The following is a 115,343-nucleotide window of genomic DNA, read 5'->3' on the forward strand; positions in this document are numbered from 1 at the left end:
GGGCGATGTACCGGATCGTGACGCTGGCCGTGCTGCGCCAGGGCATCGATCCCGCTGATACTCAGGCAGTCGGCGAATGCGCCTCAAAGGTGCAGTTGTCGGTGGGATATGACCCGGGTGCCAGCAGCTTTCGACTCGCCGGAGAGGATGTGTCGTCGCAGATCCGCGGTGACGACGTCACCCGCGCGGTGTCGGCGGTGTCGGCGGTGCCCGCTGTGCGTACCCGACTGGTCGATCTGCAGCGCCAGCTGGCGCAAGCACCGGACACCATCGTGGTCGAGGGGCGCGACATCGGCACCGTGGTGTTCCCCGACGCGTCGGTCAAGATCTTCCTGACCGCCTCGGCGGAAACCCGCGCGGAGCGACGCAATGCGCAGAACGTCAAGGCGGGCCTGCCCGACGACTACGAGGCGGTGCTGGCCGATGTGCGCCGCCGCGACCACCTCGATTCCACCCGAACGGTGTCCCCGCTGCGTGCGGCCTCGGATGCGATCATCGTCGACACCAGCGACATGACCGAGGATCAGGTGATCGCGCACCTGCAGGATCTGGTGACTCAGCGAAGCGAGGCCACGCGATGACCGAGGACGGCATCTGGTCTGACGAAAGCGACTGGGAATTAAGCGATTCCGAGCTGGACGAGTTCGCCGAATCGGGACCTGCACCCGTCGTTGCGATCGTCGGGCGACCTAACGTCGGCAAGTCGACGTTGGTCAACCGCATCATCGGGCGACGTGAGGCGGTGGTGCAGGACGTGCCCGGGGTGACTCGGGACCGGGTGTCCTACGACGCGTTGTGGACCGGTCGCCGGTTCGTCGTCCAGGACACCGGGGGATGGGAGCCCGACGCCAAAGGCCTGCAGCAGTTGGTCGCTGAGCAGGCCTCGGTCGCCATGCGCACTGCCGACGCAGTGATCCTCGTCGTCGACGCCACCGTGGGCGCTACCGCCGCGGACGAGGCCGCCGCGCGCATCCTGCAGCGTGCCGGAAAGCCGATTTTCCTGGCCGCCAACAAGGTTGACAGCGACAGAAGCGAATCCGACGCCGCCGCGCTGTGGTCGTTGGGACTCGGCGAGCCCCACGCGATCAGTGCCATGCACGGTCGCGGGGTCGCCGACCTGCTGGACGCGGTGCTGGCGGCGCTGCCCGAGGTGGCCGAGGCGGGGTCGCAGAGCGGCGGACCGCGACGGGTCGCCCTGGTCGGCAAGCCCAACGTCGGCAAGAGCTCGCTGTTGAACAAGCTGGCCGGCGATCAGCGTTCGGTGGTGCACGACGCCGCCGGCACCACCGTCGACCCGGTGGACTCGCTGATCGAGCTGGACGGCAAGGTGTTTCGCTTCGTGGACACGGCCGGGCTGCGGCGCAAGGTCGGGCAGGCCAGCGGCCACGAGTTCTATGCCTCGGTGCGCACCCACGGGGCCATCGATGCCGCCGAGGTGGTGATCGTGCTGATCGACGCCTCCCAGCCGCTGACCGAGCAAGACCTGCGGGTGCTGTCGATGGTGATCGAGGCCGGGCGGGCGCTGGTGCTGGCCTACAACAAATGGGACCTGGTCGACGAGGACCGCCGGGATCTGCTGGACCGGGAGATCGACCGCGAGCTGGTGCAAGTGCGTTGGGCGCAGCGGGTCAACATCTCCGCCAAAACGGGCCGGGCGGTGCAGAAACTGGTGCCGGCGATGGAGAACGCTTTGGCGTCCTGGGACACCAGGATTGCCACCGGTCCGCTGAACAGTTGGATCAAGGAGATCGTCGCGGCCACCCCGCCGCCGGTGCGCGGCGGCAAGCAGCCGCGCATCCTGTTCGCCACTCAGGCCGCCGCTCGACCACCGACGTTCGTGCTGTTCACCTCGGGCTTCCTGGAGGCGGGCTACCGGCGATTCCTGGAGCGGCGGCTGCGTGAGACGTTCGGGTTCGAGGGGAGTCCGATCCGGATCAATGTGCGGGTGCGGGAGAAGCGGGGTGCGCGGCGCCGCTGAAAGCTGGGAAACCGCCGACGTTGGCTCCGCCGCCACCGGATCTGGTTGGGTTCGTTTCGGCGCTCAGCGAGGCCGGTTCGGCCATTGGCGAGCTTGATCGAGCCGGACGTGCGGGTGTTGGTCAACCTGGGCTACGGCAGCCCGCACCAGGGGTGGTCGACCGGACCGCCCAATGTGCCTCCGTTCGGGCGGCTCCCGCCGCTCGCCCCGGGGGAGGTCACCGGCGCGCTGGTGGGCGGTGCGCAGCAGGGCGTTGGCGATTTCGCCCGGGAAGTCCAGGCGGTGGTGTCCAACGCGTCACTGTCGAGCCTGCTGGATTCGCTTCCGCAGCCGTCACTCGGGGTGATCGAGCGCATCCTCGCCTCACCGACCGGCGCCGTCAACACCGTCGCCAGCGCGGTCGCCGGCGGCTATTCGGTCGTGCTGCCCACTGCCGACTTCGCGACGACGGCGCTGCTCTCCCTGCCCGCCTACGATGTCTCGCTGTTCGCCGACGGGTTGGGACAAGCCCTCGCCGGCGACCCGGTTGGGCTGATCAACGCAATCGGCAATCCGATTGCCGCTGATGTCGGCTTGTTCTCGATCGCCGCGGGTTTTGAAACGCTGGTGCTGGTCTCGGCGGCGCAGTCGATCCTCTCAGACCTCAGCAGTTTGTGACCGTCGCAGGGCCTGGCGGTCTCGCGTTGATGCTGCGGTAGGATTTCGACCTGCTGCCGGTTGACGCCGGCAGTGGCGGGCTGTGGCGCAGTTTGGTAGCGCACTTGACTGGGGGTCAAGTGGTCGCAGGTTCAAATCCTGTCAGCCCGACGCAGATCAGAGCATTTTGATCAGCCGGTTCAGTGGCATGCCTCGGTCATGCCCCGACTTTGAGCGTCGGTACGGGCCGTCGCTGGTCCTGACCCGTGTGTTTTTGCGTGGCGGTGGCAACAATCCTGCCGGGGAGCCCCATCTATGCGCAGATCAACGACACCTTTTGAGGCATCGGCGGGGTGACCCGTAGATCCGTGCACTGTTGCCAGCGCACGTCAGGACGGTTTCGGCACCCGTTCCCCAGTTACTCTTGGCGTCTAATACCCCGCAGAACCTCACTCCAACCCTGACACCGGGCAGGGTCAACACGATGACGCCGAAGTGGTGCGCATCAGGCTCGCAGACGTGCTTCGGTGGATACGGTCAACTCCCGCCGAGCGCCCGACGCGCCAGCGCCGCTGCCGCGGGACTCACGATGTCCCCACGCATCCAGGTGACGGGCTGATCGGTCACGTTGATCAGGACATCAAAGACGGGGAGTTGGCGCAGGGCGGCTGCAGAAACAGGCCGACCGTCGGCGTGGCGCCAATCGAGTTCGGTCAGCAACGCCGCCACCTTCTCGAACGGCAATGCGGAGTCGGTCGAAGCCGCCGCAAAGGCCAGCATGAGCAGGGTGGCTTGCGTTTCAAACGTCATGTCGGACTTGGGGATCAGCCGACCGGCCAAATGGTCCCACAGTCTGTCGGGGTCACGCTGGGCCGCTGTCCCAGCCTTGGTCAATAGCAACGTTCCCTTGTGCTTGCGCAACAACCCCAAAGACTGCACGCCCTGGCGGAATCGCAGCAGCGGGTCGCAGTCGATCTCGCGATAGCGTTTGCCGATCCAATCATGCATTGCGGGAACGACTTTGGAGGATTCCCCGACATCAACCGGCTTGAGATACCCAGCGCTCGTCAGCGCAATGCCGCCGTCCTTCGCGCGGTCCAGGAACCAGTTGTACGGCCGCAAATTATCGGGCAAATCAACCGCATCCAGCGACTGCGGGCCGATCAGCGTGAGCGCCGCCACCGTCAGGTCGTCACCGTAAGGGGTGTAGGTGAGCCGGTGAACCAGCTCGACCAGACGCTCATCGATGCCGGCTTCACGCAGCACAAAGTACGCGCTGTCGAAGCCCCCGTTGACCCTTCCCAGATCAAAGAACGCAGGGTCGGCCAGCACCTGGGAAAGGCTGTCGGAGTCGACCAGATGCCCGCAGTCCTCTGGCGGTGCCGCGCGCTCACCGTCTACGACAACCGCTGCGGGACAGCCGGTTTCGGCAGCGCAGACCTCTTCCAGGCGCAGCGTCAGCTCCCAGTTGTCGCCGTAATCGTAGAGGTAGTGCAGGACATCACCGGGCTCGCTGAGGGTTTCGTCGAGCCGAGTGTCGGCGGCGGGCAGACCGTCATCGTCTTCGTCGGGCCACTCCTTGTTGTCCACGTCGTACGGGCACAGGAACAGCTGGCTGTGATGGTCGAAGGCGCCACCGCCGAGTGAGAAGCGGTGCAGGTGCGAGTCGGTCCAGTCGAACGCCACCTGAAGGACTTGGTGCACCAGGTCCAGCGTCAGATTCGAGCGCAGATCTAGGCGCCGCCAGATCGTTGGATCGCTGTCGTCGAGGTGCACCCGGATCCGGTAGACCACGTCATCTCGTCGCCGAGCGCGACGCAGATCAGGGCGTGACGACTGCTGCGGAACCAGGCGAAGGTACGGACGCCCCATGCGACCCACCTTAGTGCCGGTGCCGCGCCGATCAGGACACCCGTTGGGTATGCCGTGATCGGTTGGCCGCGTAGCAGTTTTCCCACATCACGTAGCCGATTACGCAGGCGCCTTTCTTCGGGACACGGGTCAGCACATCGGCCGTCGGGCAAAATTGCTTGGCAAGGTGATCTTCTGGTGCTGCCGCAGGAAAGAAATGATTTCTCTGCTCATGTTTACCGGTGCCAGTTCGGCGCGGATGCTGAACGCGGCAGCGGCGGAACCCGGTTGATGCGAGGTTTGACTGTACGGCCCGGTCAGTGATGCGGCGGCCGCTCGTCCCACAGCCTGCCTTCGTCGGATGCCTCCCGCATCTGCTCCTCATCACTGAACCGCTCGAAGTCCTCCGGCGTGACCCGCGGCCGTGGCCGATTTGGCGCAGAAGGTGGTGGGGTGGAGGATTCGGCAGGCATGAGTTCGATTGTCTCTCGGCGGGTAAGCTCGCTCACCCGGTATCGCCCATAGACCAACTCGAATATCGGCGTGGCCATCAGCGTGGTGATGATCGCCACCAGCACCAACATGGTGAACAGCGTGGGCGTGATAATGCCTGCTTCCAGCCCGATATTGAGCAGGATGAGCTCGATCAGCCCGCGGGCATTCATCAATGAACCCAGCGCGACGGACTCGCGCAACGGCACCTTGTTCAGGCGCGCAGCCAGTGTGCAGGCAATCCCTTTCCCCGCAATGGAGATCACCAGGATTCCCAGGGTCACCGCCCACAGCGTTGGACTGTTGACCAGTCCGATCTGGGTGTTCAGCCCCGAATACACGAAGAACAGAGGCAGCAGGAAGGTGGTTACAAGCGGTTCGAGGCTGGCCGTGAGATGTCGCGCGAAAAATCCGGAGGGCATGGCGACACCAAGAATGAAGGCGCCGAAAATGGCGTAGATCCCAATGGTGTCGGTGAACCACGCACATGCCATCAGAAGAATCAATACCGCGCTGAGCGTGGGCGCGCTGACGGTGTTCTGGCGTTCAGAGATGGTTCCCAGCCTGGACAGCATGCGCCGTCCGACCGTCAGCACCAGCGACGTGTACACAATGCCACCGACTATCGCCACCACAGCCAGCGTGGGATTGCCCCGGTGAATGGCCAGCACCGTCGCCAAGATGCACCAGGACAGCGCATCGTCGGCGGCGCCGCACGCCAGTGCGAGGGTGCCCAACGGGGTGCCGGAAAGTCGTTGTTCGAAGATGATCCGGGCGAGCATGGGAAACGCGGTGGTCGCGATCGACGCGCCGAGAAACATCATCGCCATCACCGGGGTGACGCCTTTTTCGAAGAATGTTCCGCTCGCCAGCAGCGGCCCAGCGACCAGCGCCCCCAGCGCGAGCGGGGTGAGGATGCCGGCCGCGGAGACGGCCGCGGCGGTGCCGGCGCGATGTTTGATCAGGTTGACGTCGAAGTTCAGCCCGATCAGGAACATCTAGAGCACCAGCCCGATCTGCGCCGCCGTGTAGAGCACGACGTTGGCCTGACCCGGAGGAAACAGGTCGTGTTGCACCCCGGGGGCAATGCGTCCCAGCAGTGAGGGGCCGAGCAGCACGCCGGCAAGCATCTCGCCCACGACTTGTGGTTGACCGAGTCGCTGCGCCAGCATTCCGACAATTCGACAGGTCCCCAGAATCACCGCCAGTTCCAGAAAGAAATGTATGGCAGTTGCTGCAGGCACAGGTCACGTCTCCTGGTTCGAAATGCGGGTAGCAACAGTTCGGGACCATGTCCAGCGATCTGTCGGATGCGGCAGCAGAACCCCTGTCGACGACGGCTTGCCTTCACCGGGTGAATGAATGCGGCTTGGTGTAACTTCTTAAATATTAAGTAATTGACTGAACCCGCGTGTGTGAGGGGGCCGTATGGATGTACGAACAGAGCTTTCGCAACTCAGCCCCGAAGCACGAGAAGCTCTGGCCCACCGGATCAGAGCGCGCCTTTCCCATACGGACGCCGCTGCCCCTGACTACGAGGTCGCCGTCATCGGCGGCGGGGTCGCAGCCCTCACTCTGGCACTGGAAATGAAGATCGTCCGCCCACAAACGCGGATCCTCATCATCGAACCGAACCCGCATCCGGTACCGGAGATCACCCACACGGTCGGCGAGTCCACAGTCGAGATCGCCGCCCACTACCTCAGGGACCGGCTGGGCCTGGCCGACCATCTGCGGGATTCCCAGCTCCGCAAGATGGGCTTGCGAATGTTCTTCTCGAACGCGGGGAACACCGACATCGCCCAACGGGTCGAGCTCGGCAGCTCCACCTTCACACCCCAGGTGACCTATCAAATCGACCGCGGCAGGTTGGAGAACGAGCTGAACCGTCGGTGCCTGACCCAAGGCGTCGAAATCGTCTGTGGCCGAGTGCGATCCGTGAATTTCGGCCACGGCACCGGTTCCCACACCGTGACATTTCAGCACGGCGACGCGACCACTGAGACGACGGCTCGCTGGGTGGTCGATGCGTCGGGCCGGAATCGGGCGTTGCCGCGACAACTGGATCTGCGCCGGGCCAACGAACACAACTGCAACGCGGTATGGCTACGCATCGGCATGGAGATCGACATCGGCCAGTGGAGCGACGACCAGAACTGGCACGCCCGCTTGGTCGAGGGCGACCGGGCCTTGTCGACCAATCACTTGATGGGTGAGGGGTATTGGGTCTGGCTCATCCGACTCGCTTCCGGAGCGACCAGCGTGGGCATCGTCGCCGACCCGGTGGCGCACCCGTTCCACACTTTCAACACGCTCGCGAAAGCTCGGGCGTGGCTGAGCGAGCACGAACCGCAATGCGCCGCGGTGCTGGCCGAGCACGAGCACCTGATCAAGGACTTCAGGGTGATGAAGCACTACAGCCACGGCGCGAACAAGATCTTCGACGGACGTGACCGTTGGTGTCTCACCGGCGATTCAGGAGTGTTCCTGGACCCGCTGTATTCGTCGGGACTGGACCTGGTCGCCATCGGCAATGGCCTGATCACCGACATGATCACCCGGGACCTCGACGGCGAAGACGTGGTCGCACGTTCCGGAATCAGCGACTCGCTGTTCCGTTCGCTGACCGACATGTGGCTTGCCGTGTACTGCAACCAGTACCCGCTGATGGGTTCACCCGCTGTGATGTCGGCCAAGGTGATCTGGGACATCGCGTTCTACTGGGGCTTCCTGGGGTTGCTGTACAGCAATGGCCGTTTCGTCAGTGTCGCCGATGATCCCGAAGTCGTACCGCATTTGCAGGGGCTGATCGACCTCAGCAATCGCGTGCAACGGTTCTTCCGGGAGTGGGCAGCAGTGGAACAGTCTTCTCCCGCATCAGGTTTCGTTGACTTATTCGCACCGCTGCAATTCATGGTCACGCTGCACACCGCCATGATGGGCGTTGCCTCTGACTTCCGCGCGCAATTCGACGCCAATGCCCAATTATTGCGCCAGCTGGCGGGCCAGTTGGCCGAGACCGTGATCGCACAACATCGCGACAGGTTTGCCGACGACGATGTCATGCGACAGGTGCAGGCGTGGCAACGGGATTCCTTTCTGCAGGAGCTGCGCGCCATCTACCGCCGTGAGCAACCGGGCAACCCGGTCAGTCAGGACTGGATTCTCGGCACCACACCCGCACTCGAATTCAGTTGACCCAGAACAAACACGAGATCCGGTTGCGCGGTGCCGGTCGGGTATCGCGGCGGCCCGACAGGGGAGAGGTGAACATGTCTGCCGAACACGTCACTCGAAAGCCCTTGGCGATTGTGGGGATCGGGTGTCGTTTCCCGGGCGACGCGCACACACCGGACACTTTCTGGCGGCTGCTGTGCAACGAGACCGACGCCACCCGCACGGTCCCGCAGACCCGGTGGAACGCAGCCAAATACTACGATCCAAACCCGGCGAAAGTCGGCAAGATGGTCACCCGCCGAGGCGGGTTTCTCGATGAGATAGACCAATTCGATCCCCAGTTCTTCGGCATCTCGCCCCGCGAGGCGAACTTGCTCGATCCGCAGCAGCGTCTGCTGCTGCAGACCACCTGGGAAGCGTTGGAGGACGGGGGGATACCCGCGGAGGCGTTGGCCGGCAGCAAGGTCGGTGTCTTCATGGGTGGTTTCACTCTCGACTACCAACTCCTGCAAAACCAGGGTCGTACCAGTCGCTTCCGATTCAAGACCCATTCCGCCACCGGCATGATGATGACGATGCTCGCCAACCGCATCTCCTACGCATTCGACTTCCGTGGCCCGAGCATGACGATCGACACGGCCTGCTCGAGTTCGCTGGTCGCCGTACACCTTGCGGCACAAAGCATCTGGAACGGTGAGTGCGATCTCGCCCTGGCCGGCGGCGTCAACATCATGATCGGGCCCAACACGGCGATCGCGGAATCGAAGAGTGGGTTCCTCAGCCCGGACGGGCGCTGCAAAGCATTCGACCAATCCGCTGACGGCTACGCGCGCGGCGAAGGCGGCGCGGTGGTGGTGCTCAAACTCCTCGAGCACGCTCTGCGCGACAGCGATGACATCTATGCGCAAGTCCTCGGCACCGCCGTGTCGCAGGACGGCCACACCGACGGCATCACCGTACCCAGCGCTGACGCGCAGCAGGCGGCGATCACGACAGCGCTGCAACGAGCCGGCGTCGAGCCCAACGACGTCGGGTACGTGGAGGCGCACGGCACCGGTACTCCGGTCGGCGATCCTGTCGAGGTCCGTGCCCTGGCCAACGCGCTCGCGTCCGACCGGCCCCCCGCAGATCCGCTGCTGATCGGATCGGTGAAGACCAACATCGGACACCTGGAGGCCGGCGCCGGGGCGGCCGGCCTCATCAAGGCCGCGCTGGTGCTCAGACACAGTTACATCCCCGCCAACCTGCATCTGGAAAACCCCAGCAGTCACATACCTTTGGCGGAATTCGGCGTCGAGATACCGCGCACCGGGCGCGCGTTTCCCGTCGGCAAACGGCGGGTGGCCGGCGTCAACTCCTTCGGCTTCGGGGGCAGCAACGCCCACATCGTGCTCGCCGAGCCGCCCGCCCCGGCCGGTATCCAAGGCCCACCTCGGCGGAACCGGCCGGCCATACTGCCGATCTCGGCACGCGCCGAGGAGGCCCTGGCGGCGCAGGCCCACCAGTTGGCGGCGCACCTGAACGCCCACCCGGATACCACCCTGCACGATCTCGGCTACACGTTGAGCCGGCGGCGCTCTCACCTCAACTATCGCCGCACCCTGGTCGCGGGCAGCATCGCCGAAGCGCGGGAACAACTCCAGGCCCTCTCCGACGCTGTCCCCGTCGGCCGCACCCCGATCGCGCCGAAGCTGGCCTACGTCTGCACCGGGATGGGCCCTCAGTGGTGGCGGATGTGCCGCGACCTGCTGGACTCCTATCCGGCCTTCACCGAGAGTTTGTTGCGCACCGATCGCGAACTCGCCCAGCACACCAACTGGTCTCTGCTGGACGAGCTTCGATCCGATGAAGGTCATTCGCGGATGAGCGAAACCGAGGTCGCGCAACCTGCCAACTTCGCCATCCAGGTCGCACTGGCCGAACAACTTCGCGAGTTCGGCGTCACCCCCGACGCGGTGATCGGACACAGCGCCGGGGAAGTCGCCGCCCACTACCTTGCCGGTGTCCTCACCTTCGAGCAGGCGGTCCAGGTGATCTTCCACCGCAGCAGGCTTCAGCAACGCACCAGCGGGCTGGGCCGGATGCTCGCCGTCGGACTCAGTGCCGAGTCGCTCACCCAGACCATCGATATCGCAACATTTGACGAGCGGGTATCCATCGCCGCGATCAACAGCCCGTCCGCGGTCACCGTCGCCGGCGATCGCGACGTGCTGGACGACATCGCCCGCCACTTGGACGAACTCGGGATCTTCAACCGATTGCTCACCGGCAAGGTGCCCTATCACACGCACTACATGGACAGGGTCAAAGACGACCTGTGCACCGCGCTGGACACGTTGTCGCCACAGGCCGCGGCCATCCCGCTGTACTCCACCGTCACCGGGGAACGACTGGACCACTACCCTTCCGGCGCCGGTTACTGGTGGCAGAACACCCGCGCCACCGTCCTTTTCGAACCCGCGCTGCGTCGCATGCTCGAGGACGGCTACACCCACTTCGTCGAACTTGGCCCACATCCCGTCCTCGCGGCATCGATCGCCGAGATCGGCCGAAGCCGGCAGCTCGACGTGAAGGTCCTGGCCAGCCAACGACGCAACGAGGACGACAGCCGTACCCTGTTGAACTGCGTTGGCGCTCTGCATTGTCACGGTCACTCGGTCGCCTGGGACGTGCTCTATCCCCAGACGGGTGCGCGGCTGCTGAAGCTGCCGTCCTACCCGTGGCAGAACAAGCGGTACTGGAACGAAACTCAGGAAGCGGCCGAGGACCTGCACTACCACCCGGTGCACCCGCTGCTGGGGCAACCGGTCAGCGCCGTGCACCCGACCTGGGAGGCCGAGCTGAACACCACCATCGCGCCCTTCCTCGCCGATCATCAGGTGCAGGGAAGTGTCGTGGTGCCCGCGGCGGTATATATCGAGATCGCCCTGGCGGCAGGAAAAGAAGCGTATGGATCGAGCGACTACAGCGTTGTCGACCTCTCGCTGCACCGTGCCCTGATCCTGGACGCAACCTGCGATCCAATCCTGCGGACCACCCTCAACCGGGACACCGGCGCTATCGAGTTCGCCGCGTTCACAGCCACCGCCGGCGGAGAAATGAGCTGGACGATCACCGCGACAGCAGCGCTGAATACGTTGTCGCGCGCCCCTGGCCGCGACGACAACGCCAGCAGCACCGAGCAGGCGACAACGATCGACGGCGACGAGTTCTACACCCGAGCCCGCGCCGCGGGGTTCGACTACGGCGAGGCGTTTCAGACCGTTACCGGCATCACCTCCGGAGACGGGTGGGCCATCGCCCAGATCAGCTTGCCCGCCACGATCATTCAGGACGTGGATGCCTACCGCTTCCACCCGGCACTCATCGACGGCGCCTTCCAGACATTGCTCGGCACACCGCTGTACAGCCAGAACAACGATGGCAGTCCCTACCTGCCGACCCGAATCCGGCGCAGCGCCATCTACGGTCCCCCCGAGAAAGTCATGGCCGTACACGCACGTGTCACCTCGGCAACCACCGACGAGATCGAATGCGACCTCACGATCACCGGCGACGACGGCGAACCCCTGGCCGCGATCCACGGCTTCACCGTGCAATCGCTGAGCGCGTCATCGCGGATGTCGCCCGAACGGGTGGACAAGGGACTCTACGAGATTCAATGGGTCGCGCAGACCGAAACGAGGCCCGCCGCCAACGCGTCGGTGCCCGACAGCTCGTCCTGGCTCGTCTTGCTCGACCTCGACGGCATAGGAACCGCCCTGGTCGAACAACTGCACCGCAGTGGTCAACGGGTCCAGACGGTCATCTACCAGCCCGTCAGCGGACTGACCGAGATCGACGGCGGCTATGCGCTGGACCCGCGGCATCCGGAACAATTTCAGCAACTGCTCGATAGACATCTGGAGAAAGAAGGCAGCCTCGCCGGCGTCATCAACCTGTGGCCGCTGGACATCTGCGCGGACACCGGATCCACCGAAACACATTACCGGATCGGTGTTTTCACGATTCTGCACCTCATCCAGTCCTTCGCCGCACACGACGCCATCCAGCCCCGCCTCTACGTGATCACCGGCAAAGCGCAACCGGCGCCGGACACCGATGCGATCGCCGTCGACCAGGCCGCCATCTGGGGACTCGGACGGGTCGTCGGTCACCAAGAATTGGCCGGCCAGTGGGGAGGACTCATCGACATCGACGATGCCGGTGATCGCGAGCAGACGGCGTTGCGTGTCTGCCAACACATTCTGGCCGACAACCTTGATGACCAGGCCGAGGATCAGATCGTCATCCGCGGAGACGTGACGTATGTGCCGCGGCTGCGCCCGAGCCAGAGCCTGACCGAGCCATTCCCCACCAAACTCACGCCCGACGCGACCTATGTGGTCACCGGTGGGCTCGGAGCTCTCGGGCGCACGGTCGCGAGGTATCTCGCCGAACGCGGAGCCCGTCACATCGTGCTGCTCAGCCGCAGTGAGATCCCGCCGAGAAACCAATGGTCGTCGATACTTCCTGGGCACCGGCATCACGACACCGTCAGCAACCTGGCACAAATCGAGCGCCTCGGTGCCCAGGTGAGCACTGCCCGGGTCGACATCACCGACGCCGATCAGGTGCAATCGTGGCTCAGTGACCACGTCCGGCAAGGCGGCCGGCCGGTGCGTGGAATCGTGCACGCCGCGGGATGTGTCAACGATCAGCTCCTGGTGAACATGACCGAACCGGACTTCACGCGGGTCATGGCTCCGAAGGTCACCGGTACCCGGGTGCTGCACAACGCTTTTCGCGGTCACGACCTGGAGTTCTTCGTCCTGTTCGGGTCCGCCGGCTCGGTTATCGCCGCACCCGGTCAAGGAAACTATGCTGCCGCCAATGCTTTCCTCGACGCATTCGCGCACCTGCGGCAGGCCGAGGGACTGCCCGCTCTCACCATCGGGTGGGGTCCGTGGTCAGTGGGAATGGTCGAAGAGCTGAAGCTGGAAAAGGTCTACGCCCAGCGCGGCATCGAGCTCATCACGCCCGCCGCCGGCGCCCGGATCCTCGATCGGCTCATCACGCAGAGGACCCCCAACGTGGTCGCGATCAGCGCCGACTGGATGCGAGCCCGTCGCGCCGGCTTCGGCGGCCGGCTTCCCGCAATGTTCGCCGATCTGGGAACGACCGAAGCGACGGTCGATCAGGACCCCGACACCACGATGATCGACTCGCTGACCGGCCGCCCCGAAGCCGAGAGACTCGAGGCGGTGGCAGACCACGTTCGGCAGGTGGTGGCCGCCGTCTTCGAAGTCGCGGCTGGCGATATCGGCCCCGACGACATCCTCAACGACATCGGCCTGGACTCGATGATGGCCATGGATTTCCGGGCCCGGATCAGTGCGATGTTCGGTATCGAACTTCCGGTGCTGGAACTGCTCAGAGGTGTCAGCGTCAACTCGCTGGCCGCGCGGATACTGGCCGACCTGCATCTGGACGGCGCCAGCTCGTTGCCGGACACCGAACCGCAACCGGAGCCGCGCGCTGCGGACGACGTGGAGCATCTCCTGGAAAGCCTGTCCGACGCCGACCTGCGGGCATTGCTGGCTGAACTTGAGCAATCACCTGACGGTCCCGAGCCGGGACGTTCGTAGTGGTGAATTCCACTGTGCGTCAATCAGATAAGTCGTCCGCAGTGCAGGTGCGGGGTCTGTCGAAGGCCTATGGAACGTTGCAGGCCGTGCAGGATCTGGACCTCGACGTCGGGTACGGGGAGATCTTTGCGATCCTCGGCCCCAACGGCGCCGGCAAGTCGACGACCATCGAAATACTGGAGGGCCATCGGCGCCGGGACCGCGGATCGGTGCGGGTCCTGGGCGAAGATCCCGACGCCTCAGGCCGGAGCTGGCGCGCCAAGATCGGCATAGTGCTGCAGGAAGCCAGCGACTTCGGGATGCTCAAAGTGTCTGAAACGGTGGACATGTTCGCCAAATGCTATGCGCGGAGCCGGGTTCCCGGCGAGGTCCTCGAGCTCGTCGGACTCGCGTCGGCGTCCCAATCGAAGGTGCGAAATCTGTCCGGGGGACAGCGCCGCCGGCTCGATGTGGCACTCGGGATCGTCGGGATGCCCGAACTCCTTTTCCTGGATGAGCCGACGACCGGGTTCGATCCAGAAGCCAGGAGGCGCTTCTGGGAACTGATCCGGCTGCTGGCGCGCGACGGCACCACCATCCTGCTCACCACCCATTACCTCGACGAAGCCGCCACCCTGGCAGACCGCGTCGCCGTCATCGCCGGCGGCCGGGTGGTCGCAGTCGATTCACCGGCCAAGCTGACCGAACACGTCGATACGGCTGCGACTGTCCAGTGGGTGGAGGGCGGTCAAGTGCATGTGGAGAAGACGGATCACCCCACTGAGTTGATCAGACAGCGGTCGACGGACGGCGCCGAGCTGGCCCAGCTGACCGTCTCCCGGCCCACCCTGGAGGACGCCTACCTGCAATTGATCGGTTCGGGTCGATGAGTGTCGACGACGTCCGGAAAACCTCACCGGTGCCATACCGCGCGACCGGGCACGCCTCGACGCTGCCGTCGCCGCTTCGGATCGGGTTGTCGCGGGCCGTCCCCGAGTTGAAGATGTTTTACCGCCGGCCCGAGCAAGTGGTGTTGACCTTTTCGATGCCGGCAGTGATCTGCATCCTGTTGGGTTCGATCTTCTCGGCGAAACTGCCCAACAGCGATACCAGCACCGGCGCAGTGATCGCGGCGAGCATGCTCGCCTACGGAATCCTGTCGACTTCGTTCATCAATCTCGGCATCAGCATTGCTGCCGACCGCGACACCGGTGCCCTGCGGCGACTTCGCGGCACACCGACGACGGCGGCTTCATACTTCGTCGGCAAGATTCTGCTGGTGACGGTCGCCAGTCTGGCGGAGGCGGTCGTCCTGCTGGCGGTGGGGGTGCTCGGCTTCGGACTTCGGCTCCCGGCAGATGTGTTCGGCTGGTTCACCCTGTCCTGGGTGTTCGTCCTGGGGATCGTAAGTTGTTCCCTGCTCGGCATATTCGTCAGCAACTTCGCCAGCAACGCGGTCTCGGCGGCGGTATTGACCAACGGTCCGGCGGTCGGCCTGCAATTCGTGTCCGGCACCTACGTGCCGCTCATGGCACTGCCGACGTGGATGCTGGCGGTGGGCTCCATCTTCCCGGTCAAGTGGATGGCGCAAGGCTTCCGGTCGGTGTTGCTGCCTGCGGACATGGTGATCTTCGAACCGGCCGGCAACTGGGAGTACTGGCGCATATTTCTGGTGCTTGCGGCGTGGAGCGTCGGAGGGCTGATCGCCTGCCTCGCCGTCTTCCGCTGGTCGGACAAGCACTGACGTTCCCGCGGCAAGGGTGTTGGATCGTGGTGTGGACGCGGAACCTGGCAGGGCACAGACACTTTCAGATCGATTGGCCTCGATGCCGCACTACCATGTCGTCACCTTGTGTGACGAGAGTTGCCTGGATTACAGCGACGGGCTGACCGAGCCCGGTGCACTTGCCTATGCGGCCGACGTGATTTCACCGACCGCTGGTGAGCGTGAGCAGGGGTTGGAAGGCGTGTGGATCGTGGCCGTCGACCCGCAATCATGTCGGCTGGCGCACGGCAACAACGCCGACAAAGAGACCGAGCAAGCGCTGGAATTTCTGATGCGGGTCATCCAAGGTGAGCCCTACTGGTCGGTGTTCGGTTGACGTGAACGCGCAATGGCACGGGCGTGACGGTTCGGTGTTCGTCACCAAGGGCATGTCCGGTGCGGGTATGAATCAACGGTGAGCACCCATCATGTGAATCTGACCCCGCAGGAAAATTCGTTGATCGGCCAGAGTCATCCCGATGCGCTGGCGCGCATGGACGAGAAGTCGCTCAAGGAACTGCAGAGCCGGCTCCGGCAGGCCCGCGAGAAGAATTTCAGTCTGCTACGGCGCCAAGGTGCGGCGCGGGTAGAGGCCGAAGGTGCCCGGGGCGCCGCTCAACCGGCCAACGAGAAACGCGGCGAGAAAGTCGAGATCTTCGACGAGGCACTGGCCCGGGTGACCCGGCGCCTGGAAATGTTCAGCGAGACGGATTAGTTACGGCGAGTTCACTCTTGGGCGATGCCTAGCGCAGATAGATCAAAGCGTTGTTACCGCCCTGCACACTGATCCGGCTTGCGTGCACGTCATCGGGTAAGTCACCCCGGCGACCGGGCTGTACACGTCGAACGGATTCGAGCCGTGCCCGTGGGCGTGGTGCGTCTCGGCGCTGTAATAGCCTGGCTGGAACCGAGTCCGATCCGCGAGGTCGTCTCGACCGCCGACGAAAGGAAGAATTCATGGGCGACGTCGACGCGGCCGCGATTGGCTCCGAACGCCGTGACTGGATCCAAGAACACCTTGCGATGTACCTCGACTCGGGCGGAGCCCGAGGCCACATTTTCGACGTCAGCGCCGTCGGTGGCCGCGAAATCACGACCCACTGCCTGATCAGGTACACCGGCCGCAAGTCCGGCAAGACGTATGTCAAGCCGCTCATCTACGGCAACGTCGCAGGGGAGATCGTGATCGTGGCCTCTAAGGGCGGGGCCGATTCGCACCCCGAGTGGTATCTCAACATCATTGCCAGCGAAACCATCGGGGTGCAGATTGCGACGCAGGCCTTCGAGGCCACGTGGCGCGAACCGGAGGGTGGCGAACGTCACGACGTGTGGGAGTACATGTGCCACCTGTACCCGCCGTACGTCTCCTATCAGCGCTCCACGAGCCGCCACATCCCGCTGCTCATGCTGAAGCTGGGACAGCCGATCGACGTCTTCACGTCGAAAGTCGGTTAACCCTGCGAACCGCCAACAGTTGGTATTAACGCGTGCGGTAACGGGAATGCCGACGACATGACCAAGCGCATCCTGAATGTCGTCAGCAATGTTTCGCACTACGCGGACCCGTCGGAGCCGACCGGCCTTTGGCTCTCGGAGCTCACCCATGCCTATGACATCTTCGACGAAGCCGGGTACGAGCAGACGATCGTCAGTCCCAGCGGCGGTCCGTCGCCGCTGGAGCCGCGCGCGCTCAAATTTCCGTTCTACGACAAGAGCGCCAAGGCGTGGCGGGCCGACGAGTCGAAGATGGCGCTGCTGGAAAGCACTGCCGCACCCAACGAAATCGACTCGGCCGACTATGACGCGATCTACTTCACCGGCGGTCACGCGGTGATGTTCGACTTCCCCGATAGCGAAGGGCTGCAACGCATTACCCGAGAAATCTATGAGCGCGGCGGCATCGTGTCCTCGGTGTGTCACGGCTACTGCGGCCTGCTCAACACCAAGCTGTCCGACGGATCATTGTTGGTTGCCGGCCGCAAACTCACCGGGTTCGCCTGGTTGGAGGAGGTGGTGGCCCGGGTGAACAAGCTGGTGCCCTATAACGCCGAACAGGAGATGAAGCAACGCGGCGCCCGCTACGAGAAGGGTTTGATCCCGTTCACCTCCTACGCCGTAGTGGACGGGCGGCTGGTGACAGGCCAGAACCCGGGATCAGCCAAGGAGACAGCGAAGAAGGTCGTGGCAGCGCTGCAGGGGTGAGCAAGGCCGCTGAGGGCATTCGTTTACGCAAGACCGCTCACGTGTAGCCGAGCCGGAGTTATGTTTGCCTCACGAGCCGTTCCGAGGCAGGCACCATGGCGACAGCAACAGACGAGGCGGTGCGTCTACCGCCGGCTCTGCGCGCGCCGAAACCGGTCCAGGGGCTGGCGTTCCTGTTCGCCCGGCGCAGAATGGTCGCCGCGCTCGGCCGGCGCTACGGAAACGTGTTCACCCTCGACCTGCCCGGCTTTGGTCGCACGGTGGTGGTCGGCGACCCGGATCAGATCAAGGACCTGTTCGGCACCAGCCGGGAGCTGCTGGGCCGCTCCCGGCTGAATCTCGGCAAGGTCTTCGGCCCCGGTTCGATGTTCAACCTGTCGGGCGACGAACACCTGCTGCGGCGCCGGCTGCTCTCCCCGCCCTTTCATTCCGTGCACGTCGCGAAGTACCGGCAGATCGTCACCGAAGAATTGCTGCACGAAGCCGCGACCTGGCCAGACGGGCAAGAATTCGCGGCCTGGCCGGCGATGACGCGCATCGTGCTGCGCGGGTTGCTGCGCGTCGTAGTCGGTGCCGAAGGGGCCGACCTCGACGACCTGGCAGCGTTGATGCCGCCCGCGGTCGCGCTCGGGGCCCGCATCGGGTTGTTGCCGCCGATCCTGCGCAAGGACTTCGGGAGCTGGAGCCCGGGTGCGCGCCTGCTGCGCAGTCGCGGCAAGTTCAACACCGCCATCGACGCGTTGATGGGCCAGGCGCGCACCGATCCACGTCTTGCCGAACGACATGACGTACTGGCGATCCTGCTGCGGGCCCGCTACGACACCGGGGAGCCGATGTCGGATGACCATATCGCCGACGAAGTGCTCAGCGTGCTCACAGCCGGGTATGAGACGACGGCGGCGACGCTGGCCTGGGCGGTGGAACGGTTGCGTCGGCATCCGCAACTCCTCGACCGGCTGACCGCCGAAGTCGATGCCGGCGGATCGGAACTCCTGCAGGCCACGATCTGGGAGGTGCAGCGCGCACGTCCGGTGTCCGACGTAGCCCAGCGACGGACCACAGCACGAATCCGCCTGGGGGAGTGGGTGATTCCGGAGGACACCACGTTGATGATCAATGTCCCGCTGGCCCACGGGTCCCCGGACAGCTTCCCGGACGCGGACTCGTTCAGCCCGGAGCGCTTCCTCTGTGGGCAGCCCAAGCCGGTGGGCTGGATTCCCTATGGTGGCGGATTCCAGCGCTGCATCGGCGCGGCCTACGCGAACATGACGATGGACACCACGCTGCGCACCTTGCTGCGGGAATTCCGGCTGGTTCCCACCGATGCGGACGGGGAGCGGCCGCGCGACCACGGCGTGATCTTCGCGCCGGAACACGGTGCCCGCGCCGTCGTCTACCGGCGAAGGCGGGCAGGTTTCGGCTCGACTCCGTGAGCGGCTCAACGGCAGGGGGAGACGGTGCATTCGCGCCTGCGGGCCGCCTGATCAGCGATACAGTGGCCTACGCAAGCGTAGAGGGGGGCTTTTGCAGGTACTGACCAGCAGAGAGGGTGCGGTTGTCGACGCGATCGCCGAGGCCTTCTTCCCGGCACGCGGACCGATCGGGGTGGGCGGTAGCGCCGCGGGCGTGGTGCCCTATGTCGACACGATGCTGGCCCGGCTCCCGTTCGCCAAGCGCGTCCAACTGCGGGGTCTGCTGGTGGCGTTCGAGGTGGGCACCGCCATCACCAGTCGCGGCGGCCTGTTCTCCGCCGCGCCGCTTGACGAACGCATCGCCCGACTGCAGGCATGGGAGGACGCCGACCGATACGTCCAACGCGCGTTGTTCTCCGCCCTGCGTTGGCTTTTCACGCTCGCTTATCTGGCCGAACCCACAGTGCAGCAACGAATCGGGCTGCCGCACAACGAAATCCAACCGGCCGTCCCGCTGCGACGGCCCGGCAGGGCACCGCGGCTAGCTCGCGGTGCGCGGGTCGTCCGCCTCGAGCGCCGCTTCAACACCGATCAGCTCATCACCGGCATCGAGATCCCGAAGTGGTTCGGCGTACTGGCCGGCGCCCGATTCCGGGTGAGCCTCCGTTATCTGCATCGGATCGCCTGGATCACCGGCTGGAGCGGTGTGGCCACCGCAGTAGGCACGGTGGAACGCCGCCGCTACGACCGGCGGATCGCCTCGACGCCCCTCGACCCGCCACCGATCTTCATCCTCGGGCACTGGCGCAGTGGCACCACCCACCTGCACAACCTGCTGGGCCGCGACCCGGACCACACCTATCCCACCGTCTACCAGGTGGTGTTCCCCACCGCGTTCATCACCACCGGCAGCGTCATCCCGCCGCTGACCGCGCGCCTGCTGCCCGACACCCGCGGCTATGACAACGTCGCCCAGGGCTGGGGTGAGGCGGCCGAGGACGAGATCGCGCTGGCCAAGCTGACCGGCTTGTCGCCGTACCTGGCGTTCATGCTGCCCGACCTGCTGCCCCGCTACGAACGCTACTTCGATTTCCTGCAGGCCCGCGAAGACGAGCGCGACGAGTGGAAGGCGGCGCTACGCTGGTTCGTCAACAAGATCCGGCTGCACTCCGGTGGGCGGCGCCCCGTGATCAAGAGCTGCGCCCACATGGCCCGGGTCCGGATGCTGCTCGATGTGTTCCCGGACGCGAAATTCGTTCATATACACCGCAACCCGTTCACTGTCGCCGCCTCCACGATCCACATGCGCAACCAGACCGACTGGGAGAACTTCCTGCAGGTGCCCGAAGTGGCTTTCGTCAAGAACCTGCCGACGCAGGTGGCGGTCGTCGGGCAGAAGCTCTTCGAGCGCTTCTTCGAGGACCGGGCCCTCATTCCGCCGCAGAACTACATCGAGGTGGCCTATCCAGATTTGTGCGCGCGCCCGCGCGAGGTGCTCGACGGCATCTACCGCCACCTCGAGATCCCGCAGGGTGACCGCTACGACGCCACCATCGGCGGCTACCTGGACGGTCTGCGCGGATACCGGACCAACACGCTGAACATCGACGACGAACTCGCCAACCTGGTGCGCGAGCACTGGAAGTTCGTGTTCGACGAATACGGCTACTCGCTGGACCATCGATCATGACGTTCCACGACTTCGTCGAGGAGCATCTGCACTCCAGCACGCACCTGGCCAAGCGCCACGTGCATCCCAAGCTGCTGTACATGTTCGAACTCGCCGGCATGGACGCGGTGTTCACCCGGGCGCAGGGTGCCTACCTGTGGACCGAGAACGGCACCCGCTACCTGGACCTGCTCAGCGGCGGGGGAGTGCACTTCATCGGACGCAACCATCCCCAGGTCCGTGCGGCACTGCGTGACGTCCTCGACATGGACCTGCCCAACCTGTCGGTCGCCAACGCGTCGGTGCTGGGCGGCCTGCTGGCCGAGCGGCTCATCTCGTTGGCCGGCCCGCAGTTCGCCAAGGTGGTGTTCGCCAACTCCGGGACCGAGGCCACCGAGATCTGCGTGCGCTTCACCCGTCAGGCCACCGGTCGTCGTCGTTATCTGTATCTGGAGGGGGCATTTCACGGCCGCACCTACGCCGCGATCTCGATGTGTGGTTTCGACGAGATGAAGATCACCGCCGATCCGTTGATGCCGACCTGTACTCCGTTGCCGCGCAACGATATTGAGACGCTCCGGCGCGAACTTTCCTACGGCGACGTCGCCGCCTTCGTGGTCGAAGCCGTGCAGGGCATGACCTGCGAAGTCGTCTCGGCCGAGTATCTGCGTGCGGCCCAGCAACTCTGCGCGCAACACGGGACCGCGCTGGTGATGGACGAGGTGCAGACCGGCCTCGGACGATTGGGCAACTGGTTCGGTTGCCACGGTGCCGGCGTCAAACCTGACATGCTCACTGTCAGCAAGGCGCTCTCCGGTGGCCAGGCGCCGGTGAGTGCGGTGCTGCTGACCCAGGACATCTACGACCGCGTCTACGCCGCCTTCAAGTCCGGGCCCATCTATCTGTCGACCTTCGCCGAGAACAACCTCGCCATGGCCGCCGGGCTGGCCACTCTCGATGTGCTCGAAGACCTGGACGCGCCCCGGCGGGCGCGTGCCCTCTCGGAGAAGTTCCGCAGCGGGCTGCAGGAACTGGCCGACCGCTACGACGTGATCGACCGGATCACGGGGCAGGGCCTGATCATCGGCGTGGTGTTCAAGAATTCGGCCCAGCTCGGGCTGCGGGTGCAGCAGACTCTGATGGGAATCGGCGATCCGGGTGCGTTCGCGGCCGCGGTTCACATCGACCTGCACAAGCGCGGAATCCTGGTGCAGATACCGGGATTCAACCTCAACATGATCAAGCTGCTGCCGCCGGTGACTCTGGACGACGCCGACGTGGCCTGGTTCCTGACCGCGTTCGAAGAAGTGCTCGCCGGTTACCGCCGACCCGCATCCGGCCCGGTCGTCGGCATGGTCGGCGGTGTCACCCGCCATGTGCTCAACGAAACCCGGGCCCGCCTCGACGCGCGCCGGACGGCGCTGGATGTGCCAAAACACAACGCGGCCAACCGCATACAGGAACATTCCGACTACCACCGTGCACTGGCCCTGGACTGTGACGTGTGTGTGGTCGGCTCCGGCCCCGCGGGCACCGTGCTCGCGCACCGACTGGCCGGCGAAGGCCTCGATGTCGTCGTCCTGGAGGCCGGCGCGGCCATGCGCCAGCGCGATCGGGGAGCGGAGGCCGGCGAGACGTTCGCCCGCTGGTTCTGGGAAGGTGGCATGCGCACCACGCGGGGCAATGTGGTGATACCCACGTTGCAAGCGCGATGTCTGGGCGGCGGATCGGTGATCAACTCCGGCATCTGTATGCGGGCCCCGGACTTCGTGTTCGAGAAGTGGGCGAGCGAGCACGGCGTCGAAGGGGCTGCACCGGAGCAGATGGCCCGTCATTACGAGGCGGTCGAACGGTTCCTGGGGGTGCGACCGGTCCAGTCGCACGTGCAGGGCCGGCGCAACGACCTGTTCCGCAGCGGGGCAGAAGCGCTGGGCTACCAAGTGGAATCGCTACGGCGAAACGAGCACGACTGCCGTGGCTCCGGTCAGTGCATCACCGGATGCCCTTCGGGGGCAAAGCAATCGATGGATCGTCGCGGGGTGCCGGAGCTGTTGGCCGCCGGCGGCCGCGTCTACACCTCCGTGCACGTCGATTCGCTGTTGCGGCAAGGCAATCGGGTGTACGGATTGACGGGCACGGTGGTCGATCCCAGCTCCGGACGGCGGACCCATCGGGTACGGGTCAAGGCCAAATGCACGGTGCTGGCCGCGGGTGCGTTCGCTTCGCCGCAGATCCTGCAGCGCAGCGGCCACCACGAGGAGGCCGTCGGGCGAAACGTTCGCATGCACCCCGGCATGATTGTGCTGGGCGAGTTCGACGACGAGATCGCGCCGTGGACCGGTGCGACCCAGGGCTACCACGTAACCGGCTTTCTTGAGGAAGGCATCAAACTGGAGTCGATCTGGGCCACCCCGTCAGTACTCGGCATGCTGCACCCGGGAACCGGTGACGAGTACGTACGCTCGCTGGCCGGCTACCGGAACGTGGCGACCTGGACGGTGTGGGTGAGTGGGCAGGACTCGGTCGGACGGGTGCGGGCCCGGCCTGGTGGCATGACCAGCCTGCGCTACGACGTCGGGGCCGCCGACGTGCGTCGCATCCAGGAGGGCGCGGCCCGGCTGGCCGAGATGTTCGCCGCCGCGGGCGCCCGCAGCGTGGTACCGGGAATCCGTGGCTTGGCGCCCCGTTACGATGCGCCCCAGGCGGCACCCGCGATCCGGGCTGCGGCATTGTCTCCCAACGACTTTCGCGTGGTGGCCAACCACGTCTTCGGCACGACGGCGATGGGGGCAGATCCGAGTCGGCACGTGACGGACTCGTGGGGAGCCGTGCACGGCCTCGACGACGTGTACGTGTGCGACACCGGGCTGTTCCCGTCGAGCCCGATGGCCAATCCCATGCTCACCGCGATGGCACTGGCACACCGTCAGGCCGAGACGCTGGCCCATCGGTATCGGCGCTGACTGACGAGCATCCCGATCAGAACTCGGCGCGAGTTGGGCTCGACCACTGTAGGTAGTCCGCTACGCTACCCGGCGCATTGCTGGCGGCTTTAGATCGAAAAGCCAATGGTTACCTTCGCACCCGAGGAATGACATGTCAGGATTCCGGGTCGGCCTCGTCGACGTGCTCGCCTACTCGAGCATCGGCCCGCTGGCCATCACTCGCGCGAACTACCTCACCGCCGTCGCAGCAGGTGTCGATTCGTTCTGGGTGGCTGATCACCTGAACGCTCTGACACCCCGGTCGATCATGACGGCAAAATATCTCGGCTCGACGACCGCGAAGTTGATGCCCCGACCCGACGCCGTCAGCGAGCCCTGGACGGCACTGGGATACCTGGCCGCCAAGAATCGACTCGCACGGCTGCGACTCGGAACCAGCGTCACCGACGCCGGCCGGCGCAACCCTGCGGTGACTGCACAAGCCGCCGCCACGCTGCATCTGCTGACCAAGGGCAGGGCGATCCTGGGCATCGGCACCGGCGAACGCGTAACCAACGAACCCTATGGCGTGGAATGGTCCAAGCCGGTCGGGCGGTTGATCGAGGCCCTTGCCACGATCCGGGCGTTGTGGAACTCCAACGGTGAACTCGTCAGCCGCGATTCGGAATTCTTTCCCCTGCACAACGCGATCTTCGACCTACCGCCCTATCGCGGTAAATGGCCTGAGATCTGGGTGGCGTCCCACGGCCCGCGCATGCTCAAAGCCACCGGTCGCTACGCCGACGCCTGGTTTCCTGCTGCGCTCGTCCATCCCGACGACTATGCCGCTGCCCTCGATGTCGTCCGGGCGGCGGCCTGCGACGCAGGTCGTGACCCGATGTCAATCGTGCCGGCCAGCCTCGTCATGGTGGTGACGGGCCGCAGCCGCGATGAGGTCGACGAAGCGCTCGGCTCCCAGGTCCTCCGCGCCTTTGCCCTCAACATCCCGGCCTCCGAATGGTCCCGGCACGGGTCGCGGCATCCATTCGGAGACGACTTCACCGGCATGCAGGATCTCATTCCGCAGACTCTCGACGAGCAGGCCGTACTGGCAGCGACCAAGAATGTCCCACAGGCACTGCTGACCGGCAGCATTCTCAACGGCACCCCCGATGAGGTGCTCGAACAGGCCGCTGAGCTACGCGACGCTGGACTGCGCTATGCCGTGGTGGTCAACATGAGCGCTGCGCAACCGAGTTTGAAGCGCGGCATGGCCGCCAGCGTCCCCTTCGTGCGGATCCTGCGACAGCTGCGAAAGCTCTAGCGACCGCCCGAACTGCCGTTGCCGGTTCCGCCGGAACGATCGACCTGAGCCGCGAGTAATTTGAGTCGATGTGATCTCCTTTCCCCGTCAGCTACACGTCGGGGCCGGCGCTATCGACGATGTTGCCGACGTGTTGGGCGCTCTCGACCTGCATCGCCCGCTGTTGGTGACCGACTCCTTCCTGACGGGCACCGGGGCCGCGCAACGAGTGCTCGACTCGCTGCGGCGGGCCGGAATGTCGGCCGCGCTCTTCGATCGCACCGTCCCGGATCCCACGACCGCCTCGCTGCAGGATGGTCTTGCCGCGTTGCGTGAACACCATGCCGATTGCGTCATAGGTTTCGGTGGCGGCAGTCCGATGGATTCCGCGAAGGCGCTCGCGGTGCTGGCGTACCAGGACGGTCCGATGCGCAGATTCAAGGCACCGAACAACTACGCGGGACCGGCCCTGCCCGTCATAGCTATTCCGACCACAGCCGGAAGTGGTTCGGAAGCAACGCAATTCACGGTGATCAGTGACAGCGACACGCACGAGAAGATGCTGTGTCCGGGTGTGTCGTTTCTCCCGGTGGCCGCGATCGTCGACTTCGAACTGACGCTGTCGATGCCCCCGCGGCTGACCGCTGACACCGGCATCGATGCGCTCACTCACGCGGTGGAGGCGTACGTCAGCCGCAAGGCCAATCCGATCAGCGATGGCCTGGCCCTGTCCGCGATCCGGCTCATCGCCGGCAACCTCGAGCGGGTCTACCGCGACGGTGCCGATACCCGGGCCCGCGAAGCCATGATGCTTGCGTCCACCCAGGCCGGAATGGCCTTCTCCAACTCCAGCGTCGCGCTGGTGCACGGGATGAGCCGTCCGATCGGCGCGCACTTCCAGGTGGCCCACGGGTTGTCGAATGCGATGCTGTTCCCGGCTGTCACCGAGTTCTCGGTCGGCGGCGCCGAGGCGCGGTACGCCGAGTGCGCGCGGGTCTACGGTGCGGCAGCTGCCGACGCCGGCGACGGGGAAGCGGCCCGGGCCCTGGTCACGGCGCTGGCCGAGTTGTGCGCCGAGCTGGAAGTCCCGACACCACGGTCCTACGGCATCGACCGCGAGGCCTGGATGTCGTTGACGCCATTGATGGTTGACGAAGCCCTGGCCTCGGGTTCACCGGCCAACAACCCGATTGTCCCGACCGCCGAGCAGATCGAGGAAATCTACGCGCGCGTGTACGGCTGATGCGTCAACCGGACGCTGTCGGTCCAGGGGCCGAAGCGGGTGGAAAAGCGGTTTGTTTGCATCACTCACCCTCGTCGTCGGAAGGTTCGGTCAGCTCGGGAGCATTTTCCCGCGTCGCCATCCCGCCCTCACGACCATGATCGGCCGGGCCGGGCGGCTCGTCCCTGGGCGGGTCGTGCCCGCTGTCGTCCGAGTCCCTGCCCATGCCCACTCCTACCTCCGAGCCACCTGTGCCAGCGCTGCCCGATGAGTTTCGCTGTGTTCCCGAGTCCATCTTCGTATGCGCTCATTGATCATCACGCAGAACGTGACCATAGACGGCTCGGTGGAGATGCTGGGGGATTGGTTCGATCCGCAGCTGCTGGACGACGAACTGACCGCCGAGATGCGCCGTCAGGACGAGACCGCCGATGCCCTGTTGCTGGGTCGGCAGACCTTCGAGGACTTCCGCAGCTATTGGCCACACCAGGCCGACGACGCCACCGGCGTGGCCGAGTACATCAACAGCGTCACCAAGTACGTGGTGTCCTCGACGATCACCGAACCGGGCTGGGACAACTCGGTGATTGTGGCTGGCGATCCGGTGCAGGAAGTGCAGACCCTCAAAGCGGCACCCGGCGGCGATATCGTCGCCACCGGCAGCATAACCCTGTGCCACGCGTTGATCGCCGCGGATCTCGTCGACGAGTACCGCATGTTCGTCTACCCGTTCGTGCAGGGCTCCGGACGTCGATTGTTTCCCGACGGCACAACGCTTTCCGGCCTTCGCCCGGCCGCGGCGCCGATGACGTTTCCCAAGGGCGTCACGCTGGTCAGCTGGAAGGCGTGACGCTCAGCGCCACTTGATGCCGCAGCCGATCGAGGGACGCTGGTGGGCCTCGACGGCCCGCCCGGCCAGCACCGCGTCGACCGCAGCGCGCACATCGGCCGCCGTCACCGGCAGCCCGTTCTTCGGCCGGGAGTCGTCGAGCTGACCCCGATAGACCAGGCGGCGCTCACCGTCGAAGACGAAGGTGTCCGGCGTGCACGCGGCCGAGAAGGCGCGGGCAACGTCCTGGGTCTCGTCATAGAGGTACCGAAACGTCCAACCGTGACGGCGGGCCTCCTCGACCATCTGCTCGGGACCATCCTGGGGATAGCTGACGACGTCGTTGCTGGAGATCGCGGCCATCGCGACACCTTGCTCAGCCAGGTCGCGACCCAACTCCGCCAGCCCCGCCGCGACATGCTGCACGTACGGGCAGTGATTGCAGATGAACGTGACGACCAACGCCGGGCCGGTCAAATCGTCCAGACTGACCGTCGCGCCCGTCGCCGGCTCGGGCAGCGAGAAACCAGGGGCGGGAGTGCCGAGGGCAAGCATTGCCGATTCGATGGCCATGACGGCCAGGCTATAGCGAAGACGGTGTTGACTCTGCGCGCAGGGCGTTGTCCACGAGCACTTCTGCGCCCCACGCACAGAGTGAACGGCTCGGGCTATTGGCGCACGATCCGGATGCGGATCGGACCGCGCCACGTTCCGCCGGGATCGAGCACCGCACCGCGCTGGGTGATCTGCACGACGCCCGATTTCGCCAACTCCCGAGCCAGTTCGCGGGCATCGTCCATCAAGTCGCGCCAGTTCTCGCCGCCGACGGCCCGGGCGGCATCGGACGGGCAGATGCTGCTGTCCGGACCGCGCGCCGCCGCCAAGTCGAGGATCGCCGATCTCAGTCGTGGCCCGTCGCTCGTCATCGGCCGATCCGGTCGGCAAGGGCGTCGCCGACCGCCACGGCGCCCATCGCGTTGGGGTGCAGGGGAGCCGCCAGGTGCGTGAGCACGAACCCTTCGAAATACCGATCGTCGGGCGCGGCGCACATGTCGTGGCCGACCGACACCGGCCGCGTGTCGAAGAACTCGATCCCCTTCCTGGTGGCCAACGACTGCTGCTGGTCGTCGATTTCGTCGACTTTGGCCTGAAAATAGTTGGCGTCCGTCGGATTGATCGGCTGCTGGGCAAAGCAACCGCCCGGCCGGATGTAGGTTCCATACCCGACGAGAACGATCCGCGCCCGCGGGGCTCGGGCCCGCACCGCGTCGATCATGGCTTCCCACAACGGAACCTGGCGCCGGATCGCCGCACTGAATCGATCCGACCCGCCGCCGGCCAGGGCGTCGAAACAGGGCGGCTCGGTCAGCGAACTCCGGCGGCACTGCGCTGCGCTGCTCGCCAGGCCGACGTCGTTGCCGCCGATGGTGATGGTAATCAGCTCGGTGTCGCCGGCCACGGCGTCGATCTGCGCCGGTACGGCGCCCCCGCTGGTGTGCTGCGCCCGGACGGTGATGTCGGCGGTGGTGGCCCCGCTGCAGGTGACGTCGGTGAAATGGGTCGCGCCCAGGTGCCGGGCCAACACCGCCGGATAGTTGTTGGTCGATTTGAAGCAGCCGGGCGGACCGGCGGGATCGGGGACCAGCGGCGCCGCGGCCGCCGAGTCGCCGAGCGCGAGGTATTTGACGTTGTTGACCTGCAAGCTCGCGCTGGCCGGCTCAGAGCCGCGGTGCGGCGCCGTCGCACACACCGCCGCCACCGTCAAGGCCAGCACGGCCGCACCGCCACCCGTCCAGCGCTTGTTACCCCTCATCTCCCCAATCAGGGTAGCGAGGCCGGAAAATCGCTGCTGATTACGACTTGCTGTTGCGTTCCACCCACTGGCTGAGCGCATCCTCGAGCGCTGAGGAGGCACTGACGCCGGCGGCCTTCGCGGCCTGTTCGAAGCGCTCGACCAGATCGGTCGGGACCGTGGCGCTCACCTTGGAGCGTTCCGACTTCGGCTTCGCCGGCTGGTCGACCTGTACGTGTTTGGCGGCTGTCGCGTCCATCGTTTCGCGGAGCGCCGGGATTTCGCGCAGCAGGCGGTCGAGGTCATCCCGCTCGATGCGCAGCACTTCGGCGGGGCCGATCGTCGTCACCGTCGCAGAACGCAGCTTTCCCCGGCGCAGCGCAGATTCGCCGATGACCTCGCCCGGACCCACCACGGCGACCCGGTCCTGGCCGACATACACGCCCACCTCGCCGCTGAGCAGGATGAAGCACGCGTCCGACGGGGTCTGCTCCCGGATCAGGGGCCACGGCACGGACTGCGACGTGTGGTGGGCGGTCCCCACCAGGCGCTCCAACTCGTCGTCCGAGAATTTCTCGAACGCGGGGAACTCGCGCAGCCGACGGGCGTCCTGCTTGATCCGACGGGCTTCTTCCTCGTGCTCTTTCGCATCCACCTTCATGGGGGACTCCTGATCCGCGATATGAACCCTGACATCGAGGAGCCTACGTCGAAGATGCCGTGGTTCGGCAGGGGTCAGTGGGCTCAGTCCGGCGGGGTCGGGGTCATCGACCCGATGAAGTAGGTCTCGTGCCCGGTCGGGTACCCGCCGCCGTTGGTGGCGATGTGCACGTGGTCGTAGTGGTTGGCGGTTTCGTTGCCGAGGTCGGCTGTCCAGCTGCCGGTGCGGATGCCCATGTAGATCTTCTGCCGCCAGATCACGTGGTCGATGCCCCACCGCTTGGCGTTGGCCAGCGCCAAGCCGGCGATCTGGTTGCCCAGCGCGATGCCATCGGGACTGCCGTGGTCGGGGATCATCACGTCGATCGCCAGCCCACTGGGATGCCACCGCAGCGCGTCCTGTCGGTACCCGCCGATGGTGGTGATCTCGGGGAACAGCACGCCGATGGCGCGCGCTGCCCAGATGGTCTTGATCTGCAGGCCGCCCTCGGGGGCGACACTGGGCGGCAGTGCGACCTGGAAGTCCTGGGCGACGGCGGGCGCGTTGCCGGCCAGCAGGGCCGCTTCTTCGGCACTGGCGGTCTGTGGCGCACCCTGGGCGGGCGCGGTGGGTTTGCTGGTCGGGGCGGCGGCCGAGGTCTGCTGCGCGTCGGCGCAACACGGCGACTTCGGTGTGGTCTGCTGGGCGTAGATCATGCCGGCGGCGACGATGAGCGAGGCCACAATGGCCAGCCCTCGACCCCAGCCGTTGCCTGACCTGCGCGTCCCCACCCAGTGCACTTTAGTGTCGGATGGGACGCATGGGACAGATCTTGGTGATCTTGTTATGTCCGGCCGGGCAATTTCATCACCAGGCGCACCACCGGCAACAGCGCTTTCTGCCACAGCGGCGACGGCAGCCCGAACGGCGGATCGAGGTTGAACACCCGCGCGGTCGCAACGGTCTGCGATTCGGTGTACTTCAGCAGGCCTTCGGCGGCGTGCCGGCGGCCGACGCCGGATATACCCATCCCGCCCATCGGCGCGCTCAGACTGCCCCACGCGAACGCGTAACCCTCATTGACGTTCACCGTCCCCGAGCGCAACCGGGTGGCGATCTGTTCGCCTTCGGCCGACGACGCGGCCCACACGCTGGCGTTCAGCCCGTACTCGGTGTCGTTGGCTTTCTCCACGGCTTCGTCCACGTCGGCAACCGGATAGATGGAGACCAATGGCCCGAACGTCTCGTTGGCCGCGCACTCCATCTCAGGTGTCACGTCTGTCAGCACGGTGGGCTCGTAGAACAGCGGCCCGATGTCGGGGCGGGCCTTACCGCCCGCAATCACGGTGGCGCCCTTACTCGTCGCGTCCTCGACGTGGTCGGAGACGGTCTTGAGTTGACCCTCGGAGATCAGGCTGCCCATTTCGACGGAGAAGTCGTAGTCGGTGCCCAGCTTCATCTTGCGCACGGCGTCACCGAACTTGCGGGTGAACTCGTCGGCGATGTCCTTCTCGACGTAGATCCGCTCGATGGAGATGCACAGCTGGCCAGCATTGGAGAAACACGCCCGGATAGCGGCCTTGGCGGCCTTGTCCAGGTTGGCGCCGCGGGTCACGATCATCGCGTTCTTGCCACCCAGTTCGGCCGAGAACCCGATCAGGCGACGGCCGGCCTGCTCGGCGAGATGACTGCCCGTCTGCGAGGAGCCGGTGAACATCAGGTAGTCGCAGTTCTCGGTGATCGCGGTGCCCACCACCGAACCCGGGCCGGGCACGATCGCGTACAACGCCCGGGGCAGCCCCGCCTTGTACAGCAACTCGGCGCACGCCAGGGCGCAGTACGGGGTTTGGCTGTCCGGCTTGAGGACCACCGCGTTACCCGCCAGCAACGCCGGCACCGAGTCCGACGCGGTCAGCGTCATCGGGTAGTTCCACGGCGAGATCACCCCGACCACGCCCTTGGGCTGATAGCTGACCGTCGTCTTGCCGATCGCCGGCAGCAGCGGTTGCACCTTCCGCGGCTTGAGCAGGTCCGCGGCGACCCGCACGTAGTAGTTGGCGTTGGCCATCAGGTCGACGATCTCCTCCTGCGCCGCCCACCGCGCCTTGCCCGCCTCAGCCTGCAGCAGGTCCATCAGGAACTCGCGGTTCTCGATCACCAGGTCGCGGTAGCGGCGGATGATCTCGATGCGCTCGTCGACCGGACGTTTCGCCCACTGCGACTGAGCCGCGCGGGCTTGCTCGAACGCCGACTCGACGTCGTCAGCCGTGCCGATCGGGATGGTGGTCAGCGCCTTGCCGGTGAAGACCTCGTCGATCGTCTTGGTCGGACGGTCGTCGACGTCTTTGATTGCGGCGAGCTGACGCAGCCGGTCGAAGACCTCAGCTGATGGTGCAGGCATGGCGTGACCTCTCAGGAACACAGGCAGTTGTCTGTAAACCCTATAGCCGCTTTGCCGACCGTTATGCGTCGCAATCCGCGCATTTGCGGACGTCACAACACAGGCTCAGCGAGCGGACAGCTGCCGCGCGATCTCGCCGTAGCGTTCGAACCGTTCGGTGTCGCTGAGGGCGTTGTACAGCACGATCCGCGTGGCGATGCCGTCGTACTTCGCAACCAGGGCCTCGGCCAACCCGTCCCAGGTCGACTCGGTGGCGAAGACCGCGATGTGTTCGTCGGTGATCTCCGACGCCATCCCCTGGAAGTCACCGGCCTTCTGCCTGGCCCGCAACCGCGCGGTGGTGCCTTCGAATCCGGCCTCGTCCAGGATGAACGCGTAGTTCGGTGTGCTGGCGTAGAAGCTGATGCTGGTGCGGACGAGTTCGCGCTCCCGGCGACGCTCCTCCTCAGTGTCGCCGACGATCGTCATCACCGGGACGATCACCGCCACGTCCGACGAGGAGCGGCCCGCCCGCGCGGCCCCTGCGGCGACGTTCGGCACCAGATGGCGCGCGAGATACCCGGGTTCGCCGAGCGGGTGCACATGAACGCCGTCGGCCACCTCGCCGGCCATCCGCAGCATCCAGGGGTTCACCGCGGCCACATCGACCTTGGGGTCGGGGGCGTCGATAGGACCCGCACTCCACTGCGGGGTGATGAAGTCGAGGTCGTAGAACTCGCCGTGGTAGTCCAGCGTGCCGGTCCGGAACGCGGCGAAACACGCCTGCACCGCTCGCACGTAGTCCCGCAACCGGGGGCCGGGCCGTTCGAACTCGGCGCCGTAGCGGCGGACCACGTGCGTGCGCACCTGGGTGCCCAAACCGAGCCGGAACCTCCCGCCGGTCGCCTCTTGCAGTTCCCACGCCGTCGCCGCAGTGACGAACGGGCTGCGTGGGAAGGCGACTGCGACACCCGTCGACAAGTCCAGGCCGGGGGCGGCCTGGGCCGCGACCGCGGCGTTGAGATAGGCGGTGCGTCCGGTTTCGGTGAACAGCAGCCCGCTGAATCCCGCCGCCGCGGTGCGCCGGGCCACCTCACCGATGTCATTCAGCGGCCGCGGAATCGTCATCGCATCCACCTGCACGGTCGAACCGTACATCGGTCGCCGGACACGCAGGATCGTGCCCGCTCTGCGCGCGTTGAATTGGCCCGTTAAGGTCGAAAAGGTGTGTGGAGCCACCGGAGAGGTGCGACTCGACGGCCGGGTGCCCGATGTAGCCGCGGTTGCGCGAATGGCCGACGTGATGGCACCGCGCGGGCCGGACGGGGCGGGCGTCTGGTCCCAGGGCCGAGTCGCGCTGGGCCATCGTCGCCTCAAGATCATCGACCTGACCGAAGCCGGCGCCCAGCCGATGGTGGACGCCGAGCTGGGCCTGACCATCGCCTGGAACGGCTGCATCTACAACTACAAAGAACTGCGCCACGAGCTCGAGGGCCACGGTTACCGGTTCTTCTCGCACAGCGACACCGAGGTTCTGATCAAGGCCTACCACCGCTGGGGCGACGACTTCGTCACGCACCTGCACGGGATGTTCGCCTTCGCGATCGTCGAACGTGACAGCGGCCGAGTGCTGCTGGGCCGCGACCGGCTCGGCATCAAACCGCTGTACCTGACCGAGGACAGTCACCGCATCCGGTTTGCTTCGGCGCTGCCCGCGCTGCTGGCCGGGGGCGGTGTGGACACCCGCATCGACCAGGTCGCACTGCATCACTACATGACGTTTCACTCGGTGGTGCCCGCGCCGCTCACGATCCTGCGGGGGGTGCGCAAGATCCCGCCGGGTTCGCTGCTGGCGATCGAACCGGACGGCAGGCGCACGGCTACCACCTACTGGACCCCTGACTTCACCCGGCAGGACGAGCACTCTGACTGGTCGGAGACCGACTGGGAGGACGCCGTGCTGTCGGCGCTGCGCACCGCGGTCAAACGACGACTCGTCGCCGACGTCGCGGTCGGCTGCCTGCTCTCCGGCGGGGTCGACTCCAGCCTGATCGTGGGGCTGCTCGCCGAGGCGGGCCAGCATGGGCTCGCGACGTTCTCCATCGGGTTCGAGTCGGTGGGCGGTGTCGAGGGCGACGAGTTCCGGTACTCCGACATCATCGCCGAGCGTTTCGGCACCGATCATCACCAGATCCGCATCGGAACCGACCGGATGCTGCCCGCACTCGACGACGCGATCGGTGCGATGAGCGAACCGATGGTCAGCCACGACTGTGTCGCGTTCTACCTGCTCAGTCAGGAAGTGTCGCGACACGTCAAAGTCGTCCAGTCCGGGCAGGGCGCCGACGAGGTGTTCGCCGGCTATCACTGGTATCCGCCGATGGGTACGCAGTCCGCCGCCAGCCTGGCCGGGTCGGTCGCGGCCTACCGGACCGCCTTCTTCGACCGCGACGTGGCCGGTCTCCAGGCTCTGGTGGCCCCGGATAATGTCGCGGCCGACGATCCCAGCGAACGGTTCGTCACCGAGCATTTCGCGCGCGCCAACGCCGAAACCGGAATCGACCGTGCGCTACGGCTCGACACGACCGTCATGCTGGTCGACGACCCGGTCAAGCGGGTGGACAACATGACGATGGCCTGGGGGTTGGAAGGGCGGGTGCCCTTCCTGGACCACGAACTGGTCGAGCTCGCCGCGACCTGCCCCCCGGAACTCAAGATTGCCCACGAAGGCAAAGGCGTGCTCAAACAAGCCGCCCGCCGGGTGATCCCCGCCGAGGTCATCGACCGACCCAAGGGATATTTCCCGGTGCCCGCCCTGACCCATCTGGAGGGCCCGTACCTGGACATGGTCCGCGACGCGCTTTACGCGCCGGTCGCCAAGGAGCGCGGGTTGTTCCGTTCCGAAGCGGTCGAGGCGCTGCTGGCCGACCCCAACCGCAGGCTCACCCCGCTGCGCGGCAACGAGCTCTGGCAGATCGCCCTGCTGGAGATGTGGCTACAGAAGCACGGTGTGACGGGGACCGCGGCATGACGGTCATCGACCCGTCGGAAAACCACCCCGAGGCGATCACGCTCGCGCTGCACAATGCGTCACCACCCGAGTTCGCCGAAGTGATGGCTCATAATGTGGAGCTCGAATTAGGTTGGGGCCGACTGATTTTCGGTCAGACCTTCAGCGACGCCGACACCCTGGCCGAAACTCTGCGACGGGAAGCGCCCGGCCGGCGCGACATCTGCATCTATGCGCGCGAGTCCCACGTGGTGGTCGCCAAAGCACCGGCCGAACTGTTCATCGACCCCAGCCACACCTACCGCCTGCGTTTTGCGGGACGGGCAGCACCCGAAGAACCACCGACGCCGCCCACCTACGTCACGGTGCGCACCCTGCAGGACGTGGGGGACGCCGACGCGATGAATCGCGTCTACGTGCGGTGCGGAATGGTCTCGGCGCCGGTCGAAACGATCTGGCAGAACCACCTGGAAGTGGAAGCGGTGACCTATCTGCTCGCCGTGCGCAACGAGGACGGTGCCGTGGTAGGCACCGTCACCGGCGTCGACCACGAAGTGCTGTTCGCTGACCCCGAACGCGGATCGAGCCTGTGGTGCCTGGCGGTGGATCCCGCCGCCGGGCTGCCGGGGCTGGGCGGGGCACTCACCCGGGCGCTGGCCGAGCACTTCCGCACCAAGGGTCGCGCCTACATGGATCTGTCTGTCGCACACGACAATTCCGCCGCCACCGCGCTGTACGAGAAACTGGGTTTCCGCCGGGTCCCGGTGCTGGCGATCAAGCGCAAGAACGCGATCAACGAACCGCTGTTCACGCCGCCCCCGGAAACGATCGACGATCTCAATCCGTATGCCCGGATCATCGCCGACGAGGCCATGCGCCGCGGTATCTGGGTCGAGGTGCTCGACGCCGAGACCGGCGAGATCCGGCTCACCCACGGCGGCCGCAGCATCGTCACCAGGGAATCACTGTCCGAATTCACCTCGGCGGTCGCGATGTGCCGGTGCGACGACAAGCGGCTGACCCGCCGCCTGGTGGCCGATGTCGGCATCACGGTGCCACGCGCACGCCTGGCGACCTTCGACGACGCCGACTACGCGTTCCTGACCGAGGTGGGCGAAGTCGTCGTCAAACCCACCCGCGGCGAGCAGGGCAAAGGCATCACCGTCGGCATCACCGCCGAACACGGACCGGGCGAGCTCGCCGCCGCGCTGGCGCGCGCCCGCGAGCAGTGCCCAGAGGTGTTGATCGAGCGGCGGGTGGAGGGCAATGACCTTCGGCTGGTCGTGATCGACGGCCGGGTCGTGGCGGCGGCGCTGCGTATGCCGCCCGAAGTGATCGGCACCGGCGATCACACCATCCGGGACCTGATCGGGGCCGAGAGTCGGCGTCGCTCGGCGTCCACCGGCGGGGAGTCGCGCATCCCGCTCGACGACGTGACCGAGGCCACCGTCGCCGAATACGGCTGGTCGCTCGACGATGTGCTGCCTGAAGGCACCCGACTGCGGGTCCGGCACACGGCGAACCTGCACCAGGGCGGGACGATCCACGATGTGACGGCACAGGTGAACCCGGAATTGTGCCGCGTCGCGATAGCCGCGGCCGAGGCGATCGGCATCCCGGTGACCGGCATCGACCTGCTGGTGCCGGACGTCGCCGGCGAGGACTATTACTTCATCGAGGCCAACGAGCGTCCGGGGCTGGCCAACCACGAACCGCAGCCAACGGCCGCGGCATTCGTCGATTTCCTGTTCCCGGGTCGACCGGGCCAGCCGCCGGCCTGGACTCCGGAGGAATCACCGGCGGTCTCCAACGAGTGAGCCCGGGCGGGTGGCCCCGGCGGTGTTGTCGAGCGGACGTTCGTCGACAGCGGGGGATCAGCCGGCGGCAGGACCGAACTGGAAGCGGCGGCCGGTGACGACCTCCGGGATCACCCGGACATAGTGCGACTTGTCCGATCCCGTCCACGGTAGTACCTGCGCCCGGTCCGCTTCCTCGATCTGTTCGTCGCCGCGCACCGAGCGGGCGACGCCCCGGACGATCACGCTCCAACCCTGTGCGACGTCATGGTCGTCGACCTCGAACACCACCTGATTGTTCATTGCGGTACTGACCAGCTTGGTACCGCCTGCGGTCCGGAACAGAATCGTCTTGCGTTGCACCGCATAGTTCACCGGGAAGATCTCGGCCCGGCCGTCCACGACCGTGACCAGCCGGCCTAATGTCAAGCCCGCCAACAGATCCCAGCATTCTCCTGCCGACAGGATGGTGGCACCGGTGTGTTCGTCCAGACGTGTCATACCGACGAGGTTACTCAGCGTGACCGCATCGGCGCGGGTGCCGAAAGTCCTTTTCTGCCGGGACCTAAGCCGTGTCGGCTAACTGACCGCTGCATCCCTGCCCCGGTGACGTCCGCGCCGTGACCAGAACAGCAGTGTGCCCCCCACGAGAATGGCCACACCCGCGGCCACCGAGGTGACGGGCAGCGCGAAGGCGACGAGCACACAGCCGATCAATCCCGCCACCGGAATGATCCTCGGCGGCCGTCCTTGGTCAGGCCGCAAGGTCATCGCCGACGCGTTGGCTATCGCGTAGTAGACCAGGACGGCGAACGAGGAGAACCCGATAGCACCGCGCAGGTCAGTCGTTGCCGCCAGTGTTGCCGCCACTATTCCCACCGCGACCGCCGCCCGATTGGGGACCCCGAAGCGCGGATGCACCGCCGCCAGTTGTCGTGGCACGTGACTGTCCCGCGCCATCGCCAGCATCGTGCGGGAGACCCCCATCAGCAGCGTCAGCAGGGCACCGAATGCACCTACTACCGCGCCGGTTTCCACGATCGGCGCCAACCCCGGATGACCCGCCGTCTGCACTGCCGCGGTCAACGGTCTCGACGTGGCGGCAAGCCTGTTGGGCCCCAACACCTTCAGTACAGCGACGGCGACCCCGGCATAGACTGCCAGCGCCAGCGCGAGTGCGATCCGGATCGCACGTGGGATGGTGCGCGCCGGGTCGCGCACCTCCTCACCCAGCGTCGCGATGCGTGCGTAGCCGGCGAACGCGAAGAACAGCAGTCCGGCGGACTGCAGGATACTAGTCGGTGAAATGTCTTCTGTTACACGGAAATTGGTGACATCACCGGCCTCGGTGACGGTCGCCGAAACGACTACCACGGTGAGCACCAGCAAGATCGCCACCACGATGCCGCGGGTCAGCCACATGGACTTCTGCACGCCGAGATAGTTGGCCACGGTCGCACCCGTCACCGCCAGAACTGCGACCGCGTGCGCGTGCTCCGGCCACCCATACCAGCCGACGGTGAGAGCCATGGCCGCGCAGGACGCGGTCTTGCCGACCACGAAACCCCATCCCGCCAGGAAGCCCCAGAACTCGCCCAACTGTTCGCGGCCGTAGACATAGGTGCCACCCGAAGCGGGGTGTACCGCTGCCAGCCGCGCCGACGAGGTCGCGTTGCAGTAGGCCACCACCCCGGCAACCGCCAAACCGATCAACAACCCCTTTCCGGCAGCCCGCGCTGCCGGCGCCAGTGCGGCGAAGATCCCGGCCCCGATCATCGAACCGAGACCGATCATCGCTGCGTCGCCGACACCCAGACTCCGGCGTAAAGCGCCGTCGTTGGCCTTCACCGTCGGGTCAGTCCACCGCGGCAAGCAGGTCCTGGAAAGCCTGTTCCATGCATTCGGCGTACCGGGCCGGGTCGGGCAGCGCGTCACGATCGGCGGTGGCGCTGATGGACAGCGTGCCGTCATAGCTAGCCACCACGTGACACAGGTTCAAACCCCCGATCAGTGGGCCCAGGCCTGCGGCGCGCAGCAGCCGGGCACCGTGGAAGAAGATCGGCACGGTGGGTCCCGGCACGTTGGTGACGGTCGTGTTGGCGACGGTCGGACCGGAGAAGGGCAGCACGCTGGCGGCTTTCGCGGTCACTCCGAGCAGTGCTGTCGGCAGGGTCGCCACCAGCTCGAGCACCTGTGTCCGGGTCGACTGCTCGGACTCCGTACGACTCTGCGCGGTAGCCTCGGCGATGCTCGCGAGTCGTTCCAGCGGATCGGCGATGTCGGTCCCGAGTGTCTGCAGCCGGCCGAACAACATGTTTCCGTTGCTGCCGCTGTCAGCCGCGTCGCGCAGCGAGATCGGGCACGCCGCGACCAGCGATGCCTCGGGAAGCTCGCCGTGCCCGTCCAGATACTCCCGCAGCGCACCACCGACGTACGCCAGCGCCACGTCGTTGACCGTGGCACCGGGCACGCGCGCTTTGATCCGCTTGAAATCAGCCAGCTCATGGAACCGCGCCTCGAACACCCGATGCGGCGAAACCGCTTGATTGAAGCGGGTTTTGGGGGGAAACGTCGGCCTGCTGCCATCAGAAACCAGTCCGCCGAACACCTTGCCGGGCAAGCCGATCAGACCCCGCACCAACTTCGGCGCATTCGACACCAACACTCTGCCGGCCCGCGCCGGGTACAACGCCCCGTTGAGCGCGGTGCGCGAGACGAGGTCGGCGGTCGACGGCAGCGACGCCGGCCGCCAGGGGCGTTCCGGGGCCGGGGGACGGGCGGCGTCGGCGGCCAGGTCGTGCAACGCCGCGATCATCTGCACACTGGCCATGCCGTCGACCGCGCAGTGGTGCAATTTCAGCGCCATGGCGAAGGAGCCCTTCGGCACCCCCGGCACGGCGTTGAGTCCTTCGATGACGGTGATCTCCCACGGCGGGCGGCGTAGATCGATCTGCCGGGCGTGCAGTCTGGCCACCTGGATGCAGAGCTGTCGCCAGTCGCCGGGCTGCGGCAGACCGATGTGGCGGACGTGGTATTCCAGGTCGAAGTTCGGGTCGTCGACCCAGTACGGCATGTGCAGGCCGCCCGGGAGTTCGGTCAGCCGACGTCGGAAGACATCGGCCAGATGCAGGCGGGCGTCGAGTTCCTCCAGAATCCCTTTGAAGGTGACTTTGCCGCCGGGGGCCGTAGACGGGTCGTAGATCAGCAGCATCTGAATCTGCAGCGGTGTCGCCGGCCCCTCGGCCCGCAACATCATGTCGTCGCTCCAACTCAACTGCTGCATAGAGATCCCCCTTCAGGGCACAGCGTAGGCCCTGACCCTCGCGACCGCCGCGGTGTGACGTCTCACGTTCGCAATCAACGCTGCCTCAGCGTTGACTCGGGCGTAACAGGATTGCCATCGAAGGTTCCTACGGTGGGTCGGTCTAGCGTCCGTCGAATCCTCGCGGACCCCTTCGTGACAAAGGAACTCCATTGAGCGGAAACGCGGTCCGCCTGCAGGCGATCAACAACGTCGAGGCCTATATCCCTCCGGCGATCAGCTTCGTAGCAGGTGAGGCCCCGGGTGAGATATTCGGCGCCAATGTCTTCACCAAGGCGGAGATGCAGGCGCGACTGCCCAAATCGGTGTACAAGTCCATCGTCGCAACCATCGAGAAGGGTGCCAAGCTCGACCCGGCCGTGGCCGATGCGGTCGCGGTGGCCATGAAGGACTGGGCACTGGAGAAGGGCGCCACCCACTACGCGCACGTGTTCTACCCGATGACCGGGCTGACGGCCGAAAAACACGACAGTTTTCTCGAGCCGATCTCCGATGGGCAGACCCTTGCCGAGTTCGCCGGGAAGACCCTCATCCAGGGCGAACCGGATGCTTCGAGCTTCCCGTCCGGCGGGCTGCGCAGCACCTTCGAGGCCCGCGGCTACACCGGCTGGGACGTCACCAGCCCGGCGTACATCCTGGAGAACCCGAACGGCAATACGCTGTGTATCCCAACGGTTTTCGTATCGATGACGGGGGAGGCGCTGGACTATAAGACGCCACTGCTGCGCAGCCAGCAGGCGATGGGGGTGCACGCCGAGCGCATCCTGGCGTTGTTCGGCCACCAGGGCCACAACAAGGTCGTCTCGTTCTGCGGGCCCGAACAGGAGTATTTCCTGATCGATCGGCACTTCTTCCTGGCCAGGCCGGACCTGATCAACGCCGGCCGTACGGTGTTCGGCGCCAAGCCGCCCAAGGGTCAGGAGTTCGACGACCACTACTTCGGTGCGGTGCCCGAGCGGGTGCTGGGCTTCATGATGGACACCGAGCGGGAGCTGTTCAAACTCGGCATCCCGGCCAAGACCCGGCACAACGAAGTCGCTCCCGGTCAGTTCGAGGTGGCGCCGATGTTCGAGCGGGCCAACATCGCTTCCGACCACCAGCAGCTGCTGATGACGATCTTCAAGACCATCGCCAAGAAGCACGGCATGGAATGTCTGTTCCACGAGAAGCCGTTCGCCGGTGTCAACGGCTCCGGCAAGCACGTCAATTTCTCGGTGGGCAACTCCGAGTTGGGCTCGCTGCTGGTTCCCGGTGACACTCCGCACGAGAACGCGCAGTTCCTGGTGTTCTGTGCCGCGGTGATCCGCGCCGTCCACAAATTCGCCGGACTGCTTCGGGTGTCGGTGGCCTCGGCCACCAACGACCACCGGTTGGGTGCCAACGAGGCGCCGCCGGCGATCATTTCGATCTTCCTCGGTGAGCAGCTCGCCGACGTCTTCGAGCAGATCGCCAAGGGCGCGGCCACCTCGTCGAAAGGCAAGGGCACCATGATCATCGGTGTCGACACGCTGCCCCCGTTGCCGACGGATGCCGGTGACCGCAACCGCACCAGCCCGTTCGCGTTCACCGGCAACCGGTTCGAATTCCGGGCGCCCGGTTCCGGGCAGACCGTCGCGGTGCCCATGATCATCCTCAACACGATTATGGCCGACTCGTTCGACTACCTGGCCACCATCCTGGAAGAGGCTGTCGCCGCCGGGGAGGACTTCGATACGGCAGTGCAGAAGCTGCTCACCGACGTCATCACCGAACACGGTGCGGTGGTGTTCAACGGCGACGGCTACTCGGAGAACTGGCAGATCGAGGCGGCCGAGCGCGGTCTACCCAACCTCAAGACCACGCTGGACGCCATCCCGGAGCTGATCAAGCCGGAAGCGGTGGCGGTCTTCGAGAAGTACGGCGTGTTCACCGAGCGCGAACTGCACAGCCGGTACGAGGTGCGGTTGGAGCAGTACGCGCTGACCATCGGCGTCGAGGCGAAGCTGGCGCTGGAGATGGGCACCACGGTCATCCTGCCGGCCGCGGTGCGCTACCAGACCGAACTCGCGCAGAACGTCGCGACCTTGAAGGCGGCCGGTATGGAGCCCAGTATGGCTGCACTGCAGGATGTTTCGGCTCCAATTGTGGATCTCACCGCGGCGCTGGCGACGCTGAAGTCGGCGCTGTCCGACCACTCGGCCACGTCAGCACTCGACGAGGCCGCGCACGCCCAGAAAGAACTGCTGCCGGCCATGGAGGCGGTGCGGACCGCTGCCGACACCCTGGAAAGCGTTGTGGCCGACGACTTGTGGCCCCTGCCCACCTACCAGGAGATGCTCTACATCCTGTGATGAACGTCGTCGGGTGTGGGGGCCGCCCGCAACCGCGGACCTGGTGATTCGCGTCCCCCACGCCCGGCGACCCGGGCGGGCTCAGTCCGCGCGCGGTTCCCCGTCGCCGAGTTCGGTGGTCCACGTACTCGGCATCATCGGCACGGTCGGGGCATCGCTGAACGGGTCGCCTGCGATGGTGGTCAGCCCGGCAGCGTCGCGAATTCTGGATTTCGTTGCGGTACCGGTGAATCCGAGCGGGCCGGCGCCGCTGGTGGATGCCGGGAACTCGTCGAGCGGGGGTTGGTCCGGTGACCAGTCCGGGGTGTCGTCCAGCGTCAGGTACTCGTCGCGATAACCGCGGTTCTTGACGTCGGCGCGGCGCCGGCGGCGAGCTTTGGCTTGCGCCGCCGCGGCCGCCGATGCGGCACTGGCCGCCGAGATGCCTGACGCCGGTGCCCCGGCGGTGGCCTTGTTGTGCAGGGCGGGGCCCAGCGTGGGGCCAGGCCCGGGGCCACCGACCAGGTAAGCGAAGCTCTGCAAGCCCGCCGCCGGGGGAGCGGGAGCGGTGCTGGCCGCCGGGGTCTGTGCCGGCAGGCTGCTCGGTGCCGGAACCGCACCAGCGGTGGTGACGGTCGGTGCGATGCTGGCGACGGGCAACACGCGTTCTTCGACAGGCACCGCGGGCGCCTCGGCGATCAGGGCGGCGGGGGCCTCGGCGACCACCGCGATCGTGGACAGCGCCAGCGCCAGCGGGATCACCCCGAACGGCGCCGCTGCGGCGGCATACATGGGTGTCCCCAGCACCCCGAAAGTTGCCGCGTAGGCGAAGACGTAGAAGAGCGGTAGCCAGGTGACGGCCGCTTCGGCCGGGTTGGCGGCGAAATCGGTGATCAGCTGTACTACGGTGCCGAACGGGTCGGAGACCAGCCCTTTCAGTGCCCGGTACATGCTGGTGAAGTGCTCTGACCCGGCCAGCAACTCTTCGATGGGGTCGGTGGGGGGCGTGGTCGCCGGTTCGGCGGGTGCCGCTTCGGCGGCGAGGATCTGCGGGGCCTGCTCCGTCGGAGCCACCGCTGTGAGCGCGGATGACGACACCGCCTCGTACACACTCATCGTGGTGGCGGCCTGAATCCACATCCGCACGTAGTCCGCTTCGTTCACCGCGATCGGGATCGTGTTGATGCCGAAGAAGTTCGTCGCGACCAGGACCCCGTGCAGCACATGGTTAGCTGCCAGTTCGGTAAGCGTCGGCATCGCCGCCAGCGCTCCGGAGTAGGCCGCCGCAACCACCTCGTGCTGCGCGGCGGCACCGGCGCTGTTGGCGCTCATCTGGGTCAGCCAGGCCAGATAGGGCACGTGGGCGGCGGCGTACTGCGCGGCGGTCGGACCTGCCCAGGCGCCGCCCTGCACCGCACTCAGCACTGCGGACAATTCTGCGGCCACCCCGGCGTACTCGGCGCTGAGGGAATTCAATGCCGCGGCCGCCGCCAGCAGCGTTGCGGGACCCGGGCCGCTACTCAACAGGGTCGAGTGAACTTCGGGGGGCGCACCCATCCAGGCGATCACCGCGCCCCGCCTCGGAGCGGTTCTGCTACGGAAGTGGCGAAATGGTGCGTCATCGGTACGTATCCAGGAAGCAGCGTCCTGAGCTCCTCAACTTAAGTTTGGCTACCCTTAGCTTATTGCACGTGAGTATTGCATACCCTGCGCACACCGAGGTCAGTTCTGGGCGCGTTCTTATGTTGTCTTCGCCACGTCGGCAACTCGTAAGGCCGCAGCGACGGTCAACTGCGCCCACCGCACGCCGCAACCATTAGCCTTAGCCCTGGCAGACCGCCGTGTAGCCGTATCCGCCAGCGGTAATCGCCGCAGGTGCAAGCGCGCTTCCGGATCGTTGCGCGGGAGTCGGGTGAGGAGTCGGCAATGGACGACGCGACCGAGGGTTCGCGGGAGGGCACCCGGTTCGGGCCGTATCTGTTGCGGCGGTTGGTGGGTCGCGGCGGCATGGGCGATGTCTATGAGGCCGAGGACACCGTCAAGGAACGGATCGTGGCGCTCAAGCTAATGTCCCAGACGCTGTCGAAGGACCCCGTCTTCCGGCAGCGCATGCAGCGCGAGGCGCGCACCGCGGGACGTTTACAGGAACCCCACGTGGTGCCGATTCACGACTACGGCGAGATCGACGGTCAGCTTTACGTCGACATGCGCCTCATCGACGGCGCTGACCTGGCCGCCATCCTCAAGCGGTACGGCCCACTGACGCCGCCGCGCGCGGTCGCCGTGGTGCGCCAGATCGGTTCGGCGCTCGACGCCGCGCACGCGGCAGGGATCACCCACCGCGACGTGAAGCCGGAGAACATTCTCATCAGCGGCGACGATTTCGCGTACCTCGTCGATTTCGGTATCGCCAGTGCGACCACGGACGAGAGGCTGACTCAGCTGGGTAGCACCGTGGGAACCCTCTACTACATGGCCCCGGAGCGGTTCGGCGAGACCGAAGTGACGTACCGCGCCGACATCTACGCGCTGGCCTGTGTACTGCACGAGTGCCTGGTCGGGTCCCCGCCCTACCGGGGTGACCAGCTCAGTGTGATGGGCGCCCACCTCAACCAGCCTGTCCCGCGACCCAGCGTCGCCCGGCCCGGCGTGCCGGCCGGCTTCGACCCGGTGATCGCCCGAGGCATGGCCAAGGACCCGGCAGATCGTTACCCCACCTGCGGCGACTTGTCGGCTGCCGCGTACGCCGCGCTCGCCACCACCGACCAGGACCGGGCGGCCACCATTTTGCAACGCAGTCAGGTGGCCCAGGTGCCGCCCGCGTTCACCGGGCCACCGCACAGCGGCTTCCCGCCCCCGGCGATACCGGCCGGGCATCCGCCGCAAACGATGTGGCCACCACCGCAGGGTTTCGGTTCGCCCCCGGCGCCGAGCGGACGGGTGCCGGGACAGTGGGGCACCCACAGCTGGGGAGGTGCTCCCGCGGGAACCGGCGGCGGACCACCGTGGGGTCCACCACCGGCGCGACCGAAGGGGTTGCTGCGCAAACCCTGGTTGTGGGCGGGGCTTGCCATCGCTGTGATCGTGGCGATCGTGGGTGGCGTGACGATCGGGTTCAGCGGGTCGAAGCGGTCCTTGGCACCGAGCGCCGAACCGCCCACTCCGGCGGTGGATCCGAGCAGTGTTCAGCTCAACGTGCTCAACGACGGCGTGTTCATCGGCAGCTCAACCGCAACCACGACGATCGACATTTTCAATGAACCGATCTGCCCGCCGTGCGGCGCGTTCATCCGGTCCTATGCCGCGGACATCGACAGCGCGGTCGCCGATAAGAAGCTCGCGGTGCGGTACCACCTGCTCAACTTCCTCGACCAGCAGTCGCATACCAAGAACTATTCGACCCGTGCGATCGCAGCCTCGTATTGTGTTGCGGCGCAGAATGATCCGAAGGTTTACACCAACTTCTACACCGCCATCTTCGGCAGTGACTTCCAGCCGCAGGAAGGCGCGTTGTCCGACCGCACCGACATCGAGTTGGCGAATCTGGCGCAAACCGGAGGTGCCAACACGACCACCACCGGTTGCATCCGGTCCCGCTCGAACTTGACGACCGGCCAGACCAAGGCCGACAACGCCGCCACCAGCCTGGCGGGCTTCCATGCCACCGGCACCCCATTCGTGTGGGACGGCAACGGCGGTGTGGACCTGCAGAACCCGAATTGGCTGACGAAGCTGATCGGTTGACCGCCCCGCCGCGGTCGTAGAGTGAAGTCTTGCGCTCGATGCGTCGCCCACCACTGCGAGGACCGATGACTGACCGGATTGAAACCAATCGCACCATCGCGGCTCCGGCGGCGGACATCTTCGCGGTGCTCTGCGACCCGCAGGGACACGTCGCGATCGACTCGTCAGGAATGCTGCAGGACGCCGACGGCGCCCCGGTGCAGGCTGTCGGCGACAGCTTCGTGATCCACATGGACCGCGAGTCGCTGAACGATTTCCCCCAGCTCGGTAAATACGACGTCACAGTCGAGATCACCGAATTCGAACCGGACCGGCTGATCGCCTGGACGGTGCTCGGCCAGATCAAACCGCAGATCGGCCACGTCTACGGTTACCGGCTGGCGCCGGCCGACTCCGGGGGCACCGTGGTCACGTCGTTCTACGACTGGTCCAACATCGGGCAGCAGTGGCGCGAGGCGGGCATCTTCCCGGTCATCTCCGAGGGTGCGCTGCGAGCCACGCTGGGCATTCTGGACCGAACCGTGCGCCGCGGTTACCCGGGCCGTAACTGATCTGCCGCAGTCGATGGCCGGGCCATCACCGAATCGGAGGCTGCCCAATCGGTCGACACCTTCCGGTGTTTGATCAGCCACGTGCCGTCCCGGGGGATCAGGATGTCGCGATAGCGGCCGAAATGGTCGAGACCGATGTGGGTCACCACGGTGAAGTACGACGCGACCTCGGCTCGCTGGGCCGCCAAGTCGATGAACAACACGTTGGTCAGGATGTGCCGGACGACGGGTTTGACGTCGGCGCCGGAGCTGCCGACGCCGCCGGCGACACCGCCGAGAAACGCGCTGATTTCCGCGCGCCCGCACAGCGGTTCCATGCCACGAATCTCGAGCACTCCGTCGGTGCAGAACGTTTGGGCCAGCGCCTCGACCCGTCCGGCGTCACCTGACCAGTTGTAGTTGGCCAGCGTGTCGCGAATCTGTTCGCGCGCAACGAGTTCCCACACTTCCACGGCGCACTCCTCTCAGTCGGCGGGGCTGTTCTCGCGCACGCCGCGGTAGATGCCCCACCGGACGATCCAGGGCATCACGACGTGCTCGACCGCCCAGGCCGGGAAGCGAAAGGCACGGCCGGTGGGGAAGAACACCTCCAGCCCGTCGGGTTGCGGCCCCACCAACGAACCCCACCGCCGGGTGGGCGCCCGGAAGTCACGTAACGGGCGTCCGGCCAACCAGGCGCGAATATTGCGGCTCAGCAATGCATCCCCGCGATTGCGGGCTGAACTGCGCAGCGGATCGGTGGCCGCCACGTCCCCGATCGCGAATACGTCGGCATGCCCGGGGACCTGCAGCTGGGGGGTCACCCGGACGAAGCCGTGCTCGTCGAGCAGTTCGGGCGGCAGCCAGCCGGTATTGGGTCGTGCCCGCCCGATCGCCCAGAGCACGGCCGTGGCGACGGAGGGGGCCTGCCCGGTGCTCCACCGGACCGGCTCATCGGTGATCACCTCCCCGGCGAAGCCGTCGGGAACCACGGCGCGGTGGCCGGGATGCAACCCCACCCCGAGTTCGAACAACCGGGCATGGACGCGTTTCCAGATCCGCGGGTGATACTCGCCCAGCGGGCGGTCGCCGGGAAAGTACAGGTCGACTTTCTTGTCCGGCCAGGTGGTGGCCAGGTTGACGGCACTGCTGACCGCGGCGGCACCGCCGCCGACGACGATCACCGACTCGGCGTCCGCCAGCTGCCGGTGCGCCGCGTCGAGGTGTGCGGCGACCTCGGCAGGTGACTGCAATGTGGGTTGCCGCCAGAATCCGTTGCTGACCCCGGTCGAGATCACCAGTGCGTCGTACTTCTCGGTGACGGTGCTGCCATCCGCGCGCCGGGCGAAAACCGCCCGGGCGTCCAGGTCCACTCCGGTCAGTTCCGCCTGCACCGTCCGCACTCCGTCGAGTCGGCGGAACCGGTCGAACGGAATCCAGTAGTCCCGCGCCCAGTCCCCGGGGCGGGCCAGTCGAACCCCGAGTTCCTGACCGCTGACCAACCCGGGCTTGACCGAGATGCCGACCACATCAGCGTGCGGGGCCAGCCGGATCGCGGTCAACACGCCGACATCGCCCAGCCCCGCGACAACGACACGGTTGCGGCTCACGCCCGGGCTTTCGGAACCGGTCGGGGCACGAACCGCGGCACCCGGTCGATGACGTCCTGATAGTCCGGGCGGCGTTGCAGGCTGCGCTGCTCCATCATCGGGATGCTAGCGCCCAGGAACATGGCCAGGATCGCCATCGCGCCGAGGAACAACCACCACGCGTCCGACGGCGACGCGGCAACCCCGAACAGCGCAAGGGAGAACCAGAAACTGAACTCCCCGAAGTAGTTTGGATGCCTCGACCAGCTCCACAACCCGCGGGTCATCGCCTCGCCGGGACGCCGGTCGCGCACGAAACGATGCAACTGCACGTCGGCGACGAGTTCGAGGGTTACCGCCGACATTCCGACGACGAACGCAAGGACCGTCAGCCACCGGATGCCGGTGCCGGGATGGGTCACGCAGACAAAGACCGGCACGGTGGCCGCGAACACCTGCACGGTCGGGATGAGGTGGATCGCGACCAGGTCCACGACGAACTCCCAACGTCCGGCGCGCTCGCGGAACATCGGGTAGCGCCAGTCCTCGTGGTGCAGCCCGGGGAATCCGTAGACCCAGTTCGCCGTCAACCGCACGCCCCACCAGGTCATGACCACGGCGACCAACCAGCAGCGCAACTGGTCGACGCCGGGACCGGCCTGACTCCACCAGTAGAACGTCAGCAGCGGCGGGATGACGCTCCAGTACGCGTCGTAGAAGCTGGAATTGCCGAAGGCGCGACTGAAGGCGAACACCACCAGGGTGGCCAGCACGTCGGCGACGAAGGTGTCCAGCCAGAGTCGGCCGGTCGTCGGACCCCACGTCAGCCAGGCGGCGGCCGCGGCGATGGCGATCAGGTACGCGACGGCGATCAGCGCCAGTGAGCGCGTCTTGCTCACCGCCGAATCACCGCTGCGGCTGCGCATCTCGGTGGTGCTGATCCGAAGCCATCCGGTCTCCTCGCACACGGGGCCCGGGTGGTCCCGATCGGCAGAACTGTAACACGTTCTAGTGTTGCTGCCGGGGTTCGCTAGGGGACGGGGGACTCGTTCGTCACGGCCTGGTAGCCGCGGGCGCCGGCCCGGTCGACGGCGGCTTTCACCACGCCGAAGATCAGCCCCTGCAGTCCGGCGCCGAGCAGGGCGGCGCGCGTGGAGTTGCTGAGGTCCTTGGGATCCGGCGGTGCCTGGTCGTCGTTGCTGAAGCGCTTCCACACCTGGCTGAAAACAGCGCCGGCGAGAAGCCCTCCCGTCACGCTGGTGACGATCGACAACGGCATGTACAGCGTCTTGGACTTTGCGCTCATGACGATCCTTCGTTCTGGACTGGTAGGGGTCACATACCCCGCGACGACGCCGGTAAATCGGCGGCGCGGGTCGTCACTGCATCGGCACCGGTGCCGGACGGGACTCGGCGATGAACCGCTCGCCGAGGTCGTAGTCGTCGTCGGCGTTGTAGGTCAACACGCCGACCGTGGCACCGCCGGCTTCGTACCAGACGGTGAAACCGTCGGAATGCTCGACGAGGCGGCAGCGTTCGAAGCCGTCACCCCACGCGTGATACTTGACCGTCGCATCGCCGATCGACGTCCAAAAACCGGGCACCGCATCCCATTTCGCATCGCTGCCGGCCGCGGCGGCACCGGCTGCGGCGCCCTGGTCATCCGCGTCCTGCCAGTGTTCGACGGCCAGGTGGCGTTCGGCCAGGGCGTGGCGTGCCAGAGCGACATCGCCGGCGGCGAACACGCCGCGGACCGAGGTGGCCAGGTCGGTGCCGACGACGATGCGGTCGTCGCGCACGTCCAGGCCGGCTACGGCGGCGATACCGCTCTGCGGAGCCACGCCGGTGGCCGCCAAGACCAGATCGCAGTCGATGGTGACGCCGTTGTCCAACCGCACCCCGGTGCGAGTGACTTCTTCGACGCTGACCCCGCCGACGTGCCGGGCACCGGTCTCGGCGACCAGCCCGGCCAGGCGTTCGGCGGCCTCCTTGCCGAGTCGGCGTTCCTGCGGAAGCGGTTCCGGCGCAACAAGAGTGACCGCCACGTTGCGCAGCGCCAGGGAAGCGGCGGCCTCACAGCCGATGAACCCCGACCCGATCACGACGGCGGAGTCGGCGCCTTCCGCGGCGGTGCGCAGCGCAGTTGCGTCGGCCAGTGACCGCAGCGGCAGCGCATACTCGGCGCCGGGAAAGGGCGGGGTCACCGGGGCGGCTCCGCACGCCAGCACCAGCGACTCGAACGGATAGCGCTGCTGACCGACGTGGACGGCCCGCTCGGCGAGGTCGAGGCGGTCGACTCGCGCATCGAGGGTGAGGTCGATCGCCCGGTCACGGAACCACTGCACGGGGTGCAGCACGACGTCATCGGTCTCCCCGCGCAGGTATTCCTTGCTCAACGGCGGACGGAGGTAGGGCACATCGACGTCAGCGCTGAGAATTCGCACGGGTGTGTCGGGACGGTGTTCGCGAAACGACGCTGCCGCCGCGACTCCCGCCGGTCCGCTGCCTACGACGATCAATCCGAGGTCGGTCACCTCGCAGAGATACCCGCACCCGGTGAGCTCAACCGGGGGTGGCGGCAACCGAGAGCCTGGGCGCAGGTCGCGCCTATTCGGGCTGCTGCAACTGCAGCAACACCACCGCTCGGCCTTCGACGGTGATCTTGCCCTTGGGCGGGAGCGCGTCCGGCGACTCCACCCGGCCGGTGTTGACCGCCGTATCGAGCACCGGCAGCCAACTCGGCCCGAAATCGTCCGGGGGAAGGACGAATTCGATCGGCTCGTGGTGTGCGTTGAAGCACAGCACGAAAGAGTCGTCGGTGATTCGCTGGCCGCGCGAGTCGGTGCCCGGAATGCCGAGGCCGTTCAGGTACACCGCCACCGACTTGCCGAATCCGGAGTCCCAGTCCTCGTCGCTCATCTCCGAACCGTCGGGACGGAACCACGAAATGTCAGGTATGCCGGCGGAACCGCGGTGGCGCACCGGGGCGCCGGTGAAGAAACGCCGCCTGCGGAACACCGGGTGCTCGGCCCGCAGGGCGGTCACCATCCCGGTGAACTCGATCAGATCCTGGTCGGCATTGTCCCAGTTGATCCAGGTCAATTCGGAATCCTGGCAGAAGCCGTTGTTGTTCCCATGCTGCGTACGGCCGAGTTCATCACCGTGGCAGATCATCGGCACACCTTGCGACAGAATGGTTGTCGCCAGGAAGTTGCGTTGTTGCCGGGCGCGCAGCGCGTTGATTTCCGGATCCTCGGTGGGTCCCTCGGCGCCGCAGTTCCACGACCGATTGTGCGATTCGCCGTCGTTGTTGTCCTCGCCGTTGGCCTCGTTGTGTTTTTCGTTGTAGGACACCAGGTCTCGCAGGGTGAACCCGTCATGAGCGGTGACGAAGTTGATCGATGCGACCGGGCGGCGCGCGGTGTGCTCATAGAGGTCGGCCGAACCGGTGATCCGGGATGCGAACTCGCTGAGGATGGCGTCCTCGCCGCGCCAGAAGTCGCGAATGGTGTCGCGGTACTTGCCGTTCCATTCGGTCCACTGCGGCGGGAAGTTGCCCACTTGGTAACCCCCCGGACCGACATCCCACGGTTCGGCGATCAGCTTGACCTGGCTGACGATCGGGTCCTGCTGCACCAGTTCGAAGAACGCCGACAGGCGGTCGACGTCGTAGAACTCACGAGCCAGTGTGGACGCCAGATCGAAGCGGAATCCGTCGACATGCATCTCGGTGACCCAGTACCGCAACGAATCCATGATCAGTTGCAGGGTGTGCGGGTGGCCGACGTTCAGGCTGTTGCCGGTGCCGGTGTAGTCCATGTAGTACTGCTTGTCGTCGTCGACCAGACGGTAGTAGGCGGCGTTGTCGATGCCCCGCATGGACAGCGTGGGACCGAGGTGGTTGCCCTCAGCGGTGTGGTTGTAGACGACATCGAGGATCACCTCGATGTTGGCCTCGTGCAACGCGCGGACCATCGCCTTGAACTCCTGAACCTGACCGCCGGGTGTGTTGCTCGCGGTGTATTTGAAGTCGGGGGCGAAGAATCCAATTGTGTTGTAGCCCCAGTAATTCGACAGGCCCTTGTCGATCAGTGTCGAGTCGTTGGCGAAATGGTGCACCGGCATCAGTTCGATGGCGTTGACGCCGAGATTGGTCAGGTGCTCGATGATCGCGGGATGCGCGATCGCCGAATAGGTGCCGCGAATGCGCTCCGGAATGGCGGGGTGCGTCTGCGTCAGGCCTTTGACATGCGCCTCGTAGATGACGGAGTCGGCGTACTCATGGCCGGGCGGACGGTCCACCCCCCAGTCGAAGTACGGGTTGATCACCACCGATTTGGGCATGTTGGCCGCGGAGTCGTCGTCGTTGCGGCTGTCCGGATCACCGAAGTTGTAGCTGAACAGCGACTGGTCCCACTGGAATGAGCCGTCGATGGCCTTCGAATACGGGTCGACCAGCAGCTTGTTCGGGTTGCAGCGCTGGCCGTTGCCCGGATCGTAGGGACCGTGGACCCGGTAGCCGTACCGCTGACCGGGCTGCACGCTGGGTAGAAAGCCGTGCCAGATGAATCCGTCGACTTCGGGGAGCGCGATCCTGGTTTCGGCGCCGTCGTCGTCGAACAGGCAGAGTTCGACCCGCTCGGCTACCTCGCTGAAGACGGCGAAGTTGGTGCCGGACCCGTCGTAGGTGGCACCCAGTGGGTAGGCCTTGCCCGGCCAGACTTCGGGCCGGTCACCGTCGGTTGCCGATCCCTGCGGACTGCCATTACTCACTATCGTGCCTCCTGGGATTGTCGGGGGCCCGATCCGAACCGCGACCTGCGCCTGTTTTCCCCCTGTCGGGGCGGCTTAAGCATGAGATGTCTCTCAGTTCCGCCGGCGGGGCAGCGACGTCGGGGACAGCCGGGTCCTGCGGTCGAACTTGCCTGGGCACAACCGGGTTTCGCGGACCGAACGGTCAACGGCGGGGTTGCGACACGATCACGGACGTATACCTATTGCCTGCTCATTGGTCACAAGGGTCACATCGCTCACTATCGTCACATCATCCCGTGCGGACGTCAATTCAGCGTCCGACCCCTGAAAGGTGTGACATGTCGGCGATTCCTCGCTTTGTCTCGGTATCGCTGGCGGCCACGGCCGCTGTCGGGCTGATCCTGCCGATCAGCCTCGCGCCCGGCCTGGCTCCCACGGCGCACGCGTTGCCGTGCAGCGCACCGGAGGCAAACGTCCCGCCGCCGGCCAACGCGGTGGTGACCAACCCCGGTGGCAAGGTGCTCGGCCCGCTCAACAAGCGACCCCGGGGCGCGAACGACCGTGCGCCGCTGCCCAGGGTGGGACCGCTGCAGCGGACCCAGCAACCGGGGCAGCGATACTCCGCGCCACTCCAGCAGCAGGCGCGGGTGCCGAACGCCGCTCCGGCGCCGCCCGCCCCGGCCCCGCCGGCCGCTGCCCAGCAGCCCCCGGCCGGGGAGATCGCCCCCGAAGCCGCACCGCCGCCGAATCCGGCACCGGCCCCGGAAGCCGCTCCAGCGCCGGGAGCGCCGGATGCGATGGGCGCGCTCGGCGGGTCCAACACCTCGCTCGTCGAGTGGGTGACCGGTCCGGAAGGCCCCAACAAGACTCTCGAGCGCTTCGGCATTTCCGGGACCGACCTCGGAATCCTCTGGGACAACGGCGATCCCGCCAACCATCAGGTGCTGATGGCCTTCGGCGACACCTTCGGCTACTGCGCGGTCAAGGGCGACCAGTGGCGCTACAACGTGCTGTTCCGCAGTAACGACCAGGACCTGTCCCACGGGCTGCATGTGAGCACCGGCGACCCGTCCAATCGGTACGCCGGTTCACCGACCCAGCAGCCCGGCTTCTCCCGACAGGTCATCAACAGCATCAAGTACGCCAAGGAAGAGACCGGCATCATCCCGACCGCCGCCATCTCGGTCGGCAAAACCCAGTACATCAACTTCATGTCCATCAGGGACTGGGGCCGCGACGGGGAGTGGTGGACGAACTATTCCGGCATCGCCATGTCCACCGACAACGGCCAGACCTGGTCGGTGTACCCCGGCACCATCCGGGCCAACGGGCCCGACGCCGCGCGGGTGCCCTACGTGGAGGGCAACGAGAACTTCCAGATGGGGGCGTACGTCAAGGGCGGGGACGGCTATCTGTATTCGTTCGGCACGCCCAACGGGCGCGGCGGCGCGGCGCACCTGTCGCGGGTGCAGCCACGTTTCATCCCCGATCTCACCAAATATGAGTACTGGAACGGTGATTCGAACTCCTGGGTGCCGAACAAGCCGTCGGCGGCCACACCGGTGATCCCAGGGCCGGTGGCCGAAATGTCGGCGCAGTACAACACCTATCTCAAGCAGTACCTGGTGATGTACACCAATGGCGCCAACGACGTGGTGGCGCGGACCGCGCCGACACCGCAGGGCCCCTACAGTCCCGAGCATCTGCTGGTGTCTAGCTTTCAGATGCCCGGTGGGGTCTACGCACCGATGATGCATCCGTGGTCGACCGGCAAGGATGTCTACTTCAACCTCTCGCTGTGGTCGGCATACGACGTGATGCTGATGCACACCACGCTGGGCTGAGCGAGTCAGGGCGCGAGCGGTCGATTCGTCCATTCCCGGCCCGCCCGCCGCGAGGACCGGAACCAGCCGCCGGCCGCGCCGGTGCCGCCGTCGGTGGGGATGGTGTGGCCGGTGACGAACGCCGAGAGGTCTGAGGCCAGGAACAGGATCACCCGCGCCTGATCGTCGGGCACACCCATCCGCCCGACCGGAACCCACTGCGGCCACTGGGTCTGCTCGGCGGGGGACAGCCACTGCGAGTAGGGCACCTGCAGTGACTCGGTGACGTCAGGGCCGATGGCGTTGACCCGGATGCCGTCGCGGCCTACCTGTACCGCCAGACTGCGGGTGAATTGGACGACTGCGGCTTTGAAGGCGGCGTACACCGGATCCTCGGGGTAACCGCGCAGACCCTCGACCGACGATACGTTGACGATCGCGCCGGCCTGCTGGTCGATCATCGCCGGCAGGAACGCGCGGGTGACCAGGAAGACGTGGTGCAGGTTCACCCGGTAGAGCTCGTCCCACAGCTGCGGGTCGGTGCCGGCGAAGCTGCCCGGGTGCCGTACCCAGTGCCCGACATTGTTGACCAGCACATCCAACCGGCCGTAGTGCTCGAGCACGGCTGCCGCCAGCGCGCTGACCTGATCGGCTTCTCGCACGTCGGCCGTCACCGCGTGGGCGCCGATGTCGGCGGCGACCTGCTCACTGCGATCGGGGTCGATGTCAGCGATCACCACCTGCGCGCCGTGGGCGGCGAACAGCCGCGAGGTGGCCGCGCCGATGCCACCGCCGCCGCCGGTGATCAGGGCTACCCGGCCGGCGAGCAACCGGCCGCTCTGCGCTGCCTGATCCATGGGTACATCCTGGGTCACGGCGACTGGGGTGATGCGCGGTGTTGGTCAGTCCTTGCCGCGGGGCGGTGGCTGTACCTCGACGCCGCTCTTCTTGTCTTCGGGTCCGGCGTCGGGGTGCTCGGCGGGTACCCGGTCCCGGAACCGGCCGGCCTCGCTGGCTTGCTGATCCGGGGTGGATCGGTTCTCGCTGCGGTACGGGCCGGGCTTCGGCCGCGGCTTACCGCCGGGCAGAGCCAGCCGAAAGATAGTGCGGTGCACCGTAAACCACTGCTTGGAGAACCGCCCGGTGTTGTAGGGCAGTTCGTAGCGTTCGCAGATGTCCTTGATCTTCGGTGCGATCTCGGAGTACCGGCTGGCCGGCATGTCCGGGTAGAGATGGTGCTCCACCTGGTAGCCGAGGTTGCCGCTGATCACGTGGAACAGCGGGCTGCCGTCAATGTTGGCGGCGCCGACGAGTTGGCGTAGGTACCACTCGCCACGGGTTTCGTCCTCGACTTCTTCTTCGCTGAATGTATAAGTCTGGTCGGGGAAATGCCCGCAGAAGATGATGGCGTGCGCCCAGACATTGCGGATGATATTGGCCAGCGCGTCGGCGGCCAGGGTACGCAGATAGGTGCTCTCTGCACCGGGCAGTACTTTGTCCAGGAATGTCGCCGTGCCGCCCAGGCGGCTGGTGCCGGGGAGCTTGCGCAGGCGGCGGCCGAGGCGGGACTGCGCGGGCTGATCCAGGCGCCCACCGGAGGCGAGTTGCACCAGCGCAAAGGCGCCGGCGCTGATCAAGGGCCAGCCGATGTAGTCCTTGATGACCTGCGAACGCACTTTGACCCCAATGCCTTTGAGGTCTTTACGTACCTCTGACCATGGCTTCTCCCGGGCCCGGATCGCTTCGATGTCCATGTCGTGCACCGCCACGCCCCACTCGAACAACAGCGTGAGCAACAAGTTGTAGAGCGGTTGTCCCAGGAAATAGGGCCGCCATTCCTGGTGGGGATCGATCCGCATGATCTCGTAGCCGAGATCCTTGTCCTTGCCGCGGATGTTGGTGAAGGTGTGGTGAATGTAGTTGTGCGAGTGCTTCCACGATTCCGCGGTGGAGGCGGTGTCCCAGTCCCATTTGGAAGAGTGGATATCGGGGTCGTTCATCCAGTCCCACTGCCCGTGCATGACATTGTGACCGATTTCCATGTTCTCCAGGATCTTGGCCATACCGAGGCAGGCGGTGCCCAGCACCCACGCGGTCCGTGACCGCGAAGCCAACAGCAGCACCCGGCCGACGACGACGATCTGGCGTTGCGCGGTGATGACGGACTTGATGTAGCGGCGATCGCGCTCGCCGAGGTCGGCGAACACCTCGTCGTGAATGGCATCGAGTTCTTTGCCGAGCTTTTCCCGTTCTTGTTCGCTCAGATGGGCGAACGGGCTTTGCGAGCGTTCCATAGTTGAGGTCACTTCGAGTTCCTTTCGATCACAGTTCGAGTTCGACGTCGCCCTCGGCGCTGTTGATGCAGATCCTGACGTCCTGTCCGGTGGGTTCGCTGACCTCGCCGGAGCGCAGATCGCGTAGCTTGCCCGATTTCAGCGTCCCGACGCAGGTGTGGCAGATGCCGATTCGGCACCCGTGGTCGAGTTCCAGTCCGGCGTTCTCCCCGGCTTCCAAAATCGATGTGCCGCCGTCACATTCGACCTTCTTGTCGCTCTTGAGGAAGCAGACCTCGCCGCCCTCGCCGTCACCGGCGTCGCCCCCGATCTTCGGCTGGAACCGTTCGTAGTGGAGGCGATCAGGATCGCCGTTCTCCTCCCAGTGTTCGATGAGCGCGTCGAGCATCTCCTCCGGTCCGGAGCAGAAAGCCTCACGCTCACGCCAGTCGGGAACCTCCTCGTCCAGGTCGCCGGGTTCGAGTCGGCCACGGTCCCCGGTCAGGCGGATGTCCAGGCGCATCTGCTCATGTCGGTCGTCGAGCTCCTCCAGGACCGACAGGAACATCACCTGCTCGCGGGTACGTGCGGAGTGGATGTGCACCACGTCGCCCAGTTGGTCGCGCCGGTCGAGGCTGCGCAGCATGCTCATGATCGGGGTGATGCCGCTGCCGGCGCTGATGAACAGCATCTTCTCGGGCAACGGGTCGGGCAGCGTAAACACACCCTCGATCTCGCTGAGCCGTACCAGTTCGCCGGGTTGAATTTTTTCCACCAGGTAGGGCGACACGACGCCGCTGTCCACTTTCTTCGGGGTGACACTGATCAACCCGTCGGCAGGCTCGGGATCCGAGGTCAGCGAATATGCGCGCCAGTGGTAGACGCCGTCGATCACCAGGCCGAGTCGTACGTACTGCCCGGGCTTGTGACCCGGCCATTCGTAGCCCGGCCGGATCAGGATGCTCGCCGCTTCCGAACCCTGTTTCTCGACCCGCTCGACCTTTCCGCGCAGCTCCTTCGTCGTCCAAAGCGGGTTGATCATCTCGATGTAATCGTCGGGCTGTAGCGGCTTGAACAGATTCCGCACAGCTTTGAGGAACAGACGACGGCCGCGGGGTACTTGAGGCTGAGCTCCACGTTCTGCCATTGGTCCAATAGTACACAGTTGTTCACTGAAAACCAGTAGGCCCTCAAAACTGTTGGGGCACAACATGAATGCATACAAGAACTGGACGCGAAAAATTGCAGGCGTTCACCGACTACCTGCTGGGGCTGAGCAGGATGCGCCTGGCGTCTGCGGCTGCATGACCGCAACCGCCATGCCCCGTCCGCGCGCGGCTCAAACCTCCGGAGTCAAACTTTCTGCACCGATACGCGCCTGATGCGACGACGGGCCGTCGGCCCTGCGCCCCGGTTGGGCGGTCGAATGAACCTCGCCGGCAGCCGCGCCCCACGTCCGTGACGGTCACAATGCCGGGTTTGCCGAGCCCTGGGGCAGGCTACTATGCCGCCATGCCGCTCGACGAAGGCTCGACCTTTGCTGGATACACCATTGTCCGGCAACTCGGGTCCGGCGGTATGGGCGAGGTTTACCTGGCGAAACACCCCCGACTGCCACGCCAGGACGCCCTGAAGGTGGTCAAGGCCGATGTTTCGGCCGACCGGGAATACCGGGAGCGGTTTCACCGGGAGGCTGAAACAGCCGCCGCCCTGTGGCATCCCCACATCGTCGCCGTGCACGACCGCGGCGAAACCGACGGTCAGCTGTGGATCGACATGGACTACGTCGACGGGACCGATGCCGGTGCGCTGCTCGACGAGCGGTATCCGAACGGTATGCCAGGTCCCGAGGTGGTCGAGATCATCACCGCGGTGGCTGAGGCGCTCGATTACGCCCACGAGCACAGGATGATCCACCGCGACGTCAAGCCGGCCAACATGCTCATCGCGCAGCCCGACTCACCGGACCGACGGATATTGCTGGCCGATTTCGGGATCGCCGGACTGGTGGGCGAGTCGACCGGTCTGACTGCGACCAACATGACGGTGGGCACCGTCGCCTACGCGGCGCCGGAACAACTCATGGGCAACGACCTCGACGGCCGGGCCGATCAGTATGCCCTGGCGGCGTCGGCCTATCAGCTGCTCACCGGGACACCGCCGTTTCAGCATTCGAACCCCGCCGTGGTGATCAGCCAGCATCTCACCGCGGCACCTCCGCCGATAGGGGAGCGCCGTCCCTCCCTGGCCGATCTGGATCCGGTCTTCAGCAAGGCGCTGTCCAAGGATCCCAAGGACCGCTACCTACGTTGCATCGATTTCGCACGGGCGCTCGGCCACCATCTCGGTGACACCGGCGACGCCGACGAAACCAACGTGTCGCTGCCCGCAGTGACGGCGCCACCGCGCCGGTCGCTGTTGCGGCCCGCCGTTGTCATCCCGGGGGTGTTGGCGATTCTGTTGGTCATCGCCGTCGTCTTCGCGTTGCAGGAGTTTCTGCGTGCCGACGAAGAAGAGCGGGCGGCGACGGCCGCGCAAACCACGACCACCACCAGTGCCAACGCCGCGCCGGCGCCGTCGGCAGCTGCCCCGCCCGAGTTGCCCTTCGTCGCCATCGGTGCCGAATGCGCCCTGCTCGGCGGCGAGGGTCAGACCACCGCCCGGGTCAAGGCGTATTGCTCCCCGTTGCAGGGCAGCAACAAAGAAACCGGCATCTGGTCGCTGACCGAAGGCCCGGTGGCCAGTCCCACCGCCACCTCTGCGCCGGGACCGGGCGAAACAGCGCTACCCAGTGAGCAGGAGACACCGGTCCAGGTGTGCGTACAGCAGACCGGGCAGACCCGATTGCAATGCCTGGAGGACATTCGCCGCGGCAGCGTCCCACCGCGCCGCTAACCGAATGCGCCTACCGCGGCGGACCACCTGCGCCCCGGATATTCAGCAGGGATAACGGTCGCGGAACGCCCGCGGCGGCGCCCAACTCACGCCGAGTCGGTCGGTAACACATATTTGACGCCTTCCTTCTTTAAATGACCACCGTGCCGATACAGTTGGGTGCGATGACCCAGACAGCTGCCCCACCTGTGCTGACCGTGCGTTATGACGGAGCCGAACGCACCTTCGCCGCAGGCCACGATGTAGTCATTGGGCGTGATCTACGCGCGGACGTCCGCGTGGCGCACCCCCTCATTTCCCGCGTGCACCTGTTGTTGCGCTTTGACCAGGGTCGATGGGTCGCCATCGACAATGGCAGCCTCAACGGGCTGTACGTCAACAACCGCCGCGTGCCGGTGGTCGACGTCCAGGACGGACAGCGCATCAACATCGGCAACCCCGATGGCCCGGCGCTGGAGTTCGAAGTCGGCCGCCGTAGCCAGGGTTCGGTGGGTCGCCCACCCCCGACGACGGCGATGGCGATACCGTCCCGGCCCAGCGGGCCCATCCCCGCGCAGGGCCCGCCACCGTCCGGAGCCAACTGGGGGCAACAACAGGCCCCGTCGACCCAGCGGATTCCGTCTGCGCCGCCGTCGGGACAGCCCCGTTACCCGTCGGGGCCGCAACCGATGCCGCCGCAACAGAGCGGGCCGCAGATCTATCGTCCCGCGGCGGCGCAGCAGCCGCCGCCGGTGATCGGCCGCACGGCCGACGTGGGCGGCCGGACGTCGATGATGAAGATCCTGCGGCCGGGCAAGGCCGGGGGCGACCTGCCGCCGAACGCGATCAAGATCGGTCGCGCCGACGACAACGACATCGTCATTCCCGAGGTGCTGGCATCGCGCCACCACGCGACGCTGATCCCGTCCGCCAATGGCGTTGAGATCCGTGACAACCGCAGTATCAACGGGACATTCGTCAACGGCACCCGGGTCGAATCCGCGATCTTGCGCGACGGCGACGTCGTCACCATCGGAAACATCGACCTCGTCTTCGCCAACGGCGCTCTCTCACGTCGCGAAGAGAGCCTGCTGGAGACCCGTACCGGCGGCCTCGATGTGCGCGGGGTGACGTGGACCATCGAGGGCAACAAGACGCTGCTGGACAATATCTCGCTCACCGCACGGCCGGGAATGCTCACCGCCGTCATCGGACCCTCGGGTGCCGGCAAGTCGACCTTCGCCAAGCTGGTGGCCGGGTATACCCACCCGACCAGCGGCACGGTCGCCTTCGAGGGCCACAACGTGCACTCCGAATACGCCTCGCTGCGCAGCAGGATCGGCATGGTGCCGCAGGACGACGTGGTGCACGGTCAGCTGACCGTACGGCAGGCGCTGATGTATGCCGCCGAGCTGCGGCTGCCGCCGGACACCACCAAAGAGGACCGCGAACAGGTGGTCGCCCGGGTCCTCGAGGAACTCGAGATGACCAAGCACCTCGAGACGCGGGTAGACAAGCTGTCCGGCGGTCAGCGCAAACGCGCCTCGGTGGCGCTGGAACTGCTCACCGGCCCGTCGCTGCTGATCCTCGACGAACCGACCTCGGGCCTGGACCCGGCGCTGGACCGCCAGGTCATGACCATGCTGCGGCAGTTGGCCGACGCCGGGCGTGTGGTGCTGGTCGTCACTCACTCGCTGACCTATCTGGACGTGTGTGACCAGGTGTTGCTGCTGGCGCCGGGCGGCAAGACCGCATTCTGCGGGCCGCCCAGCCAGATCGGTCCGGCCATGGGCACGACGAACTGGGCCGACATCTTCAGCACCGTCGCCGAGGACCCGGACGGCGCCAAGGCCCGGTACCTGGAACGGAACGGCCCGCCGCCCCCGGCGCCACCGGTGGAAAAACCCGCGGAGTTGGGCGAGGCGGCGCATACCAGCCTGCTTCGACAGTTCTCCACGATTGCCCGACGGCAACTGCGGTTGATCATCTCCGACCGCGGCTACTTCATCTTCCTGGCGATACTGCCGTTCATCATGGGTTCGCTGTCCATGTCGGTGCCCGGTGATGTCGGTTTCGGTACACCGAACCCGACCGGCGATGCACCGACCGAGCCGGCCCAGATCCTGGTGCTGCTGAACGTCGGCGCGGTCTTCATGGGCACGGCACTGACCATTCGCGACCTGATCGGTGAGCGGGCGATCTTCCTGCGTGAACAGGCAGTAGGTCTGTCCACCACCGCATATCTGCTGGCCAAGGTGTGCGTCTACACGATATTCGCGCTGGTCCAGTCGGCGATCGTCACGGTGATCGCGCTCATCGGCAAGGGCGGCCCGACCAAGGGCGCTGTCCTGCTGAGTCCGCCGGCTTTCGAACTCTACGTCGACATCGCGGCGACCACCGTCGCGTCGGCGATGCTGGGGTTGGTGTTGTCCTCGCTGGCCAAGACCAGCGAGCAGATCATGCCGCTGCTCGTCGTCGCGGTGATGTCGCAGCTGGTGTTCTCCGGCGGCATGATCCCGGTCACCGGCCGAATCGGGCTCGATCAGATGTCCTGGGTCACCCCGGCCCGGTGGGGTTTCGCGGCTTCGGCGTCAACGGTCAATTTGACAGAACTGTCGCACCTTCCGCAGATCCCCAGGGATTCACACTGGAAGCACACGGTGGGTGCCTGGTCGTTGGATATGGGCATGTTGGTGCTGCTCAGCGTCTTCTACCTCGGCTTCGTGCGCTGGAAGATCCGCCTGAAGAGCGGCTGATCACCCCGCCGTCTGCGCGCGGGTGTCGATGACGCGCTGCGCGATGTCGATGAGCTTGGAATTGCTCTCCTGCGACAACGCGCGCAGCATCTCGAAGGCACGCACGTCGTCGACGTTGTAGCGCTCCATGATGATGCCTTTGGCCTGCCCGATGCGGTCGCGGCTGGATAACGCGGTCTGCATGTTCTCGTCGTGGCGGCCGGCCAGGATCGCCGCGGCAGCGTGCGCCGCCAGCACGGTGCCGACGGTCTCCGCTTCGGCATCCCATACCCCGGGCGCAAACCCGAACAGGTTCAGCGCGCCCGCCGTGCGCTCCGCGGTGTAGAGCTTGAACGAGAGTCCGCTGCGCACGCCGAGTTCCAGCGCGGCCGGCGAGTATTTCGGCCAGCGCTGTTCGGTCTGGAAATCATCGGTCCGCACGATGGTGTCCTGCAGCGCGGCCTGATAGCAGGGGCCTTCTTGGAATCGGTGTTGGAGATCGTCGAGCTTCCCGGGCAGATCGCTGAAATCGCCGAGCGACTCGAACTTGCCGCTGCCATGGACCAGCAGAATTCCGGCGGTATCTGCCCCGGGTATCAACTCGACCGCGGTGGCGGTGACGTTCGCCAGGATCTGCTCGACGGAGCTCGGGGTGGCCAGGGTCCGGGCCAACTCGGCCATCCGCACGGCCAGTTCGTGTTTGTCCAGGATCATGCGGTCATGTCTACCCGGCGGGTGATCGCGCGCTGTCGGCGAGTACCCGACGACTGTCGGAGCGGCGCCTGGTACGGCGCCGCTCCACAGCCCGGACCCGACCCGGTCTTGGAGAGCAGCTACTGCCCCCAGCCGCCGGCGTGGGGTGGTGCCCAGTGGGTCGGCAGGGGCGCCACCGCGTGCGGTTGTTTCGGACGGAAGAACAGGGCGCCCGCGACGGCGCGGTTGCGCAGCGCCGACGCCCGCCAGGTGTTGACCGGATGCGACGCCACCATGTTGGACAGCCAGACGAAGAATCCGGTCTCCGACTCGGCCCGGTCCGCCATCCCGTCGAAGTCAACCCAGCGCAGCAGGTACTTGCCGGCGCTCAACACCCCGATGGCCCGCCGGGCGCCTTCCGGATGGAACGCGTACCCGTAGTTGTCCGCGGTGTACTCCATCGACCGGGACAGCGCCTGGCCCAGGAACGGGATCTTCATGGCCAGCTGGCTCAGCTGCCGCCAGTAGGAGGCGTGTCCGGCCGCGATGTGTCCCACTTCGTGACCGATGACGAAGGCGAGTGCCTCCGGGTCGCGCGCCTGGCCACCGACCTCGAACAGATCGCTGTAGACCACCACGTAACGGCGGAAGCCGTGACCGCTGGCGAAGGCGTTGATCTGGCCGTTGCCCAACACCACGTACGCGTCGGGGATTTCGGTGAGCCCGAACCGCTGCGCGGCCTGCGCCACCAACCAGTAGCCATCCGGAAACTGGGTGGGCGACATCTTGACGCCGTTCGTGCGTTGCCGGCCGTAGTTCAAGCCCCTGGCCAGGAACAGCACCAGTGGTGTGGCCAGCACCGAGAGCCACAGCAGGCTGCCGTGACCGGTCAGTACCACGACGGTGGCGATCAGGTAGAGCACGACGCTGGACAGGATGACCAGGACCAGCAGGCCGATCTCCCACGGGTGGCGGCTGGGCAGTTCCCGATAACCCACTGCACCGGGCGGTGCCCCGTGATGCGATCCGGGCGGATGATGATGTATCGGCGAATCGACGATGGCCATGACGGTCCCTTGGCTCCTGTGTGAAGTCGTTGCTCCGGTTGTGCACGGGCGACCATCAGCCTCCGGGCCCGCCCTTACAGGATTCTCTATAAATCCTTGGAGCGCGCTAAATCCTTGCCATGCGGGCCCCGGACCGTCTGCTCTGCGGCGCCCGTCGTTTCCTATCATTGGCTATGCACGCCGGCGCGCTGACGATCGCGCGATCGCCCGCGTTCACCGCCGAGGAAGTAGCCCGCTACCGCGCCGCGGGCTGGTGGTCGGAATCCACCTTGTCCGACGCGGTGCGGCGCAACGCCGAACGCCGGCCCGGTCGCACGGCCTACTGCGACCAGCGGGACGACCTGGCCACGACCACGCTGACCTGGCCCGAATTTGATGCTGCGGCGACCGCGCTGGCCCGGCAGCTCGCCGAGCACGGTGTGCGGCGCGGTGACCGGATCGGAGTCTGGCACGGCGATTCGGCGGCCCTGCACGTGCTGTTCGTCGGCGTCGAACGATGCGGCGCCGTCGTGGTCGGCATCGGCGCGCGCGCCGGCGCACGAGAAGTCGCCCAGTTGTTGGTGGCCACCGAGCCGAAGTTGGTGATCTGCGATCACCAGCGCGGCGTCGCCGCGGCGGGGGTGGTGGGCGGTAGGACAGTGCTGGTGTTGCGGGACGACCTGCGGTTGGATGATCGCGGCGGCCGGCCCGGCGCGGTGGGCGTCAGATCGCAGCTGGGACCCGACGACGTGTTCCTGATCAACTCCACCTCAGGGACCACCGGTCTGCCGAAGTGCGTGGTTCACACGCAGAACCGTTGGCACTACTTTCACCAGAAGGCCGTCGGCAATGGGCAGCTGACGCCCGAGGACGTGTTCCTTCCGGTGATACCGATGCCTTTCGGGTTCGGCATCTGGACCAGTCACACCACCCCGATCTATCTGGGTGCCATGGCGGTGATTCTGCGGCGGTTCACCACCGCGGCGGTGTGCGAAGCCGTCGCGCGGCACCGGGTCACTGTATTGTGCTGTGTCAGTACGCAATTGACGATGTTGATGGCTGACCCCGACACCCGCGGGTACGACTTGAGTTCGCTGCGGGTGGTGTTCACCGGTGGGGAAGCGCTGCCGTACCGCCCGGCGGCGGAATTCGAAGAACTGACTGGCGCGACAATTCTGCAGTTCTATGGCTCCAACGAAACCGGCGTGCTCAGTGGGACCACGCTGGACGACCCGCCGCGTCAACGGCTCCGCACCGGCGGTCGGATCATCCCGGAGATGTCGGTCCGGCTTTTCGACGGCGACCGCGATGTCACCGAGACCGGGCGCGGTCAGCCGGCCTGCCGCGGTCCGGCGACCAGCCTGGGGTATCTGAGCGGTTTGGCCGGCGGCGCCGACCATGACGCACTGTTCACCCGCGACGGGTGGATGCGGATGGGCGACATCTGCCAGATCGACTCTGACGGATACCTGACCGTCACCGGCCGAACCTCGGACTTCATCCTGCGGGGCGGCAAGAACATCAGCGCCGCCCAAGTCGAGGATGCGGCGATGACGCATCCCGCACTCGCGGTGACCGCTGCCGTCGCGATGCCCGACCCGGTGTTCGGCGAGAAGGTGTGCCTCTACGCCGAACTCGTCGATGAGCGGCGTATCGAGTTGCCCGCACTCGTCGAACATCTGCTGGCACTTGGCGTTTCGAAAGAGCTGCTGCCTGAACGGCTCATCGTGCTCGACGAGCTGCCCCGTTCGTCCGGGGGAAAAGTGGCCAAAGGTCAACTCCGTGAGGATATTCGGCGCAGAATGGAGACAGGCGATGAGTGAACCGCAGGCGCGACAAGGCGGGTTGCAGGTATGGGCGCCGGCGGTGCTGCCCCCGATCGGAGTCGACCTGTCCGATGAACAGGCGCTCGCGGTGGCGTTCCGTCATCTGGCGTCCATCGGGTTCGCCGAGAACATGGCCGGGCACATCACCTGGCAACTCGACGGTCGGACCGACATGTTGGTCAACCCGTGGGGGTTGTGGTGGCAGGAACTCACCGCCTCCGATATCTGTGCGGTGGACTCGGACGCGCGGGTGATCCGGGGCCGGTGGGACGTCACCCCGGCGATCCACATCCACACCGAGCTGCACCGGGTCCGCGACGACGCGCGGGTGGTCATCCACAATCACCCGTACTACGTGTGCGTGCTGGCCGCACTGGGCAGGTTGCCCGAACTCCTGCACCAGACCGGGGCCCTGTTCACCGACGACCTGTGCCTGGTCGAGTCCTACGGCGGGGAAGTGGACAGCCCCACTCGCGCAGCAGATCTCGCGGCACACATCGGTGGCGCCAACCTGACGATTCTGGCGAATCACGGTGTCATCGCCACCGGGCGCACCCTGCCGGAAGCCGTCTATCGGGCGGCATCCATTGAACGGGTGTGCCGACTGGCCTACGACGTGCTGCTGACCGGCCGCGAACCGGCACAGATGCGGTGGTCGGACATGGCCGGCATGCAGGCCTCGCTGATCGAACGTGCCGCCGATGTCTACTGGGCGGGTGCGGCCCGCATGACGATCAAAGCCGACCCCGATGTGCTCAGCTGATTCCGGCTCGCCCCAACCGAGGAGGCCCGCGACGTGAAATCGATTGACGACCTGGCCGGCGACCTGAACTTCACCACCGCCAAGACGGGGGAGGACCGCTCGGTCACATTTCTGCCGGATCCGCCCCGAGCGCGACGGCACTACACCCTGATCTCGGTGGACGATCACATCGTGGAACCGCCGGACACCTTCACCGGTCGGTTGCCGCGCAAGTTCGCCGACCGCGCCCCGAAAGTCGTCGACACCCCGCAGGGCGGACAGACCTGGGTGTATGACGACCAGATACTGCCCAACGTCGGCTTCAACGCGGTGGTGGGGCGGCCGGTATCCGAGTACGGGTTCGAACCGGTCCGGTTCGACGAAATGCGCAGGGGCGCTTGGGATATTCATGCGAGGGTCGCGGACATGGACCTCAACGGCATCTACGCGTCGCTGAACTTTCCGTCGTTCCTGCCGGGGTTCGCCGGGCAGCGGCTGCAACAGGTGACCAAGGATCGCGACCTGGCGTTGGCCGCGGTGCGGGCCTGGAACGACTGGCATCTGGAAGCCTGGGCCGGGCCCTACCCCGACCGGATCATTCCCTGCCAACTGCCCTGGCTGCTGGATCCCGAACTCGGCGCGGCCATGATCCGCGCGAACGCCGAACGGGGTTTCCACGCGGTGACGTTCAGCGAGAACCCTGCGCTGCTCGGGTTGCCGAGCATCCACTCGGGACACTGGGATCCGGTGATGGCGGCCTGCGCCGAGACCGGCACCGTGGTCAACCTGCACATCGGCTCGTCCGGTTCGTCCCCGTCGACCACCGAGGACGCCCCGCCCGATGTGCAGGGTGTGCTGTTCTTCGCCTACGCGATATCCGCTGCGGTGGACTGGCTGTACTCCGGGCTGCCCAGCAGGTTCCCGGAACTCAGGATATGCCTGTCCGAAGGCGGAATCGGCTGGGTGGCCGGGTTATTGGACCGGCTGGACCATATGCTGAGCTACCACGAGATGTACGGCACCTGGCAGGCGTTGAAGGAAAAACTCACTCCCGCAGAGGTTTTCACCCGCAACTTCTGGTTCTGCGCGGTGGAGGACAAGTCCTCGTTCGTCCAGTACAACCGGATCGGCATGGACAACATCATGCTGGAGGCCGACTATCCACACTGCGACTCGACGTGGCCGCACACCCAGCGGACCGTTCACGAAGAGATCGGCGGGCTGCCGCCCGAAGTGATCCGGAAGATCACCTGGCAGAACGCATCCCGGCTCTACCAGCACCCGGTGCCGGCCGAGATACAGCGCAACCCCGACGTATTCTGAGCGGGATCGCCGGGCCCGGGTGGGCGCCGAAGCGTACCGCTGCACGACGACCGGTCCGTGGTGGCTATATCAGTCCGTTCACACCGTCGGCGCCGAACAGGAGTCCGCCGGTGCCCCCGGTCCCGGCCGTGGCGCCCGGGTTGACGCCGAATCCGGCGTTGCCACCGTTTCCGCCGTTGCCGAACAGCTCGGCGTCGCCGCCGTTGCCGCCGTCGCCGGCCACGAAGCCGGTGCCGTCTCCGCCGGCCCCACCGGCTCCGCCCCCGCCGATGAGTGCGGCGTCGCCGCCGGCGCCGCCCTTCCCGCCAGCTGCCGAGCCCGACGACCCGCCTGCGCCGCCGTCGCCACCATCGCCGATCAGTGCTGCGGCGGTACCGCCTGCGCCACCCGCTCCACCGCCGGCGTTGCCGGTCCCGCCGCGTCCGCCCCCGCCACCGCTGCCGACCAGTCCCGCGGCGTTTCCACCGGCACCACCGGCACCCCCGGCAAGTTGCCCGTCGCCGCCGGTCCCACCGCTGCCGCCATCGCCGTAGAGCATGCCGGATCTGCCGCCGTCCGCTCCCGCTCCGCCGTTGCCGGTGGCCGACAGCCCAGCCCCACCGTTTCCGCCGGCGCCGCCACCGCCGATCAGCAGCCCGCCGGCCCCGCCGGTGCCGCCGCTGCCGCCGGTGTTGAGGCTGGCACCGCCGGCTCCGCCGTCCCCTCCGGTGCCGAAGAAGCCGGCCCCACCGACGCCGCCGGTGCCGCCGGTGCCTCCCCGCACGTCACCTTGGCCGCCGTCGCCGCCGTGCCCGCCGGCGCCGAACAGCAGTCCGCCGGCTCCGCCGACGCCACCGGTGCCGCCGGTGCCACCGGTGCCGCCCTGGCCGCCGGAGCCACCGGCCCCGCCGCTGCCGAACAGCGACCCTCCTGCTCCGCCGGCCCCGCCGTTGCCTCCGAGACCGCCGAAGCCGAGACCACCGCTGCCCCCGGCACCGCCATGTCCGAACAGCAGTCCGGCGGCCCCGCCGTTGCCGCCCGCCAGGAGGAACCCGCCGGCGCCGCCCGCCCCGCCGTTGCCGACCAGCAGCCCGCCCCGCCCGCCGTTGCCGCCGATACCGCTGTCGCCGAGACCACCCAGCGTGCCTGCCCCGCCCGCCCCACCGTTGCCGATCAGGCCGGCTGCTCCGCCGTTGCCACCCCGTTGTCCCAGGGCCGACCCCGACCCGCCGGCCCCGCCGTTGCCGTACAACAATCCACCGGCGCCGCCGTCGGCACCCGATCCGGGGGCGGCATTCGCTCCGTTGCCGATCAGCGGGCGTCCCAGCAGGGCCTGGCTCGGCGCGTTGATCAGGTCGAACACACTCTGCAGGGGTGCTGCCGCGGCTGCCTCGGCGCTGGCGTAGGCGGTGCTCGAAGTGGCCAGGGCCCGCACGAACTGGTCGTGATAGCGCCCCAATTGGGTGCTCACCGTCTGATACGTCTGGCCATAGCTGTTGAACAGTGCTGCCACGGCGCCCGAGATCTCGTCGGCGCCGGCCGCGAGCAGCGTCGTCGTAGGTCCCGTCACCGCGTTCCCGGCGGCGCTCAGGTTGGCGCCGACGCCGGCAAGATCTGTTGCGGCATAACCGATTTGCTCGGGTACGGTGGTTAGGAACGACATGGTCTCCTCCTGGCTCGATGCCCAGTTCCGCGTTGGCTAACTGTAGGTGAACTCGACTCGGTCCAGGCGTTTTTCGACCATTCGGGGATCAGGTGACCCACTCGGGCTGCGCGTCGGTCTCGACGGCGGAGAAATCCTTATGTCCCAGGCCGGCGACACAGCCGCCGTCGACCACGAACTCCGAACCCGTGGAGTAGCTGGATTCGTCGCTGGCCAGGTAAACCACCAGGCTGGAGACCTCCTCGGGTTCGGCGGCCCGGCCCAGGGCGGTCTGGAAGATGTCTTCGGGCACCCATTCGGTCATTGGCGTCTTGATCAGGCCGGGGTGGATGGAGTTCACCCGGATTCCACTGGGCCCCAACTCGAGTGCGGCGGATTTGGTCAGGCCCCGAACCGCGAATTTGGTGGCCGTGTAGCCGTGGCAGGCGATGGTGCCGGCCAGGCCCTCGATGGAGGAGATGTTGATGATGGACCCGCGGCCCGCCGCCTTCATCGGTTTGACCACCGCCCGGATGCCCAGGAAGACGCCGGTCAGGTTGATGTCGAGGATGCGCTGCCATTCGGACAGCGCGTAGTCCTCGAAGGTTCCGATGTTGATGATGCCGGCGTTGTTGACCAGGATGTCGAGGCGGCCGAACTCGCCGAGCGCGGTTTCGACGGCAGCGTCCCATTGTTCGGGCTGGGTGACGTCGAGGTGCAGGTAACGGGCGGCGTCGCCGACTTCTGCTGCGACGGCGGCGCCCTCGTCGTCGAGGATGTCGCCGAACACCACTTTGGCTCCTTCGGCGACCAGCGTCCGGACGTGGGCAGCGCCCATGCCGCGGGCGCCACCGCTGATGAGGGCAACCTTGTCGGCCAATCGATTCGGCATGGACTCTCCTCGGAATCGAGACGTTGGGTGTGCCGGTAATCGTGGCACACGGTGAAATCAGCGGTGTCCGCCTACCGGGGAGCCAGTGCGGAGTGCCCGGGTGCCCAACACCCAGACGTACCGGGTGTTCGACGAAGTCGACTAGCGTCTTTGCTATGGAACTCACCGGCAAGACTGTCCTGCTCACCGGCGCGACCGGCGGCCTCGGCCGCGCGATCGCCAAGGCACTCGCCGACAGCGGCGCCCGGCTGATCCTGAGTTCACGCAAGCAGGACGAACTCGACGAACTCTCGGCTTCGCTTGCCGGCCAAGGGCACCGGACGATCGTCAGTGACCTCGCGGAGCCCGGCGCCGCACCGGCACTGCTGGCCGATGCGGGCGAGATCGACGTATTGGTCGCCAACGCCGCGCTGCCGGCGTCGGGCAGGTTGGACACTTACAGCGCCGAGCAGGTCGGCCGGGCGTTGCGAGTCAATCTGGAAGTGCCGGTGCAGCTCACCCGCGAACTGATCCCGACGTTCACCGGGCGCGGATCGGGGCACTTCGTCTACATCTCGTCGATTTCGGGCAAGGCAGCCACCGCCCGCGCATCGTTGTACGCGGCAACCAAGTTCGGGCTGCGCGGTTTCGCGCTGTGCCTGCGCGACGACCTGCGCTCGGCCGGCATCGGTGTGTCGGTCGTCAGCCCCGGTGCGATCGGCGGCGCCGGGATGTTCGCCGATTCCGGTGCCGCCGCGCCGCCGCTGATCGGCACCGGAAAGCCCGAGCAGGTGGGCGACGCGGTGGTCAAGGCGATCCGGCAGAATCGCGGCGAGATCACCGTCGCCCCACTGCGCCAGCAGGTACTGGCGCGGTTCGCGGCCAACGCCCCCGAGCTGGCGTCCCGTCTGGGTGGCGATATCGCGGCCAAGGCGGCTGACCAGATCGCCGCCGGGCAAACCGACAAACGGTGAGGTAGTGGCATCCTGGCTTGGTGGGAGTGCTGTTTCGGCTTATCGAGTTGCTGCTGCTGGTGTTACCGCTGGTGGGGTTGATTGCAGCCGGTATCAAAGCGCTGTCGTCCTTCCAGCGGCCCGGCCGCCCGCAGGGCCCCGCCGCGTCCGAAACCCCTGCCGTGCGCAGCCAACCGACCGCAACGCCGGCGGCGCACTGGCGGGCCGTCAGACGCGCACTGGACGCACACGAGCAGACCGATGCCCGTTGGCTGGAGTACGAATTGGACCTATCGCGGCTGCTGGACTTCCCGGTGATGACCGATATGCGCAATCCGCTCACCATGAAGTTCCACAAGGCGAAACTGCGGGCAGACCTGCACAAGCCGGTGCGTGCGGAAGATCTCTTCGACGACCGGGAGGCCGCGGGGCGCTACCTCGATGCTGTCGAGGACTACGTCACCGCGTTCGACGCCGCGGAAGCCGAAGCGATGCGCCGGCGCACCAACGACTTCTCCACCGAGGAACAGCAGCGTCTGGTGCGGGCGCGGAGCCTGTTCCGGGTCGCCGCGGACGACGGCGCCACCGCCCAGGAACGCCAGCGCGCCTACGCGTTGGCGCGTACCGAACTCGACGGTCTGATCGTGTTGCCGGCAACCACCCGGGCGGGCATCGAGCGTGGTATCGCCGGCGAGATCGATCGTTAGGAGCTGTCGTTCTTCAGGCGCACCATCCGGGTGGTGGTGCTCTCGTCGAGGTCGACCAGATCGCTGCGGGACCGCAGGAAGTCGCTGAAAGACTTGAATCCCAGGGACTTTTCGCTGAATGACGGGTTCATCCGTTTCATTTGTGCTTTGACGATGGAATTGTGCAGCCAGTCGGCATCGTCTTTTTCCTGGCTGATGCGAAGGGCGCGCTCGAGCAGCCCGGTCGCGGCGGCCTGCGGGTCGGGCGCCGGCGCCTCGTCTTCGGGTTCGGCGGCGCTGGCGTGGCGGCCGCGCTTGCGCGGCGCAGGCGCGGCGGCGGTGGTGGAGATCCCGGGCAGTGCGTCATAGGTGACGAACTCGTCGCAGGCGGCCGCCAGCGATCCGCTGCTGGCACCGGCCACGCCGATCCCGACCACGTAGCGGCCCAGTCGTTTGCAGCGTTGCGCCAGCGCGATGTAGTCCGAGTCGCCACCGACGATCACCACGTGCGTCAGGTCCGGCAGCCGGAACATGTCCTCGACGGCGTCGACCGCCAACCGGATGTCGGCGCCGTTCTTGCCGTAGGAGGCCGCCGGAAACAGCTGAACGAGGTCGACGGCGCGCCCGACCAATTGGCCGTGGTAGTTGGCGTTGACCTCCGCGGACCAGTCAGCGTATGCGCGGGTGAGCACCAGCGTGCCGAACGAGGACGCGAAATCCATGATCGCGCCCAGGTCGACGGTGGCCACCCGCAGTTTGTCTTTGTCCAGGCCCTTGGCCTTGTCCCGCTGGAAGGTGTTGCGGCCGTGCACCTGGTCATAACGCGAGATGACGATGTTGTCGAAGTCGAAGTAGACGGCGACGCGGGTTGCGCTGGAGTCGGTCATCCGGCCATCGTCCGTCATCAGCGGCCCACACACGAATACGCGGTGCCCCGTTCCTCGCGCACCCACAACGACTCGGCCGCACCGATGGCGGTCCCTTCGGCGATCAACTGGCGTTTGAGCACCTTGTGGGTGGCGGTGCTGGGCAGCTCGGCGGCGATCCGGAGGTACCGTGGCCACGCCTTGCGCGACAGGTCCGGCTGCGCGTCGAGGAACGCTTCGAAAGAGTCGGGGTCGAAGGCGCGAGCTTCGTGCAGCACGATCGCGGCCATTACCTGGTCGCCCACCCGTCCGTCCGGAACCGCGTACACCGCCACCCGGTTTATTGCGTTGTGCCGCAACAGAACTCGCTCGATAGGTGCGGCCGCCAGATTTTCCCCGTCCACCCGCATCCAGTCGGCGGTGCGCCCGGCCAGATAAATCCAGCCCTCGGCGTCGCGGTAGGCGAGGTCACCGGACCAGTACATGCCGTGCCGCATCCGTTCGGCGTTGGCTTCGGGGTCGTTGTAGTAGCCGGCGAACAGTCCCGAACCCGTCGTGTTGACCAATTCACCCACGGCTTCGTCGGCGTTGAGCAGGGCGCCGTGTTCGTCGAAGCGGGCCGCCGGGCACTCGGTGACGGTGTCGCTGTCGTAGACCGCGACGCCGGTCATCCCCTTTCCGATCGAACCGGGCGGAGTGCCGGGTTCGCGTACCACGATGACCGCGTTCTCGGTGGAACCGAAACCGTCCTCGACCCTGGTGTCGAAGCGCCGTGCGAACTCCTTGATGTCCTTCTCGTTGGCCTCGTTGCCGAAGGCCACCCGCAGCGGGTTGTCGGCGTCGTCGTCCCGTTCGGGAGTGGCCAGGATGTAGGCGAGCGGTTTGCCGACGTAGTTCATGTAGGTGACGTTGTGGCGGCGGATGTCGCTGAGGAACCGGGTTGCTGAAAATTTCGCCGGCACCATGGCGGCACCGGAGACCACAGCCGGCGCCCAGCCGGCGACCACGGCGTTGGAATGGAACAGCGGCATGGACACATAGCAGGTGTCCGCCGCGGTCAAGGCGAAGCGGTCGGCGAGATTGCGCCCGGCGAACACCGGCATCAGGTGCGGGAATTGCACAGCTTTCGGATTGCCGCTGGTACCCGAGGTGAAGATCATCATGAATGCGTCCATCATCTCGACCTGGCGGTGGGGGACCAGTGCGCCCGCACCGGCGATCATCTCCGTCCACTCCGGGGTCGAGGTGTCGAGGACCAAGGTGTCGCCCAGATCCAGGCCATCCAGCAGCGACCGCTGCTCGGCATCGGTGACGACGATCTGACAGTCCGAGCGCCGGATGTCGGCGGCCAGCGCCGCGCCCCGGCGGGTGGTGTTCAGTCCGCACAGCACATAGCCGCCGAGTCCGGCCGCCGCCATCTGCGTCAGCATGTCCGGCGTGTTGCCGAGCAACGAGCCGATGTGCAGCGGCCGGTCCGGGTCGGCAACAGCCAGCAGGGCGGCGGCCTGGGCTGCGGACTTGGCCAGGTATTCACGCCAAGTCCATTGCAGGTCACCGTATTTCACCGCGATTGCCGGATCGTCGAGCCGCTGCCGCAGCAGCGATTGGATTGTCTCGGTCATGGGTTCGGTTCCATCCGTCATCGGTGGTGCGCATCGAGGTAGTTGCTCAGGATCTCCACGAGGGCCCGGCGCTCCTTGCTGGTGTCCACCGGTCCGGGCATGACCAGTTGGCCGGCGACCATGCCGCGCAATGTGGTCAGCAGATGTCCGCCGATGGCGGCGCTCTGGGTGGGGTCCAGGTCACGGTCGAGGGCGGCGCCCAAGGCGTCGAATGTCTTCCCCAGTCGTTTCAGATGGCCGGTGGCGGTGGTGCCGCGGCTGGCGCGGGTGCCGATCAGGATCTCGGTGGCCGCGCGCGCGGCGGGGCTCGACATCGCCTGCCACGCCGCGCTCACCACCGAACTCACCCGTTCGCGGGTCGGGGTGTCCGGCGTGGCGGGCGGCAACGACTGCAGGGCGTCGAGCAACTCGCTGAACCCGCGGTCGACCACCGCCATCAGCAGTCCGTCGCGGTCACCGAAGTGATACTGGATCACTCCCCAGGTGACGCCCGCGGTGTCGGCGATGTGTCTGCCGCTGGCGGCGGCGATTCCCTCGTCGAGCACGATCTGGACCGTGGTGTCGATCACCGTGGCGCGAGTGCGGTGCGCCCGGATCTGGTTGCCGTGCGCGGGCCGAGTCGGGGCGATTCGTCGCGACGTCACTGTGCGAAGACCTGGATGCAGAACATTGCACCCGTCAGGTTATTCCAGTCGTGCGCCTCGCTGCACGGCGGATCCGGTCCGGCGAGTCCTATGCTTGCCCCAATGGCCGAGCAGACGACGTGCGCAATCATCGGGGGCGGCCCGGCGGGCATGGTGCTGGGTCTCCTACTGGCCCGTGCGGGCGTGGACGTCACGCTGCTGGAGAAGCACGGCGACTTTCTGCGCGACTTCCGCGGTGACACGGTGCACTGCTCGACGATGCGGCTGCTCGACGAGCTCGGGTTGTGGGAGTCGTTCTCGGCCTTGCCATTTACCGAAGTCCGTAAAGCGGCGTTCAATTCGAATGGCCGATCGGTGACCTACATCGACTTCGAGCGACTGCGCCAGCCGCACCCTTTCATCGCGATGGTGCCGCAGTGGGATCTGTTGAACCTCCTTGCCCGTGCCGCCCGTGCCGAACCGGCGTTTTCACTGCGGATGAACACCGAAGTCACCGGGCTGATGCGCGAGGGCGACCGGGTCGTCGGCGTGCAGTACCGGGGTCCGGACGGGCCCGGTGAACTGCGGGCTCACCTGACCGTCGCCTGCGACGGCCGCTGGTCGATCGCGCGTCACGAAGCAGGACTGCGTGCGCGCGATTATCCGGTGAAATTCGATGTGTGGTGGTTCAAGTTGCCGCGCGACGACGACACCGAATTCTCTTTCCTGCCGCGTACCGCGCCGGGCAAGGCGCTGGGAGTCATCCCACGCGAGGGGTACTTCCAGATCGCCTACATCGGCATCAAAGGCACGGACGCACAGTTGCGCGCCCGGGGCGTGGCGGCATTCCGCCGCGACGTGGCCGCGTTGGTGCCCGAGGCGGCGGAGTCGGTGGACGCGCTGGCCTCGATGGACGACGTCAAGCACCTCGACGTCCGGGTGAACCGACTGCGCCGCTGGCACTGCGACGGGTTGCTGTGCATCGGGGACGCCGCACACGCGATGTCACCGTTGGGGGGCGTCGGGATCAACCTGGCGGTGCAGGACGCGGTGGCGACCGCGACGATCCTGGCCGAACCGTTACTGGCGCGGCGGGTCACCGGCCGTGAGCTGGCAGCGGTGCGCCGACGCCGCATTCTTCCCACCGCGGTCACCCAGTTCGTGCAGCGGATTCTGCACCGCGGGCTGCTGGGCCCGCTGCTGCGTGGGGCTGACCCGGCTCCGCCGGCGGCTTTGCTCACCGTCGTGCGGCGGTTGCCCTGGTTGACGGTGATTCCGGCGTACTTCATCGGGGTCGGAGTGCTGCCCGAGCATGCGCCGGCATATGCCCGTCGCCCGTGACGCTGTGCTCCGGCCCACTATCGGGTCGCGATTCGATTCCCGCCGGTATGGGTAGCCATCATCAGTGACATGGCTCCACGAGCCGAGAGGGGACGCAACGTGAATATCAAAAAGACGGCAGGAACAGCATTGATCGCGGCCGCCCTGGGCGCCGGATCGCTCGGCCTGGGCATCGGTACCGCGCAGGCAAAACCAGGCCCGCACATCCCGGGCCCGCCGCCGATTCCGCCCGGACAGGTGGACGGGTGGCAGCAACTGCCGCCTGGGCAAGTCAAGCAGTTCTGCCCGTGGCAATCGCCTCCTGGCCACTGGATCGGTGGCCCGCACGGCATCCCCTGCACCTGATCAGCCGAACACCGCTAGGGGCATTTCCGCGGTATAGCGCGGGTCGACCCGGGGTGGGTTCTCTATCAATGTAGAGTTCGTTCGTGCCCCCAGTCAGGGATAAGCGCCGTAAGCCGAACTCCGGCGAGCGCCGCCGCGACCTGTGCGACGCGGCGATTCAGCTGTTGGCCGACGACGGTGCCAAAGGTTTGAGCCACCTGAAGGTGGACCGCAAGGCCAATGTCCCCGCGGGTACCACGTCGTTCTACTTCCGCACCCGATCAGCCCTGTTGCTTGCGGTGGCCGAGCGGCTGACCGAGTTGGACCTCGCCAACCTGCAGGCGGTGGCGGACGAGTCCGACACCGGCCGGGCGCAGCGCTCGCCGTCGCTGCTGGCGCAGGTGGTGATCCGGTCCGGCCACGAACCGGAGTTGTCCCGGACCCGGGCCAGGTACGAGCTGACGATGCAGGCGGCCCGCGATCCGGAATTGGCAGCCACCCTGGCGCAGGGAACGAACGCCTTCACCAAACTGCATCGCGAGATTCTGGTGCAACTGATGCCGCGCGGCGCCGAAATGGAATCCGCCGTCATCGAAGACCTGAGCAACATAACCTTGACCTTCATCAACGGTCTGTTGGTGCGTTTTGCCCACGGCGACCGGATCGTCGACAGCGCCGAACAACTCGACACGATCCTGGCGGCCCTAGCCACCGGCATTCTCAAGAGCCCGGCGAAGGGACGACTGACGGGCACCGGCAACCCGGCCCCGGCTGGCCGGCGCGAGACCTAGGCGCCCCGGCTTCGGCGCGGCACGCCGTGTCGGGTCTTGCCTCGGAACCCGCCGTGTGGTTCTCTACGAGTATAGAGAATATTCCTATGGCGGCCTCGGTGAGAGCCCGGACCGATTGCCTGTCAAAGCAGTGCGCCACGCAACCTTCCGGGCGTCTCCGGCAGGTGAAAGGGTCGGCGGCAGGAGGGTTTTCGTGACGGCAAGCACCGACACTCAGGTCCACTTCGATCCCCACCAGGTCGGTCTGATCGCCGACCCGTACCCGATGTTCGCGCGGCGATGACCGGCCGGGTCGCGGGTAAGGTCGCGCTGATCAGCGGGGCCGCGCGGGGCCAGGGCCGCTCCCACGCGGTGCGACTGGCCCAGGAAGGCGCCGACATCATCGCGGTCGACATCTGCGGACCGGTCGAAAACATGGCCTACCCGCATTCCACGCCGGCAGATCTGGACGAAACCGTCGACCTGGTCACGGCTCTGGGTCGGCGCATCGTGGCCGTACAGGTCGACGTGCGTGACTACGACGCGTTGAAGTCCGCGGTGGACGGCGGGGTCGCGCAACTCGGCCGACTCGACATCGTCGTCGCCAATGCCGGCATCGGCACTTTCGGCAACAAACTGCACAAGATCCCGGAGCAGATCTGGCAGGACATGATCGACGTCAACCTCTCCGGCGTCTGGAAGACTGTGAAAGCCGGTGTGCCACATGTGATTGCCGGAAAACGGGGCGGTTCAATCGTGCTGACCGGCTCAGTCGGATCACACAAGGCGCTTGCCTACACCGGCCACTACATCGCGGCCAAGCACGGCGTCATGGGATTGATGCGCAGCTTCGCCGTCGAACTGGGGCAGCACATGATTCGCGTCAATTCGGTGCACCCCAGCCAGGTCAACACACCGATGACGATGAACGAGGTGACGTTTCGGCTGTTCCGGCCGGATCTGGAGAATCCCGGCCCCGAAGACTTTGCCCCATTTTCGCAGATGACGCACACGTTGCCGGTCCCGTGGGTGGAGGCCGTCGACATCAGCAACGCGGTGCTGTTTCTCGCTTCGGACGAATCTCGTTATATCACCGGCGTTTCGCTGCCCGTCGATGCCGGCGCGCTCCTCAAGTGATCCCCGACTCAACCAAGTAACAGAACTGGAGAACTGATGCCCGAGTACGACTACGAAGAGCTGAAAAAAGAAGCCGAGCAGTACATCAGGTTCGAAAAGGACGTCAAGAACCGGATCGCGTACATCACATTCGACCGGCCCGAGGCACAGAACTCCACCACACTGGGGATGCGGCAGAACTACGCCGACATCATCCACAAATGCAACGTGGACGACGAAGTCAAGGTGGTGGTGATCCGCGGTGAGGGCGAGGATTTCGGCAGCGGCGGGGACCTGCCCGAACAGCGCGGCATGCTGGAGAACCCGGGCATGCCGCTGCTGCACGAACTCGCGATCAACGACGACGACGTGAAGTACCCACCGGGCGGGTCGTACCGCTACCTGTCCACCGTCACCGACTTCTACGCCAAGGCGAAGGCCGGCAACCGTCCGCTGCAGGAACTTCGCAAGATCAGCATCATCGAGGCCAAGGGTTACTGCTACGGCTGGCACTTCTATCAGGCCGGCGATGCCGACCTGGTGATCTCCTCCGACGATGCACTGTTCGGTCACCCCGCGTTCCGCTACGTCGGCTGGGGCCCGCGGTTGTGGTGGTGGGCCGAGACGATGGGCCTGCGTAAGTTCTCCGAAATGCTTTTCACCGGAAGGCCGTTCAGCGCCAAGGAAATGTACGAGTGCGGGTTCGTCAACAGCGTCGTGCCCCGCGACAAGCTGGAAGCCGAGACCGAGAAGTACGCGCTGGCGTGTTCGCGTTCCCGCCCGACCGACACCGTCGCGGTGCAGAAGACGTTCCTGGAGCTCTACAAACAGCACAAAGGTGAGTACTTCGGCAGCCTGCTCACCGGCATGGTGGAGGGCATGCTGCCGATGATCGCCAACGACGCGCAGGAGGTCGACCTGACCGCGGGCACTTTCGAGAAGGGCCTCAACAACGTAGTCAAGGACAACGACCTGAACTTCCCGCCGGAGTGGCGGCTCAGTCGATCGGGACGCAAGAAGCCCTGATCGTGTCGGTGGCGAGGGCATGTCGGCACTGAGCGGCTTCCGGGTCGTCGAGCTCGACGACTCGGTGGCTGCCGAGTACTGCGGCAAGTTGCTGTCCGACTTCGGCGCAGAAGTCATCAAGGTCGAGGCGCCGGGCAGTGGCAGCCGCACCCGCGCGATGGGACCGATACTTGCCGAGGGGTGCGACGGCAGCGCCTTATTCGGCTATCTGAACACCAACAAATACTCGGTCGCGCTCGATGTCGACGACGCGCAGCTGCACCAGCTGCTCCGCGGAGCCGATGTCGTCCTCGGGGCCGCGCACCTGGCGGAACGCCACCCTGAGGCCGTGTTCTGCACGATCAGCCCGTTCGGCCCCGGTGACTTCGACAATGCCAAGAGCATCAACGTATTTCAGGCCAGCGGCTGGGGTTACCACACACCCAGCCACGCCGGCCCCGCCGAGCCGCCACTGCAGGGTCCCGGACGCTTTCTCCCCGACTACGAAGCCGCACTCGATGCAGCGTTGTGCATCGGCTCCGCACTGTTCCGGCGGCTGCACGGCGGCCAGGGCGAATCGATCGACATCTCCACACAGGCAGTGCTGGTCTCCCGCGCCGACTGCATCGTCGGGCGGTTCGTCGCGGGCGAGGACGCGGCCGGCGCTGACCGCAGTGCCTACGACCAGCGCGGTCCGGCATCGTTCTTCCGGTGCGCGGACGGTTACGTCTACCTGTACGTGACCAGCCGAGCCCATTGGCTGGGTATCAAGGCGCTGCTGGATCATCCGAGCTGGCTGGACGCGTTCGACGACGACTGGCTGGAATTCTCGGTGACCGCGCAGAAGGTCGCCGCCTTTCAGCGCGGCTTCGCCGAGTGGGTCCGTGTCCTGGACAAAGACGTCGCCACCGACCGCGCTCAGCGCCTGGGCGTGCCGCTGGTCCCGGTCAACGAGGCCGGCGATCTGCACCGATCCGCTCAGTACCGGCACCGCCGCTATTTCACGAAGCTGCGCCATCCGGTATTGGGCACCGGCTCCTATCCCACCGTCCCGTACACGCTGAGCGCTTCTCCGGCCGAGATCGCCGCTGCTGCACCAACTCTCGGACAACACACACAGCAGATCACCGGTCGTGACCCGCAGCCCGCAGTTCGGCCGGCGCTCGCCCCACTCAGGTCACCGAGGCACCCGCGCGGTGGCCCCCTGGAAGGGGTGCGCGTCGTCGAGCTCACCAAAGTGTGGGCCGGGCCCTACGCGGGCAAATTGCTGGCACTGCTGGGCGCCGAGGTGATCAAGGTCGAGACCGCAACCAACCCGGAGGAGATGCGCGCCTACGGCGGCACCGACATCGACCACGCGCCGTATTTCCTCAGCATCAACCCGGAGATCCGCAGCGTCGACCTCGATATCAAGTCTCCCGGCGGCATGAGGCGACTGCGCGAGCTGATCGCGCACAGCGACATCGTGCTCAACAACCTGCGTCCCGGCGCAATGGAGCGCCATGGTCTCGGCTATCAGCAACTCGTGGCGATCAAACCGGACATCATCTCGGTGTCGATCAAGATGTGGGGCAATGACGGCCCACTGGGCCACCAGACCGGCTACGCGCCGTGTTTCGCAGCACTGGCTGGCCTGGCCGCGCTGGTCGGGTATCCCGGCGGGCCACCACGCGGCGCCAGCATGCGCTACGGGGATTCCACGGTCGGTGCGGCAGCGGCCTTTGCAGCCGTGGTGGCGTTGGTGCATCGCACGATTACCGGCGTCGGGCAGTTCGTCGACGTATCCGCCGTGGAAACCTTGTCGTCGATGATCGGGGACAGTCTGCTCGAACAGAGCCTGACCGGAAGACGGCTCGGCCCCGTCGGCAACAACCATCCCGACCTGTGCCCGCACGGCTGCTATCCGTGCGCAGACGGTGCCTGGATCAGCATCGCCGTCGCCAACGAGGCGGAGTGGCAACGACTTTGCCGGGTACTCGAGGTGCCCCTGCTGGCCACCGACGTGCGATACGCGACATTGCCTGATCGGCTCGCGAACGCCGGGGCCCTCGACGACGAACTCGCCTGCCGCACCCGCGATCACGACGCCGCTGTCCTGGGCGAGCGATTGCGGGAAGCCGGCATCGCAGCGTGCAAGTGCGCCACGTCCTCGGACGTGATCGGCGACCAACGACTCTGGGATCGCGGGCTGTACCGGTTCGTCAGCGATCACCGCGAAGGTCAACGGCCGATCGTCGGTCCGTCGTGGCGATTGGCCCGATGCCCGGCGGACATCACCCGCGGGGCGCCGTGTCTGGGTCAGGACACCGATGACGTGCTGACCGAGCTGATCGGATCATGACGGCGACACTGGCCGGCACCGCGGCGCTGGTGACCGGCGCCAGCAGCGGTATCGGCGCCGCGACAGCCAAACTCCTTGCCTCGCAAGGGGTCGCAGTCGCATTGCTGGCCCGGCGAGCCGATCGCCTGCGCGCCCTGCAGACCGAGATCGAATCCGCCGGGGGCACGGCGTTGGCGGTACCCGCCGATGTCACCGACTCGGCGCAGGTGGCGGCAGCCGTCGAGCGGGCCGTCGTTGAACTGGGGCGGCTGGACATCGTGGTGAACAATGCCGGTCTGATGCAGTCCGGACCCGCGACCGAGGCGGCGCTGCAGGACTGGGACGACATGGTGGCCGTCAATATTCAGGGCGTGCTCTACGTCGCCCGCACGGTCCTGCCGTATCTTGTTGCCGCCGCTGCGGATTCACCGCGCGGAGTCGCCGATCTGGTTACCATCAGCTCCACCGCGGGCTGGGTGGCCCGGCCCGGGACGGCGGTCTACTCACTGACCAAGTTCGGAATCAACGCGTTCAGCGAAGGCATCCGCCAGGAGATGATCGCCAAACGGGTCCGCGTCGGAGTGGTGGGCCCCGGCACCGTCGACACCGAGATCTTCACCCACCTCACTGAGCCCTCGCGTGCCGCATTCGAACGCCAGACCGCCGATATGGTCAAACTGGTGCCGGAGGACATCGCTGACGCGGTGCTGTACATGGTCAGTCGCGACCGGCGGGTGGCCGTCAACCACATGCTGGTGCGGGCCGCCGAGCAGACGTGGTGACCCCCCGCCTGCCAGCCGACCGGTGGGTGCTTGGCGATGGCTCGGCGTTGCCGATCCCCGTGCACCCGGATGCGTTGCGTGCCGGCGGGCAGCGCTTTCTGACCGACGCCTTCCGGGCCTCGGGCGCGTTGTCGCCGGACAACTGCGTGACCCGCATCGTCGCCTGCAACGAGATCGGCGGCGGCAGCACCGGGCGTAAGGCGGTGCTCTCAGTCGAATACCGCCGGCCCGAACCGGGCGCGCACACCGAGTTGTTCGTGAAGTTCTCCCGCGACCTCGACAATCCCGTTCGCGACCGCGGCAGAACCCAGATGGAGCCTGAAGTTCGGTTCGCCGCACTATCGCGAACACCCGGTTTCCCCATCGCCGTGCCGGACGTGCTGTTTGCCGACTACCAGCAGGCCACCGGCACGGGAATACTGATCACCGAACGAATCCCGTTCGGCGCCAATGGAATCGAACGCCATTACCACAAATGCCTGGACTACGACATGGTGGCACCTGTCGAGCACTACCGGGCGCTGGTCACCGCGCTGGCCCGACTGGCCGGCACGCACCGCTCCGGGCGGTTACCGGACCGACTGACCGCACGCTTCCCGCTGGACGTGCAGTCGGCCACCGTGGGGGAGCGTGCGGACCAGCGCGCCGGACAGCTGGAGCGACGGTTGGTCCAACTGCGTGAATTCGTCGGGACCCATCCCGGGTTGCTTCCCGCGAACGTCCGCGATCGGCAATTCCTGGCTCGCCTGGACCACGACGTACCGCGGGTCGCCGCACATGAGGCGGTCGTGCTGCGTGCACTGGCCGGCGACGCCGACTACATCGCACTGTGTCACTGGAATGCCAATGTGGACAACGCCTGGTTCTGGACGGGTGCGGACGGTGTCCTCAACTGTGGTCTGCTGGATTGGGGTTGCGTCGGTCAGATGAATCTGGGCATGGCCCTGTGGGGAGCCATGTCGGGTGCCGAAATCGGTGTGTGGAACTGTCATCTCGGCGAACTGCTGGACATCTTCGTTGCGGAGTTCGTCGGCAGCGGAGGCCCACGGCTGGACCCGGACCGGCTGCGCCGGCACCTGCTGCTGTACGCGGCGGTGATGGGTGTTGCCTGGTTGTTGGACGTGCCTGCGTTGATCCTCCGCCGCTTCGGTGCTGATGTGCCGGAGAACCGCAAGGATCCGCGCATCCGGGACGACGAAAGCGTGCGCGCACCGCTGCAGATGTTGTCGAACCTGCTGAACCTGTGGGAGCAGCACCGCGTCGGCGGGTTGCTGGACGAACTTCTCGCCGAAGACGCTCAGCGCTGACTCGATTTAAGCCCTCGACGAGTCGACGATCGCGCCGACGTCGCGGTGAGCAGGTGCGGTGCCGAAGGTCCGGCAACGACGATCCGAAGCTGCCGCTGGTGACGTGCTCGGCCGACCCCAAGCCGGCATACCTGCTGATTTATCGCTATCGGCGCAGGACGCCAAGCTGGAGGGCCTACGTCGCAGCCCAGGACGGGCTGTCGGACAGTACCGCTGCGGCACCGTCAGTGATCAGCACGGTGTCGCGACGCAATACCCCGCCCAACCCCCGCTGCCACACGTACCCGGTGATCGCCAGCACCATTCCGGTCGCCAGGCACTCGTCGTCCGTTGCGAGACAGAGTTTTTCGGTTACCACGGGCGGATCGAAACCCAGCCCGAGTCCGTGCGCGACGGGCATCGGCGGCAGCGGCTCGCCGACGGCCGGATAAGCCGCGAGCAACCCCTGCACCGGAGCACCGGCACGACAGCCTGCAATGAGCTTGTCGTGCAGGGCATTTGAGCGTCGGTAGAGATCGCGAACGGGCTCACCGGCAGCCTGGCCGGCCGGCCAGGTCCGGGCGATCTCGGCCACGTAACCGTCGGCCAGCGCACCGGCGGAGAACGCGACCAAGTCTCCCGCGCGTATCTCGGTCCCGGCGCGACGCCACGGGTCTTCGTGCGACGTCACCCAGGTGCAGTCCTGGGTGGCCGGCGTGCTGACGCCACCGGCGGCCATCGCCTCGAGCATCGCGCCGGTCAAAGTCTGCTCGGCAACCCCCGGTCGCAGTTCGGCGACCGCGGCAGCGAGGCCGCGGTCGGCCACCCGCAGCGCCGGTCCCATGGCCGTGATCTCCTCGGGGCACTTGCTGCGTCGCGCGGCAGTCAACGCGGGTTCACCGTCGACGATGTTGGCATGCGGAAACGCCAGCGGCAGTAACGCCGCGAAGGTGGGGGTGATCGCGTCGGTGCCGACCCGGCGGGCGGTGGCAGCTCCCTCGATTCCTTTGATCACCTCGATGAGAGTCATGGGGTTCCAAGCCAGCCCGTAGAGCTGGTCGTGGCTGATCTCCTCCGGGACGCCCTCGTCATCGGTGCTGTTCAGATAGATCCGTCCGTCCGCGCGCACCACCACACACATCGGCCCGAACGGACGGGTCCCGGCGATCCACAGTTGCGGCGCCCCGGTGACGTAGCGGATATTGGCCTGCCGCCCGAGGACCAGGACGTCGAGATCGTGTGCTGCCATCTGGGCCAGCGCGCGCTCGCGGCGGGCCATCCGCAGCGCCGGTGAATCGGGCGAGACTTCAGTCGCCATACGGGGAGTAGGGGTAGTCGGTGATCGGGGTGTAACCGTTCTCGGTGACCACCACGATCTCCTCACTGCGATATCCGCCGGTACCGTCTTCCCACACCACCGGCTCCAACACCAGCACCATGCCGGCCGGGAACATGAAATTGTCGTCGAACTCCGCACCGAGATCGGTTCCGATCATGGGGCTTTCGGCGGGGTAGGTACCGATCCCGTGCCCCAGGTAGAAATGCGGTAGCCACGGCTTGCGCCCGCCGTTGGCCGCGATCGCGGCCCGGGCCAGGTCGCCCGACGTGGCGCCGGCTCTGGTGACTGCCAGGACGGCCTCCAGGATGGCCCGCCACTGCGCGAACTGCTGTTGCTGACGCGGCGTGGGTTCTTCGCCCACCAGCCAGGTGCGCCCGAAGTCCGAGCAGTACCCGGCGTAGCTGATGCTGATATCGGTCCACAACACGTCACCAGCTGCCAGTTCGCGGTCGGTGGTCAACAGCGGCAGGGCCAGATCGCCGTGGGTGGTCCAGACCCCCGTAGCGCGCGAAGCCGGCATCACCTGCCAGATTGCTTCCAGCATGTTCGCGGTGGCACCCAGTTCGAATGCGCGCCGGACGAACGCCGCCGACAGATCGATCTGGCGCACCCCCGGGGCCAGGGCCTGCTGCACGTCGCTCACCGCCTGCTCGGTGATCCGACTGGCGCGACGGATGCAGGAAAGTTCGTCACGGGTCTTGACCAGCTGGGCCGCCGCCAGCACCACTGCCGCGTCTGACGGTGGTCCGGCGGGAAACAGCGCAGCACCGGCTCGCCGCATGGCGCCGGTCAGCTCGTCCACGGCGACGGCGGCGCCCGGCGAGATCAATCCGCTCAGAATCTGAGCGAAATGCGCTACCCCACGGTCGAATTCGAGATACACCGGGGCGTGCAGGTGATCGGCGGGGACCTGGCTCTGGATGGCGACGCCGCTGCGGAACGGCATGAACAGGTGCGGATGCTCGTCGTCAGCCAACACCACGGCGACGGGTCGCTCGACGTGCGACAGGCCGGCGTCCAGCAACGGCCAACTGACCCCGGTGGCGTATCCGACATGGCCGTTCAGCAGCAGGATCAGCGCGTCGACTCCGTGCTGAGTCATCGCCGAGCGCAACCGGGCACCCGTCTCGGCGTGCATCCGCACCCGGTCCGGCTCGTCGGGGATATCGATCACCGAACCGCGCGCGGCGAGTCGTGCGGTCACGCCGACCCCGGCACCGCGACACCGCACCCGAACACCCGATCCACTGTAGATGAGGCGTCCACCTCGGCAGCCGGCTCCGCCATTTGTGCAACGACACGGTCAAGGAGCGGCAACGAAGGGTCACAATCGATGTAGCGCACTGGATTTCGCGGCGATTCAGATGCGACCGTGATCCGCGTGAGTCTTGATGTCGGCGAGCGGTCGCACGTTTCGCTTGCAAACTGGGCGGACCGGCCGCCGCGGCGCTGCCCGCGCGGTCACTGGTTGTTGCCGGGACACATGACGGTAGTCACGGTGTCGTGTTCGTGTGGCCCGCATATCCGGTGGGAATGCGAATGCGGCGCCACCACCTACGGGCCGGGGTTGATCGATTCGTGCGACCTCGCCAACTGACCTGCGCGGGGGCTAGGACGCCTGCCTGGTGTCCAGCGATGTCAGCATGCCGGCGGCCGACCGCTGCCAGGTGAACATCTCGGCGCGGTGCCGCGCGCCCATCCGCCGCTGCGACTCGGGCCGGCCGACGATGTCGCGGGCCGCGTGTGCGATGGCCACCGGATCGTTGTCGGCGAGCGCGCCGCTGTCGGCGGTGACAATCTCGGCCAGGGCCGAGGTGCGCGACACCACGGCCGGCGTGCCACATGCCAGCGATTCCAGGGCGGCCAGCCCGAACGTCTCGTGCGGTCCCGGTGCGAGAGCGACGTCGGCGGAGGCCAGCAGGGCGGCGACGGTGTGCCGGTCGGCGACGAACCCGGTGAAGTCGACCGGTAGCCCGGCGGCCTGACGCTGCAGCCGGGCCTGCAGTGGGCCGGTTCCCACGACGACAAGGCGGGCATCGACGCCGGCGTCGCACAGTGAAGCCAGCGCATCGATGCTGCGGTCGGCGCGTTTCTCCACCGACAACCGGCCACAGTGGACCAGCAGCAGCTGTTCGGGCGCCGCGAAGTTGCGTCTCAGCTCGGCGCAACGCTGCCGCGGGTGGAAGGTGTGCAGGTCGACGCCCAGCGGGACGGTGACGGTGTTGGTCGCGCCGATCCGGTCGAATTCGGCGCGGGCGAACGCGGTGGTGCACACCACGGTGTCGTAGTCGGCGGCGGTGCGCCGGTTGGCGAAATCAGCCACCCGCTGCGCGGCGCGACGCGGAAGCACTTGCCCGGCAAGGCGATCCAGGCGTTCGTGGGAGATCATCACGGTGGTGGCACCGTGCTCGCGGCCCCACCGGCCCAGCGAGCGCAGCGTCAGCCGATCGGAAACCTCCAGGGCGTCCGGTCGCAGCGACTCCAGCAGGGCGCACACCGGCCCGGGCATGATCGCCCGGTAGCCGCCGGTGCGCGGAAGCAGTCTGGCGGGCAACGTGATCCGGACGACCCCGCTGTCCAGAGTGCGGCGGTCTGCGCGTTGACCGGGGACGATCAGGAAAACCTCGTGATCCCTGGCGCAGTATTCCGCGCCCAGTCGGTCGACCGCCGTGCGTAGCCCGCCGGATCTGGGTCCGTAGAAGTTGGCGACCTGTACCACCCGCATACGCCTGAGGGAATCCGGTGCTCATGTGCGGTCGACGAGCGCGGACCGACTGCTGCCTGAATACCGCGTGAAATCCCGTCGGGCGCTGCGGCGGCTCAGCTGGGTTTCTTCAGGTGCGGCCCCAACATCTGGCGCCACGCCCTGGACATGTTCTGGAATTCCTCTTCGCAGTTGCCGGCGCGGTCTTCCGGTAAGTCACCCGAGGACACGATGCCGGCGTTGGCCGTCGTGTCCGACCCGTAGATCCAGCATTCCCAGTTGTACATCCGGGTGATGTCCATCGAGTGGCCGTCCCAGAACGGCAGTTCGTTGGCGTCGCCCGCCTCTTTGGCGCTCAGCCGCCAATCCTGCGCAGTGTCGGTCGCGATGCGTACCCCATTGGGATAAGGCTTGCCGTCGGCGCCGGGGTCCAGCAGCTCGAAAGCCGACAGTTGGTCGGCAACATCCTCTTCGCGGCCGGTGAAAGCGAGCTCGTAGATGGACAGCGTGGCGTGGCCGAGTTCGTGGTAGAAGCCGGAGATCGTCGCGTTGACCGCGGCCAGCGCCGGATCCGGGTTCTCAGCGCGGGCGAATCTCTCTTCGCTTTGCTGAATGTCTTCGTAGCACAGTTGAATCTCGTTGAGGTTGGGATCCCAGTAGTCGTTGGCCTCACCGCACTGCTTGGCCACGGCGCCGACGTCATGCGGCAGGTTCAAGGTGTCGTTGACGTGGCCCGCGACGCTCTCCAACACCTTTGCGTCCACCATCAGCTGGCGGCCGCGTTGCGCCTCGGGGGTGGTGGCCTCCTCATAGCGCAACGTCATCTTCGCCACCACCGGCGGCTCGGTCGGGTTACCGGGTTGCGAGGTCGCCGCCGCTTCTGGCGACGGCCGGCTGCTCCCGGACGGGTGATGATTCTTCGCCTCGCTGCATCCGGCCACCAGTAGGGCCGCGCAGGCGGCGACGACGATGACTGGCCTCCGCATGTCGCGTGCCCCCTTCGTGGCGCGGTGCCGGTGTCGTAACGTTCTCGAGGTCTGCCCGGACCTGTGGAAACGTTACGACACCGGCGTGCAAGAAACGGCGAAACACTCGCTTGACGCGCCATCCGTGCGACCGCGGCCGCGGCAAATCGCTGTCGAACTGAGGACAGTGGTGGTTGAATTAGCCGATTCCGTCCGGGCCCGGGTTCGGTATCGAATGAGAAGGTGATGCGCCCGTTGAACTCCTATGAGCCGCCGCGTGACATTCGCGCGGCGCGGCTGAGGTTCACGTGGTGACGGGCCGATACATCTACCGCTTCGCGCTGCTGATCGTCGGGGTGTGGGCCATGTTGACGGTCGCGGGCAACAGCCTCACTCCGCCACTCGAGCAGGTGGTCGCCGATGAAGACCAGCCGTTCCTGCCGCCCGGGACCAGGGCCGCGGTGGCGGTGCAAAGGTCGGCGGCGGCGTTCTCGCAGGCGCCCACCGACAATGTCGGTTACCTGATCCTGGAACGGATCGGGGCCCTCGACGAACACGATCGGGACTACTACAACCAACTGGTCACGGCGCTGCGCGCGGACAGCACGCACGTCCTTCAGGTGACCGATTGGTGGCTGGTGCCGGCGACCGCGCAGGTCGCGATGAGCGCCGATCGCCATGTCATGACCGCCCCGTTGCGACTCGGGGGGGTGGTGGGTTCGACGGAAGCCGTTGATTCGATCAACGCGGCGCGCGGCATCGTCGCCCAACTGCATCCGCCGGACAATCTGCACGTCTACATCACCGGTCCCGGGGCCACCGTGATGGACGAGTTCGATGCGATCGACCGGCAGACCCAGGTCATCACGGCGACGACGTTCGTGGTGTTATTCGTGCTGCTGTTGGTCGTCTACGGATCCCTGATCACCGCGATGGTGCCCCTGGTATCGGTGACCTTGGCGCTGGCGGTAGCCAAGCCGGTGGTGTCGGCGCTGGCCGCGCGCGAAATTATCAGTGTGTCGCTGTTCTCTCTGTCGGTCAGCGTGGCCGTGGCAGTGGGGGCCGGTACCGGCTTCTCGATCTTCGTGATCGGGCGATATCACGAGCTACGACGACAAAACTTCGATCCCCCGACGGCAGTTGCCGGCGCCTATCAGGGTGTGGCGCCGGCGATCTTAGGCTCGATACTCATCGTCGTGGCACCGTTGGGTGCCTTGGCCTGGCTGAGTCTGGCCAAGATCAGTATGTTCGCGACCACCGGAATTCTCTGTGGCATTGGTGTTTTCGCGGCCGGACTGGCCGCGCTGACGTTGACACCCGCCCTCGTCGCGCTGGCCAGCCGGGCGGACCTGGTCAAGCCGCCGAAGCGAAACTATTGGCGGCGCCGGTGGCGGCGCATCGGCACCCAGGTGGCACGCTGGCCGGCGCCGATTCTGGTAGCCAGCGGAATCCTGGTGCTGATCCTGATCATCGGGCTGCCCGGAGTACCGATCGGGTGGGACGAAACGCAGACGACCTCTGCGAACTCGGAGTCCCGCCGCGGTTACCAGATCGTCGATCAGCACTTCCCGCCGAACCAGTTGCTTCCCGACGTGGTCACGATCGAGACCGACCACGATCTGCGCAACCCGGCGGCACTGACCGCGATCGAGCAGGTGACCAGCAACATCATGACGATTTCCGGGGTCCGGATGGTGCAGTCCGCCAGCCACCCGGGCGGGATGGTCTCCAAACAGGCCGCGCTGACCGCGACCGGCGGCAACGTCGGCGACCGGCTGGAGGAATTCGCCGACCAGATCACCGCTCGGGAGGACACGTTCGCCAAACTCGACACCGCCGCGGGTGAGCTGGTCACCGGGCTCGATCTGATTCAGTCGGGCTCGTTTGCGGGCAACTACGCGATCGGTGGCGTGAGTTTGGCCATTCATCTGACCCAGGAAGCCATCGTGAAGGTGCGGGCCCGGTCCGCGGAGGTTTCGGAGATCTTCGAGCCGCTGCGTAAGTTCGTCGGCGCGTTGACGGACTGCCGGGCGACGCCGGTGTGTGCGGCCGCCCAGGAGGCGGTGCAGTGGGCGACCGCTGTCGTCGACAGCTCCAACACGTTGGCCGATGCCGCCGATCAACTCAGTAAGGAGATCGCCGACGCCGCCGCGGCAACCGGGCTGTCGGGTTTGCCGAACATCCTGATCAGCCACAGCGCCCCACTCGAGCAGACGCGGGCGATGACTGCGGGCTTGCGCGAGGTGCTGAAGAACCCCCGTCCGGTGCCCACCCAAGAACTTCCGACCTACCTGCGCAGTCTGGTCTCCATCTCGCAGGGCAGCCCCGGGGTCGATCTCTACGCGTCCCGAAAGATCCTCACCGACCCGAATATGCGTCCCGCACTGAACGAATTCTTCTCCCCGAATGGACACTCGACGCGACTGTACGTCTATGGCAACGGTCACGAGTGGGGTGACGAAGGCGCGGTACGCGCGCGGGCCATCTCGGTCGCCGTGGCGGATGCGACCACGGACGGCGCGCTGAAATCGACCGGCGTGCAACTCACCGGCGTCGGACCGGCCACCCGCGACCTGCAGGACATCATCGGCGGTGACCTGGTGCTGATGGCGGTGCTCACCCTCGGGGTGATCCTGCTCATCTCGGCTGCGCTGTTGCGAAGTCCGGTCGCCGGGTTGGTGGTGCTGGGCACCATCGCGACGTCGTATGTCTGCGCGCTGGGCGCCAGCGTGCTGATCTGGCACCGTCTGCTGCACCACGAGTTGCACTGGTCGGTGCCGCCCATCGCGTTTGTGTCCATGGTCAGCGTGGCCTCGGGCGGAAATCTGCTCTTCGCCCTGCGTATTCGCGACGGCCTGGCCGCCGGGCTGCGCACCAGCATCATCCGGGCGTTCGCGGCGACCGGCGGCACCGTCACCGCCGGTGGCATCGTCGTCGGGATCACCACGATCGCCCTCGCGTTGAGCAGGGTGGTGAGCGTGGCGCAGATCGGTGTCACGGTGGGTCTCGGTCTGTTGTTGAACGCCCTGGTGATGCGTGCCTTCGTCCTGCCGGCCATGATGGTGGTGCTGGACCGCTGGTTGTGGTGGCCACGGCAGCAGGCCAGTGACGAGGAGGAACTCGAACCTGTCCCGGTCTGAATTGCCCGCACTGTCAACGGATCTGCTGGCGGGGGCGGGCGCGGTGGTGGTCGGCGGCAGCCGCGGCATCGGCCGTGCGGTGAGCGAATTCCTCTGCAGCGCAGGAGCTTCCGTCGTAGTCAACGGTCGCGACCCGGTCGCCGTCCAGCAGACTGTCGATGCGCTCACGGCTGCGGGAGGCCGCGCCGTCGCAGTGACCGGGGCCGCGGACGACGAACACGTCGCTGCCGCACTGATCGACGAATGCGCGACGACGTTCGGGCGATTGGACGTCCTGGTCAACTGTGCCGGCATCGCCGAACCGGCGAACTCCTCGATTCTGCGGATCACCCCGGCGGAGTTCGATCAGCTGGTCGGCTCGCATCTGGGCACCGTGTTCCACACCTGCCGGCTCGCGGCGCCGATCATGGCGGCCCAAGGCCACGGCGCCATCGTCAACACCGGCTCGGCCGCGTTTCTCGGCGACTACGGTGGTACCGGCTACCCCGCCGGCAAGGGTGCCGTCAACGCGCTGACGATGGCGATCGCGGCGGAGCTGAAGGCTGACGGGGTGCGCGCCAATGTGGTCTGTCCGGGTGCGAAGACCCGCCTATCGACCGGGCCGGCGTACGAGGCTCATATCAGGGACCTGCACCGGCGCGGGCTGCTCGACGAGATGACGATGCACGCTTCGCTGCACGCTGCCCCCGCGCAGTACGTGGCACCGCTCTACGGCTACCTCGCCAGCGACGTGGCCCACGACGTCACCGGCCAAATTTTTGTTGCCGCAGGGGGTTTCGTCGGACGCTACGGCCGGCCGGCGCCGCAGGTGCTGGGCTATCGCGACCACAGCGGCAACCCGCCGTGGACGGTCGAGGAGTTGCACACGATGATCGGTGGCCGGCTACCCGAGCAAACCGAACAGCAGCACCAGCGCGCCGCAGCCGACGACCACCAGCGCCGACCCCGTCAAACCGGTGCGGACTGACGCGCCATCGATCGGATCGAGCCAGCGCCGGAACGGTCGCGATGCCGCCGGAACCAGAACCCATTGCAGCAGAACAACACTGATGACGTTGCCCACGAAGATGGCCGGAGCTGTCGCGATCCCCAGCCCGGCGAGCGCCGGGGACAACCACTTGGTCAGCAGCATCACGGTCGGGTACAGGCACAGCACCACCAGCATGGCGGTCTTCCAGGCCGGCGTGATCTTCGTCTGACCGTCGGCAATGCGGACGGTGGAACCGAACGGCGCGCTGCTGGGCAGTTCGGCGAAGTCGTCGGTCAATTCGTCGCGTAGGCGCGGCAACGCATGCCGGCGCTCCGCCGAGCGTATCCAGCCGGACAGCTGGCCCGCGGTGCGGAAGCGCAGCAACGACATCCACTGCCCGGATTCGTCAGCGGGGAACAGTGCCGTCCCTTCATAGCCGGGGAACGCGGCGCAAGCCACCGTCAGATCACCCTGGGCGGCAACGAATTCGACGTCGTTGCCGGCAGCTACGCGGTGCAGGAATATGGTGGCGTTGGCCGGTGCCGGCTCCCCGTCCACGAGCATGAGATCGGCGGTGGACCGCTGAAAGCCCTGCGCGTGGCCGTCGGCGAGTACGGCCCGGCGGTCGGCGCCGTCGAGCCAACCGTCCAGCGTTGCGGCGCTGTCGAACGAGGTCGCGACACCGTGATCCAGCTGTTCGCCGCGCTGGACGGATCGGCGCGCGCTGACAAACCCGGCCGCCCTACGCGCCGAATCCAGGTAAGTGTCCAGCCACCGGTCGAACAGTTCGGGGTCGGCGGGGGGATGAAAGATCGTGATCCCGGTGGCGGCGACTGTCATCCCAGTTGTCTACCATCGCCGCCGGCAGTTTGCGCCGCACGGTCGATTTGGCGATGCGCGCACGTGGGTACGCGGTGCAGGCCCCGGGGTGGGGGCTCGATGGTGAGTCGGGTGCGCCGGGTTCGATTGAACATTACCGTGATGTCACGGGAGTGCAGCAGATGAGTCTGGGACACAAGGGTTTTGGAGTTCAAAACCGGTATCCGGCGCCGAGCGCCTCGACGGCCGCGTTGATATTCGGGACGATCGAGGTGCCGTAGCGGGTCACGATCTGACTGAGCGAGCGCGCGAGGTGTGGACCCACGGCGTCGGCCGGCAGGATGTCTTCGGCGATCACGACACCGTTGACGAGGTGTGCGGCCTGCAGTCGGCCGTCCCGCGCGACTTCGTAACGCCAGTCACCGATCTGGACTCGTTCCGGGTTGGACGAGAACAACCCGCGTCGGGCCGGCGTGTGCCGCACGCCCGGCAGTCCGGCGAAGACCTTGACCACCAACGCGATACCGCCCGGTCCGGCGAGCGCGCCTGCGATGGTGCGACTGATCCATTCGGGATCGAAGTCGCTCATCAGTTGTCCATCGCCAGCACGAAGGTGGGCTCGATGGTCTCTGCACTTCCGGTGCGTCGCACCGCGGTCCCCGCGGTGTAGAACTCCACGGTGTGGTGTCCCCAGGCGTAGTTGGACACCGCGAAGTGCACCCCCACCACACCGGTGGCACCGTCGCGCTCGGCTTCGGTCTGCATGCGCGTCATCGCCAGCTCACGCGCCTGATAGTTGCCCTGTGTCCACTGCGGCATCTCCATATTGCGGCCGATCTGGCGCAATGTCTGCATGAACCCTTGCACCGCAATGTGAAACACGCAGTTGCCCATCACGAATGCCACCGGGGCGAACCCGGAACGCAGCAGCGTCACCATGTCCTGACCGGACAGATGACTGGAAAACGCCTGGCCGTTGGGACGCCGGAAGGCGCCGGGCTTCGCGCTGTAACGCACTGCGGTGCCCACAGCCATGAATTCCAGGTGCTCACCACCCTCACCGTGGTGGCGCCAGTTGAGGCGTACCCCGACGATCCCGTCCGCCTGGAGCGCGTCGGCCTCGGCTTGCATGCGGGCCATCGCGTTCCAGCGCGCCCGGTAGGTCGCTTCGGTGAGCACACCTAGCTCCTGCTGTTGCCGCATGCCGGTGAACTGGAACCCGACGTGGTAGACCGACACCCCCATGACGAGTTCGATCGGCTCGAAACCGGCGCCGTGCAGCAGGGCGAATTCGTTGATCGACAGATCGGACGTGAAGGATTTTCCGGCGTGCGACAGTCGCTCGCTGGCGACCGGATCGAGCGACATCGGCTCCATGGTCGGGCGTCCCTTCTCCTGGTGGGCGGCAGCGTCGGCTCACGGTGTGAGGGTGATTGCCTCTTCGGGGCAGTTCTGGGCACCGGTGGCCGCCTGCACCTCCAACGGACCCGAGACATCCGCCAGCAGCAGTATCGAGTGCCCGACGTCATCGGCGTCGTACACGTCGGGCGCCAACGAGTAGCACCGGCCGTGCCCCACGCACCGGTCGGCGTCGAGCTCGATGTGCGTCATCGCACCGGCACCGGGAAGGTCAGCGGTAAGGCTTCGACCGAGCGGAGCGCCGCGGTGTACTTCAACTCGGTGCCCGGCGCGATCTCGTAATCGGGTATGCGACGGTGAAATTCGCGCAACGCGACCCGCAACTCCATGCGGGCCAGATGAGAGCCGAGGCAGCGGTGCGGACCGCCGCCGAACGCGCGGTGCCGGTTCGGGTTGCGGTTGAAGTCCACCAGCTCGGGATCGGCGAACTCGGCCGGGTCGGTGTTGGCGGCGCCCAGCAATGGGCTGACCCGCTCACCCTTGCTGATCGGGCAACCCCCGATCTCCACATCCTGCATGGCGACCCGCACCACGCCGGGAACCGGTGTCTCCCAACGCAACAATTCTTCGACGGCGTGCGGCAGGATGTCCGGCTGCTCGACCAGTTGGTGGCGGTGCTCGGGATTGCGGGCCAGGTACACGAAGAAACAGTCCAGCGAGTCGGTCACGGTGTCCAGCCCGGCGATCAAGAACAGGAAGCAGATGTCGAGCAACTCCTCGCGGGTGAGCGCGCTGCCACCATCCCCCTTGTGGTGCAGCGCGATCATCGCCGTAAGCACGTCGTCGCGGGGGTTTGCGATGTGGTCGTCGATGGCGCGCTCGAAATAGTCGTAGATCTGCTGCGCCACCGGCGCCGAGCTCGCGTGCCGGTCGTCCCAATCGGTGGCACCCGCCGGGCGGATCACGCCGTCCTTCCACTCCAGGAACGTGTCGAGATCGTCCAACGGCAAGCCGAGCAATTGCAGAAACACGGTACAGGGCAACGGCACCGCGAACTCGGCGTGGAAATCACACTCGCCCCGGCCGGCGAAACGGTCGATCATCTCGTTCACCAAAGCGGAGACCTGCGGCTCACGCCGAGCCATTTCGCGGGGCGTGAACAGCGGATCGAGAATGCGACGGTACTTGGCATGATCAGGCGGGTCGATCTGCAGTGGGATCAGTGGCCGCAGATTGCCGAGATCGACCGCGTCCATGTTCGACGAGAACAGATCGGTCCGTTTGAGTGCCATCTCGATATCGGAGAGCCGGCTGAGCACCACCGCTTGCGGGGAGCGGAACACCGGCGCCGATTCGCGCAGTGCCTTATACATCGGCTGGGGCTCAGCGAGACCCGTCACAGCCTGGTCGACGAATCCCTGGGCTTCTGTCATGGTGTCAGCCTGGCACCGCGGCCAGCGGTGGGCAATGCCCTCTTCGGATGGGTTATTTCGGTCTGGCGTGCCGGTGCGTGACGGCCCGCAGCACTCCGCGCAGCGCGTAGGCAGCCGTGACGAGCGACAGCAGGATCAGCAGGATGAACGTCACCATCCAATTGCTGCGGCTGTGGTTGACGTCCCACCAGATGACAGTGAACAGCAAGACGCACAGCAACAGCACGATGTCACGCCAGTTGCCTTGGTAGGACACCGCCGCCTTGCGCACCGCGCGACCCCGATCCGAGGCTTCCACCAGATCGTCGATGCGGGCGTTAATGGTGCGCTGCAACTCGGCGCGGCGTTCGGCGGCTTCCGGCGGCAGCCGGTCGAGCAGGTCCATATCCTGCTTGATCATGCTGCGAAAGTCAGGCCCCCGGAACTGTCCGGCGGCGATCGCCAGCATCACCCCACCCAGGACCGGCGCACTGTTCAGCGCGAGTTGTCCTATCCCGGCCATGCCCGGCCCTCCTTCGGATCGTCGTACTTCGACGAGGATTACCGAAGCAGGGCAGCGGATCAACCGCCGGTTACTTGCCGTGCGGCAACGCTTCCGGACCGGCCGAATCGCGCGGTTGGCTGCCGCGGGTCAGTCACGATATGCGCATTTCGATAGAAAGTGTTGTGGGACCGGATAATTCGGGCGGTAGCGTCACGGCGCAGGCCCGGTTCGTCGCACCTCGGACACGTCCCGCGCCATGACGAGCAGGGCTTGCGGCCAACTCAACCCGCGCCAGATGCGCGCCCCAGGCGAGCGCCCGAGAGGCATCGGTCCACTACATGCTGGACACTTGTCCAGCATGTAGTAAAGGTGCTGGCCTTACGCCCGCCTCAGGAACGGTTGCTGTGACGGATCCTGATACGCTGAAACTCATCTTGCTCGGACTATGGCGTCCTTGCTCCGGTGGGACCGGTCGACTAAAGTTCGAATCGAAACCAGACAAGTGTCCATAAATGCGGCATATGCAGCCCATGTCAGCCGCGTAGTCCGACGTTGTCGCCACTCGAAGGACCGTCCATGACCAGCAGGTACGCCGCCCTCACCCGTGCGCAGCTCGCCACCCTGGTGCCGGAGTTGCTGCTGATCGGTCAGATGATCGACCGGTCTGGAATGGCCTGGTGCATCCAGCAATTCGGTCGTGAGGCAATGCTGCAGATCGCGATCGACGAATGGGCGGGTGCGAGCCCGCTGTACACCAAGCGCATGCAGCGCGCGCTGCGCTTCGAGGGTGACGACGTGATCACCATCTTCAAAGGCCTGCAACTCGACATCGGTGCGCCGCCGCAGTTCATGGACTTCCGGTACACGGTGCACGATCGCTGGCACGGCGAGTTCCACCTCGATCACTGCGGCGCGCTGCTCGATGTCGAACCGATGGGCGAGGAGTACGTGCGCGGCATGTGCCACGACATCGAGGACCCGACGTTCGACGCCACGGCGCTGGCCACCAACCGCAGGGCCCAGGTTCGGCCTATTCACCGGCCGCCCCGGACACCGGCGGACCGCCAGCCGCACTGCGCCTGGACGGTCATCATCGACGAGTCCCACCCCGAGGTCGGATTCATACCGGCACTGGACATCGTCGGCCGTACCCGTGCGGCCACCACCGAACTCGATCCCATCGACGGGACCGAGCCGGGCCAGGCGGATTACTCGGGTCCGCTGGTCTCCGACTTCGACTTCGAGGCGTTCTCCCACTCGGCGCTGGTTCGCCTGGCCGATGAAGTGTGCCTGCAAATGCACCTGCTCTACCTCTCGTTTGCCCTTGCGGTGAGCGAACGCGCCGAGGGCGATGCGGAGAAAGTTCGCTTGATAGCCACCAAGCAGCTGATCGGCCTGGCGGGTCTGGCAGCCGAGCGGATCCACCGGTCACTTGAGCTACCCGGTGGTGTCGAGGGCGCGGTGCGGGTGCTGGAACTGCACCCGCTGTTCAACCCCGCCGCCTACGTGTACGCCGACTTCGAGCACGACCGCGTGCATCTGCATCCGTCGCCGGCCCATGAGGACGCGGCGTGGCCGGCACTCGTGTCGGCGGCATCGGTCGAACCGTTACAGGCGATCGTCGCCGCTGTCGATCCGCACCTGAGTGTCGAGGTGAGCGGAACGCCGACGGACTGGACCGCCATCGTCATCGAAACAGAGACTGCGGCAAAGGAATTCGATGAGGTTGCGGTGACAAAGTTCAGTGGCGGCTCGACATTTGTGTTCCAGCCGCGCAAGTCATTGCCGCTCACCCCGGTGTAGAGCTCTCGACGGATGCCCCGAGGATGAGCTGGACCGCTTCGTCCAGCTGTCCGGCGATCTCCTGGTAGGTGGCGAAGCGCGCGCTCATCAGCGCTCCGATAAAGGTCATCTGCAATGTCGACTTCACCGCGCGCGGCCAGCCCGGGCCGAGTGCGGCACCGATGCGCCGCGCCACCTCCTCGGCGATCTCGTCCCGCAGCGGCGCCACGGCGGCGTCGTCGGCGATCAGTGCCGCGCCGCAGCCCGCGGTCAGCTCAGGTTCTTCGGCAACGACAAGGGCCATGTCTCGCATCGTCGCGCTCACCCTGGTCCTGGTGGTGTCGTTGACGTCGGTGTGTAGCGGTAGTTCGCGCAGGAAACGCAGATAAACCGCGGCAACCAACGCACTCTTGGACGAGAAGTAGGTGTAGGCACTGGCCGGTGACACTCCCGCACGCTGCGCGACCGCACGCATGGTCAGGTTGGCGTAGGAGGATTCACGCAGCTCCTGCAGACCGGCGTCCATCACCTTGCGAATGGTCTGACCCGGACGCCGATCGGACCGGCGCCCGGTGCCGGTGGCGACGTCACCTGCCAGCGGCGCCCTTGCATCTCCTGACACCCGTCCAGTGTAGAAAGCCGGCCTGCCGGCAGGGCTGACGGACCGGCCGTAACGTAGGCGCTGTGAGCCGGGACGATCGACGTCAGTGGGACGCGCGTTATCTGCAGTCGGGAACGGCACCGGCGGTGGTGGCTCCCGAATTCCTTGCGCCGCATGATGATCTGATACCTACCGGGGGACAAGCTCTCGATATTGCCTGCGGCCAAGGCCAACACGCGGTTTGGCTCGCCCGGCGGGGTCTGCAGGTGTGGGGATGGGACGTGTCCGCGGTAGCCATCGCGGATGCACGGAAACTGGCGCGGCAGAACGGAGTCGGTGAGCGGTGCCGGTTTGATGCCGTCGACCTCGACGACGGACTGCCCGACGGCGATCCCGTCGACCTCATCCTCTGCCACAGGTTCCGCGACCGCCGCCTGGACCGGGCGCTGATCGATCGCCTGGCGCCGCGCGGTCTGCTGGCAATCGCCGCGCTGAGCGAGGTGGGCGCCGAGCCTGGGCCGTTTCGCGCAGCACCAGGCGAACTGCCCTCAGCATTCGCTGAACTGACGGTGCTGGCGGCCGGTGAGGGCGAGGGCCGGGCATGGCTGGTGGCGCAGGCGTGACGGGCAATCGCCGCGAAACCCCCCGCCAGGATGGGTTTCGCAGCGGCACAAGCGAAATCATTGAGTAACACCGCTGGTGAGCGGTGCGGGGCAACCGCGTCGGGTAGGGTCACAACCATGGAGCGGCGCGTCCTTGAAGCGGTCATCTATGAACGTGAGCCACCGATCGCGCGGATCATCCTCAACCGGGTCGACAAAGCCAACACCAAGGACGCGGTGCTGGTCACCGAGGTCGACACCTGCCTACACGAGGCAGACCGCGACGGTGAGATCAAGGTCGTCATCATCAAGGCGAACGGCAAGGGCTTCTGCGGCGGCCATGTGGCCCGCTGGGGTCCGGATGAAAACCCGTATCCCGATTTCGGAAACACCTTCGAGGACCTCTACAAAGGCACCGCCGACCTGTTCTTATGGCCGACGCTGTACCTGTGGGAGTTCCCGAAACCGACGATCTCGCAGATCCACGGCTACTGCATGGGGGGTGGGATCTATCTCGGGTTGCTGACGGATTTCTGTGTCGCCTCCGACGACGCCTATTTCCAGATGCCCCTTGCCCAAAGCCTCGGTGAGCCGGGCGGGCACACCATGATCGAACCGTGGCTGCTGATGAACTGGCACCGCACCATGGACTGGCTGCTGCTGGCCCCGACGCTGTCCGCTGAGCAGGCCCTGGAGTGGGGTCTGCTCAACAGGGTGGTGCCTCGGGATGACCTGGAGGACACCGTCGAAGAAATGGCGGCCAGGATCGCCCAGATCCCGCTGACCACGCTGATGGCGGTGAAGAACAACGTGAAGCGGGCCTGGGAGTTGATGGGCATGCGGGTGCACCTGCAGGTCAGTCACATTCTGACCAACATGGTGGGTGCCGCCACCGACGTGCAGGCCCGGCGGGCCGAGCTGATGCAGTCGGGCATGAAGCCGCGCGACTTCATCGGCCGCGACGAGTAGCGCGAGCAGACGCAAAAGCCCCTAATTTCAACGGGAAAAAGGGGCTTTTGCGTCTGCTCGCGCGGGTCAGCGGGTCATCTCGCCGGCCACCCGGCGGCCCGCCGCGTGTCGGGCGGCCACGTAGCCGAACACCATCGAGCTGGCGATGCTGGCCCCGGCACCCGGGTACGTCCGGCCCATCACCGTTGCAGTGGTGTTCCCGGTGGCGTAGAGCCCTTCGATCACCCGGTCCTGCTCGTCGAGTACCTGGGCGTGCTCATTGGTGATCACCCCGCCGCAGGTGCCGACGTCGGCCGGCAACACCCGGGTGGCGTAATAGGGCGCCCGGTCCAGCGGGCCGAGGGCGGCGTTGGGTCGGTAGCCGGGATCGCCCAGACAGTCGTTGTAGGCCGATTGCCCCCTGCCGAAGTCGGGGTCTAACCCCTTGCGGGCGAACTTGTTGAACCGCTGCACAGTTCGGACGAGTTCGTCAGCGGGCAGGTCGATGTGGCGAGCGAGGTCACCGAGGGCATCGGCCCGTTTGACCGCACCGTTGGCGATAAGTTCGGGCGGCAGGTGCTGACGCTTGACCGGGTTGGTACCCGCGACGTAGCGGCGCACGTAGCCGTCGTCGAAGATCATCCAACAGGGCACCGCTTTGTTGGCGTACATTGCTTTGCCCACTTCGACATACGAATTCGACTCGTTGCAGAACCGGCGGCCGGAGGAGTCGACGTAGATGGCGCCGGGGCGCTGACGGCCGGAGCCCAGCGACGCCGCGGCCGCGCCGCCGTTGGCGATGAAAACCGAAGGCAGCCACCATGCTTCGTCGAGCAGATCGGTCTTGGCGCCCAGTCGCATCGCGGTTTGCAGCACTTCGCCGGTGTCCCCGGCGTTGGCGATCGACCACTTGCCGTCGTTGGGCTGATCGCCGCTGTACCGCCGGCGCATGTCGGCGTTGTGGCCGAAGCCTCCGGCGGCCAGCAGAACGCCTTTGCGCGCTTCGACATTGACCGGGGTGCCGTCGTGGATGATACGTGCGCCGACGACGCGGCCGTCCTCGACGATCAGATCGTCCATTGCGGCGTTGATCCACAGCGGGGGTTCGCCATCGCTCAGGTCGATCAGCACCTTGAGCATCTGGCCGATCAATGACGCTCCGTTGGTGAGGAGTTGGCGGCGGGCGATCTTCGCGGCCCGAGTGCGGGCGAAAACCTTAGTGGCCACGGCGAATGCGCGAGGCGACCGGTTGAAGTACTGCACTGAGCGCAGTTCGTTGGTGAGTACGGTGTAGCCGTAGTTCTTGGCCAGCGACGGCTGCACTTTGTCGTGCCAGCGACCCAATTCGGCGGCGTCGAAAGGTATTCCCTCCACCGCCCGGCCGGACTCGTTGCCGCCCTTGTGGTTCGGGTAGTAGTCGCTCCAGCCGGCGCAGCGGATCAGCCGAACACCTTTGCGCACCAGGAAATTGATCATCTCGTAGCCGGCGGTGAGAAACATCTCCCGACGCGCGGGGGAGGAGGCCGGCCCGATGTCACCGACCACGTCGGCCAGGTAGGCCAGCCCGTCCTGGTGCGAATCGGGGATGCCGTCGGCGCGCATCAGCGGATTGTTGGGCAGCCAGACGATGCCGCCGGACAGGCCGGTCGAACCGCCCACCAGGGCCTGTTTTTCGACGATCAGGGGTTGCAGCCCGGCATCGAGGGCGGCGAGTCCGGCGACCATCCCGCCACCGCCGCTGCCCGCGATCACCAGGTCGACCGAGCGGTCCCACTGGGTGCTCATCGGCCGACACCGGCCGTGAAACCCAAATCTGCGATCGGCACGTCGATGGTGGTGTTGGTCTTCTGAATCGCCGGCACCAACGCCTGATACGGCAGACCAGCGAGGAATCCGTCGACCACGCGTTCGAAGTTGGAGATCAGCCCTTCGATCTGACTGGACAGCCGCATGAACTCAAACCCCTTGGAGTGCAGACCTTTTTGTTGTCTGGGCAGGTTGGCGAAATCCTGGGCCGGGATCGGCGGCCACCGCCGATCATCGGGTGCCATGGGCTCCGGTGGGGTCGGTCTGCCGGTGAGCTGGTCCGGCGGAATCCGGGTGAGCGACCAGATTTCGAACAGCGTGTCCTCTGGACCGAGCGGGCGGATGCGGTACGACGACGCGCTGCTGTACTGGGGCAGCAGAAAATAATGCGGGAAGCAGAACCCGATGGCATCCACGATGCCGCGGCGCTGCAGGTCGTTGAGGTCTGGAATATCGCAGCCGCGGGCCCGATGCCAATGCACCACAGCGTCATTGAGGGTGCGCTTCCACACCGCCATCGCCTCGGCGGGGTCGGCGGGCAACTCGATATCCTGCAAGCCCTCGGCGATTCGGACGTCGTTCTCGTGCGTCATCCCGGCCATACCTTCGCCCAGCGTGCGCATGAAATACAGGCTGGTCTGTACGGGTCCGGGTGGTTTGCCGGTCGCCGGCTGCGACGACGGCAGCAACTGCGGATGGGTCTGCGGGACGTGATAGCCCTCCATGAACGCGGCCGTCGCGAGCTTCCAGTTCACCGGAAGCCGGCACGACTGCCACCACTCGGTGCGCAGCGATTCGACCTTCCAGGCGTCGTAAATGGTGGCGAACGGTTCGAAGCAGTCCCGCAATCCAGGTGCGTCATCGTCGAGGTTGATCCACGCGCAGCCACCCCAGAGCTCACATCGCACCGGTACCAGAGCCAGATCCTGCGGGTCCAGATTTTCTTCGTCGAACGTCTCGGACCGCAGCACGAAGGTGTTGCGCCCGTCGATACCCCAACACCAGCCGTGGAACGGGCACACGAAAGTGCGCCGGGATCCGTTCCCCTCCACCAGTTTCACTCCGCGGTGACGGCACGCATTGTGGTAGGCCCGCACGTTCTCGGTGTCCACCCGCACGACGATGATCGACTGATCCAGGATTTCGTACTCTACGAAATCGCCCGTCTTGGGGATCTCCTCGAGCCGGCAGGCCATCTGCCATACCCGCGGCCAGAACATCTCGTTCTCCAGCGCATAGAAGTCCGGGTCGTAGTACCGCTGTTTGGGAATCCGGTCGGCGGACTGCACCGCCCACGGCACCGGAAGCGGCGTCCAGTTCACGTTCATAACGTTCCTTCAGTCATAGGATCCGGGACCTTCGTCCGTGCCAGTAGCGTTCCCGGATACGTCGCTTGTAGAGCTTGCCGTTCGGGTCGCGGGGTAGCTGCGGGTCGAATTCGATGGTGCGGGGGCACTTGTAGGCAGCCAGGTGCGCCCGGCAGTAGTCGATCAGCTCGGCCGCCAAGTCGGGGCCGGGTCGGATGCCGTCAGCTGGTTGCACGACGGCTTTGACTTCCTCGCCGTACTCGTCGTTCGGCACGCCGAACACCGCCGCGTCGACGAGCTTGGGGTGCATCACCAACACGTTCTCCACCTCCTGCGGATAAATGTTGACCCCGCCGGAGACGATCGTGAACGTGGCACGGTCGGTGAGGTAGAGATACCCGTCTTCGTCGACCCGGCCCACGTCTCCCAGGGTGCGCCAGCCGCGATCGTTGGAGACCGAGGCGGTCTTGGCAGGATCCTTGAAGTACTCGAAGTCGGGGCCGCCTTCGAAGTACAGCTCACCGGATTCACCGACGGGCAGTTCCCGGCCGTCCTCGCCCACCACGTGGACCGTGGTCATCGGGATGCCCACCGACCCCGGGTGGGCCAGCCACTCCTCGGGCCCGATCGTGGTGCCCGCGAATCCTTCAGTGCCACCGTAATATTCGTGGATGATCGGGCCGAACCAGTCCATCATCCGATGCTTGACGTCGACCGGGCAGGGTGCGGCTGCATGGATCACGCACCGCAGGCTGGACACGTCGTACTCGTTGCGCACGGACTCGGGCAGCTTGAGCATCCGCACGAACATGGTCGGCACGAACTGAGCGTGGGTGACCCGATGCGTCTGAATCAGCCGCAGCACCGTCTCGGCATCGAACTTGGGCACGATGACCGACGCGGCGCCCACCCGGTTGACGGCCATGGTGTAGTTCACCCCGGCGGCGTGATACGCCGGAGCGGGGGACAGGTACACGCACGACGGATCCATCCCGTACTTGTGGGTCAGCGCGAGCTGCAGGACGGCTTGCGCCCACGACCCGTTGCCGTCGACAGGCAGTGGGCGGCGCACCGCTTTGGGACGGCCCGTGGTGCCCGATGAATACAGCATTTCCGAACCGTCCGACAACGCAGGCGCCGGGCCGGCGCCCGCGAGCACGTCCTCGTACGACTGCCAGCCGGTGAGTTCACCCCCCACGGCCACGTGCATGCGCACGGCGGAATTGACCGCACCGAGTCCGGCGGTGAGACCGGCGTACGACGCATCCACGAACACCGCCCGGGCGTCGGAATCGTCGACGACGTAGGCCACCTCATCCGGCGTGAAGTGGGTGTTGACGGTCGTGTAATACAGCCCGGAAAGCTGGCAGCCCCAAGTGATTTCGAAGAACTCCGGCCGGTTCGGCAGGATCAGCGCCACCCCGTCGCCGCGACGCAGGCCCGCGTCGTGCAGCGCCGCGGCGACCCGTTGGCTACGGGCATACAGCTCGCCGAACGAGATCGCGCAACCGTCGACGATCAGCGCCGGCGAGTTCGGCGCTGTGATCGCGTGGTCTGCGATGTTCACCGGCGCACTCAGCTGGTGGGCGCACCGTCGGTAGACGCGGCGGCGGCAGCCTGACGGCGGGCCTGCTCGGAGGGCAGCACCTTGTCCTTGAACACGGTCTGGATCAGCTGCTGCACGTCCTTACTGATGGAAGCGAGAGCGACCAGGTCGTTGGAACTCTGCCAGTGCACCCGCATGCCCATCAGCTCCCAGGCGCGCTTGAGATTGGCCTTGGTCGCCAGCAGCGTCGTCATCGGTGCCTGCGCGATATGGCGCGCGATCGCCTCCACACGCGCATCCAACTCCTCGCGCGGCACGACCTCATTGACCAGACCGACCTCGAGTGCCTTTTTGGCATCGATGACCTCGGCCAGATACAGGTAGTACGCGGCCCGCCGCCAGTTCATGAAAACCCAAGGCTCGATTGAGCATTCACCGGAGGGCATGCCGAAGCCCTGCAGCGGCGGGTAGGAGAAGTAGGCGTCTTCGGCGGCGATCACGATGTCGGTGGTCAGCCCGTAATGGGTGCCGCCGCCCACGCAGTAGCCATGCACCTGCGCGATGGTCGGCTTGGAGAACTCCCACAGGTTCAGGATCGGCTTGACGAACAGGTCGGTCTGCGGCTTCCACGGCGTGCCCATCACCCCGGCGGCCTCGACGAAAGACGGGTAGTCGACGGCGTTGTTGCCGATCGCGTGGCCCGAGCAGAAGCCTTTGCCGTTGGCTTTGAGAATCAGCACTTTGATGTCGTAGTCGCGGTCGGCGTCCAGCAGGGCGGCGTCCACCTCTTCGGCGAGCTTCTGGTCCTGCGCATTGGCTTTCTCGGGCCAGTTCAGCGTCACCCGTGCGATCGGGCCTTCCTTTTCGTAGATGATGCGTTCGCGAGTCTCGTTGAGGTCCATACGGCTGCCATACCTTTCGTTGGATCGGATTATGAAGTGATGACGCCGATTTGGGCGCCGATGTCGTAGGTGGTGCCGACTTCGCCGGTCCACTGCACGGTGCCCGATGCCCCGGCTTCGATTTCCTGCTCCACCTTCTCGGTGGCGATCACGTAGATCGGGGTGCCCTCCTCGACGTGTTCGCCGGCGCCGACGAGCAGGTCGGTGAGTTCGGCTTCGGACACGGCCACCGAGACGCGGGGGATCCGAATGATGAAGTCAGCCACGGGCGGCGACCTTGTCCAGGGTGCGCTGCGCCGCGGCCACGATTCGCGCCGGCGACGGATACATCTGCGCCTCCAGCGCGGGGGCGGCCGGGTTGGGCACGAAACGCGCGGCCACGCGCTCGATGGGCGCGGCCAGTTCGCCGAACAACTCGGCCTGCAGGATCGCCACCACTTCGGCACCCGGGCCGGCGAATTGGACGGCATCGTGCACGACCACGACCCGCTTGGTGCGACGCCCGGATTCGACGATCGTCTCGACATCAAGTGGGACCAGGGTGCGCAGGTCGACGACTTCGGCGCTGACCCCCTGTTCGGCCAGGGTGGCCGCGGCCGCGAGAGCGTCGTGCACGGCGCGGCCGTAGGCGATTAGACTCACGTCGGCTCCGGAGCGCTTGATGTCGGCCTGCCCCAACGGAATTGCGAAGCCGGCGTCCAGCGGAACGGGACCCTTGCGGCTCTGCAGCCGGATGGTCTCCACGAACAGACACGGGTCGTCGTCGAAGATGGCTGAGGTCAGCAGGCCCTTGCCGTCACGGGGGGTGGAGGGGACGATGACCTTCATTCCCGGGATGTGCATGAACCAGGCTTCCAGGGATTGTGAGTGCGTCGCGCCGGTGGCCAGGCCCGCGTAGACCTGGGTGCGGATGGTGATCGGTGCGGTGGTGCGCCCCGCCGTCATGAACCGCAGTTTGGCGGCGCTGTTGATCAGCTGGTCGGCGGCAATGCCGATGAAGTCCATGATCATGATCTCGGCGACCGGGCGCAGGCCGTCGATCGCCGCGCCGATCGCGGCCCCGACGATCGCAGCCTCGGAGATTGGGGTGTCCAACACCCGGTCGTGGCCGTACTTCGTCGACAATCCGGCAGTGGGTCCGGACGCCCCCGGGTCGGCGATGTCCTCGCCGAGCAGGAACACCCGGTCATCGGCTTCCAGCGCCTGGTCCAGCGCGAGGTTGAGCGCCTCGCGCATCGTCATCTCTTTCTCTTGCATGCTGTCTGGAACCTCACACCGGAAACTTGATCGGAGTCGCGTACACGTCACGGTCGAGTTCGTCGATGGCCGGTGGATCGGCGCCCAGCACAGTGCGTAGCGCGTCCTCCACGCGTGCCGCGGCGTCGGCATCGATGCGGTCGAGGGCGTCGGCACTACAGATCCGGGTGTGGGCCAGGTGTTCGCGAAACCGCGGCACCGGGTCGGCGGCCATTGCCGCGGCGAGCTGGTCCTTGGGGATGTAGGGCATTCGATCGCCGAAATAGTGGCCGCGGAAGCGAAAGGTCACGCATTCGATGAACGTGGGCCCGCCGCCGCCGCGCGCCCGGTCCAGCGCTTGGTCCAGCGCCGCTTTAACCGCCAGCGGGTCGTTGCCGTCGACCCGGACTCCCGGCATGCCGTAACCGGCCGCGCGGTCGGCGACCTGTTCGAGTTTCATCGTGTCCGACGTCGGAGTCATCTCGGCGTACAGGTTGTTCTGGCAGACCAGCACCAGCGGCAGGTCCCACAGTGCGGCCATGTTGGCCGCCTCGTGGAACGAGCCGGTGTTGGTGGCCCCGTCGCCGAAGCTGACCACCGTGACGCGGTCCAGCCCCTTGCGTTTGCCGGCTATCGCCAGCCCGACCGCCACCGGGAGACCGGCACCGACGATACCGGTCGAAAACATCACTCCCGCAGCAGGATTGGCGATGTGCATGGTCCCGCCCTTACCGCGGCCGGCGCCGACGACCCGCCCCATCATCTCGCCGTAGATCTCCTCGAGAGGCACACCTTTGCCGATGAGGTCGTGCAGTCCCCGGTAGGTGGTCACCAACTGATCGTCGGACCGCAGGGCGACCGCCATGGCGGCGGCGATGGCCTCCTGACCGCGCGACGGCCAGTACACGCACATGAACTCGCCGGTGGCGATGCCCTTCGATAGACGGTCGTCGGCCGCCTTCATCAACGCCATCAGCTCATAGAGGCGACGTGCCACGGGCGCCGGCCCCGGGTCGCGGTCATTCACCGGGCTTCTCCATCTTCATTGCAGGACAATTGCATCCGCGGAGTCAGGATCCCGACCAGGGCTTGACTTTGAGGAAGCCGCCACCGTCTACCCGCAGTTGCTGACCGGTGATGTAGCGGGCAGCGTCGGAGGCCAGGAACAGCACAGCGGCGCTGATGTCCTCGGGTTCCACGTAGGGGATCGGCATCGCCTGAACCAGCGGGAAGATCGGTTCGGCGTCGGCTCGGGTGGGGTTGGGCAGGTCGGGGCGAAACGCGCGGTACATCGGCGCGCTGTGCAGCATCTCGGTGTTGACGTTGGTCGGGTGGACCGCGTTCATCCGGATGGAGAACGGCGCCAACGCCCGTGCGAAATCGTTGACGTAATGCGCCGCAGCGATTTTCGCGAATGCGTAGCCGGCCCCGCCAGGTCCACCGTCGATGCCGGTGGTGTTCATCGACGACATGAAGGCGGCGTTGGATCCGATCACAATGACCGACGCCCCGGCTTGCAGATACTTCAGGCTGCCGTGCACCAGGTTGAGCACTCCACCCAGATCGACGTCCACCGCATCGGCGAAGGCCTGCGGCGGCAGACCCGCGGTCAGCGGGCAGATCCCGGCGTTGGCGACGACGATGTCCAGCCGTCCCAGTTCGGTGACGCCGTCGTCGATCGTGGCGAACAGGGCCGCGCGGTCGCGGACATCGGCGATGGCCGAGAACACGCGCTGACCTTCCTTTTCCACCAGTCGCACGGTTTCTTCGAGATCCTCGGGGCGGGCCAGCGGGTACTCGTTGGTCTCGATGTCTTCACACAGGTCCACGGCGATGATGTCGGCACCCTCAGCCGCCAGCGCCCGCGCGTGGGATCGGCCCTGGCCCCGCGCCGCGCCACTGATCAGCGCCACCCTGCCGGTCAATTGGCCCATGATCCGCCCCTCACCCCGGTGTGTCCGAGCCAGCTAGATAGCCTGCGGCACAACGCCATTCGACCCCCGCCAGTCGATCTCGGCGCAGTGCATGTCCAGCTCCGTCGCATCTGGTCCGCCGACGGCCACGCACCGATGCGCTCGGTCGCCGGTTGGGCTATCAATATGCCTTACAGTAGCTAGAATATCTAAAATAGCAAGAAATGACGTGCGTCACTCAGGGGGTGGACAATGGCGGCTGTGCTCAGCGGCGTTCGAGTCGTGGAGTTGGCATCGTGGACGTACGTGCCGTCGGCCGGCGTCGCATTGGCGGACTGGGGCGCGGACGTGATCAAAGTGGAGGGCGTCGCGTCCGGCGACCCCGGCCGCGCGCTGGTCGTCGGCGGCTTCACCCGCGAGGCAGCCCGCGCCGACGCCGACTTCATCCTGGAGTTGAGCAATCGCGGCAAGCGCAGCATCGCAATCGACCTTAAGTCCGACATGGGCAGAGATCTGTTCGGTCGCCTGCTGGCGACCGCCGATGTGTTCCTCACCAACTGGTTGCCCGGCGCCCTGGAGCGGGCCCGACTCACGGTCGCAGACATCCGCTCGTTCAATCCGAACATCATCATCGCCCGGGGCACCGGGCTGGGGGTGCGCGGTCCCGATCGGGACCGGGGCGGGTTCGACGCCGCCACCTATCTGGCGCGCGGCGGAGTGGCCTATACGCTCACTCCGTTCGGCACCGAGAATCCGGCAGTGCAGGGTCCGGCGTTCGGCGACCTGCAGGGCGGCGCGACGTTGGCCGGCGGGGTGTGTGCCGCGCTGTTCCACCGCGAACGCACAGGCGAGCCCAGCATCGTGGACTCCTCGCTGCTCGCGCAGGCGATGTGGGCCATCGCGCCGTCGATTTCGGTGGCCGACCTGTTCGACATCGACGGGATCCCCGGCGCACCACCGGGATTGGCGATCAATCCGCTGGTGGCGCGGTACAGGACCAAGGACGACAGGTGGATTCAGCTGGTCTTTCTGCAACCGGACAAGTTCTGGGCCGGCTTCTGCCGGCGGATGGGCCTGGGCGAGTTGGCCGACGATCCGCGGTTCGTGCCGTCGAGCAACCTGATCGCCAACGCAGCCGAAGCCACCGAGATCTTCGCGAATGCGTTTGCCCACCAGGATCTTGCGCACTGGCGGCGGGTGCTCGAAGACGAACCGGGAGTGTGGGGAGCGCTGGCCACCCCGCGTGAAACGCTCAACGATCCGCAGGTCGAACCCAATGGATATGTCATCACCAATGTCGACGACCGGGGCGAGCCTTACCGAACCGTCGCCGCACCAGTGCAATTCAACGAGACCCCGCCGAATCCCTCGCGGGCGCCCGAACACGGCCAGCACACCGAAGAGATCCTGCTGGAGCTGGAGCTGGACTGGGACGACATCGCCCGCGCGAAGGACGTCAAAGCAATTCTGTAAGCGTTGTCACATGCGGCCACCGAGTGGGTGTCGGACCGCAACGACCCGGATGATCGCAACAGACTCAGGATGACGATGTTCGTGTCAAGCATTTGGACCAATGCTCGCTTCAGCTTCATCTAGTGTGTCGGCGTGGGTCAGACGAGACTGGACGCGCCCGGCCGCCTGCAGCGCTACGAGCAGGCGTTCGCCGGTCTGGACGCACCCTTCGCCTTCGTGGACCTCGACGCGATGTGGGACAACGCCGGACAGCTGCTGCGGCGGGCAGGCGACAAGCCGATCCGGGTCGCCTCGAAGTCATTGCGGTGCAGGCAGTTACAACGCGAGATCCTCGATTCACATGCCCGGTTCGACGGCCTGATGACGTTCACGCTGCGCGAAACGCTGTGGCTGGCCGGACACGGTTTCGAGAATCTGTTGCTGGCCTACCCGACCACCGACCGGGCAGCCTTGCGTGAGTACGGCGAACTCTCCGCCGAGAATCCGGCGGGCGCGCCGATCCTGATGGTCGATTGCGTCGAACATCTGGACCTGATCGAGAGCGTGACCGATCGTCCCGTGCGGTTGTGCCTGGACCTGGACGCCGGCTTCTGGCGCGCGGGCGGGCGGGTCAAGATCGGCCCCAAACGCTCACCGCTGCACACTCCCGAGCAAGCCCGCGCGCTGGCCGAGGAGATCGCCCGGCGTCCGAAGCTGCGGCTCGTCGCGCTGATGTCGTACGAAGGGCACATCGCCGGCCTCGGCGACCGCGCACCGGGCAAGCCGGTGCAGAACGCGATTGTCGGTTGGATACAGCGTCATTCCATCGCGGAGTTGCGGGATCGCCGCGCCCGCGCAGTTGATTTGGTGCGTGCGGTCGCCGACCTCGAGATCGTCAATGCCGGTGGTACCGGAGACCTGCAACTGGTCGCCCGGGAGCCGGCGATGACCGAAGCGACCGCCGGCTCGGGCTTTTACGCACCGGCACTGTTCGACTCCTATTCGGCGTTTACGTTGCAACCCGCGGCCATGTTCGCACTGCCGGTGTCGCGCCGGCCCGACGACACCACCGCGACCGCACTGGGTGGCGGTTACCTGGCCAGCGGGGTGGGCGCCAAGGACCGCATGCCCACTCCCTATCTGCCGACTGGCCTGAAGTTGAGTTCGACCGAAGGTACCGGCGAAGTGCAGACGCCACTGACCGGCGCCGCGGCGCGCCGGCTGAAGATCGGCGACCGAGTGTATTTCCGGCATGCCAAGGCCGGCGAACTGTGTGAGCGGTTCGATCATCTGCATCTGGTCCGCGGTGCGGCGATCGTCGACACCGTCCCGACCTATCGGGGTGAGGGATGCACATTTCTCTGAGCTCGGGGACGAGCGGGTCTCTGAGCTCGACCACGACAACACAACGTGCGCAGGAGCTTTGATGACGACGACGTGGACCAACTGGGCCGGCGACCAGGTGTGCGCGCCGGTGGCGATCAGGCGACCCACCTCCGAAGGTGAACTGGTCGACATCGTCACCCGCGCAGCGCGACAAAGTCAGCGGGTACGGGCCGTCGGCACCGGGCATTCGTTCACCGACTGCGCGTGCACCGACGGCGTGATGATCGACATGACGGGCCTGCAACGCGTTCTCGACGTCGACGCGGCCCGCGGGCTGGCCACCGTCGAGGGTGGCGCCCAACTGCATTCGCTGTTCGCGCAGTTGGCCGCGCGCGGATTCGGCATCGAAAACCAGGGCGACATCGACAAGCAGTCGATCACCGGCGCTACGGCTACCGCAACGCACGGCACCGGAGCCCGGTTCCAGAACGTATCGGCCCAGATCGTCTCGGCGCGACTGGTCACTGCCGGCGGGGAAGTGTTGCAGGTGTCCGAAGGAGACGACTATCTGGCCGCCCGCGTGTCGCTCGGAGCCCTGGGCGTCATCTCGCAGGTCACCTTCAAGGTGGTGCCGTTGTTTACCGTGCATCGCGAGGACGAGTTGCGGCCCCTGGCCACGACACTCGAGCACCTCGACGAGTACGTGGACGACAACGACCATTTCGAATTCTTCGTCTTTCCGCACGCCGACACAGCTCTGACACGCACCTCACGGCGCAGCTACCAACAGCCGAGACCAGAACCGTTGTGGAAGAAGAGGTTCGGGGAGGAGTTCGAGAACGTCGGATTGAATCTGGTCTGCCGCGCCGGACGTCGGTTTCCAGGCGCGGCGCCGCAACTGAACCGGCTGCTGACCGGCCTGATGTCGCCGGCAACAGTCCAGGATCACGGTTGGAAGGTCTACGCCAGCGCACGCAACGTCAAGTTCACCGAAATGGAGTACGCCATACCGCGCATGCATGCACAGGAGGCGGTGGAGCGGGTGATCGACGTCGTGCGCCGGCGCCGGCTGCCGATCATGTTCCCGCTCGAGGTGCGTTTCAGCGCGCCCGACGATGCGTTCCTGTCGACTGCGCACGGCCGCGACACCTGTTACATAGCGGTGCACCAGTTCACCGGCATGGAGTTCGAAAGCTATTTCCGCGCAGTCGAAGAGATCATGGACGAGTACGCGGGGCGACCGCACTGGGGCAAGCGGCACTATCAAACCGCTGCAGCGCTGCGCGGGCGTTATCCCGAATGGGATCGGTTCATCGCGGTTCGCGACCGCCTCGACCCCGACCGCGTATTCCTCAACGACTACACCCGCCGCGTGCTCGGCCCCTGAGTCCGGCGGCTTCGAGCGGATATCAACGCGCTCACGGGAGGGTCTCGATGTCGACGTGCGTCTGGCGCAATGAGCGACGGCCCGCAAATCATTGCACGGTATGCCAGTTGTGAATCGTGAAGGAACCAAGCTATGACGGCCAGCTGTGCCCCCACCCAGAGCTCGCACAGCCCGAGTTCGGGACGCATTCTCGACACCGCGCAAGGCATCCTGATCGGTTTGCGCCGGTGCCGTTCGGACAGCGCATTCGACGAATTGCACAGCGCCGCACAGCGTCACCGGGTTCCGGTGTTCGCGATGGCGTGGGCACTGGTGCATCTGGCCGGCGATGGCGAACGGACGCCCAGCTTCGTCGAAGCGCAGTCGGCCGCGCGGGACGAGTGGGGAGAGTTGTTCGCCGCCGACCATCTTCGGTCGCTGGCGGACGTTGCCGGGACGGGTTGAGCGCTCCGCGGCAACGGGGAAGTGCCGCGGCCCTCAACTGCTGTCGTCGTGGGCGAACCAGCACGTCCTTCTCGGGGCGTGGAACTGGCCGTGAATGAAGCGGTGCGACAATGCCGTTCGTGACCCGGGCGACACTAACCCTGCGGGGGCAGTGCCCCTGCAGACACGATCAGCGCTTCGATCGCCGTAGCGCGTTCGAAGCCTTCCACCTCTACCCGCCACTCGTAGATACCCGGATCCAACGGGATTCCGCCCGGGATGTTCAGGGTGAGCGGCATGCGGACCGCGGTGCCGTGAATGGCCCCGGGCAACCGACCCGCTTCTGCGGCGGCCTCGAACAGGATCCGTTGCGGGCCTTGCGGACCCGGCACCACCACCGGTTGGCCGTCGGTATTCAGCAGCTGACAGGTCAGCCTGTGCTGTT

95 protein-coding genes, 1 tRNA gene and 2 pseudogenes (2 of these 98 cut by a window edge) are annotated in these 115,343 nt (G+C 66.3%); 48 read left to right on the plus strand and 50 right to left on the minus strand.

All coding sequences use genetic code 11. From position 1 onward, the window contains the following. The 4 genes from cmk to ACZYZ9_RS06080 all read left to right on the plus strand — a co-directional run. Positions 1–581, plus strand: the 3' portion of a protein-coding gene (gene cmk, locus ACZYZ9_RS06065; protein WP_463825301.1) for a (d)CMP kinase. 97 nt of this gene lie to the left of the window's left edge; the window shows 581 of its 678 coding nt (coding positions 98–678); its start codon lies off the left edge, out of view; it ends in the stop codon at positions 579–581. Further along, positions 578–1,978 (plus strand): ribosome biogenesis GTPase Der, encoded by a 1,401-nt coding sequence (gene der / locus ACZYZ9_RS06070; protein WP_463825302.1) that lies wholly within the window; start codon positions 578–580, stop codon positions 1,976–1,978. Before cmk ends, der begins: the two co-directional genes overlap by 4 nt. Positions 1,979–2,062: 84 nt before the next feature. Next, positions 2,063–2,635, plus strand: a complete 573-nt coding sequence (locus ACZYZ9_RS06075) for a hypothetical protein (protein ID WP_463825303.1) — start codon at positions 2,063–2,065, stop codon at positions 2,633–2,635. A gap of 76 nt (positions 2,636–2,711) precedes the next feature. After that, positions 2,712–2,785, plus strand: a tRNA-Pro gene (locus tag ACZYZ9_RS06080). Positions 2,786–3,151: 366 nt separating this feature from the next. Here the strand turns inward: ACZYZ9_RS06080 and ACZYZ9_RS06085 are convergent. Both ACZYZ9_RS06085 and ACZYZ9_RS06090 read right to left on the minus strand, forming a co-directional pair. After that, positions 3,152–4,486 carry a plasmid pRiA4b ORF-3 family protein gene (locus ACZYZ9_RS06085; protein WP_463825304.1) on the minus strand — a complete coding sequence of 445 codons (1,335 nt, stop codon included), beginning with the start codon at positions 4,484–4,486 and terminating at the stop codon, positions 3,152–3,154. Between the two features lie 296 nt (positions 4,487–4,782). Beyond that, a pseudogene (locus tag ACZYZ9_RS06090) lies at positions 4,783–6,129 on the minus strand (cation:proton antiporter). Positions 6,130–6,385: 256 nt separating this feature from the next. On the opposite strand from ACZYZ9_RS06090, the gene ACZYZ9_RS06095 reads away from it, so the two are divergent. From ACZYZ9_RS06095 to ACZYZ9_RS06155, 13 genes are all read left to right on the plus strand, one after another. Beyond that, a complete protein-coding gene (locus ACZYZ9_RS06095; protein WP_463825305.1) occupies positions 6,386–8,155 on the plus strand; it encodes an NAD(P)/FAD-dependent oxidoreductase in 1,770 nt (589 codons plus the stop codon). 74 nt (positions 8,156–8,229) lie between these two features. Next, positions 8,230–13,761, plus strand: a complete 5,532-nt coding sequence (locus tag ACZYZ9_RS06100) for a type I polyketide synthase (RefSeq protein ID WP_463825306.1) — start codon at positions 8,230–8,232, stop codon at positions 13,759–13,761. 14 nt (positions 13,762–13,775) lie between these two features. After that, a complete protein-coding gene (locus tag ACZYZ9_RS06105; protein WP_463825307.1) occupies positions 13,776–14,630 on the plus strand; it encodes an ABC transporter ATP-binding protein in 855 nt (284 codons plus the stop codon). Next, the gene (locus ACZYZ9_RS06110) at positions 14,627–15,484 is read left to right on the plus strand and encodes an ABC transporter permease (RefSeq protein WP_463825308.1); all 858 of its coding nucleotides are present in this window, start codon (positions 14,627–14,629) and stop codon (positions 15,482–15,484) included. The genes ACZYZ9_RS06105 and ACZYZ9_RS06110 overlap by 4 nt, the downstream gene beginning before the upstream one ends. 82 nt (positions 15,485–15,566) lie before the next feature. Further along, positions 15,567–15,842: a hypothetical protein gene (locus ACZYZ9_RS06115; RefSeq protein WP_463825309.1), complete on the plus strand. Its 276-nt coding sequence runs from the start codon at positions 15,567–15,569 to the stop codon at positions 15,840–15,842. Positions 15,843–15,920: 78 nt separating this feature from the next. Further along, entirely contained in the window at positions 15,921–16,220 is a 300-nt protein-coding gene (locus ACZYZ9_RS06120; RefSeq protein WP_463825310.1) for a hypothetical protein, read from the plus strand. 242 nt (positions 16,221–16,462) lie between these two features. Next, complete coding sequence (locus ACZYZ9_RS06125) at positions 16,463–16,960, plus strand: nitroreductase/quinone reductase family protein (RefSeq protein WP_463825311.1); 498 nt, start codon at positions 16,463–16,465, stop codon at positions 16,958–16,960. 57 nt (positions 16,961–17,017) lie between these two features. Beyond that, positions 17,018–17,707 (plus strand): type 1 glutamine amidotransferase domain-containing protein, encoded by a 690-nt coding sequence (locus tag ACZYZ9_RS06130; protein ID WP_463825312.1) that lies wholly within the window; start codon positions 17,018–17,020, stop codon positions 17,705–17,707. Positions 17,708–17,802: 95 nt separating this feature from the next. Further along, positions 17,803–19,140 carry a cytochrome P450 gene (locus ACZYZ9_RS06135; protein ID WP_463825313.1) on the plus strand — a complete coding sequence of 446 codons (1,338 nt, stop codon included), beginning with the start codon at positions 17,803–17,805 and terminating at the stop codon, positions 19,138–19,140. Between the two features lie 91 nt (positions 19,141–19,231). Then, complete coding sequence (locus ACZYZ9_RS06140) at positions 19,232–20,809, plus strand: sulfotransferase (protein WP_463825314.1); 1,578 nt, start codon at positions 19,232–19,234, stop codon at positions 20,807–20,809. Then, entirely contained in the window at positions 20,806–23,751 is a 2,946-nt protein-coding gene (locus ACZYZ9_RS06145) for an aminotransferase class III-fold pyridoxal phosphate-dependent enzyme (protein WP_463825316.1), read from the plus strand. The genes ACZYZ9_RS06140 and ACZYZ9_RS06145 overlap by 4 nt, the downstream gene beginning before the upstream one ends. A 133-nt stretch (positions 23,752–23,884) precedes the next feature. Beyond that, a complete protein-coding gene (locus tag ACZYZ9_RS06150) occupies positions 23,885–25,036 on the plus strand; it encodes an LLM class flavin-dependent oxidoreductase (protein WP_463825317.1) in 1,152 nt (383 codons plus the stop codon). Between the two features lie 70 nt (positions 25,037–25,106). Then, positions 25,107–26,258: an iron-containing alcohol dehydrogenase gene (locus ACZYZ9_RS06155; protein WP_463825318.1), complete on the plus strand. Its 1,152-nt coding sequence runs from the start codon at positions 25,107–25,109 to the stop codon at positions 26,256–26,258. 61 nt (positions 26,259–26,319) lie between these two features. On the opposite strand, the gene ACZYZ9_RS06160 is transcribed toward ACZYZ9_RS06155, so the two are convergent. After that, on the minus strand, positions 26,320–26,463 hold the full coding sequence (locus ACZYZ9_RS06160; protein WP_463825319.1) for a hypothetical protein: 144 nt from the start codon (positions 26,461–26,463) through the stop codon (positions 26,320–26,322). A gap of 75 nt (positions 26,464–26,538) precedes the next feature. Here ACZYZ9_RS06160 and ACZYZ9_RS06165 point away from each other — a divergent pair, with 75 nt between their 5' ends. Further along, positions 26,539–27,087: a dihydrofolate reductase family protein gene (locus ACZYZ9_RS06165; protein WP_463825320.1), complete on the plus strand. Its 549-nt coding sequence runs from the start codon at positions 26,539–26,541 to the stop codon at positions 27,085–27,087. 3 nt (positions 27,088–27,090) lie between these two features. On the opposite strand, the gene ACZYZ9_RS06170 is transcribed toward ACZYZ9_RS06165, so the two are convergent. The 7 genes from ACZYZ9_RS06170 to ACZYZ9_RS06200 form a co-directional block, all read right to left on the minus strand. Then, complete coding sequence (locus ACZYZ9_RS06170; RefSeq protein ID WP_463825321.1) at positions 27,091–27,639, minus strand: thioredoxin family protein; 549 nt, start codon at positions 27,637–27,639, stop codon at positions 27,091–27,093. Positions 27,640–27,734: 95 nt separating this feature from the next. Next, complete coding sequence (locus ACZYZ9_RS06175) at positions 27,735–27,992, minus strand: DUF3253 domain-containing protein (RefSeq protein WP_463825322.1); 258 nt, start codon at positions 27,990–27,992, stop codon at positions 27,735–27,737. Then, on the minus strand, positions 27,989–28,879 hold the full coding sequence (locus tag ACZYZ9_RS06180; protein ID WP_463825323.1) for an SGNH/GDSL hydrolase family protein: 891 nt from the start codon (positions 28,877–28,879) through the stop codon (positions 27,989–27,991). Before ACZYZ9_RS06180 ends, ACZYZ9_RS06175 begins: the two co-directional genes overlap by 4 nt. A 40-nt stretch (positions 28,880–28,919) precedes the next feature. Beyond that, positions 28,920–29,519: a cyclic nucleotide-binding domain-containing protein gene (locus tag ACZYZ9_RS06185; protein WP_463825324.1), complete on the minus strand. Its 600-nt coding sequence runs from the start codon at positions 29,517–29,519 to the stop codon at positions 28,920–28,922. Between the two features lie 83 nt (positions 29,520–29,602). Beyond that, positions 29,603–30,298: a glycoside hydrolase gene (locus ACZYZ9_RS06190; protein WP_463825325.1), complete on the minus strand. Its 696-nt coding sequence runs from the start codon at positions 30,296–30,298 to the stop codon at positions 29,603–29,605. 44 nt (positions 30,299–30,342) lie between these two features. After that, on the minus strand, positions 30,343–31,899 hold the full coding sequence (locus tag ACZYZ9_RS06195; RefSeq protein WP_463825326.1) for a succinic semialdehyde dehydrogenase: 1,557 nt from the start codon (positions 31,897–31,899) through the stop codon (positions 30,343–30,345). A gap of 105 nt (positions 31,900–32,004) precedes the next feature. Next, positions 32,005–33,021, minus strand: a complete 1,017-nt coding sequence (locus ACZYZ9_RS06200) for a TIGR03617 family F420-dependent LLM class oxidoreductase (protein ID WP_463825327.1) — start codon at positions 33,019–33,021, stop codon at positions 32,005–32,007. Positions 33,022–33,103: 82 nt separating this feature from the next. Here ACZYZ9_RS06200 and ACZYZ9_RS06205 point away from each other — a divergent pair, with 82 nt between their 5' ends. Together ACZYZ9_RS06205 and ngg are read left to right on the plus strand one after the other, a co-directional pair. Next, positions 33,104–34,909, plus strand: a complete 1,806-nt coding sequence (locus tag ACZYZ9_RS06205) for an N-acetylglutaminylglutamine amidotransferase (protein WP_463825328.1) — start codon at positions 33,104–33,106, stop codon at positions 34,907–34,909. Next, the gene (gene ngg / locus ACZYZ9_RS06210) at positions 34,906–36,705 is read left to right on the plus strand and encodes an N-acetylglutaminylglutamine synthetase (RefSeq protein ID WP_463825329.1); all 1,800 of its coding nucleotides are present in this window, start codon (positions 34,906–34,908) and stop codon (positions 36,703–36,705) included. Before ACZYZ9_RS06205 ends, ngg begins: the two co-directional genes overlap by 4 nt. 57 nt (positions 36,706–36,762) lie before the next feature. Here the strand turns inward: ngg and ACZYZ9_RS06215 are convergent, their stop codons facing one another. The 3 genes from ACZYZ9_RS06215 to ACZYZ9_RS06225 all read right to left on the minus strand — a co-directional run bounded on the left by ACZYZ9_RS06215 (position 36,763) and on the right by ACZYZ9_RS06225 (position 39,967). Continuing rightward, positions 36,763–37,185 carry a pyridoxamine 5'-phosphate oxidase family protein gene (locus ACZYZ9_RS06215; RefSeq protein WP_463825330.1) on the minus strand — a complete coding sequence of 141 codons (423 nt, stop codon included), beginning with the start codon at positions 37,183–37,185 and terminating at the stop codon, positions 36,763–36,765. A gap of 78 nt (positions 37,186–37,263) precedes the next feature. Then, positions 37,264–38,532, minus strand: coding sequence for an APC family permease (locus ACZYZ9_RS06220; protein ID WP_463825464.1), 1,269 nt, complete (start codon positions 38,530–38,532; stop codon positions 37,264–37,266). 7 nt (positions 38,533–38,539) lie between these two features. Continuing rightward, on the minus strand, positions 38,540–39,967 hold the full coding sequence (locus ACZYZ9_RS06225) for a WS/DGAT/MGAT family O-acyltransferase (RefSeq protein ID WP_463825331.1): 1,428 nt from the start codon (positions 39,965–39,967) through the stop codon (positions 38,540–38,542). Between the two features lie 191 nt (positions 39,968–40,158). Between ACZYZ9_RS06225 and ACZYZ9_RS06230 the strand changes: the two genes are divergently transcribed. Beyond that, positions 40,159–42,336 (plus strand): glutamine synthetase III family protein, encoded by a 2,178-nt coding sequence (locus tag ACZYZ9_RS06230; protein WP_463825332.1) that lies wholly within the window; start codon positions 40,159–40,161, stop codon positions 42,334–42,336. An 81-nt stretch (positions 42,337–42,417) separates the two neighbouring features. Here ACZYZ9_RS06230 and ACZYZ9_RS06235 read toward each other — a convergent pair whose 3' ends face one another. Beyond that, positions 42,418–43,872, minus strand: coding sequence for a PPE domain-containing protein (locus ACZYZ9_RS06235; RefSeq protein WP_463825465.1), 1,455 nt, complete (start codon positions 43,870–43,872; stop codon positions 42,418–42,420). Between the two features lie 369 nt (positions 43,873–44,241). Between ACZYZ9_RS06235 and ACZYZ9_RS06240 the strand changes: the two genes are divergently transcribed. Together ACZYZ9_RS06240 and ACZYZ9_RS06245 are read left to right on the plus strand one after the other, a co-directional pair. After that, entirely contained in the window at positions 44,242–46,059 is a 1,818-nt protein-coding gene (locus tag ACZYZ9_RS06240; protein ID WP_463825333.1) for a serine/threonine protein kinase PknE, read from the plus strand. 65 nt (positions 46,060–46,124) lie between these two features. Next, complete coding sequence (locus ACZYZ9_RS06245) at positions 46,125–46,610, plus strand: SRPBCC family protein (protein WP_463825334.1); 486 nt, start codon at positions 46,125–46,127, stop codon at positions 46,608–46,610. On the opposite strand, the gene ACZYZ9_RS06250 is transcribed toward ACZYZ9_RS06245, so the two are convergent. From ACZYZ9_RS06250 to glgX, 6 genes are all read right to left on the minus strand, one after another. Next, a complete protein-coding gene (locus tag ACZYZ9_RS06250) occupies positions 46,592–47,062 on the minus strand; it encodes a nuclear transport factor 2 family protein (RefSeq protein ID WP_463825335.1) in 471 nt (156 codons plus the stop codon). The genes ACZYZ9_RS06245 and ACZYZ9_RS06250 overlap by 19 nt on opposite strands. 12 nt (positions 47,063–47,074) lie before the next feature. Next, entirely contained in the window at positions 47,075–48,199 is a 1,125-nt protein-coding gene (locus ACZYZ9_RS06255) for an FAD-dependent oxidoreductase (RefSeq protein ID WP_463825336.1), read from the minus strand. Then, positions 48,196–49,104, minus strand: coding sequence for a DUF1295 domain-containing protein (locus tag ACZYZ9_RS06260; RefSeq protein ID WP_463825466.1), 909 nt, complete (start codon positions 49,102–49,104; stop codon positions 48,196–48,198). The genes ACZYZ9_RS06255 and ACZYZ9_RS06260 overlap by 4 nt, the downstream gene beginning before the upstream one ends. Positions 49,105–49,208: 104 nt before the next feature. Then, complete coding sequence (locus ACZYZ9_RS06265; RefSeq protein WP_463825337.1) at positions 49,209–49,484, minus strand: DUF4235 domain-containing protein; 276 nt, start codon at positions 49,482–49,484, stop codon at positions 49,209–49,211. A 73-nt stretch (positions 49,485–49,557) separates the two neighbouring features. Further along, entirely contained in the window at positions 49,558–50,712 is a 1,155-nt protein-coding gene (locus ACZYZ9_RS06270; RefSeq protein WP_463825338.1) for an NAD(P)/FAD-dependent oxidoreductase, read from the minus strand. Between the two features lie 73 nt (positions 50,713–50,785). Then, positions 50,786–52,951 (minus strand): glycogen debranching protein GlgX, encoded by a 2,166-nt coding sequence (glgX, locus tag ACZYZ9_RS06275; RefSeq protein ID WP_463825339.1) that lies wholly within the window; start codon positions 52,949–52,951, stop codon positions 50,786–50,788. 320 nt (positions 52,952–53,271) lie between these two features. Here glgX and ACZYZ9_RS06280 point away from each other — a divergent pair, with 320 nt between their 5' ends. After that, a complete protein-coding gene (locus ACZYZ9_RS06280; protein ID WP_463825340.1) occupies positions 53,272–54,777 on the plus strand; it encodes a DUF4185 domain-containing protein in 1,506 nt (501 codons plus the stop codon). A gap of 5 nt (positions 54,778–54,782) precedes the next feature. On the opposite strand, the gene ACZYZ9_RS06285 is transcribed toward ACZYZ9_RS06280, so the two are convergent. The 3 genes from ACZYZ9_RS06285 to ACZYZ9_RS06295 are packed head-to-tail and all read right to left on the minus strand — an operon-like array spanning position 54,783 to position 58,176. Beyond that, a complete protein-coding gene (locus tag ACZYZ9_RS06285; RefSeq protein ID WP_463825341.1) occupies positions 54,783–55,613 on the minus strand; it encodes an SDR family NAD(P)-dependent oxidoreductase in 831 nt (276 codons plus the stop codon). A gap of 45 nt (positions 55,614–55,658) precedes the next feature. After that, positions 55,659–57,050, minus strand: a complete 1,392-nt coding sequence (locus tag ACZYZ9_RS06290; RefSeq protein ID WP_463825467.1) for a fatty acid desaturase family protein — start codon at positions 57,048–57,050, stop codon at positions 55,659–55,661. A 28-nt stretch (positions 57,051–57,078) separates the two neighbouring features. Further along, complete coding sequence (locus tag ACZYZ9_RS06295) at positions 57,079–58,176, minus strand: ferredoxin reductase (protein ID WP_463825342.1); 1,098 nt, start codon at positions 58,174–58,176, stop codon at positions 57,079–57,081. Positions 58,177–58,541: 365 nt separating this feature from the next. On the opposite strand from ACZYZ9_RS06295, the gene ACZYZ9_RS06300 reads away from it, so the two are divergent. Together ACZYZ9_RS06300 and ACZYZ9_RS06305 are read left to right on the plus strand one after the other, a co-directional pair. Continuing rightward, positions 58,542–59,924: a serine/threonine-protein kinase gene (locus tag ACZYZ9_RS06300; RefSeq protein ID WP_463825343.1), complete on the plus strand. Its 1,383-nt coding sequence runs from the start codon at positions 58,542–58,544 to the stop codon at positions 59,922–59,924. A gap of 164 nt (positions 59,925–60,088) precedes the next feature. Continuing rightward, a complete protein-coding gene (locus tag ACZYZ9_RS06305) occupies positions 60,089–62,659 on the plus strand; it encodes an FHA domain-containing protein (protein WP_463825344.1) in 2,571 nt (856 codons plus the stop codon). On the opposite strand, the gene ACZYZ9_RS06310 is transcribed toward ACZYZ9_RS06305, so the two are convergent. Together ACZYZ9_RS06310 and ACZYZ9_RS06315 are read right to left on the minus strand one after the other, a co-directional pair. Next, the gene (locus ACZYZ9_RS06310) at positions 62,660–63,352 is read right to left on the minus strand and encodes a GAF and ANTAR domain-containing protein (RefSeq protein WP_463825345.1); all 693 of its coding nucleotides are present in this window, start codon (positions 63,350–63,352) and stop codon (positions 62,660–62,662) included. It lies immediately after the preceding gene. Positions 63,353–63,471: 119 nt separating this feature from the next. Further along, positions 63,472–64,398, minus strand: coding sequence for a M48 family metallopeptidase (locus ACZYZ9_RS06315; RefSeq protein WP_463825346.1), 927 nt, complete (start codon positions 64,396–64,398; stop codon positions 63,472–63,474). A gap of 173 nt (positions 64,399–64,571) precedes the next feature. Between ACZYZ9_RS06315 and ACZYZ9_RS06320 the strand changes: the two genes are divergently transcribed. Genes ACZYZ9_RS06320 through ACZYZ9_RS06330 form a run of 3 tightly spaced genes read left to right on the plus strand, consistent with a single transcriptional unit; the run spans position 64,572 to position 68,268 of the window. Further along, positions 64,572–66,200: a class I adenylate-forming enzyme family protein gene (locus ACZYZ9_RS06320; protein WP_463825347.1), complete on the plus strand. Its 1,629-nt coding sequence runs from the start codon at positions 64,572–64,574 to the stop codon at positions 66,198–66,200. Continuing rightward, positions 66,193–66,966 (plus strand): class II aldolase/adducin family protein, encoded by a 774-nt coding sequence (locus tag ACZYZ9_RS06325; RefSeq protein WP_463825348.1) that lies wholly within the window; start codon positions 66,193–66,195, stop codon positions 66,964–66,966. The genes ACZYZ9_RS06320 and ACZYZ9_RS06325 overlap by 8 nt, the downstream gene beginning before the upstream one ends. Positions 66,967–66,999: 33 nt before the next feature. Continuing rightward, positions 67,000–68,268 (plus strand): amidohydrolase family protein, encoded by a 1,269-nt coding sequence (locus tag ACZYZ9_RS06330; protein ID WP_463825349.1) that lies wholly within the window; start codon positions 67,000–67,002, stop codon positions 68,266–68,268. 64 nt (positions 68,269–68,332) lie between these two features. On the opposite strand, the gene ACZYZ9_RS06335 is transcribed toward ACZYZ9_RS06330, so the two are convergent. Both ACZYZ9_RS06335 and ACZYZ9_RS06340 read right to left on the minus strand, forming a co-directional pair. Beyond that, positions 68,333–69,910, minus strand: a complete 1,578-nt coding sequence (locus ACZYZ9_RS06335; RefSeq protein WP_463825350.1) for a PE family protein — start codon at positions 69,908–69,910, stop codon at positions 68,333–68,335. Between the two features lie 88 nt (positions 69,911–69,998). Then, positions 69,999–70,781, minus strand: coding sequence for an SDR family oxidoreductase (locus ACZYZ9_RS06340; protein WP_463825351.1), 783 nt, complete (start codon positions 70,779–70,781; stop codon positions 69,999–70,001). A gap of 155 nt (positions 70,782–70,936) precedes the next feature. On the opposite strand from ACZYZ9_RS06340, the gene ACZYZ9_RS06345 reads away from it, so the two are divergent. Beyond that, the gene (locus ACZYZ9_RS06345; protein WP_463825352.1) at positions 70,937–71,734 is read left to right on the plus strand and encodes an SDR family NAD(P)-dependent oxidoreductase; all 798 of its coding nucleotides are present in this window, start codon (positions 70,937–70,939) and stop codon (positions 71,732–71,734) included. Between the two features lie 20 nt (positions 71,735–71,754). Next, entirely contained in the window at positions 71,755–72,420 is a 666-nt protein-coding gene (locus ACZYZ9_RS06350; protein ID WP_463825354.1) for a hypothetical protein, read from the plus strand. Here the strand turns inward: ACZYZ9_RS06350 and ACZYZ9_RS06355 are convergent. The 3 genes from ACZYZ9_RS06355 to ACZYZ9_RS06365 are packed head-to-tail and all read right to left on the minus strand — an operon-like array spanning position 72,417 to position 75,531. After that, positions 72,417–73,286, minus strand: a complete 870-nt coding sequence (locus tag ACZYZ9_RS06355) for an NYN domain-containing protein (protein ID WP_463825355.1) — start codon at positions 73,284–73,286, stop codon at positions 72,417–72,419. The genes ACZYZ9_RS06350 and ACZYZ9_RS06355 overlap by 4 nt on opposite strands. A 17-nt stretch (positions 73,287–73,303) precedes the next feature. Next, the gene (gene fadD1, locus ACZYZ9_RS06360; protein WP_463825356.1) at positions 73,304–74,887 is read right to left on the minus strand and encodes a fatty-acid--CoA ligase FadD1; all 1,584 of its coding nucleotides are present in this window, start codon (positions 74,885–74,887) and stop codon (positions 73,304–73,306) included. 17 nt (positions 74,888–74,904) lie between these two features. Beyond that, complete coding sequence (locus ACZYZ9_RS06365; protein ID WP_463825357.1) at positions 74,905–75,531, minus strand: TetR/AcrR family transcriptional regulator; 627 nt, start codon at positions 75,529–75,531, stop codon at positions 74,905–74,907. 102 nt (positions 75,532–75,633) lie between these two features. Between ACZYZ9_RS06365 and ACZYZ9_RS06370 the strand changes: the two genes are divergently transcribed. The 8 genes from ACZYZ9_RS06370 (at position 75,634) to ACZYZ9_RS06405 (ending at position 84,475) form a co-directional block, all read left to right on the plus strand. Further along, positions 75,634–76,851, plus strand: coding sequence for an FAD-dependent oxidoreductase (locus ACZYZ9_RS06370; RefSeq protein WP_463825358.1), 1,218 nt, complete (start codon positions 75,634–75,636; stop codon positions 76,849–76,851). Between the two features lie 99 nt (positions 76,852–76,950). Further along, positions 76,951–77,196, plus strand: a complete 246-nt coding sequence (locus ACZYZ9_RS06375) for a hypothetical protein (RefSeq protein ID WP_463825359.1) — start codon at positions 76,951–76,953, stop codon at positions 77,194–77,196. Between the two features lie 83 nt (positions 77,197–77,279). Continuing rightward, the gene (locus ACZYZ9_RS06380; RefSeq protein WP_463825360.1) at positions 77,280–77,966 is read left to right on the plus strand and encodes a TetR/AcrR family transcriptional regulator; all 687 of its coding nucleotides are present in this window, start codon (positions 77,280–77,282) and stop codon (positions 77,964–77,966) included. A 279-nt stretch (positions 77,967–78,245) separates the two neighbouring features. After that, positions 78,246–79,082 carry a mycofactocin-coupled SDR family oxidoreductase gene (locus ACZYZ9_RS06385; protein ID WP_463825361.1) on the plus strand — a complete coding sequence of 279 codons (837 nt, stop codon included), beginning with the start codon at positions 78,246–78,248 and terminating at the stop codon, positions 79,080–79,082. Between the two features lie 36 nt (positions 79,083–79,118). After that, on the plus strand, positions 79,119–80,087 hold the full coding sequence (locus ACZYZ9_RS06390; protein WP_463825362.1) for an enoyl-CoA hydratase/isomerase family protein: 969 nt from the start codon (positions 79,119–79,121) through the stop codon (positions 80,085–80,087). A 19-nt stretch (positions 80,088–80,106) separates the two neighbouring features. After that, a complete protein-coding gene (locus ACZYZ9_RS06395) occupies positions 80,107–82,407 on the plus strand; it encodes a CaiB/BaiF CoA-transferase family protein (RefSeq protein WP_463825363.1) in 2,301 nt (766 codons plus the stop codon). Beyond that, positions 82,404–83,168, plus strand: a complete 765-nt coding sequence (locus tag ACZYZ9_RS06400; RefSeq protein WP_463825364.1) for an SDR family NAD(P)-dependent oxidoreductase — start codon at positions 82,404–82,406, stop codon at positions 83,166–83,168. Before ACZYZ9_RS06395 ends, ACZYZ9_RS06400 begins: the two co-directional genes overlap by 4 nt. Before the next feature lie 26 nt (positions 83,169–83,194). After that, the gene (locus ACZYZ9_RS06405; protein WP_463825468.1) at positions 83,195–84,475 is read left to right on the plus strand and encodes a hypothetical protein; all 1,281 of its coding nucleotides are present in this window, start codon (positions 83,195–83,197) and stop codon (positions 84,473–84,475) included. 175 nt (positions 84,476–84,650) lie between these two features. Here the strand turns inward: ACZYZ9_RS06405 and ACZYZ9_RS06410 are convergent, their stop codons facing one another. The 4 genes from ACZYZ9_RS06410 to ACZYZ9_RS06425 all read right to left on the minus strand — a co-directional run bounded on the left by ACZYZ9_RS06410 (position 84,651) and on the right by ACZYZ9_RS06425 (position 89,483). After that, entirely contained in the window at positions 84,651–85,772 is a 1,122-nt protein-coding gene (locus tag ACZYZ9_RS06410; protein WP_463825365.1) for a M24 family metallopeptidase, read from the minus strand. Continuing rightward, positions 85,762–86,931 (minus strand): M24 family metallopeptidase, encoded by a 1,170-nt coding sequence (locus tag ACZYZ9_RS06415; protein WP_463825469.1) that lies wholly within the window; start codon positions 86,929–86,931, stop codon positions 85,762–85,764. The genes ACZYZ9_RS06410 and ACZYZ9_RS06415 overlap by 11 nt, the downstream gene beginning before the upstream one ends. Before the next feature lie 471 nt (positions 86,932–87,402). Continuing rightward, on the minus strand, positions 87,403–88,518 hold the full coding sequence (locus ACZYZ9_RS06420; RefSeq protein ID WP_463825366.1) for a glycosyltransferase: 1,116 nt from the start codon (positions 88,516–88,518) through the stop codon (positions 87,403–87,405). 95 nt (positions 88,519–88,613) lie between these two features. Then, a complete protein-coding gene (locus ACZYZ9_RS06425; RefSeq protein ID WP_463825367.1) occupies positions 88,614–89,483 on the minus strand; it encodes a DUF4344 domain-containing metallopeptidase in 870 nt (289 codons plus the stop codon). Positions 89,484–89,773: 290 nt separating this feature from the next. On the opposite strand from ACZYZ9_RS06425, the gene ACZYZ9_RS06430 reads away from it, so the two are divergent. Together ACZYZ9_RS06430 and ACZYZ9_RS06435 are read left to right on the plus strand one after the other, a co-directional pair. Beyond that, positions 89,774–92,602: an MMPL/RND family transporter gene (locus tag ACZYZ9_RS06430; protein ID WP_463825368.1), complete on the plus strand. Its 2,829-nt coding sequence runs from the start codon at positions 89,774–89,776 to the stop codon at positions 92,600–92,602. 1 nt (position 92,603) lies between these two features. Beyond that, positions 92,604–93,479, plus strand: a pseudogene (locus tag ACZYZ9_RS06435) (SDR family NAD(P)-dependent oxidoreductase); the annotation flags it as partial. A gap of 6 nt (positions 93,480–93,485) precedes the next feature. Here the strand turns inward: ACZYZ9_RS06435 and ACZYZ9_RS06440 are convergent. The 6 genes from ACZYZ9_RS06440 to ACZYZ9_RS06465 all read right to left on the minus strand — a co-directional run bounded on the left by ACZYZ9_RS06440 (position 93,486) and on the right by ACZYZ9_RS06465 (position 97,685). After that, entirely contained in the window at positions 93,486–94,412 is a 927-nt protein-coding gene (locus tag ACZYZ9_RS06440) for an antibiotic biosynthesis monooxygenase (RefSeq protein WP_463825369.1), read from the minus strand. Between the two features lie 190 nt (positions 94,413–94,602). Continuing rightward, positions 94,603–94,980 (minus strand): DUF5073 family protein, encoded by a 378-nt coding sequence (locus ACZYZ9_RS06445; RefSeq protein ID WP_463825370.1) that lies wholly within the window; start codon positions 94,978–94,980, stop codon positions 94,603–94,605. Next, a complete protein-coding gene (locus ACZYZ9_RS06450; RefSeq protein ID WP_463825371.1) occupies positions 94,980–95,768 on the minus strand; it encodes a heavy metal-binding domain-containing protein in 789 nt (262 codons plus the stop codon). The genes ACZYZ9_RS06445 and ACZYZ9_RS06450 overlap by 1 nt, the downstream gene beginning before the upstream one ends. 39 nt (positions 95,769–95,807) lie before the next feature. Then, positions 95,808–96,002 (minus strand): ferredoxin, encoded by a 195-nt coding sequence (locus ACZYZ9_RS06455; RefSeq protein WP_463825372.1) that lies wholly within the window; start codon positions 96,000–96,002, stop codon positions 95,808–95,810. Next, positions 95,999–97,183: a cytochrome P450 gene (locus tag ACZYZ9_RS06460; RefSeq protein WP_463825373.1), complete on the minus strand. Its 1,185-nt coding sequence runs from the start codon at positions 97,181–97,183 to the stop codon at positions 95,999–96,001. Before ACZYZ9_RS06460 ends, ACZYZ9_RS06455 begins: the two co-directional genes overlap by 4 nt. Positions 97,184–97,235: 52 nt before the next feature. After that, positions 97,236–97,685 (minus strand): hypothetical protein, encoded by a 450-nt coding sequence (locus ACZYZ9_RS06465; RefSeq protein ID WP_463825374.1) that lies wholly within the window; start codon positions 97,683–97,685, stop codon positions 97,236–97,238. Between the two features lie 558 nt (positions 97,686–98,243). Between ACZYZ9_RS06465 and ACZYZ9_RS06470 the strand changes: the two genes are divergently transcribed. Continuing rightward, positions 98,244–99,470, plus strand: a complete 1,227-nt coding sequence (locus tag ACZYZ9_RS06470) for a hypothetical protein (protein ID WP_463825375.1) — start codon at positions 98,244–98,246, stop codon at positions 99,468–99,470. Here the strand turns inward: ACZYZ9_RS06470 and ACZYZ9_RS06475 are convergent. Next, positions 99,457–99,975 carry a TetR/AcrR family transcriptional regulator gene (locus tag ACZYZ9_RS06475; RefSeq protein WP_463825471.1) on the minus strand — a complete coding sequence of 173 codons (519 nt, stop codon included), beginning with the start codon at positions 99,973–99,975 and terminating at the stop codon, positions 99,457–99,459. The two genes, ACZYZ9_RS06470 and ACZYZ9_RS06475, sit on opposite strands and share 14 nt — an antisense overlap. Positions 99,976–100,133: 158 nt before the next feature. Between ACZYZ9_RS06475 and ACZYZ9_RS06480 the strand changes: the two genes are divergently transcribed. Together ACZYZ9_RS06480 and ACZYZ9_RS06485 are read left to right on the plus strand one after the other, a co-directional pair. Then, entirely contained in the window at positions 100,134–100,673 is a 540-nt protein-coding gene (locus ACZYZ9_RS06480) for a class I SAM-dependent methyltransferase (protein WP_463825376.1), read from the plus strand. A 117-nt stretch (positions 100,674–100,790) separates the two neighbouring features. Further along, complete coding sequence (locus tag ACZYZ9_RS06485) at positions 100,791–101,621, plus strand: enoyl-CoA hydratase-related protein (protein ID WP_463825377.1); 831 nt, start codon at positions 100,791–100,793, stop codon at positions 101,619–101,621. Between the two features lie 66 nt (positions 101,622–101,687). Here the strand turns inward: ACZYZ9_RS06485 and ACZYZ9_RS06490 are convergent, their stop codons facing one another. The 8 genes from ACZYZ9_RS06490 to ACZYZ9_RS06525 form a co-directional block, all read right to left on the minus strand. Beyond that, a complete protein-coding gene (locus ACZYZ9_RS06490) occupies positions 101,688–103,385 on the minus strand; it encodes an FAD-binding protein (protein WP_463825378.1) in 1,698 nt (565 codons plus the stop codon). Next, positions 103,382–104,734 carry an aromatic ring-hydroxylating oxygenase subunit alpha gene (locus ACZYZ9_RS06495; RefSeq protein WP_463825379.1) on the minus strand — a complete coding sequence of 451 codons (1,353 nt, stop codon included), beginning with the start codon at positions 104,732–104,734 and terminating at the stop codon, positions 103,382–103,384. The genes ACZYZ9_RS06490 and ACZYZ9_RS06495 overlap by 4 nt, the downstream gene beginning before the upstream one ends. 13 nt (positions 104,735–104,747) lie before the next feature. After that, positions 104,748–106,280: an acyl-CoA synthetase gene (locus ACZYZ9_RS06500; RefSeq protein ID WP_463825380.1), complete on the minus strand. Its 1,533-nt coding sequence runs from the start codon at positions 106,278–106,280 to the stop codon at positions 104,748–104,750. 8 nt (positions 106,281–106,288) lie between these two features. Further along, on the minus strand, positions 106,289–107,161 hold the full coding sequence (locus tag ACZYZ9_RS06505) for an enoyl-CoA hydratase-related protein (protein WP_463825381.1): 873 nt from the start codon (positions 107,159–107,161) through the stop codon (positions 106,289–106,291). Between the two features lie 29 nt (positions 107,162–107,190). Further along, on the minus strand, positions 107,191–107,427 hold the full coding sequence (locus ACZYZ9_RS06510) for a biotin/lipoyl-containing protein (protein WP_463825382.1): 237 nt from the start codon (positions 107,425–107,427) through the stop codon (positions 107,191–107,193). Beyond that, a complete protein-coding gene (locus ACZYZ9_RS06515) occupies positions 107,420–108,418 on the minus strand; it encodes an alpha-ketoacid dehydrogenase subunit beta (protein ID WP_463825383.1) in 999 nt (332 codons plus the stop codon). Before ACZYZ9_RS06515 ends, ACZYZ9_RS06510 begins: the two co-directional genes overlap by 8 nt. A 13-nt stretch (positions 108,419–108,431) precedes the next feature. After that, the gene (locus ACZYZ9_RS06520) at positions 108,432–109,370 is read right to left on the minus strand and encodes a thiamine pyrophosphate-dependent dehydrogenase E1 component subunit alpha (protein ID WP_463825472.1); all 939 of its coding nucleotides are present in this window, start codon (positions 109,368–109,370) and stop codon (positions 108,432–108,434) included. A 97-nt stretch (positions 109,371–109,467) separates the two neighbouring features. Next, positions 109,468–110,331 (minus strand): mycofactocin-coupled SDR family oxidoreductase, encoded by an 864-nt coding sequence (locus ACZYZ9_RS06525; protein WP_463825384.1) that lies wholly within the window; start codon positions 110,329–110,331, stop codon positions 109,468–109,470. A 231-nt stretch (positions 110,332–110,562) separates the two neighbouring features. Here ACZYZ9_RS06525 and ACZYZ9_RS06530 point away from each other — a divergent pair, with 231 nt between their 5' ends. The 4 genes from ACZYZ9_RS06530 to ACZYZ9_RS06545 all read left to right on the plus strand — a co-directional run bounded on the left by ACZYZ9_RS06530 (position 110,563) and on the right by ACZYZ9_RS06545 (position 114,919). After that, entirely contained in the window at positions 110,563–111,783 is a 1,221-nt protein-coding gene (locus tag ACZYZ9_RS06530; RefSeq protein ID WP_463825385.1) for a CaiB/BaiF CoA transferase family protein, read from the plus strand. Positions 111,784–111,915: 132 nt separating this feature from the next. Then, positions 111,916–113,127 carry an amino acid deaminase/aldolase gene (locus ACZYZ9_RS06535; RefSeq protein WP_463825386.1) on the plus strand — a complete coding sequence of 404 codons (1,212 nt, stop codon included), beginning with the start codon at positions 111,916–111,918 and terminating at the stop codon, positions 113,125–113,127. Positions 113,128–113,188: 61 nt separating this feature from the next. Next, positions 113,189–114,475 carry a D-arabinono-1,4-lactone oxidase gene (locus tag ACZYZ9_RS06540; protein WP_463825387.1) on the plus strand — a complete coding sequence of 429 codons (1,287 nt, stop codon included), beginning with the start codon at positions 113,189–113,191 and terminating at the stop codon, positions 114,473–114,475. Between the two features lie 132 nt (positions 114,476–114,607). Further along, positions 114,608–114,919, plus strand: a complete 312-nt coding sequence (locus tag ACZYZ9_RS06545) for an ANTAR domain-containing protein (protein ID WP_463825388.1) — start codon at positions 114,608–114,610, stop codon at positions 114,917–114,919. 134 nt (positions 114,920–115,053) lie between these two features. On the opposite strand, the gene ACZYZ9_RS06550 is transcribed toward ACZYZ9_RS06545, so the two are convergent. Further along, positions 115,054–115,343, minus strand: partial view of a DUF6941 family protein gene (locus ACZYZ9_RS06550; protein ID WP_463825389.1) — the 3' portion only. 154 nt of this gene lie beyond the right edge of the window; only the last 290 of its 444 coding nucleotides appear in the window; its start codon lies off the right edge, out of view; its stop codon occupies positions 115,054–115,056.

The sequence above is a fragment of the Mycobacterium sp. IDUB_28 genome, assembly GCF_055419285.1.

What these genes read in the sequence shown, in the direction of transcription:
- der (WP_463825302.1), top strand. Translation starts at nt 578, where the DNA reads ATGACCGAGGACGGCATCTGGTCTGACGAAAGCGACTGGGAATTAAGC.
- ACZYZ9_RS06085 (WP_463825304.1), bottom strand. Translation starts at nt 4,486, where the DNA reads ATGGGGCGTCCGTACCTTCGCCTGGTTCCGCAGCAGTCGTCACGCCCT.
- ACZYZ9_RS06095 (WP_463825305.1), top strand. Translation starts at nt 6,386, where the DNA reads ATGGATGTACGAACAGAGCTTTCGCAACTCAGCCCCGAAGCACGAGAA.
- ACZYZ9_RS06100 (WP_463825306.1), top strand. Translation starts at nt 8,230, where the DNA reads ATGTCTGCCGAACACGTCACTCGAAAGCCCTTGGCGATTGTGGGGATC.
- ACZYZ9_RS06110 (WP_463825308.1), top strand. Translation starts at nt 14,627, where the DNA reads ATGAGTGTCGACGACGTCCGGAAAACCTCACCGGTGCCATACCGCGCG.
- ACZYZ9_RS06115 (WP_463825309.1), top strand. Translation starts at nt 15,567, where the DNA reads ATGCCGCACTACCATGTCGTCACCTTGTGTGACGAGAGTTGCCTGGAT.
- ACZYZ9_RS06125 (WP_463825311.1), top strand. Translation starts at nt 16,463, where the DNA reads ATGGGCGACGTCGACGCGGCCGCGATTGGCTCCGAACGCCGTGACTGG.
- ACZYZ9_RS06130 (WP_463825312.1), top strand. Translation starts at nt 17,018, where the DNA reads ATGACCAAGCGCATCCTGAATGTCGTCAGCAATGTTTCGCACTACGCG.
- ACZYZ9_RS06135 (WP_463825313.1), top strand. Translation starts at nt 17,803, where the DNA reads ATGGCGACAGCAACAGACGAGGCGGTGCGTCTACCGCCGGCTCTGCGC.
- ACZYZ9_RS06145 (WP_463825316.1), top strand. Translation starts at nt 20,806, where the DNA reads ATGACGTTCCACGACTTCGTCGAGGAGCATCTGCACTCCAGCACGCAC.
- ACZYZ9_RS06150 (WP_463825317.1), top strand. Translation starts at nt 23,885, where the DNA reads ATGTCAGGATTCCGGGTCGGCCTCGTCGACGTGCTCGCCTACTCGAGC.
- ACZYZ9_RS06160 (WP_463825319.1), bottom strand. Translation starts at nt 26,463, where the DNA reads ATGGGCAGGGACTCGGACGACAGCGGGCACGACCCGCCCAGGGACGAG.
- ACZYZ9_RS06165 (WP_463825320.1), top strand. Translation starts at nt 26,539, where the DNA reads ATGCGCTCATTGATCATCACGCAGAACGTGACCATAGACGGCTCGGTG.
- ACZYZ9_RS06170 (WP_463825321.1), bottom strand. Translation starts at nt 27,639, where the DNA reads ATGGCCATCGAATCGGCAATGCTTGCCCTCGGCACTCCCGCCCCTGGT.
- ACZYZ9_RS06175 (WP_463825322.1), bottom strand. Translation starts at nt 27,992, where the DNA reads ATGACGAGCGACGGGCCACGACTGAGATCGGCGATCCTCGACTTGGCG.
- ACZYZ9_RS06180 (WP_463825323.1), bottom strand. Translation starts at nt 28,879, where the DNA reads ATGAGGGGTAACAAGCGCTGGACGGGTGGCGGTGCGGCCGTGCTGGCC.
- ACZYZ9_RS06185 (WP_463825324.1), bottom strand. Translation starts at nt 29,519, where the DNA reads ATGAAGGTGGATGCGAAAGAGCACGAGGAAGAAGCCCGTCGGATCAAG.
- ACZYZ9_RS06195 (WP_463825326.1), bottom strand. Translation starts at nt 31,899, where the DNA reads ATGCCTGCACCATCAGCTGAGGTCTTCGACCGGCTGCGTCAGCTCGCC.
- ngg (WP_463825329.1), top strand. Translation starts at nt 34,906, where the DNA reads ATGACGGTCATCGACCCGTCGGAAAACCACCCCGAGGCGATCACGCTC.
- ACZYZ9_RS06215 (WP_463825330.1), bottom strand. Translation starts at nt 37,185, where the DNA reads ATGACACGTCTGGACGAACACACCGGTGCCACCATCCTGTCGGCAGGA.
- ACZYZ9_RS06225 (WP_463825331.1), bottom strand. Translation starts at nt 39,967, where the DNA reads ATGCAGCAGTTGAGTTGGAGCGACGACATGATGTTGCGGGCCGAGGGG.
- ACZYZ9_RS06235 (WP_463825465.1), bottom strand. Translation starts at nt 43,872, where the DNA reads ATGGGTGCGCCCCCCGAAGTTCACTCGACCCTGTTGAGTAGCGGCCCG.
- ACZYZ9_RS06240 (WP_463825333.1), top strand. Translation starts at nt 44,242, where the DNA reads ATGGACGACGCGACCGAGGGTTCGCGGGAGGGCACCCGGTTCGGGCCG.
- ACZYZ9_RS06245 (WP_463825334.1), top strand. Translation starts at nt 46,125, where the DNA reads ATGACTGACCGGATTGAAACCAATCGCACCATCGCGGCTCCGGCGGCG.
- ACZYZ9_RS06260 (WP_463825466.1), bottom strand. Translation starts at nt 49,104, where the DNA reads ATGCGCAGCCGCAGCGGTGATTCGGCGGTGAGCAAGACGCGCTCACTG.
- ACZYZ9_RS06265 (WP_463825337.1), bottom strand. Translation starts at nt 49,484, where the DNA reads ATGAGCGCAAAGTCCAAGACGCTGTACATGCCGTTGTCGATCGTCACC.
- ACZYZ9_RS06280 (WP_463825340.1), top strand. Translation starts at nt 53,272, where the DNA reads ATGTCGGCGATTCCTCGCTTTGTCTCGGTATCGCTGGCGGCCACGGCC.
- ACZYZ9_RS06285 (WP_463825341.1), bottom strand. Translation starts at nt 55,613, where the DNA reads ATGGATCAGGCAGCGCAGAGCGGCCGGTTGCTCGCCGGCCGGGTAGCC.
- ACZYZ9_RS06290 (WP_463825467.1), bottom strand. Translation starts at nt 57,050, where the DNA reads ATGGAACGCTCGCAAAGCCCGTTCGCCCATCTGAGCGAACAAGAACGG.
- ACZYZ9_RS06295 (WP_463825342.1), bottom strand. Translation starts at nt 58,176, where the DNA reads ATGGCAGAACGTGGAGCTCAGCCTCAAGTACCCCGCGGCCGTCGTCTG.
- ACZYZ9_RS06300 (WP_463825343.1), top strand. Translation starts at nt 58,542, where the DNA reads ATGCCGCTCGACGAAGGCTCGACCTTTGCTGGATACACCATTGTCCGG.
- ACZYZ9_RS06305 (WP_463825344.1), top strand. Translation starts at nt 60,089, where the DNA reads ATGACCCAGACAGCTGCCCCACCTGTGCTGACCGTGCGTTATGACGGA.
- ACZYZ9_RS06310 (WP_463825345.1), bottom strand. Translation starts at nt 63,352, where the DNA reads ATGATCCTGGACAAACACGAACTGGCCGTGCGGATGGCCGAGTTGGCC.
- ACZYZ9_RS06315 (WP_463825346.1), bottom strand. Translation starts at nt 64,398, where the DNA reads ATGGCCATCGTCGATTCGCCGATACATCATCATCCGCCCGGATCGCAT.
- ACZYZ9_RS06320 (WP_463825347.1), top strand. Translation starts at nt 64,572, where the DNA reads ATGCACGCCGGCGCGCTGACGATCGCGCGATCGCCCGCGTTCACCGCC.
- ACZYZ9_RS06325 (WP_463825348.1), top strand. Translation starts at nt 66,193, where the DNA reads ATGAGTGAACCGCAGGCGCGACAAGGCGGGTTGCAGGTATGGGCGCCG.
- ACZYZ9_RS06335 (WP_463825350.1), bottom strand. Translation starts at nt 69,910, where the DNA reads ATGTCGTTCCTAACCACCGTACCCGAGCAAATCGGTTATGCCGCAACA.
- ACZYZ9_RS06340 (WP_463825351.1), bottom strand. Translation starts at nt 70,781, where the DNA reads ATGCCGAATCGATTGGCCGACAAGGTTGCCCTCATCAGCGGTGGCGCC.
- ACZYZ9_RS06345 (WP_463825352.1), top strand. Translation starts at nt 70,937, where the DNA reads ATGGAACTCACCGGCAAGACTGTCCTGCTCACCGGCGCGACCGGCGGC.
- ACZYZ9_RS06355 (WP_463825355.1), bottom strand. Translation starts at nt 73,286, where the DNA reads ATGACCGACTCCAGCGCAACCCGCGTCGCCGTCTACTTCGACTTCGAC.
- fadD1 (WP_463825356.1), bottom strand. Translation starts at nt 74,887, where the DNA reads ATGACCGAGACAATCCAATCGCTGCTGCGGCAGCGGCTCGACGATCCG.
- ACZYZ9_RS06370 (WP_463825358.1), top strand. Translation starts at nt 75,634, where the DNA reads ATGGCCGAGCAGACGACGTGCGCAATCATCGGGGGCGGCCCGGCGGGC.
- ACZYZ9_RS06385 (WP_463825361.1), top strand. Translation starts at nt 78,246, where the DNA reads ATGACCGGCCGGGTCGCGGGTAAGGTCGCGCTGATCAGCGGGGCCGCG.
- ACZYZ9_RS06390 (WP_463825362.1), top strand. Translation starts at nt 79,119, where the DNA reads ATGCCCGAGTACGACTACGAAGAGCTGAAAAAAGAAGCCGAGCAGTAC.
- ACZYZ9_RS06395 (WP_463825363.1), top strand. Translation starts at nt 80,107, where the DNA reads ATGTCGGCACTGAGCGGCTTCCGGGTCGTCGAGCTCGACGACTCGGTG.
- ACZYZ9_RS06400 (WP_463825364.1), top strand. Translation starts at nt 82,404, where the DNA reads ATGACGGCGACACTGGCCGGCACCGCGGCGCTGGTGACCGGCGCCAGC.
- ACZYZ9_RS06410 (WP_463825365.1), bottom strand. Translation starts at nt 85,772, where the DNA reads ATGGCGACTGAAGTCTCGCCCGATTCACCGGCGCTGCGGATGGCCCGC.
- ACZYZ9_RS06415 (WP_463825469.1), bottom strand. Translation starts at nt 86,931, where the DNA reads ATGCACGCCGAGACGGGTGCCCGGTTGCGCTCGGCGATGACTCAGCAC.
- ACZYZ9_RS06420 (WP_463825366.1), bottom strand. Translation starts at nt 88,518, where the DNA reads ATGCGGGTGGTACAGGTCGCCAACTTCTACGGACCCAGATCCGGCGGG.
- ACZYZ9_RS06425 (WP_463825367.1), bottom strand. Translation starts at nt 89,483, where the DNA reads ATGCGGAGGCCAGTCATCGTCGTCGCCGCCTGCGCGGCCCTACTGGTG.
- ACZYZ9_RS06440 (WP_463825369.1), bottom strand. Translation starts at nt 94,412, where the DNA reads ATGACAGTCGCCGCCACCGGGATCACGATCTTTCATCCCCCCGCCGAC.
- ACZYZ9_RS06445 (WP_463825370.1), bottom strand. Translation starts at nt 94,980, where the DNA reads ATGAGCGACTTCGATCCCGAATGGATCAGTCGCACCATCGCAGGCGCG.
- ACZYZ9_RS06450 (WP_463825371.1), bottom strand. Translation starts at nt 95,768, where the DNA reads ATGGAGCCGATGTCGCTCGATCCGGTCGCCAGCGAGCGACTGTCGCAC.
- ACZYZ9_RS06455 (WP_463825372.1), bottom strand. Translation starts at nt 96,002, where the DNA reads ATGACGCACATCGAGCTCGACGCCGACCGGTGCGTGGGGCACGGCCGG.
- ACZYZ9_RS06460 (WP_463825373.1), bottom strand. Translation starts at nt 97,183, where the DNA reads ATGACAGAAGCCCAGGGATTCGTCGACCAGGCTGTGACGGGTCTCGCT.
- ACZYZ9_RS06465 (WP_463825374.1), bottom strand. Translation starts at nt 97,685, where the DNA reads ATGGCCGGGATAGGACAACTCGCGCTGAACAGTGCGCCGGTCCTGGGT.
- ACZYZ9_RS06470 (WP_463825375.1), top strand. Translation starts at nt 98,244, where the DNA reads ATGACCAGCAGGTACGCCGCCCTCACCCGTGCGCAGCTCGCCACCCTG.
- ACZYZ9_RS06475 (WP_463825471.1), bottom strand. Translation starts at nt 99,975, where the DNA reads ATGGACGCCGGTCTGCAGGAGCTGCGTGAATCCTCCTACGCCAACCTG.
- ACZYZ9_RS06485 (WP_463825377.1), top strand. Translation starts at nt 100,791, where the DNA reads ATGGAGCGGCGCGTCCTTGAAGCGGTCATCTATGAACGTGAGCCACCG.
- ACZYZ9_RS06490 (WP_463825378.1), bottom strand. Translation starts at nt 103,385, where the DNA reads ATGAGCACCCAGTGGGACCGCTCGGTCGACCTGGTGATCGCGGGCAGC.
- ACZYZ9_RS06495 (WP_463825379.1), bottom strand. Translation starts at nt 104,734, where the DNA reads ATGAACGTGAACTGGACGCCGCTTCCGGTGCCGTGGGCGGTGCAGTCC.
- ACZYZ9_RS06505 (WP_463825381.1), bottom strand. Translation starts at nt 107,161, where the DNA reads ATGGACCTCAACGAGACTCGCGAACGCATCATCTACGAAAAGGAAGGC.
- ACZYZ9_RS06515 (WP_463825383.1), bottom strand. Translation starts at nt 108,418, where the DNA reads ATGCAAGAGAAAGAGATGACGATGCGCGAGGCGCTCAACCTCGCGCTG.
- ACZYZ9_RS06520 (WP_463825472.1), bottom strand. Translation starts at nt 109,370, where the DNA reads ATGGCGTTGATGAAGGCGGCCGACGACCGTCTATCGAAGGGCATCGCC.
- ACZYZ9_RS06525 (WP_463825384.1), bottom strand. Translation starts at nt 110,331, where the DNA reads ATGGGCCAATTGACCGGCAGGGTGGCGCTGATCAGTGGCGCGGCGCGG.
- ACZYZ9_RS06530 (WP_463825385.1), top strand. Translation starts at nt 110,563, where the DNA reads ATGGCGGCTGTGCTCAGCGGCGTTCGAGTCGTGGAGTTGGCATCGTGG.
- ACZYZ9_RS06540 (WP_463825387.1), top strand. Translation starts at nt 113,189, where the DNA reads ATGACGACGACGTGGACCAACTGGGCCGGCGACCAGGTGTGCGCGCCG.
- ACZYZ9_RS06545 (WP_463825388.1), top strand. Translation starts at nt 114,608, where the DNA reads ATGACGGCCAGCTGTGCCCCCACCCAGAGCTCGCACAGCCCGAGTTCG.